Origin of the sequence: Streptomyces sp. NBC_01669 (assembly GCF_026339735.1) — a bacterium.
Classification (GTDB): domain Bacteria; phylum Actinomycetota; class Actinomycetes; order Streptomycetales; family Streptomycetaceae; genus Streptomyces; species Streptomyces yanii.
Genome location: NZ_JAPEQG010000001.1, coordinates 6,030,832 through 6,146,174 on the forward strand (window position 1 = coordinate 6,030,832; position 115,343 = coordinate 6,146,174).

The 115,343-nt window shown below is 70.0% G+C and carries 94 protein-coding genes and 4 tRNA genes (2 of these 98 only partly in view); 80 read left to right on the forward strand and 18 right to left on the reverse strand.

Annotated features, from left to right (window positions below; translation table 11 throughout):
- Both OG972_RS27035 and OG972_RS27040 read left to right on the forward strand, forming a co-directional pair.
- Positions 1-1,003 carry the end of an FtsX-like permease family protein gene (locus OG972_RS27035; RefSeq protein WP_266985675.1) on the forward strand. Its footprint begins 1,481 nt before the window's first position, so 1,003 of the gene's 2,484 nt are visible here — the last part of the coding sequence; the start codon falls outside the window, past its left edge; its stop codon occupies positions 1,001-1,003.
- A gap of 9 nt (positions 1,004-1,012) precedes the next feature.
- Positions 1,013-1,519, forward strand: coding sequence for an HD domain-containing protein (locus OG972_RS27040; protein ID WP_266985677.1), 507 nt, complete (start codon positions 1,013-1,015; stop codon positions 1,517-1,519).
- Positions 1,520-1,524: 5 nt separating this feature from the next.
- Here OG972_RS27040 and OG972_RS27045 read toward each other — a convergent pair whose 3' ends face one another.
- On the reverse strand, positions 1,525-2,679 hold the full coding sequence (locus OG972_RS27045) for an acyltransferase family protein (protein ID WP_266985679.1): 1,155 nt from the start codon (positions 2,677-2,679) through the stop codon (positions 1,525-1,527).
- Between the two features lie 480 nt (positions 2,680-3,159).
- Between OG972_RS27045 and OG972_RS27050 the strand changes: the two genes are divergently transcribed.
- Positions 3,160-3,354, forward strand: coding sequence for a hypothetical protein (locus tag OG972_RS27050; protein WP_037698756.1), 195 nt, complete (start codon positions 3,160-3,162; stop codon positions 3,352-3,354).
- An 88-nt stretch (positions 3,355-3,442) separates the two neighbouring features.
- Here OG972_RS27050 and OG972_RS27055 read toward each other — a convergent pair.
- Positions 3,443-3,516 (reverse strand) — tRNA-Gly (locus OG972_RS27055).
- Between the two features lie 164 nt (positions 3,517-3,680).
- On the opposite strand from OG972_RS27055, the gene OG972_RS27060 reads away from it, so the two are divergent.
- The 5 genes from OG972_RS27060 (at position 3,681) to clpX (ending at position 8,406) form a co-directional block, all read left to right on the forward strand.
- Positions 3,681-3,757, forward strand: a tRNA-Pro gene (locus tag OG972_RS27060).
- A 150-nt stretch (positions 3,758-3,907) separates the two neighbouring features.
- Positions 3,908-5,302, forward strand: coding sequence for a trigger factor (tig, locus tag OG972_RS27065; RefSeq protein ID WP_266985681.1), 1,395 nt, complete (start codon positions 3,908-3,910; stop codon positions 5,300-5,302).
- A gap of 298 nt (positions 5,303-5,600) precedes the next feature.
- Positions 5,601-6,206: an ATP-dependent Clp protease proteolytic subunit gene (locus OG972_RS27070; RefSeq protein ID WP_266990733.1), complete on the forward strand. Its 606-nt coding sequence runs from the start codon at positions 5,601-5,603 to the stop codon at positions 6,204-6,206.
- Between the two features lie 51 nt (positions 6,207-6,257).
- Entirely contained in the window at positions 6,258-6,950 is a 693-nt protein-coding gene (locus OG972_RS27075) for an ATP-dependent Clp protease proteolytic subunit (protein ID WP_266985683.1), read from the forward strand.
- A gap of 157 nt (positions 6,951-7,107) precedes the next feature.
- The gene (gene clpX, locus OG972_RS27080) at positions 7,108-8,406 is read left to right on the forward strand and encodes an ATP-dependent Clp protease ATP-binding subunit ClpX (protein ID WP_030921263.1); all 1,299 of its coding nucleotides are present in this window, start codon (positions 7,108-7,110) and stop codon (positions 8,404-8,406) included.
- 78 nt (positions 8,407-8,484) lie between these two features.
- Here the strand turns inward: clpX and OG972_RS27085 are convergent, their stop codons facing one another.
- Positions 8,485-9,537: a hypothetical protein gene (locus tag OG972_RS27085; RefSeq protein WP_266985685.1), complete on the reverse strand. Its 1,053-nt coding sequence runs from the start codon at positions 9,535-9,537 to the stop codon at positions 8,485-8,487.
- Between the two features lie 140 nt (positions 9,538-9,677).
- On the opposite strand from OG972_RS27085, the gene OG972_RS27090 reads away from it, so the two are divergent.
- The 19 genes from OG972_RS27090 (at position 9,678) to OG972_RS27180 (ending at position 38,883) form a co-directional block, all read left to right on the forward strand.
- Positions 9,678-12,299 carry a valine--tRNA ligase gene (locus OG972_RS27090; protein ID WP_266985686.1) on the forward strand — a complete coding sequence of 874 codons (2,622 nt, stop codon included), beginning with the start codon at positions 9,678-9,680 and terminating at the stop codon, positions 12,297-12,299.
- A gap of 293 nt (positions 12,300-12,592) precedes the next feature.
- On the forward strand, positions 12,593-14,116 hold the full coding sequence (locus OG972_RS27095) for a folylpolyglutamate synthase/dihydrofolate synthase family protein (protein ID WP_266985687.1): 1,524 nt from the start codon (positions 12,593-12,595) through the stop codon (positions 14,114-14,116).
- Between the two features lie 5 nt (positions 14,117-14,121).
- Complete coding sequence (locus OG972_RS27100) at positions 14,122-14,478, forward strand: DUF4233 domain-containing protein (protein ID WP_266985688.1); 357 nt, start codon at positions 14,122-14,124, stop codon at positions 14,476-14,478.
- A gap of 100 nt (positions 14,479-14,578) precedes the next feature.
- Positions 14,579-14,992, forward strand: a complete 414-nt coding sequence (gene ndk, locus OG972_RS27105) for a nucleoside-diphosphate kinase (protein ID WP_037698740.1) — start codon at positions 14,579-14,581, stop codon at positions 14,990-14,992.
- Positions 14,993-15,282: 290 nt separating this feature from the next.
- Positions 15,283-16,302 (forward strand): rod shape-determining protein, encoded by a 1,020-nt coding sequence (locus tag OG972_RS27110; protein ID WP_124268240.1) that lies wholly within the window; start codon positions 15,283-15,285, stop codon positions 16,300-16,302.
- A gap of 101 nt (positions 16,303-16,403) precedes the next feature.
- Positions 16,404-17,441: a rod shape-determining protein MreC gene (gene mreC / locus OG972_RS27115; protein ID WP_266985690.1), complete on the forward strand. Its 1,038-nt coding sequence runs from the start codon at positions 16,404-16,406 to the stop codon at positions 17,439-17,441.
- 11 nt (positions 17,442-17,452) lie between these two features.
- Positions 17,453-18,112 carry a rod shape-determining protein MreD gene (mreD, locus tag OG972_RS27120; protein WP_266985692.1) on the forward strand — a complete coding sequence of 220 codons (660 nt, stop codon included), beginning with the start codon at positions 17,453-17,455 and terminating at the stop codon, positions 18,110-18,112.
- Between the two features lie 58 nt (positions 18,113-18,170).
- Entirely contained in the window at positions 18,171-20,345 is a 2,175-nt protein-coding gene (mrdA, locus tag OG972_RS27125) for a penicillin-binding protein 2 (protein WP_266985694.1), read from the forward strand.
- Positions 20,345-21,535, forward strand: a complete 1,191-nt coding sequence (rodA, locus tag OG972_RS27130; RefSeq protein ID WP_266985696.1) for a rod shape-determining protein RodA — start codon at positions 20,345-20,347, stop codon at positions 21,533-21,535. Before mrdA ends, rodA begins: the two co-directional genes overlap by 1 nt.
- Before the next feature lie 272 nt (positions 21,536-21,807).
- The gene (locus OG972_RS27135) at positions 21,808-23,334 is read left to right on the forward strand and encodes a CYTH and CHAD domain-containing protein (RefSeq protein WP_266985698.1); all 1,527 of its coding nucleotides are present in this window, start codon (positions 21,808-21,810) and stop codon (positions 23,332-23,334) included.
- A 50-nt stretch (positions 23,335-23,384) separates the two neighbouring features.
- Entirely contained in the window at positions 23,385-25,310 is a 1,926-nt protein-coding gene (locus OG972_RS27140) for a TIGR03960 family B12-binding radical SAM protein (RefSeq protein ID WP_266985700.1), read from the forward strand.
- Between the two features lie 108 nt (positions 25,311-25,418).
- Complete coding sequence (locus OG972_RS27145; RefSeq protein WP_266985701.1) at positions 25,419-26,648, forward strand: hypothetical protein; 1,230 nt, start codon at positions 25,419-25,421, stop codon at positions 26,646-26,648.
- Between the two features lie 124 nt (positions 26,649-26,772).
- On the forward strand, positions 26,773-27,555 hold the full coding sequence (locus OG972_RS27150) for a TIGR03936 family radical SAM-associated protein (RefSeq protein ID WP_266985703.1): 783 nt from the start codon (positions 26,773-26,775) through the stop codon (positions 27,553-27,555).
- A 233-nt stretch (positions 27,556-27,788) separates the two neighbouring features.
- Positions 27,789-31,886 carry an Rne/Rng family ribonuclease gene (locus tag OG972_RS27155; protein ID WP_266985705.1) on the forward strand — a complete coding sequence of 1,366 codons (4,098 nt, stop codon included), beginning with the start codon at positions 27,789-27,791 and terminating at the stop codon, positions 31,884-31,886.
- 367 nt (positions 31,887-32,253) lie between these two features.
- Positions 32,254-33,372 carry a DegT/DnrJ/EryC1/StrS aminotransferase family protein gene (locus OG972_RS27160; RefSeq protein WP_266985707.1) on the forward strand — a complete coding sequence of 373 codons (1,119 nt, stop codon included), beginning with the start codon at positions 32,254-32,256 and terminating at the stop codon, positions 33,370-33,372.
- Positions 33,369-34,388 carry a Gfo/Idh/MocA family protein gene (locus OG972_RS27165; protein ID WP_266985709.1) on the forward strand — a complete coding sequence of 340 codons (1,020 nt, stop codon included), beginning with the start codon at positions 33,369-33,371 and terminating at the stop codon, positions 34,386-34,388. Before OG972_RS27160 ends, OG972_RS27165 begins: the two co-directional genes overlap by 4 nt.
- A complete protein-coding gene (locus tag OG972_RS27170; RefSeq protein WP_266985711.1) occupies positions 34,378-35,955 on the forward strand; it encodes a glycosyltransferase family 4 protein in 1,578 nt (525 codons plus the stop codon). Before OG972_RS27165 ends, OG972_RS27170 begins: the two co-directional genes overlap by 11 nt.
- The gene (locus OG972_RS27175; RefSeq protein WP_266985713.1) at positions 35,952-37,595 is read left to right on the forward strand and encodes a glycosyltransferase family 2 protein; all 1,644 of its coding nucleotides are present in this window, start codon (positions 35,952-35,954) and stop codon (positions 37,593-37,595) included. The genes OG972_RS27170 and OG972_RS27175 overlap by 4 nt, the downstream gene beginning before the upstream one ends.
- Positions 37,596-37,599: 4 nt before the next feature.
- Positions 37,600-38,883 (forward strand): nucleotide sugar dehydrogenase, encoded by a 1,284-nt coding sequence (locus OG972_RS27180; RefSeq protein WP_266985715.1) that lies wholly within the window; start codon positions 37,600-37,602, stop codon positions 38,881-38,883.
- A gap of 70 nt (positions 38,884-38,953) precedes the next feature.
- Here the strand turns inward: OG972_RS27180 and OG972_RS27185 are convergent, their stop codons facing one another.
- The 3 genes from OG972_RS27185 to OG972_RS27195 are packed head-to-tail and all read right to left on the reverse strand — an operon-like array spanning position 38,954 to position 42,418.
- Complete coding sequence (locus tag OG972_RS27185; protein WP_266985717.1) at positions 38,954-39,568, reverse strand: acyltransferase; 615 nt, start codon at positions 39,566-39,568, stop codon at positions 38,954-38,956.
- Positions 39,569-39,612: 44 nt separating this feature from the next.
- On the reverse strand, positions 39,613-41,166 hold the full coding sequence (locus OG972_RS27190; RefSeq protein ID WP_266985719.1) for a hypothetical protein: 1,554 nt from the start codon (positions 41,164-41,166) through the stop codon (positions 39,613-39,615).
- Positions 41,141-42,418, reverse strand: a complete 1,278-nt coding sequence (locus OG972_RS27195) for a hypothetical protein (protein WP_266985721.1) — start codon at positions 42,416-42,418, stop codon at positions 41,141-41,143. Before OG972_RS27195 ends, OG972_RS27190 begins: the two co-directional genes overlap by 26 nt.
- Before the next feature lie 343 nt (positions 42,419-42,761).
- Here OG972_RS27195 and rplU point away from each other — a divergent pair, with 343 nt between their 5' ends.
- From rplU to OG972_RS27245, 10 genes are all read left to right on the forward strand, one after another.
- A complete protein-coding gene (rplU, locus tag OG972_RS27200) occupies positions 42,762-43,082 on the forward strand; it encodes a 50S ribosomal protein L21 (RefSeq protein WP_042812502.1) in 321 nt (106 codons plus the stop codon).
- Between the two features lie 14 nt (positions 43,083-43,096).
- Complete coding sequence (gene rpmA / locus OG972_RS27205) at positions 43,097-43,354, forward strand: 50S ribosomal protein L27 (RefSeq protein WP_116211787.1); 258 nt, start codon at positions 43,097-43,099, stop codon at positions 43,352-43,354.
- Between the two features lie 164 nt (positions 43,355-43,518).
- Positions 43,519-44,955: a GTPase ObgE gene (gene obgE / locus OG972_RS27210; protein ID WP_266985726.1), complete on the forward strand. Its 1,437-nt coding sequence runs from the start codon at positions 43,519-43,521 to the stop codon at positions 44,953-44,955.
- A 360-nt stretch (positions 44,956-45,315) separates the two neighbouring features.
- Positions 45,316-46,815, forward strand: a complete 1,500-nt coding sequence (locus OG972_RS27215; protein ID WP_266985728.1) for a bifunctional cytidylyltransferase/SDR family oxidoreductase — start codon at positions 45,316-45,318, stop codon at positions 46,813-46,815.
- A 134-nt stretch (positions 46,816-46,949) separates the two neighbouring features.
- Positions 46,950-48,995, forward strand: coding sequence for a hypothetical protein (locus OG972_RS27220; protein ID WP_266985730.1), 2,046 nt, complete (start codon positions 46,950-46,952; stop codon positions 48,993-48,995).
- A 148-nt stretch (positions 48,996-49,143) separates the two neighbouring features.
- Complete coding sequence (locus OG972_RS27225) at positions 49,144-50,361, forward strand: glycosyltransferase family 2 protein (protein ID WP_266990735.1); 1,218 nt, start codon at positions 49,144-49,146, stop codon at positions 50,359-50,361.
- 111 nt (positions 50,362-50,472) lie between these two features.
- Positions 50,473-51,543 carry a glucose-1-phosphate thymidylyltransferase gene (locus OG972_RS27230; RefSeq protein ID WP_266985732.1) on the forward strand — a complete coding sequence of 357 codons (1,071 nt, stop codon included), beginning with the start codon at positions 50,473-50,475 and terminating at the stop codon, positions 51,541-51,543.
- A complete protein-coding gene (gene rfbB, locus OG972_RS27235; protein ID WP_266985734.1) occupies positions 51,540-52,526 on the forward strand; it encodes a dTDP-glucose 4,6-dehydratase in 987 nt (328 codons plus the stop codon). Before OG972_RS27230 ends, rfbB begins: the two co-directional genes overlap by 4 nt.
- A complete protein-coding gene (gene rfbD, locus OG972_RS27240) occupies positions 52,523-53,407 on the forward strand; it encodes a dTDP-4-dehydrorhamnose reductase (RefSeq protein ID WP_266985736.1) in 885 nt (294 codons plus the stop codon). The genes rfbB and rfbD overlap by 4 nt, the downstream gene beginning before the upstream one ends.
- A 166-nt stretch (positions 53,408-53,573) precedes the next feature.
- Entirely contained in the window at positions 53,574-54,368 is a 795-nt protein-coding gene (locus tag OG972_RS27245) for a class I SAM-dependent methyltransferase (protein ID WP_266985738.1), read from the forward strand.
- Positions 54,369-54,438: 70 nt separating this feature from the next.
- Here the strand turns inward: OG972_RS27245 and rfbC are convergent, their stop codons facing one another.
- Positions 54,439-55,038 carry a dTDP-4-dehydrorhamnose 3,5-epimerase gene (rfbC, locus tag OG972_RS27250; protein WP_266985740.1) on the reverse strand — a complete coding sequence of 200 codons (600 nt, stop codon included), beginning with the start codon at positions 55,036-55,038 and terminating at the stop codon, positions 54,439-54,441.
- Between the two features lie 52 nt (positions 55,039-55,090).
- Positions 55,091-57,130 carry a glycosyltransferase family A protein gene (locus OG972_RS27255; RefSeq protein ID WP_266985742.1) on the reverse strand — a complete coding sequence of 680 codons (2,040 nt, stop codon included), beginning with the start codon at positions 57,128-57,130 and terminating at the stop codon, positions 55,091-55,093.
- A 391-nt stretch (positions 57,131-57,521) separates the two neighbouring features.
- On the opposite strand from OG972_RS27255, the gene proB reads away from it, so the two are divergent.
- From proB to OG972_RS27280, 5 genes are all read left to right on the forward strand, one after another.
- Entirely contained in the window at positions 57,522-58,628 is a 1,107-nt protein-coding gene (gene proB, locus OG972_RS27260) for a glutamate 5-kinase (RefSeq protein ID WP_266990737.1), read from the forward strand.
- Positions 58,629-58,772: 144 nt separating this feature from the next.
- On the forward strand, positions 58,773-59,285 hold the full coding sequence (locus OG972_RS27265; protein ID WP_266985744.1) for a hypothetical protein: 513 nt from the start codon (positions 58,773-58,775) through the stop codon (positions 59,283-59,285).
- Positions 59,286-59,364: 79 nt separating this feature from the next.
- Entirely contained in the window at positions 59,365-60,648 is a 1,284-nt protein-coding gene (locus OG972_RS27270; protein ID WP_266985746.1) for a glutamate-5-semialdehyde dehydrogenase, read from the forward strand.
- A gap of 65 nt (positions 60,649-60,713) precedes the next feature.
- Positions 60,714-61,313: a hypothetical protein gene (locus OG972_RS27275; protein ID WP_266985748.1), complete on the forward strand. Its 600-nt coding sequence runs from the start codon at positions 60,714-60,716 to the stop codon at positions 61,311-61,313.
- Positions 61,314-61,542: 229 nt separating this feature from the next.
- Positions 61,543-62,685, forward strand: coding sequence for a hypothetical protein (locus tag OG972_RS27280; RefSeq protein WP_266985750.1), 1,143 nt, complete (start codon positions 61,543-61,545; stop codon positions 62,683-62,685).
- Here OG972_RS27280 and OG972_RS27285 read toward each other — a convergent pair.
- Positions 62,630-63,736 carry a M48 family metallopeptidase gene (locus OG972_RS27285; protein WP_266985752.1) on the reverse strand — a complete coding sequence of 369 codons (1,107 nt, stop codon included), beginning with the start codon at positions 63,734-63,736 and terminating at the stop codon, positions 62,630-62,632. The two genes, OG972_RS27280 and OG972_RS27285, sit on opposite strands and share 56 nt — an antisense overlap.
- A 110-nt stretch (positions 63,737-63,846) precedes the next feature.
- Between OG972_RS27285 and OG972_RS27290 the strand changes: the two genes are divergently transcribed.
- The 7 genes from OG972_RS27290 (at position 63,847) to OG972_RS27320 (ending at position 68,009) form a co-directional block, all read left to right on the forward strand.
- The gene (locus tag OG972_RS27290) at positions 63,847-63,999 is read left to right on the forward strand and encodes a hypothetical protein (RefSeq protein ID WP_266985753.1); all 153 of its coding nucleotides are present in this window, start codon (positions 63,847-63,849) and stop codon (positions 63,997-63,999) included.
- A gap of 84 nt (positions 64,000-64,083) precedes the next feature.
- Positions 64,084-64,245: a hypothetical protein gene (locus OG972_RS27295; RefSeq protein ID WP_266985755.1), complete on the forward strand. Its 162-nt coding sequence runs from the start codon at positions 64,084-64,086 to the stop codon at positions 64,243-64,245.
- A 38-nt stretch (positions 64,246-64,283) separates the two neighbouring features.
- Positions 64,284-64,901, forward strand: coding sequence for a nicotinate-nucleotide adenylyltransferase (gene nadD, locus OG972_RS27300; RefSeq protein ID WP_266985757.1), 618 nt, complete (start codon positions 64,284-64,286; stop codon positions 64,899-64,901).
- Between the two features lie 19 nt (positions 64,902-64,920).
- Positions 64,921-66,612: an LCP family protein gene (locus OG972_RS27305; RefSeq protein WP_266985759.1), complete on the forward strand. Its 1,692-nt coding sequence runs from the start codon at positions 64,921-64,923 to the stop codon at positions 66,610-66,612.
- Between the two features lie 102 nt (positions 66,613-66,714).
- On the forward strand, positions 66,715-67,146 hold the full coding sequence (gene rsfS / locus OG972_RS27310) for a ribosome silencing factor (protein WP_266985761.1): 432 nt from the start codon (positions 66,715-66,717) through the stop codon (positions 67,144-67,146).
- Complete coding sequence (locus tag OG972_RS27315) at positions 67,143-67,796, forward strand: histidine phosphatase family protein (protein ID WP_266990739.1); 654 nt, start codon at positions 67,143-67,145, stop codon at positions 67,794-67,796. Before rsfS ends, OG972_RS27315 begins: the two co-directional genes overlap by 4 nt.
- A 140-nt stretch (positions 67,797-67,936) precedes the next feature.
- Positions 67,937-68,009 (forward strand) — tRNA-Ala (locus tag OG972_RS27320).
- Between the two features lie 93 nt (positions 68,010-68,102).
- Here the strand turns inward: OG972_RS27320 and OG972_RS27325 are convergent.
- Entirely contained in the window at positions 68,103-68,903 is an 801-nt protein-coding gene (locus OG972_RS27325; protein ID WP_266990741.1) for a helix-turn-helix transcriptional regulator, read from the reverse strand.
- Between the two features lie 339 nt (positions 68,904-69,242).
- Here OG972_RS27325 and OG972_RS27330 point away from each other — a divergent pair, with 339 nt between their 5' ends.
- The 3 genes from OG972_RS27330 to OG972_RS27340 all read left to right on the forward strand — a co-directional run bounded on the left by OG972_RS27330 (position 69,243) and on the right by OG972_RS27340 (position 71,269).
- Positions 69,243-70,634: an MFS transporter gene (locus OG972_RS27330; RefSeq protein WP_323135956.1), complete on the forward strand. Its 1,392-nt coding sequence runs from the start codon at positions 69,243-69,245 to the stop codon at positions 70,632-70,634.
- 202 nt (positions 70,635-70,836) lie between these two features.
- A complete protein-coding gene (locus OG972_RS27335) occupies positions 70,837-71,070 on the forward strand; it encodes a hypothetical protein (RefSeq protein ID WP_266985765.1) in 234 nt (77 codons plus the stop codon).
- 126 nt (positions 71,071-71,196) lie between these two features.
- Positions 71,197-71,269 (forward strand) — tRNA-Ala (locus tag OG972_RS27340).
- Positions 71,270-71,347: 78 nt separating this feature from the next.
- On the opposite strand, the gene OG972_RS27345 is transcribed toward OG972_RS27340, so the two are convergent.
- Together OG972_RS27345 and OG972_RS27350 are read right to left on the reverse strand one after the other, a co-directional pair.
- The gene (locus OG972_RS27345; RefSeq protein WP_266985767.1) at positions 71,348-72,925 is read right to left on the reverse strand and encodes an NADH-quinone oxidoreductase subunit NuoF family protein; all 1,578 of its coding nucleotides are present in this window, start codon (positions 72,923-72,925) and stop codon (positions 71,348-71,350) included.
- Complete coding sequence (locus OG972_RS27350) at positions 72,922-74,247, reverse strand: ferric reductase-like transmembrane domain-containing protein (RefSeq protein ID WP_266985769.1); 1,326 nt, start codon at positions 74,245-74,247, stop codon at positions 72,922-72,924. Before OG972_RS27350 ends, OG972_RS27345 begins: the two co-directional genes overlap by 4 nt.
- A gap of 407 nt (positions 74,248-74,654) precedes the next feature.
- Between OG972_RS27350 and leuS the strand changes: the two genes are divergently transcribed.
- From leuS to OG972_RS27375, 5 genes are all read left to right on the forward strand, one after another.
- Positions 74,655-77,528, forward strand: coding sequence for a leucine--tRNA ligase (leuS, locus tag OG972_RS27355; RefSeq protein ID WP_266985771.1), 2,874 nt, complete (start codon positions 74,655-74,657; stop codon positions 77,526-77,528).
- A 157-nt stretch (positions 77,529-77,685) separates the two neighbouring features.
- On the forward strand, positions 77,686-78,435 hold the full coding sequence (locus OG972_RS27360; RefSeq protein WP_266985773.1) for a hypothetical protein: 750 nt from the start codon (positions 77,686-77,688) through the stop codon (positions 78,433-78,435).
- A 231-nt stretch (positions 78,436-78,666) separates the two neighbouring features.
- A complete protein-coding gene (locus tag OG972_RS27365; RefSeq protein WP_266985775.1) occupies positions 78,667-79,512 on the forward strand; it encodes a DegV family protein in 846 nt (281 codons plus the stop codon).
- 492 nt (positions 79,513-80,004) lie between these two features.
- Positions 80,005-80,697 (forward strand): helix-hairpin-helix domain-containing protein, encoded by a 693-nt coding sequence (locus OG972_RS49285; RefSeq protein ID WP_323135898.1) that lies wholly within the window; start codon positions 80,005-80,007, stop codon positions 80,695-80,697.
- Positions 80,694-83,246 (forward strand): ComEC/Rec2 family competence protein, encoded by a 2,553-nt coding sequence (locus OG972_RS27375; protein WP_266985779.1) that lies wholly within the window; start codon positions 80,694-80,696, stop codon positions 83,244-83,246. The genes OG972_RS49285 and OG972_RS27375 overlap by 4 nt, the downstream gene beginning before the upstream one ends.
- 98 nt (positions 83,247-83,344) lie before the next feature.
- On the opposite strand, the gene OG972_RS27380 is transcribed toward OG972_RS27375, so the two are convergent.
- Positions 83,345-83,800, reverse strand: a complete 456-nt coding sequence (locus OG972_RS27380; protein ID WP_266985781.1) for a pyridoxamine 5'-phosphate oxidase family protein — start codon at positions 83,798-83,800, stop codon at positions 83,345-83,347.
- A gap of 101 nt (positions 83,801-83,901) precedes the next feature.
- Between OG972_RS27380 and OG972_RS27385 the strand changes: the two genes are divergently transcribed.
- Together OG972_RS27385 and OG972_RS27390 are read left to right on the forward strand one after the other, a co-directional pair.
- Positions 83,902-84,771, forward strand: a complete 870-nt coding sequence (locus OG972_RS27385; protein WP_266985783.1) for an arylamine N-acetyltransferase — start codon at positions 83,902-83,904, stop codon at positions 84,769-84,771.
- 185 nt (positions 84,772-84,956) lie between these two features.
- Complete coding sequence (locus OG972_RS27390) at positions 84,957-85,841, forward strand: YceI family protein (RefSeq protein WP_266985785.1); 885 nt, start codon at positions 84,957-84,959, stop codon at positions 85,839-85,841.
- 70 nt (positions 85,842-85,911) lie between these two features.
- Here the strand turns inward: OG972_RS27390 and OG972_RS27395 are convergent, their stop codons facing one another.
- On the reverse strand, positions 85,912-86,157 hold the full coding sequence (locus OG972_RS27395) for a hypothetical protein (RefSeq protein WP_266985787.1): 246 nt from the start codon (positions 86,155-86,157) through the stop codon (positions 85,912-85,914).
- 83 nt (positions 86,158-86,240) lie between these two features.
- Here OG972_RS27395 and holA point away from each other — a divergent pair, with 83 nt between their 5' ends.
- Positions 86,241-87,230 carry a DNA polymerase III subunit delta gene (holA, locus tag OG972_RS27400; protein ID WP_266985789.1) on the forward strand — a complete coding sequence of 330 codons (990 nt, stop codon included), beginning with the start codon at positions 86,241-86,243 and terminating at the stop codon, positions 87,228-87,230.
- 279 nt (positions 87,231-87,509) lie between these two features.
- Here holA and rpsT read toward each other — a convergent pair whose 3' ends face one another.
- Positions 87,510-87,776, reverse strand: a complete 267-nt coding sequence (gene rpsT, locus OG972_RS27405) for a 30S ribosomal protein S20 (RefSeq protein ID WP_266985791.1) — start codon at positions 87,774-87,776, stop codon at positions 87,510-87,512.
- 215 nt (positions 87,777-87,991) lie between these two features.
- On the opposite strand from rpsT, the gene lepA reads away from it, so the two are divergent.
- The 4 genes from lepA to hemW all read left to right on the forward strand — a co-directional run bounded on the left by lepA (position 87,992) and on the right by hemW (position 95,523).
- Entirely contained in the window at positions 87,992-89,866 is a 1,875-nt protein-coding gene (gene lepA, locus OG972_RS27410; protein ID WP_266985793.1) for a translation elongation factor 4, read from the forward strand.
- A gap of 315 nt (positions 89,867-90,181) precedes the next feature.
- Complete coding sequence (locus OG972_RS27415; protein WP_266985795.1) at positions 90,182-92,071, forward strand: long-chain fatty acid--CoA ligase; 1,890 nt, start codon at positions 90,182-90,184, stop codon at positions 92,069-92,071.
- Between the two features lie 203 nt (positions 92,072-92,274).
- Positions 92,275-94,248 carry an ATP-binding SpoIIE family protein phosphatase gene (locus tag OG972_RS27420; protein WP_266985797.1) on the forward strand — a complete coding sequence of 658 codons (1,974 nt, stop codon included), beginning with the start codon at positions 92,275-92,277 and terminating at the stop codon, positions 94,246-94,248.
- A 42-nt stretch (positions 94,249-94,290) separates the two neighbouring features.
- Positions 94,291-95,523 carry a radical SAM family heme chaperone HemW gene (gene hemW, locus OG972_RS27425; RefSeq protein WP_266985799.1) on the forward strand — a complete coding sequence of 411 codons (1,233 nt, stop codon included), beginning with the start codon at positions 94,291-94,293 and terminating at the stop codon, positions 95,521-95,523.
- Positions 95,524-95,652: 129 nt separating this feature from the next.
- Here hemW and OG972_RS27430 read toward each other — a convergent pair whose 3' ends face one another.
- Both OG972_RS27430 and OG972_RS27435 read right to left on the reverse strand, forming a co-directional pair.
- Positions 95,653-96,471 carry a DUF3097 domain-containing protein gene (locus OG972_RS27430; RefSeq protein WP_266985801.1) on the reverse strand — a complete coding sequence of 273 codons (819 nt, stop codon included), beginning with the start codon at positions 96,469-96,471 and terminating at the stop codon, positions 95,653-95,655.
- Between the two features lie 25 nt (positions 96,472-96,496).
- Positions 96,497-97,219 carry an MBL fold metallo-hydrolase gene (locus OG972_RS27435; RefSeq protein ID WP_266985803.1) on the reverse strand — a complete coding sequence of 241 codons (723 nt, stop codon included), beginning with the start codon at positions 97,217-97,219 and terminating at the stop codon, positions 96,497-96,499.
- 182 nt (positions 97,220-97,401) lie between these two features.
- On the opposite strand from OG972_RS27435, the gene hrcA reads away from it, so the two are divergent.
- From hrcA to OG972_RS27480, 9 genes are all read left to right on the forward strand, one after another.
- The gene (hrcA, locus tag OG972_RS27440) at positions 97,402-98,418 is read left to right on the forward strand and encodes a heat-inducible transcriptional repressor HrcA (protein WP_266985805.1); all 1,017 of its coding nucleotides are present in this window, start codon (positions 97,402-97,404) and stop codon (positions 98,416-98,418) included.
- Entirely contained in the window at positions 98,419-99,555 is a 1,137-nt protein-coding gene (dnaJ, locus tag OG972_RS27445; RefSeq protein ID WP_266985807.1) for a molecular chaperone DnaJ, read from the forward strand.
- A 143-nt stretch (positions 99,556-99,698) separates the two neighbouring features.
- Positions 99,699-100,772 (forward strand): nitronate monooxygenase, encoded by a 1,074-nt coding sequence (locus OG972_RS27450; RefSeq protein WP_266985809.1) that lies wholly within the window; start codon positions 99,699-99,701, stop codon positions 100,770-100,772.
- Complete coding sequence (locus OG972_RS27455; RefSeq protein ID WP_266985811.1) at positions 100,769-101,515, forward strand: 16S rRNA (uracil(1498)-N(3))-methyltransferase; 747 nt, start codon at positions 100,769-100,771, stop codon at positions 101,513-101,515. Before OG972_RS27450 ends, OG972_RS27455 begins: the two co-directional genes overlap by 4 nt.
- A gap of 76 nt (positions 101,516-101,591) precedes the next feature.
- Positions 101,592-102,146, forward strand: a complete 555-nt coding sequence (locus tag OG972_RS27460; protein WP_266985813.1) for a hypothetical protein — start codon at positions 101,592-101,594, stop codon at positions 102,144-102,146.
- 79 nt (positions 102,147-102,225) lie between these two features.
- Positions 102,226-105,477: a S41 family peptidase gene (locus OG972_RS27465; RefSeq protein ID WP_266985815.1), complete on the forward strand. Its 3,252-nt coding sequence runs from the start codon at positions 102,226-102,228 to the stop codon at positions 105,475-105,477.
- Positions 105,478-105,643: 166 nt separating this feature from the next.
- Positions 105,644-106,003, forward strand: a complete 360-nt coding sequence (locus OG972_RS27470; RefSeq protein WP_266985817.1) for a histidine triad nucleotide-binding protein — start codon at positions 105,644-105,646, stop codon at positions 106,001-106,003.
- Between the two features lie 34 nt (positions 106,004-106,037).
- Positions 106,038-106,955 carry a ribonuclease Z gene (locus OG972_RS27475; protein WP_266985819.1) on the forward strand — a complete coding sequence of 306 codons (918 nt, stop codon included), beginning with the start codon at positions 106,038-106,040 and terminating at the stop codon, positions 106,953-106,955.
- A gap of 27 nt (positions 106,956-106,982) precedes the next feature.
- Positions 106,983-107,975 carry an adenosine deaminase gene (locus OG972_RS27480; RefSeq protein ID WP_266990743.1) on the forward strand — a complete coding sequence of 331 codons (993 nt, stop codon included), beginning with the start codon at positions 106,983-106,985 and terminating at the stop codon, positions 107,973-107,975.
- A 30-nt stretch (positions 107,976-108,005) separates the two neighbouring features.
- On the opposite strand, the gene OG972_RS27485 is transcribed toward OG972_RS27480, so the two are convergent.
- The gene (locus OG972_RS27485) at positions 108,006-109,352 is read right to left on the reverse strand and encodes an MFS transporter (protein WP_266985821.1); all 1,347 of its coding nucleotides are present in this window, start codon (positions 109,350-109,352) and stop codon (positions 108,006-108,008) included.
- 351 nt (positions 109,353-109,703) lie between these two features.
- Here OG972_RS27485 and OG972_RS27490 point away from each other — a divergent pair, with 351 nt between their 5' ends.
- The 7 genes from OG972_RS27490 to OG972_RS27520 form a co-directional block, all read left to right on the forward strand.
- The gene (locus OG972_RS27490) at positions 109,704-110,813 is read left to right on the forward strand and encodes a carbohydrate kinase family protein (protein WP_266985823.1); all 1,110 of its coding nucleotides are present in this window, start codon (positions 109,704-109,706) and stop codon (positions 110,811-110,813) included.
- A gap of 138 nt (positions 110,814-110,951) precedes the next feature.
- Positions 110,952-111,968, forward strand: a complete 1,017-nt coding sequence (locus tag OG972_RS27495) for a PhoH family protein (RefSeq protein WP_266985825.1) — start codon at positions 110,952-110,954, stop codon at positions 111,966-111,968.
- A 12-nt stretch (positions 111,969-111,980) separates the two neighbouring features.
- The gene (gene ybeY, locus OG972_RS27500) at positions 111,981-112,478 is read left to right on the forward strand and encodes an rRNA maturation RNase YbeY (RefSeq protein ID WP_030921061.1); all 498 of its coding nucleotides are present in this window, start codon (positions 111,981-111,983) and stop codon (positions 112,476-112,478) included.
- A complete protein-coding gene (locus OG972_RS27505; RefSeq protein ID WP_266985828.1) occupies positions 112,475-113,767 on the forward strand; it encodes a hemolysin family protein in 1,293 nt (430 codons plus the stop codon). The genes ybeY and OG972_RS27505 overlap by 4 nt, the downstream gene beginning before the upstream one ends.
- On the forward strand, positions 113,764-114,117 hold the full coding sequence (locus OG972_RS27510) for an MmcQ/YjbR family DNA-binding protein (RefSeq protein ID WP_266985830.1): 354 nt from the start codon (positions 113,764-113,766) through the stop codon (positions 114,115-114,117). Before OG972_RS27505 ends, OG972_RS27510 begins: the two co-directional genes overlap by 4 nt.
- Positions 114,118-114,404: 287 nt before the next feature.
- Positions 114,405-114,758, forward strand: a complete 354-nt coding sequence (locus tag OG972_RS27515; protein WP_266985832.1) for a cytidine deaminase — start codon at positions 114,405-114,407, stop codon at positions 114,756-114,758.
- 164 nt (positions 114,759-114,922) lie between these two features.
- Positions 114,923-115,343, forward strand: partial view of a beta-xylosidase gene (locus OG972_RS27520; protein WP_266985834.1) — the 5' end (the start) only. It continues 959 nt past the right edge of the window; 421 of the gene's 1,380 nt are visible here — the first part of the coding sequence; the start codon lies at positions 114,923-114,925; its stop codon lies off the right edge, out of view.

A 115,343-nucleotide genomic window follows, 5' to 3' on the forward strand; every position in this document is an offset into this window, starting at 1 on the left:
CATGGCCTTCGCCTCGACTCTCGTCTTCATGCACACCAGCGAGGAACGCGTGACCGCACACCAGCAGCGCGACGGCATCATCGCCGACCACATCGTCTCCGCGCCGGCGGGGCTCGCCTCCGACGCGACCGCCCGCGCCGCCGCCACGCCCGGCGTCTCCACGGCCGTCGGACTGCTCCGCGCCTCCGTCCTGGTCCCCGCGGGCAGCGGCGGCGAACGGTGGCTGCAGAGCGCGTCCGCCCAGGGCGTCATCGGATCAGGGCGCGACCTCACCGAGGTCCAGGACCTCGACGTCCGTACCGGATCGCTCACCGGACTGCGCCCCGGCACGGTCGCCATCGACACCACACTCGCCGTATCGGCGCATCTCGCCACCGGCGACCGGCTCGCGCTGCGGCTGCCGGACGGCACGGGAGCATCCCCGCAGATCGTCGCCGTCTACGGCCGCGGCCTCGGTGTCTCGCTCGTCACCCTGCCCGCCGCCGACCTGCGGACCCATGTCACCTCGCCGTACGCCTCCGACGTCCTCGTACGGTCCACCCCGGCCGCCGCGCAGAAGCTCACCGCGCTCGGCACCGTCACCGACGCGTCCGGCTACGCCGCCGCGCGGAGCCAGGACCGTGAGCTCAACGCCTGGGCCAACACCACCATGGCCGCCGTCCTCGGCGGATTCGCCGCAGTCGCCGCCGTCAACACGCTGGTCATGACCGTCCTCGACCGCCGCCGCGAACTCGGCATGCTCCGCCTCGTGGGTTCCACCCGCCGCCAGGTCATGGGCATGATCCGCTGGGAGGCGCTGCTCGTCACGGTGGCCGGAATCGCACTCGGCACAGGGATCGCGCTGGCCACGCTCAACCCGATGATGAAGGGCCTGACGGGCGAAGCCCCGTACATCCCACCGGCGCTGTACGGGTCGTTCGTCGCCGCGACCGTCGCTCTCGGCCTCGCCGCCGCCACGCTTCCGGCCCGTGCCGTCCTGCGCCGGATGGCCGCACGTCCGTAGAGTCGGCCCATGCCCGCATCCCGCAGCAATCCGACCCTGGCCGAAGTCGAGGCGATCGCGCGCACGGCCCACGCGGATCAGAAGGACAAGGCCGGACGCCCGTACGCCGAACACCTCGCCGCCGTCGCGGAGGGCGTACGGGCGAGGGGCGGCAGCGACGAACAGATCGCGGCGGCCTGGCTGCACGACGCCGTCGAGGACGAGGTGCTGTCCGAGGAGTGGCTGGCCCGCGCGGCCCTGCCGCAACAGGTCAAGGACATGGTCCTCGCCGTCACCAAACGGGACGGCGAGGACCTCGCTTCGTACACCCGGCGCATCCTCGCCACCCCGGGCGCCCTGCTGATCAAGGAGTCCGACCTCGCGCACAACGCCGATCCGGACCGCCTCGCGGTACTGGACCCGGCGACGCGTACCCGGCTGACCGCGAAATACGCGCAGGTACGCGCGCTTCTCGGGCTCACCCCTGGCGAACCGCCCGCCGACCGTCCGGATCCGGCCAACACCGCGGGCGACTGATCCACTCAGAGCCTGGCGGCGTCCCGCCGGAAGGCCCAGTGCATGTCCGGTTCGGTTGCGAAACGCAGCACCCGCCGTACGGGTGGCGTACACATCAGCGTCACCGCGGCGGCCGCGGCCAGGGAGACGAGGACCAGGCCGGCCGGCTCGGCGAGCCACGTGTACCGGTCGAACACCCCGGCGTAGCCGACGCCCTTGATCAGGAACCCGTGCAGCAGATAGCCGCAGATCGTTCCGGCGCCCAGCACCGTGAACCACATGCGGCGGCGCGGCACCCAGGCCAGGAACCCGATGGTGAGCAGCAGCGCACAGCCGAACATCGCCAGCGTCATCACCGCACCCGACCACCACGGAGCACCCATCTCCGGGGCGCTGTTGCTGCGGTAGAACCAGCCCAACTGCATCCGCGGCGCCGCCCAGTACGCGAACACGATCGCCCCCGCGAACAGCGGCAGCGCCAGCAGTCGCACCTCACGTCGGCGCACCAACTGGAAGTGTTCGGGCTTCAGTTGGAGACCGAGCACGAAGAACGGCAGGAACTGCAGGACCCGCTGGAGATCGAGATCGTCGCCGATCGTGGGGGAGAACGAGGCGAGTACGGCGATGACGAGCGCGACGGGCATCGGATGGCGCAGCGCCTGCCACAGGGGCGTGGTGATCCGCCAGATGAACAGCGCGCACAGGAACCAGGTGAGATACCAGGGGTCGAGCAGGCTGATCGGATGGTCCGGCGAGTCGTCCGCGTACCGCTTGAAGAGCGAGTACGCCGTCTCGAAGACCACATAGGGCACGGCGACGCCGGTGACCAGGCGCTTCACCTTCTTGGCGCTCAGGTCGAACGAGCGGGAGAAATAGCCGGAGACGATGATGAAGGCCGGCATGTGAAAGGTGTACGCAACCATGTACAGCGCACGGGTGGTCCGGCTCCCGTCCATCACGGGTTCCCATGAGTGCGCCACGGCGACCAGCACGATCGCCAGGTATTTGACGTTGTCGAAGTAGGCGTCACGCCGCTTCGCGGGCTCGGCCGCAGGAGGCTTGTTCGCCACCGGTGCGGGGGCTGTCGCGGTGGTGGTCCTGCCTCCGTCCGGTCTGGGCTCCGACTCCCGGGTCGCCGGGGAGATCGGGTCCCTCTGAAATACGTTCGGAGCGTGGAACATCCAAAGCACCTTAGACGTCTCGAATGCAATTCGTAAAACGGCCATCGGATATCGCGTGTTCCCGCCCATTCGAAAGTGAAACCACCCGAAAAATGCCCGCTATGACCTGATTGATCCGCCTTAAACGGTGCATATTGGCAGGCGATTGAGGGGAGTGAATTTCATCGCATCAAGTCGGCGAAATACATGTGAATGATGTGTGTGGATATGGAAATCATCACAGCCATGCACCATTTGAACCGGGCCTGGCGCGACCCCGGTGCGGCCCCGGGACGGTTCCGGCGGAGCGCCGGCAGGTGCGCCGTGAGGGTTGTGCGCCCCTCGCGCACGCGGGGCGTGAGGATGGCGAGATCCGGACAGTCCGATGCGTCACCTGGCAGCAACCATGGGGGAGTTGGTGGCACGATGGACGTAACGGAGGAGTGCCGGGATGCACGCCTCCGGGCCGGCAAGGCGGACCGACCAAGGGTGTGATCAGTCGTGGCCATTTCACTGTCTGTGGTGCTGATGTTGGCGATCATCCTGGTGGTCCTGATCCGCAGCGGCTCCATCAAGGCCGGACCCGCGGTCGTCGCGGTGCTCTTCGGCTTCTTCCTGGCATCGACCGGCATGGCGCCGTCGATCAACAGGTTCATGAACTCGATAGCGGAGACGATCAGCAACATCTCCTTCTGACGCGCCGTCGGCCGGCCCCGTAGTGGCGGGTTCCCGAACGCATCAGGGCCAGGTCGGAGGATGTCCTCCGGCCTGGCCCTGAGTGGCATGGAGCGGGCGACGGGAATCGAACCCGCGTAGCTAGTTTGGAAGACTAGGGCTCTACCATTGAGCTACGCCCGCGAACGCCGCACCGCAGGTCACGAGGACCGCGGCACGAAGAGCATCGTAGCGGGTCGCGGACGGTCTGCGCACACATGGTTGCGGCGCCGGGTGCCGCGATCCGCGCCGCCCCCGAAAAGAGCCTGTGCACCGCCTGTCGGCATGTACCCTACGTGTCGCACCGACGGGGTGTGGCGCAGCTTGGTAGCGCGTCCGCTTTGGGAGCGGAAGGTCGTCGGTTCGAATCCGGCCACCCCGACCACCAGCAAGATCGCATTGTGGGAGTCATCCCCCTTGCCGTTACTATGCAAAATGCGTGCCCGTGTGTCTGATGTACCGGGCTCGATCCGCGGAGCCGCTGTCCGGTGGCCGAGCAGAACCCCAAGAAGTCAGCCACCAAGGAGACCGAACCGTGAAGAGCGCCGTGGAGACCCTGAACCCGACTCGGGTTCGGCTCAGCATCGAGGTGCCCTTCGAGGAGCTCAAGGACAGCCTCGACGCGGCGTACAAGAAGATCAACCAGCAGGTCACGGTGAAGGGCTTCCGTAAGGGCAAGATCCCCAACCGGGTCATCGACCAGCGGTTCGGCCGTGGTGCTGTGCTGGAGGAGGCCGTCAACGACGCCCTCCCGAAGTTCTACACCGAGGCTGTCAACGAGGGTGAGCTCAACGTCCTGGGCCAGCCCGAGGTCGACATCACCGAGCTGAAGGACGGCGAGCTGCTGGCCTTCACCGCCGAGGTCGACGTGCGCCCCGCGATCGAGATCCCGGACTACTCCGGCATCGAGGTCACCGTGGACGCCCTCGAGGTCACCGACGAAGAGGTCGAGAAGGCCGTCGAGCAGCTCCGCGAGCGCTTCGCCTCCACCAACCCGGTCGAGCGTGCCGCCGCCGAGGGCGACGTCGTCACGATCGACCTGCAGGCCAAGGTCGACGGCGAGGTCCTGGAGGACGGCGTGGCCGAGGGTGTCTCGTACACCATCGGTTCCGGTGAGCTCCTCGACGGCATCGACGCTGCTGTCACGGGCCTGGAGGCGGGTGGCGAGGCCACCTTCACCTCCGAGCTGAAGGGCGGCTCGGCCGAGGGCAAGGAGGCCGAGGTCACCGTCAAGGTCACCGCGGTCGCCGCCCGTGAGCTTCCGGAGCTGGACGACGAGTTCGCCCAGATGGCGAGCGAGTTCGACACGCTCGACGAGCTCAAGGCGGACAGCCGTACGCGCCTGGAGAACACCAAGCAGTACGACCAGGCCACCCAGGCCCAGGAGCGCGTCCTCGAGGAGCTGCTGAAGCTCGCCGAGGTCCCGATCCCCGAGAAGCTGCTCGCGGACGAGATCCAGACCCGCAAGCACAACCTGGAGCACCACCAGCTCGGCCAGATGGGTCTGACCCTGGAGAAGTACCTGGAGATCCAGGGCAAGACGGTCGAGGAGTTCGACGCCGAGACCTCCGAGCAGGCCATCAAGGGCATCAAGACCCAGTTCATCCTTGACGAGCTCGTCAACAAGGAGAAGCTGAACGTCAACCAGGAGGAGCTCACCGAGCACCTCATGCGGCGCGCTGCTTCCTCCGGTATGAGCCCCGACCAGTTCGCCCAGGCCGTCGTCGAGGGCGGTCAGGTGCCGATGCTCGTCGGCGAGGTCGCCCGCGGCAAGGCGCTGGCTGTGGTCGTCGAGGCCGCCAAGGTCGTCGACACCAACGGTGAGGTCGTCGAGCTGGAGGACGAGGAGGAGCTCGAGGAGGCCATCGAGACGGTCGAGGCCGCCGAGGGCACCACCGAGGCCGCTGCCGAGGAGAAGAACGAGGCCTGAGCCTCGCGCTGAACCCGTGCGACGGGCTCCGGACGCTGAGCGTCCGGAGCCCGTCGTCGTCTCGCGGCAGAGTCCCGCGCAGCCGGCCCCGAGATCCCCGCCTGGTGCCGCAGAACCCTTGTGCGCACTGCCCAGCTTGCGCTCCCAGCGAACAGTTGCGGAAGCGGGATGGCGTTGTCCTACCTGCGCGTTAGGGTCCATGAATAGGAAGGGCAGGGGAGTCCCCGCCCGCCCGGTACGAAGACGCTGAGACGGCCGGAGCCGTCAGAGACGAGCAGGTGGATACGTGACGAATCTGATGCCTTACGTCGCCGGAGAGCCGTCCCTCGGTGGTGGCCTCGGCGACCAGGTCTACAGCCGACTGCTCGGCGAGCGCATCATCTTCCTCGGTCAGCAGGTCGACGATGACATCGCCAACAGGATCACGGCGCAGCTGCTTCTCCTTGCCGCCGAACCCGACAAGGACATCTACCTCTACATCAACAGCCCCGGCGGCTCGGTGACGGCAGGCATGGCGGTCTACGACACCATGCAGTACATCCCGAACGACGTGGTCACCATCGGTATGGGCATGGCTGCCTCGATGGGCCAGTTCCTGCTGACCGGTGGCACCGCGGGCAAGCGCTTCGCGCTCCCGAACACCGACATCCTCATGCACCAGGGTTCGGCCGGCCTCGGCGGTACCGCCTCGGACATCAAGATCCAGGCGCAGTACCTGCTCCGTACGAAGCAGCGGATGGCGGAGATCACCGCCCGTCACTCCGGTCAGACCGTGGAGACGATCATCCGCGACGGCGACCGCGACCGCTGGTACACGGCGGAGGAGGCCGTGGAGTACGGGCTGATCGACGAGATCATCTCCGCCGCATCGGGCGTTCCGGGCGGCGGCGGCACCGGGGCCTGAGCCCCTCTGCCCGCCCAGCCCACAGCCCTCAGCCCTCAGAACGCCACCAGGATGGTGAACACCGACATGAGCAACTACCCCGGCCTCCCCGGCGCATCCGCCAGCGGCCTCTACACCGGCCCGCAGGTGGACAACCGCTACATCGTTCCGCGCTTCGTGGAGCGCACCTCGCAGGGTGTGCGGGAGTACGACCCGTATGCGAAGCTCTTCGAGGAGCGCGTGATCTTCCTCGGCGTGCAGATCGACGACGCGTCCGCCAACGACGTCATGGCGCAGCTGCTGTGCCTGGAGTCGATGGACCCGGACCGTGACATCTCGATCTACATCAACAGCCCCGGCGGCTCGTTCACCGCGCTCACCGCGATCTACGACACGATGCAGTTCGTGAAGCCGGACATCCAGACGGTCTGCATGGGCCAGGCGGCCTCCGCCGCCGCGGTCCTGCTCGCCGCCGGCACGCCCGGCAAGCGCATGGCTCTGCCCAACGCCCGTGTGCTGATCCACCAGCCGTCCTCGCAGACCGGCCGTGAGCAGCTCTCCGACCTGGAGATCGCGGCCAACGAGATCCTGCGGATGCGCACCCAGCTGGAGGAGATGCTGGCCAAGCACTCCACCACGCCGCTGGAGAAGATCCGCGACGACATCGAGCGCGACAAGATCCTGACCGCCGAGGACGCCCTCGCCTACGGTCTCGTCGACCAGATCGTCTCCACTCGCAAGAGTGCGGCCGGAGCGATGGCCTGACGTCGGCCTTTACCCCTTGGCGCGGTGGTTTCACACGGTCGTGGCCGTGTGAACCGTGCCAAGGGGGGCCCGAACGGGGGGCCAGGCAAGGTACCGTCGGATAGAGGCACCAGGAGCCGCTGCACCAAGCTGCTCCCAGGCGAAGGGGAAGCACCTCGTGGCACGCATCGGTGATGGCGGCGACCTGCTCAAGTGCTCGTTCTGCGGAAAGAGCCAGAAGCAGGTGAAGAAGCTCATTGCGGGACCCGGTGTGTACATCTGCGACGAGTGCATCGATCTCTGCAACGAGATCATCGAGGAGGAGCTCGCGGAGACCTCCGAGGTGCGGTGGGAGGAACTCCCCAAGCCGCGCGAGATCTACGAGTTCCTCGAGGGGTACGTCGTCGGGCAGGAGCCCGCGAAGAAGGCCCTCTCGGTCGCTGTGTACAACCACTACAAGCGGGTCCAGGCGGGCGAGAACGGCGGCGCGCAGGGCCGCGACGACGCCATCGAGCTGGCCAAGTCCAACATTCTGCTGCTGGGCCCCACGGGCTCCGGCAAGACGCTCCTTGCGCAGACGCTGGCCCGCATGCTCAACGTTCCGTTCGCCATCGCCGACGCGACGGCGCTGACGGAGGCCGGCTATGTCGGCGAGGACGTCGAGAACATTCTGCTGAAGCTGATCCAGGCCGCGGACTACGACGTCAAGAAGGCCGAGACCGGGATCATCTACATCGACGAGATCGACAAGGTCGCCCGCAAGAGCGAGAACCCGTCGATCACCCGTGATGTCTCCGGCGAGGGCGTCCAGCAGGCCCTGCTGAAGATCCTGGAGGGCACCACCGCCTCCGTACCGCCGCAGGGCGGCAGGAAGCACCCGCACCAGGAGTTCATCCAGATCGACACGACGAACGTGCTGTTCATCGTGGGCGGTGCCTTTGCCGGTCTGGAGCGGATCATCGAATCGCGGGCAGGCGCCAAGGGCATCGGCTTCGGTGCGACGATCCGTTCCAAGCGCGAGATCGAGGCAAGCGACCAGTTCCAGGAGGTCATGCCGGAGGACCTGGTGAAGTTCGGGATGATCCCCGAGTTCATCGGCCGCCTCCCCGTGCTGACTTCGGTGCACAACCTGGACCGCGAGGCGCTGCTGCAGATCCTCGTCGAGCCGCGCAACGCGCTGGTGAAGCAGTACCAGCGCCTCTTCGAACTCGACGGTGTGGAGCTGGACTTCGACCGCCCGGCGCTGGAGGCCATCGCCGACCAGGCGATCCTGCGCGGCACCGGCGCGCGCGGTCTGCGCGCCATCATGGAGGAGGTCCTCCAGTCCGTGATGTACGAGGTGCCGTCCCGCAAGGACGTGGCCCGCGTCGTCATCACGGCGGACGTGGTCCGCAACAACGTCAACCCGACGCTGGTCCCGCGCGAGCCGCGCACGATCGGCAAGAACGACGGCGGCCGCCACGAGAAGTCCGCGTAGCGGTCGCGGTAGCACGACGTACACGAAGGGGCGCCCGGCCAGTCACTGGCCGGGCGCCCCTTCCGCTGTACCGAGTGCTCAGATCTTGGTGCGGGACGTGTTGTAGAGCTTGGCGGCCAGGGCGGCCACGTCGTCCTGGGACATACCCTTGCCGGCCATGGTGAGCGCAACGTCGACGGCGCTCACCGCGCCGACCGTGCTGTAGTCGGCCCACACGCAGGAGGGAATTATGAACTCCTTGGGACCGCCCTTGGCGGTTCCGGCGCCCTTGCTGTTGGTCACCTTGATGTCCTGGCACTTCATCAGCGCCCCTTTGAATCCGGCCGGAGTCACGGCCTTGGGACTGCCGATGAGGGAGTACTCCATACCCGTGTTGTTCTTCTTCATGTCGTTCTCGGTGTTCGTGAACGAATTGTCGATGACCTTCGCGGGATCGGTGACATCACCCCAAAAGCCCTGGAGCGTGAGGCCCTTGATGCTGAGCTCATTATCCTTGGAGCCCGCGCTGTACTGGGCCACCGTCTGCTGGGGATTCTTGATCCCCATCGCTTCGGCCTTCGTCTTGGACTCGCCGGTCAACGGCGTCGAGGGAATCGATCCCGTCGAATCCTTCTTGTACTCGCCGACAGAAGCGGCCGGCGTCAGCTTGTAGCCCTTCGTGCTGTCCGCGACGTCGCTGTTGCTGGCACCGCCCGACGTCAGGAAGTACGCCCCGCCCGCGATGACCGCCAGTGCCACGACGACGCCGCCGATGATCAGGCCCGTCTTCTTCTTCGGAGGGGCCGGAGGCATCGGGACCTGGCCGCCGTACGGCGCCTGGCCGTAAGGGGGCTGGGGCTGCTGGCCGTACGGGCCCGGCTGCTGGGCCTGCGGGTAGCCGTAGCCCGGCTGGGGCTGCTGCGGAACACCCTGGGGGGCCTGCTGCGGATACCCGTAACCCGGCTGGCCGCCCTGCGGCTGCTGGCCGCCGTACGGGCCCGGCTGCTGGCCGTACGGGCCGGGCTGCTGGCCGTACGGGCCGGGCTGCTGGCCGTACAGGCCGGGCTGGCCTTGCGGCGGCTGACCGCCGTACGGTCCGGGCTGGCCCTGCGGAGGCTGCCCGCCGTACGGGCCCGGCTGGTTGTAGCTCATCTGCGGTGTCCCCTGTTCGTCATGCTTATGCGTTCCGAACATCCTGACGGAAGGTCCACCCGCATGGATCGCCGGGAGTCACACCGTTACTGAACAAACCGGTTTCAGTGCACGACTGTGACGGCCCTAAACTGTCCCCCGTGACCGAGAACACTCAGCAGACGCCAGCCAGCAACCCCGAACTGCCGACCCAGTACGCACCGGCCGAGGTAGAGGGGAAGCTGTATGAGCGCTGGGTAGAACGTGGTTACTTCGAGGCCGACGCGACAAGCGACAAGCCTCCGTTCACCGTCGTCATCCCGCCGCCGAACGTCACGGGCAGCCTCCACCTGGGGCACGCCTTCGAACACACGCTGATCGACGCCCTCACCCGCCGCAAGCGGATGCAGGGCTACGAGACGCTGTGGCAGCCGGGCATGGACCACGCCGGTATCGCCACGCAGAACGTCGTCGAGCGTGAGCTCGCCAAGGAGGGCAAGTCCCGCCACGACCTGGGGCGCGAGGCCTTCATCGACCGCGTCTGGCAGTGGAAGGGCGAGTCCGGTGGACAGATCTCCGGGCAGATGAAGCGCCTGGGTGACGGTGTCGCCTGGTCGCGTGAGCGCTTCACCATGGACGAAGGTCTGTCCCAGGCCGTCCAGACCATCTTCAAGAAGCTCTACGACGACGAGCTGATCTACCGGGCCGAGCGCATCATCAACTGGTGTCCGCGCTGTCTCACAGCCATCTCGGACATCGAGGTCGAGTACCAGGACGACGACGGCGAGCTCGTCTCCATCCGGTACGGCGAGGGCGAGGACTCCATCGTCGTCGCGACGACCCGTGCCGAGACGATGCTGGGCGACACGGCCGTCGCCGTCCACCCGGAGGACGACCGCTACAAGCACCTGGTCGGCAAGGAGATCGAGCTGCCGCTCACCGGCCGCCGTATCCCGGTCGTCGCCGACGAGCACGTCGACCCCGAGTTCGGCACGGGCGCCGTCAAGGTCACGCCCGCGCACGACCCGAACGACTTCGAGATCGGCCAGCGGCACGGTCTGCCGAGCCTCGCCGTCATGGACGAGCACGCGATCATCACGGCACACGGTCCCTTCCAGGGACTGGACCGGCTGGAGGCGCGCAGCGCCATCGTCGGCGCTCTGCGCGCCGACGGCCGGATCGTCGCCGAGAAGCGCCCGTACGTCCACTCCGTCGGCCACTGCTCGCGCTGCAAGACGACGATCGAGCCGCGGCTGTCCATGCAGTGGTGGGTCAAGGTCGGCCCGCTGGCCAAGGCGGCGGGCGACGCGGTCCGCGACGGCCAGGTCAAGATCCACCCGCAGGAGATGGAGAAGCGGTACTTCGACTGGGTCGACAACCTCCATGACTGGTGCATCTCGCGTCAGCTGTGGTGGGGCCACCGCATCCCCGTCTGGTACGGCCCGGACGGGGAGATCGTCTGCGTCGGCCCCGACGAGCAGCCGCCGAGCGGCGAGGGCTGGACGCAGGAGACCGATGTCCTCGACACCTGGTTCTCCTCCGGCCTGTGGCCGTTCTCGACGCTCGGCTGGCCGGAGCAGACCGAGAGCCTGGCGAAGTTCTACCCGAACTCCGTCCTGGTCACCGGCTACGACATCCTCTTCTTCTGGGTCGCCCGGATGATGATGTTCGGCCTGTACGCGATGGACGGCACCCCGCCTTTCCACACCATCGCTCTGCACGGCATGGTCCGCGACCAGTTCGGCAAGAAGATGTCGAAGTCCTTCGGCAATGCGGTCAACCCGCTGGACTGGATGGACAAGTACGGCTCGGACGCCCTGCGCTTCACCCTGGCGCGCGGCGCCAACCCGGGCGTCGACGTCCCGATCGGCGAGGACTGGGTCCAGGGCTCCCGCAACTTCGCCAACAAGATCTGGAACGCCACGCGCTTCGCGCTGATGAACGGCGCCACGATCGAGGGCGAGCTGCCCGACCCGTCACAGATGTCCGCGACGGACCGCTGGATCCTGTCGAAGCTCAACAAGACCGTCGCCGAAGTCGACGCGTTCTACGACGACTTCCAGTTCTCCAAGCTCAGCGAGGCCCTCTTCCACTTCGCGTGGGACGAGGTCTTCGACTGGTACGTCGAGCTGTCGAAGACCACGTTCTTCGCGGGCGGCGAGCAGGCGAAGGTCTCCGGCCGGGTCCTCGGCGAGGTCCTCGACGTGATGCTGCGGCTCCTGCACCCGGTCGTCCCGTTCGTCACCGAGACGCTCTGGACCACGCTGACCGGCCGCGAGTCCGTCGTCATCGCCGACTGGCCGAAGGACTCCGGCTTCCGCGACGCGGCCGCCGAGCAGGAGATCGAGCTGGTCCAGCAGGTCGTCACCGAGGTCCGCCGGTTCCGCTCCGACCAGGGTCTCCAGCCCGGCCAGAAGGTCCCGGCCGAGCTCACCCTGACCGGCACGGCGCTCGCCCCGCACGAGGCGGCCATCCGCCAGCTGCTGCGCCTGCAGCCCGCCGGTGACGGCTTCCACGCCACCGCGTCGCTGCCGGTCGCGGGCGCCACCGTCGCCCTCGACCTGTCCGGCACCATCGACGTCGAGGCCGAGCGCAAGCGCCTGACGAAGGACCTGGACGCCGCCGAGAAGGAGAAGTCCCAGGCCAACGCCAAGCTCGGCAACGAGGCGTTCTTGGCCAAGGCACCGGACAACGTGGTCGACAAGATCCGTACCCGGCTCGCCAAGGCCGACGCGGACATCGCGCGGATCACCGCTCAGCTGGCGAACCTGCCGCAGAACTGATGATCTGAGCGTGAAGCCCCCGTGTCCCTGACCGACCAGGGACACGGGGGCTTCGCCGTCCCCGCTCCGGCGGCTCGTACAGCCCGTACGGCGTGTCCGGTGCCGGGCAGTCGTCCGCCCGGCCGCCGAGGCACGCGCCGCTCCGGCGCCGCGGTCGGAATCGGAGGGCAGGGGGCACATGGAGCACCATGTGCCCCCTGGGCGCGTTGTGCCGACAGCGGCCCGGGCGGGCGATTCGTGACCGTTGCCGGGCCCCGCGCCGGATGTCCGTCCCGATCCGTAGACTGGGACCCGTGAGTGAGCCCCGCCCTTCAGACCGGCACGACGCGTCCGAGTCCGACGACACCTTCGCGGAGATCGTCGACGAAGCGACCCAACGCGACCCCGACCTGGCGGTGATCGAGGCCGGCAGCCGCACCCTGCGCACGGCCTCGGGACCGGTCCCGGGTGACGAGATCCCCGCCCGACCCGCCGACCCGGAGGTGGACAAGGCACTGCGCGCGGTGGAGCAGGAGCTCGCCGGCCGCTGGGGCGAGACGAAGCTCGAACCGTCCGTGTCGCGGATCGCCGCGCTGATGGACGTGCTCGGCGAGCCGCAGCACGCGTACCCGTCGATCCACATCACCGGTACCAACGGCAAGACCAGCACCGCCCGCATGATCGAGGCCCTGCTCGGCGCCTTCGAGCTGCGCACCGGCCGCTACACCTCGCCGCACGTCCAGTCGATCACCGAGCGGATCAGCCTGGACGGTTCGCCGATGGACCCGGAGCGGTTCATCGAGACGTACAACGACATCAAGCCGTACGTCGAGATGGTCGACGCCCAGCAGCCCTACCGGCTGTCCTTCTTCGAGGTGCTGACCGGCATGGCCTACGCGGCCTTCGCCGACGCGCCGGTCGACGTCGCCGTCGTCGAGGTCGGCATGGGCGGCAGCTGGGACGCGACGAACGTGATCGACTCCTCGGTCGCCGTCGTCACCCCCATCTCGCTGGACCACACCGACCGGCTCGGCTCCACACCCGCCGAGATCGCCGCCGAGAAGTCCGGGATCATCAAGCAGGACGCCACCGTCATCCTGGCCCAGCAGCCGGTCGACGCCGCGCAGGTCATGCTGAAGAAGGCCGTCGAGGTCGACGCCACGGTCGCCCGCGAGGGCATGGAGTTCGGCGTCGTCTCCCGCGAGATCGCGGTCGGCGGCCAGCTTCTGACACTGCGCGGCCTCGGCGGCGAGTACGAGGAGGTCTTCCTCCCGCTGTACGGCGCCCACCAGGCGCACAACGCGGCGGTGGCGCTCGCCGCAGTCGAGGCGTTCTTCGGTATCGGCGCCGAGCAGTCCGGCTCGCTCGACTTCGACACGATCCGCCGGGCCTTCGCCTCGGTCCGCTCGCCGGGCCGCCTCGAAGTCGTCCGGAGCAGCCCGACCGTCGTCCTGGACGCGGCCCACAACCCGGCGGGCGCCCGCGCCACCGCCGACGGGCTGTCCGAGGCGTTCGGCTTCTCCCGGCTGATCGGCGTGGTCGGCGCCAGCGGCGACAAGGACGTCCGGGGGCTCCTCGAAGCCTTCGAGCCGATCTTCGCCGAGGTCGTCGTCACCCAGAACTCCAGCGGCCGCGCGATGGACGCCGACGAACTGGCCGCCGTCGCGGTCGAGGTCTTCGGCGGCGACCGCGTCCAGGTCGAGCCGCGCCTCGACGACGCGCTGGAGGCGGCGATCACCCTCGCCGAGGAGGAGGACGAGTACGCGGGCGCCGGCGTCCTGGTGACCGGCTCCGTGATCACGGTCGGCGAGGCCCGGCTGCTTCTGGGAAGGCACTGACCCCTGTGCGTACGCTCTGCGCGTCGACGTTGATCGGCGAATTCTTCGTGATCGGTTTCGCCGGACTCGTCGCGATGAAGTCCGACGACCTGTCGAACACCACCGTCTGGACGGTCTGCGGCATCGGCATGCTGCTCTCCGTCCTGCTCTGCGGGATGCTCACCCGCCCCGGCGGCACAGCGCTCGGCTGGGCGCTGCAGGTCGCACTGGTCGCCAGTGGATTCGTCGTCCCGATGATGTTCATCCTGGGGCTGGTCTTCGGCGGACTGTGGTGGGCCTCGGTGCACTACGGCCGCAAGATCGACGAGGCGAAGGCACGCTGGGCGGCGCAGGCGGCGACCGAAGCCCCGGCCGGCGGCTGAAACCTGAAGCCGGGCACGGCGGGCAAACCCGGCCGCCGGCCCGTCTCCGTGCCCCTGTAACCTCGCCTCACCGCACCCGCATGCCCTCAAGGAGCCGCACATGACTCAGCGCACCCTCGTCCTTCTCAAGCCCGACGCTGTCAGGCGTGGGCTGATCGGCGAGATCGTCGGCCGGATCGAGCGCAAGGCCGGCTGGCAGGTCACCGCGCTGGAGCTGCGCACGCTCGACCGGGCGACCTTGGAGCAGCACTACGCCGAGCACGTCGGCCGCCCGTTCTACGAGCCGCTCGTCGAGTTCATGCAGTCCGGCCCCGTCGTCGTCCTGGTCGCCGAGGGCGAGCGGGTCATCGAGGGCGTCCGTGCCCTGGCCGGCCCGACCGACCCGATCGCCGCCGCGCCCGGCTCCATCCGTGGCGACTTCGGCACGATCACCCGCGAGAACCTCATCCACGCCTCGGACTCCGAGGAGTCCGCAGAGCGAGAACTGAAGCTGTTCTTTCCGGGACTTTCCTGACCTCGGATCAGCCAAACAGCGCTCATGACCCGGGGCGACCGAAGTAATTCGGTCGCCCTTCGGCATAGGGTCCCCGATCGCGGGAACGCATCCCTCCGACGTAACGTCACCATGAGTGGAACGGCCACCCGTTCCGCCCACAATGGCGAAGGACCCTCGCGCGGTGTCCGTGAATACGGCACTACGATGGAATCTTCCACGCCCGCAGCGCTCACCTCGCCTACCAAAACAAGCCATAACCGCTTCTTGGGAAGGCCCGACGCATCCTCATGGGGAACAAGGGGAACTCAATGTCGTTCATCGGCCGTGACATGGCTATCGACCTAGGGACTGCCAACACGCTGGTGTACGTCAGGGGGCGCGGCATCGTTCTGAACGAGCCGTCCGTCGTGGCCATCAACACCAACACCGGCGGCATCCTGGCGGTCGGTTCCGAGGCCAAGAAGATGATCGGGCGTACACCGGGCAACATTGTTGCCGTACGGCCCCTGAAGGACGGCGTGATCGCCGACTTCGAGATCACGGAGCGGATGCTCCGCTACTTCATCCTGAAGATCCACAAGCGCCGCTACCTGGCCCGCCCGCGGGTCGTCGTCTGCGTGCCCTCGGGCATCACCGGGGTCGAGCGGCGCGCCGTCATCGAGGCGTCGACGCAGGCCGGCGCGCGGCAGGTGCACATCATCGAGGAGCCCATGGCCGCGGCCATCGGTTCCGGGCTGCCGGTCCACGAGGCCACCGGCAACATGGTGGTCGACATCGGTGGCGGCACCACCGAGGTCGCCGTGATCTCGCTCGGCGGAATCGTCACTGCCCAGTCGATCCGGGTCGCCGGTGACGAGCTGGACAACGCGATCATCCAGCACATCAAGAAGGAGTACTCGCTCCTCCTCGGTGAGCGCACCGCCGAACAGATCAAGATCACGATCGGCTCGGCGTACGACATGGACAAGGACGAGCACACCGAGATCCGCGGCCGCGACCTGGTCTCCGGATTGCCCAAGACGGTCGTCATCTCCGCCGCGGAGGTCCGCAAGGCCATCGAGGAACCGGTCAACGCGATCGTCGACGCGGTGAAGACCACGCTCGACAAGTGCCCGCCGGAGCTCTCCGGCGACGTCATGGACCGCGGCATCGTCCTCACCGGCGGCGGCGCGCTGCTGCGCGGACTGGACGAGCGACTGCGCCGTGAGACCGGCATGCCGATCCACATCGCCGAGGACCCGCTGGACTCGGTGGCACTGGGATCCGGTAAGTGTGTCGAGGAGTTCGAGGCGCTCCAGCAGGTGCTGGACGCCCAGCCCCGCAGGTAGCGACAACACAGCGGTCCGCCGTACGGGCGTTGCCGCCCCGTACGGCGGATCGTTGATATACAGGCACGAACATTCCGACGAGGAAGGCACGGCCGCCGCACGTGAGGGACACACGAGAGAGCCGGCTGCTCCTGGTGCTGCTGATCGCCATCGCATTCGCACTGATTACGGTGGACATCCGCGGCGGCGAGGAGTCACCGGTGGACGGCGCCCGGCGGGTCGCCGCAACGGCCTTCGGGCCGGTCGAGAACGGCGTTGCGGCAGCCGTCGACCCGGTGGGCAACGCCATAGGGGCGATCCGGGACTCCGGTGAACGGCACAACCGGATCGCCGCCCTGGAAGAGCAGAACGCCGCGCTGAAGACGAAGCTCGGCAGCGACGACCGAAACCGCAACCGGGTGCGCGAACTCGACAAGATGCTGAAGAAGTCCGCCGCCGGCCAGTACGGCATCAAGGCCGCCGAGGTCATCGCCATAGGATCGGCCCAGGGCTTCTCCTGGACCGTCACCATCGACGCGGGCTCCAACGACGGGCTCAAGCGCGACATGACCGTCATCAACGGCGACGGACTCGTCGGCCGCGTCACCACCGTCGGCCCGGACACCGCGACGGTGCTCCTCGCCAACGATCCCGACTTCACGGTCGGCACCCGGATGGAGAAGACCGACGAACTCGGCTTCGCCACCGGCCAGGGCGACCGCCCGCTCTCCGTCCAGTTCCTCAACGGCAAGGCCAAGGTGAAGAAGGGCGACCGGCTGGTCACCTTCGGCTCCAGCAGGAACAAGCCGTTCGTGCCCGGAGTCCCGGTCGGCGAAGTGGTCCGCGTCGACCCGTCCGGCGGCGACCTGACCCGTACCGTCTATGTCCGCCCGTACGTCGGCTTCACCCGACTCGACATCGTCGGCGTCGTCGTCCAGGCACCGCGCGAGGACCCGCGCGACATGGTCCTGCCGAAACAGCCCCCCAAACCGAAACCCACCCCGACCCCCACGGTCACCGTCACCATCTCGCCCAACGGTGACATCGTCGACACCAACGGAAAGGTCGTGGGGAACGTCAACGAGACCCCGAGCGGCAGTCCCAGTGGGAGTCCCAGCCCCACCGGAACCACCGGCAACGCGGTCAACGAGCAGAGATAGAGCTGATCCCCATGCGCTTCAACCGGACTCTGCTCTCCACCGCTCTGGTCGTGATCGCCCTGGTCGTCCAGGTCTGCGTACTCGCGCGCCTCCAACTCCCCGGCGCCGTCCCCGACCTGCTGCTCCTCGTCGTCGTCGGCCTCGCCCTGGTGTACGGGCATGTGGCCGGCGCCCTGATCGGCTTCGGCGCGGGGCTCCTCACCGACCTGGCGCCGCCCGCCGACCACGCCGCCGGGCGCTACGCCATGGTCCTGTGCATCATCGGGTATCTCGCCGGACTTGCCCGGCCGGAGAACGGACGGCTCAAGTCCGCGCTCGCCCCGATGACCGTGGTCGTGGCCGCCGCGATCGGATCCACGCTGCTGTACGCCCTTGTCGGCGCCCTCGTCGGGGACACCGCCGCCCGCCATGTCGGCCTCGGCAGCCTGCTGTTCACCGCCGCTGTCTACGATCTGCTTCTCGCGCCGTTCACCGTTCCGCTGATCATGGCGCTCGCCAGACGCACCGAGAACGACCCGCTCTCCGAGCCCTCCGGCGGCGACGTGGCCTCGGGCTGGCTCTCGTCCGGCACCGGACTCAGGATCGGCAGCCAGCGCGGCGGACTGCGTGTGAAGGTCGCCCGCAACCGGGCGGCACGGGCCGGACGGATCAAGGGAGTCAAGCGACTGTGAGCCTGTATCTCCCGGGGAGCACCCCCCGGACACCCGGCCCGACCGCCGGGGGCGCCCTGTGAGCAACATTCCGGAGACGGGCCGGACCCAGCGGGTCCAGATCAGGCTCATCGTCATCCAAGTCCTCGTCTTCTCCCTGCTCCTGACACTCGGCGGCCGCCTCTGGTATCTCCAGATCCGCAACGGCCGGGAATACACCGACGAGGCGAAGAGCAACCACGTCCAGCAGGTCGTCCAGCCCGCCGTCCGCGGCTCCATCCTCGACGCCCGCGGCGTGCCCCTCGCCGATAACGAGACCCGCCTCGTCGTCTCCGCCAGTCGCACCGAGCTGCTGAAGATGGACGACGACGGCAAGGGCGTTCTGACCCGGCTCGCCGATGTGCTCGGCATGAAGCCGAAGGACGTCTTCGACAAGATCCGGCTCTGCGACGCGAAGACGGCGCAGCCCTGCTGGAACGGTTCGCCGTACCAGCCGATCCCGGTCACCGACGAGGCCACCACCCAGCAGGCCCTCCAGATCCGCGAACGTGCCGAGGACTTCCCCGGCATCACCGCCGAACCCACCGCCGTACGTCGCTACGTCGCACCCGGCAAGGCCAACACCGCCCAGGTCCTCGGCTACCTCTCGCCCGTCACCGACGAAGAGATCACCAAGGCCAAGGACACCGACTCGCCGTACCTCCGCTCCGACCAGGTCGGCCGCTCCGGCCTGGAGCGTACGTACGACAAGGAGTTGCGCGGCAAGGCCGGCGTCACCCGTTACGAGGTCGACAACCTCGGCCGGGTCATCGGCCAGGCGAAGGACGACAAGGCGGAGCCCGGATCGAGCGTCGTCACCTCCATCGACGCCCGGGTCCAGGCCGTCGCGGAGTACGAGCTCAACGAGGCCATGAAGACGGCCCGTAAGTCCTTCGACAAGAACACCAACCAGAACTACAAGGCCGACTCCGGCGCCGTCGTCGTCATGGAGGCCAAGACCGGCCGAGTCGTCGCGATGGCGTCCAACCCCGACTACGACCCCAACGCCTGGGTCGGCGGCATCTCGGGCAAGGACTACGCCCGGATGACCAGCAAGAAGTCCAACTATCCGCTGCTCAACCGGGCCATCCAGGGCCAGGCCGCACCGGGCTCGATCTTCAAGGTCGTCTCGACCGCCGCCTCCGTCAATGCGGGCTACTCGTTCGACGGGCACTACACCTGCGGCAGCTCGTACACCGCCGAGGGCCACACCTACAAGAACTTCGAATCGCAGAGCCACGGCCCGATCACCCTGGGCCAGGCACTCGAGGTCTCCTGCGACACCGTCTTCTACGCCCTCGGCTACCAGCAGTGGCAGAAGGACGGCGGGCTGCAGCCCAAGAAGAACACCAAGGACTGGTTCTTCAAGACCGCCCACCAGTTCGGCCTCGGCAAGGAGACCGGCATCGACCTCCCCAACGAGGTCACCGGCCGCGTCCCCGACCGCCGGTGGAAGAAGGACTTCTGGAAGGCCAACAAGGACACCTGGTGCGAACAGGCCAAGAAGTGGCCCAAGAAGAAGGACTTCAACACCGTGCTCGCCCACGAGAACTGCCTCGAGGGAATGAAGCTGCACGCCTATGACTCGATCAACTACTCCATCGGCCAGGGCGACACCCTCGTCACCCCGATCCAGATGGCGACCATCTACGCCGCGATCAGCAACGGCGGCACGCTCTACGACCCGACCGTCGGCAAGGCGATCATCAGCCCCGACGGCAAGAACGTCCGCATGGTCGAGCCCCATTCGCACGGCAAGCTGCCGGCCAGCGCCAAGACCCTGAAGCAGATGGAGGGGGCGCTGGCGGGCGTCGCGACCCGCGGTACCGCCGCCTGGCGATTCGGCGGCTGGCCGCAGGACAAGATCCCGATGCACGCCAAGACGGGTACGGCCGAGGTCTACGGCAAGCAGACGACCTCCTGGTTCGCCACGTACACCAAGGACTACTCGATCGTCATGACGATCTCCCAGGGTGGTACGGGCTCCGGCGCCTCCGGGCCCGCCGTCCGCAACATCTACGACGCGCTCTACGGACTCGACGACTCCGGCAAGCAGGACCTCAAGAAGGCGCTGCTGCCCACCCCGCAGAAGTCCCTGCCCAAGATCCAGCACGACGGCACGATCGACGCGCCGACGATCAAGCCCTACGACCCGAACTCGCAGAAGACCCCGGAGGAGCAGACACTCGCCGCGGTGCTCGGGAGGCGCGACTGATGGCCGGCTTCTCCGTCTCCCGATATGCCCCCGACCGCGGTGTCTGGGGCAGACTCACCGCCCGCGACTCCGTCGTACGCCGGCTCGACTGGCCGATGCTCGGCTCCGCGATCGCGCTCTCCCTCATCGGCGCGGCCCTGGTCTACTCGGCGACCCGCGGCCGGGACTCGCTCAACCACGGCGACCCGTACTACTTCCTGCTGCGGCACGCCCTCAACACCGGCATCGGCTTCGCCCTGATGGTCGGCACGATCTGGCTCGGCCACCGCACCCTGCGCGGCGCCGTCCCGGTCCTCTACGGCCTCTCGGTGCTTCTGGTCCTCGCGGTCCTCACCCCGCTCGGCGCCACCGTCAACGGCGCCCACGCCTGGATCATCATCGGCGGCGGCTTCTCCCTGCAGCCGTCCGAATTCACCAAGATCACCATCATCCTGGTGATGGCGATGATCCTCGCCGCCCGCGTCGACGCGGGCGACCAGCTGTACCCGGACCACCGGACCGTCGCCAAGGCACTCGGTCTCGCGCTCCTCCCGATGGTGATCGTCATGGGGATGCCGGACCTCGGCTCCGTCATGGTCATGGCCGTCATCGTGCTCGGCGTGCTCCTGGCCTCCGGCGCGTCGAACCGCTGGGTCTTCGGACTCCTCGGCGCCGGCGCGGCCGGAGCCGTCGCCGTCTGGCAGCTCGGCCTGCTCGACGACTACCAGATCGCCCGCTTCGCCGCCTTCGCCAACCCAGCGCTCGACCCGGCGGGCGTCGGCTACAACACCAACCAGGCCCGCATCGCCATCGGCTCCGGCGGACTCACCGGCACCGGCCTCTTCCAGGGCACCCAGACCACCGGCCAGTTCGTTCCCGAGCAGCAGACCGACTTCGTCTTCACTGTCGCGGGCGAGGAACTCGGCTTCCTCGGCGCCGGACTGATCCTCGTCCTCCTCGGTGTCGTCCTGTGGCGCGCCTGCCGGATCGCCCGCGAGACCACCGAGCTGTACGGCACGATCGTCGCCGCCGGCATCATCGCCTGGTTCGCCTTCCAGGCGTTCGAGAACATCGGGATGACGCTCGGCATCATGCCGGTCGCTGGACTCCCGCTGCCGTTCGTGTCGTACGGAGGGTCGTCGATGTTCGCCGTCTGGGTGGCCATCGGACTGCTCCAGTCGATCCGGGTGCAGCGGCCGATGTCGGCGTAGGCGTGTCCTCGCCGCGTGCAGTCCCTTGCCGGAATCGGGTGTGCACCAGGTCCCGGCAAGGGACTGCTCAGGGAACAGAATCGATCGCTCGCGCGCGCGCGCGTCTAGATTCAGTTCGTGACTCCTCCGCCCCGCGGGGCGGCTTCTCACTCGGTTCAGATGAACCTCCTGACGGCCAAGCCCTGACCGCTGCCCGAGGACAGGTGTACAACTTAGAACATGCCTCAGCGTCGCTGCGGGTGAAGCCGACGGTTCACTCGAAAGTAGGTCCGATGGCGGACTCGAAGCGTGAAATCGAGCGAAAGTACGAAGCCACCGTCGATACCCGGCTTCCCGATCTGACCCGGGTGGCCGCCGTCGCGGCCGTGGACCACCGCGGCGTCATGGAGCTGGACGCCGTCTACTACGACACCGAGGACCACCGGCTCGCGGCCGACGCGCTCACCCTGCGCCGCCGCACCGGCGGCGCCGATGCCGGCTGGCACCTCAAATTCCCGGTCGCCTCCGGGATCCGCGACGAGATCCGGGCCCCGCTCTCCGACACCCTTCCGGACAGCCTCGCAGGGCTGCTGCGCTCCCGGGTCCGCGAGACGGAGCTCGTCCCCGTCGTCCGGCTGCTCTCCACCCGGGACGTCCACCACCTGCTCGACGCCGATGGCGCGCTGCTCGCCGAACTCAGCGTCGACGAGGTCCGGGCCGAGCGGCTCACGGGCGGCAGCGGCACCGCAGCCTGGACCGAGATCGAGGTCGAACTCGCCGACGACGGCGACCCCGCGTTCCTCGACGCCGTCGAACGCCGGCTGCGCAAGGGCGGCGTACGCCCCTCCGCGGCGCCGTCCAAACTGGCCAGGGCCCTCGACGAGACCGCCCCGAAGAGGAAGAAGCACCCGGAGGGGGACGGCAAGCCGCGGCCCCGGACGGCGGGCGACCACATCCTGGCCTACGCACGCGATCAGATCACGGCGATCGTCGCCCTCGACCCCGCCGTACGCCGCGATCTGCCCGACTCCGTGCATCAGATGCGGGTCGCCACACGCAGGCTGCGCAGCGTCTTCAGGACATACAGGAAGATTGTGGACCGGGCGGTCACCGATCCGATCGGTGACGAGCTGAAATGGCTGGCCGCGGAGCTCGGCGTCGACCGGGACCAGGAGGTCCTCGACGAACGGTTCCGCACCCGGATCGCGGACCTGTCCCCCATCCTCGTCCTCGGGCCCGTCCGCAGTCGCCTGCGCATCTGGTCCACCGCCCGCCGCTCGGGTTCCCGGCGCCGGACCGTCGGCGTACTCGACGGAAAGCGGTATCTGGCGCTCCTCGACACACTCGACGCGTTCCTCGCCGACCCGCCGCTGCTGCCCGCCGCGGACCGCAGCCCGCAGGACGTACTGCCGCGCGCCGTCCTCAAGGACTACGCACGCCTGGCCACCCGGACCGGTCACGCCCTGGACCTCCCCGCTGGCCCGAACCGGGACGTGGCGATGCACCAGGCCCGCAAGGCCGCCAAGCGGGCCAGGTACGCGGGGGAGGCGGCCACCCCCGCCTTGGGCAAGCCCGCCAAGAAGTTCGCCAAGCGGATGAAGGCCGTGCAGACCGTGCTGGGCGACCACCAGGACAGCGTCGTCGCCCGCGAAGCCCTGCGCACCCTGGCCGCCCAGGCGCACGCGGCGGGGGAGTCCGCCTTCACCTGGGGGCTGCTGTACGGGCATGAGGAGGCGACCGCGGCCGCCCGCGAACGGGAACTGCCCGGGGTGTGGGAGCGGGCCTCCCGGCCGAAATTGCGGTCGGATCTGACAGGCTGAGCGCCGGGGTACGCTGGATGGTCCCCTCTGCCGGCTCTCGAAAGTTCGCGATGTCTGTCGATTCGGTCTTCCCACAGCTCGAAGCTCTGCTCCCGCATGTGCAGAAGCCCATCCAGTACGTCGGCGGTGAGCTCAACTCCACCGTCAAGCCGTGGGACGAATGCGACGTCCGCTGGGCGCTCATGTACCCGGACGCGTACGAGGTCGGGCTGCCCAACCAGGGCGTCATGATCCTGTACGAGGTGCTCAACGAGCGCCAGGGCGTCATGGCCGAACGCACGTACAGCGTGTGGCCGGACCTCGAAGAGCTGATGCGCGAGCACAAGGTGCCGCAGTTCACCGTGGACAGCCACCGCCCGGTGAAGGCGTTCGACGTCTTCGGGCTGAGCTTCTCCACCGAACTCGGCTACACCAACATGCTCACCGCTCTCGACCTCGCAGGCATCCCGCTGGATGCCAAGGACCGCGGTCTCGACGACCCGATCGTCCTCGCCGGCGGCCACGCCGCGTTCAACCCCGAGCCGATCGCGGAGTTCATCGACTGCGCGGTCATCGGCGACGGCGAGCAGGCGGTCCTGGAGATCACCGAGATCATCCGCGCCTGGAAGGCCGAAGGCCGGCCCGGCGGACGCGAGGAGGTGCTGTTCCGCCTCGCGAGGACCGGTGGCGTCTACGTACCGCGGTTCTACGACGTCGAGTACCTCCCGGACGGCCGTATCGGCCGCGTCGTGCCGAACAAGTCGGGCGTGCCGTGGCGCGTGTCCAAGCACACCGTCATGGACCTCGACGAGTGGCCGTACCCGAAGCAGCCCCTCGTCCCCCTCGCCGAGACCGTCCATGAGCGGATGTCCGTCGAGATCTTCCGCGGTTGCACCCGCGGCTGCCGTTTCTGCCAGGCCGGCATGATCACGCGCCCCGTGCGGGAGCGAAGCATCACCGGCATCGGCGACATGGTCGAGAAGGGTCTCAAGGCGACCGGCTTCGAAGAGGTCGGCCTGCTCTCGCTCTCCTCCGCGGACCACAGTGAGATCGGCGACATCGCCAAGGGGCTCGCGGACCGGTACACCGAGGACAAGATCGGCCTCTCACTGCCCTCCACCCGCGTCGACGCGTTCAACGTCGACCTGGCCAACGAGCTGACCCGCAACGGCCGCCGTTCGGGTCTCACGTTCGCCCCCGAGGGCGGCTCCGAGCGCATGCGCAAGGTCATCAACAAGATGGTCTCGGAGGAGGACCTCATCCGGACGGTTGCCACCGCGTACGGCAACGGCTGGCGCCAGGTGAAGCTGTACTTCATGTGCGGCCTGCCCACCGAGACCGACGAGGACGTCCTCCAGATCGGCGACATGGCGGTCAATGTGATCGCCAAGGGCCGCGAGGTCTCCGGTCAGAACGACATCCGCTGCACCGTCTCCATCGGCGGCTTCGTACCCAAGCCGCACACCCCGTTCCAGTGGGCCCCGCAGCTGAGCGCCGAGGAGACCGACGCCCGGCTGGAGAAGCTGCGCGACAAGATTCGCGGCGACAAGAAGTACGGCCGCTCGATCGGCTTCCGTTACCACGACGGCAAGCCCGGCATCGTCGAGGGCCTACTCTCGCGCGGCGACCGCCGTGTCGCCTCGGTGATCCGCGCCGTCTACGAGTCCGGCGGCCGCTTCGACGGCTGGCGCGAGCACTTCTCGTACGACCGCTGGATGGCGTGCGCCGAGAAGACGCTCCCCGAGTTCGGCGTGGACGTCGACTGGTACACCACCCGCGAGCGGACGTACGAGGAGGTCCTGCCCTGGGACCACCTGGACTCCGGTCTCGACAAGGACTGGCTCTGGGAGGACTGGCAGGACTCGCTCGACGAGACCGAGGTCGAGGACTGCCGCTGGACCCCGTGCTTCGACTGTGGGGTGTGCCCGCAGATGGACACCCACATCCAGGTCGGCCCGACCGGCAAGAAGCTCCTTCCGCTGACGGTCGTCAAGTAAGTAACACCGGACATCACGTCACACCGGGCGTCACCCTTCGGGTGACAGCTCGATGACGAAGGCCCGGCCCGGGAAACCCCGGGCCGGGCCTTTCGCGTCCTGTTCCCCATGGACCAGGAGAAGCAGCCCCGCGTGTACGGCAGGCATCAGGCACCCGCGCACTACGAAACCGGTGACGGCTGCCTGACCACGCTCATCAGGATTCCGGTACGGATCGTGGTGCTGGTGGTCGTCCTGCCCGTACGGATGATCTGGGACGTACTCGTCGCCACCGCACGGGCCGCCGAGCGGGTCCTGCTGCGCCCTCTGGGACGGGCCCTGTCCTGGCTGGGCAGGGTGCTCGTCGTCGCCCCGCTGGTCCTGCTGTACGAGTCGGTCCTCACCCCGCTGGGGCACGGGCTGCGGTGGCTGGCCGCCGTGGTCGGGCAAGGGCTGCTGTGGCTGGGCGCGGCCGTCTTCGTATGGCCGTGGGTGGCGCTGTGGCGCTATGTCGTCGTGCCCGTCGTCCGGTACGGGGTCGTCGTCCCGGTCGTGTGGTTCCACAGGGCTGTCCTCACCCCGCTGGGGCACGGACTGCGGTGGGTGTACCGCGAACTGCTCATCCCTGCCGGACGGGGCGTCGCCACCGCGGTGGGTCTGTTGCTCACCGTGCTCTTCGTCCGGCCCGTCGTCGGCGTGTGGCGCTACCTCCTGGTGCCGCTCGCGACCGCCGTCACCTGGCTGATGGAGCACCTGGTCGTGCTGCCGCTGGCCTGGGCGTACCGGGAACTGCTCACCCCGCTCGGCCACGGCATCGTCCGGCTGGCCGGCCTGCTGGCCCGCGGTGTCGCCGCCGCCGCCCGCGGGCTGGGGGCGGCGGTCGTCCGGCTCGTCATGACGCTGCTGGTCGCCCCGGTGAGCTGGCTGTACCGCCGGGTCCTCGCTCCGGTCGGCCGGGAGATCGCCACCGCCATCGGTGTCGCCTGGCGTATCGCCGGATTCGTCTCGCGGGCCGTCGGCCGGGCGATCGCCCGGCTGGCGTGGCATCTCATCGGCGCCCCGGCGACCTGGGTCTACCGCACGGTGTGCACACCCGTGGGACATGTCGTCCGCGACGCGGTCTGGGCCCCCGCCAAGCGCGCCGCGGTCGAGGCGGGACGTGTGGCCCGCAGTGCGCTGCGCACCGCACGCGAGAGCGTGCGGCAGGCCCGCCGCGACGCATGGCGCGCACTGGTCGGCGGGGGCCCGGTCCCCGAGCCCCGGGAACCGGTGCGCCCCCTTGCGCGTACTCTGGGTAGTACAACGACTGTGCCCAGCGCGGCGCCCGAACCTGAGATCTCCCTGCACAAGCAGGGGTGAGCCGGACCGGACGCCCCCGGGCCCACCCGTATTTCGAGGGCGGCGTGCCACCGCGTCCGCTCCGCACCGAGGAGAAGAACCACTGGGCAAGCGACAGCCCGAAGGCCCGCCGCCCGCACCGGCAGTGCAGCGCATCCGACTGCGCTACACCAAGCGCGGCCGCCTCCGGTTCACCAGCCACCGCGACTTCCAGCGCGCGTTCGAGCGGGCGCTGCGCCGCGCCGAGGTGCCCATGGCCTACTCGGCGGGCTTCACCCCGCACCCCAAGGTTTCGTACGCCAATGCCGCACCCACCGGCACGGGCAGCGAGGCCGAGTTCCTGGAGATCGCCCTCACCGAGCCGCGGGACCCCGACACGTTGCGCGCACTGCTCGACGAGTCGCTCCCGGACGGTCTCGACATTACCGACGCCGTGGAGGCCCGCACCTCGGGTCTCGCCGACCGGCTGACCGCCTCCGTGTGGGAGATGCGGCTCGACGGGGTCCCCTTCGAGGACGCCGAGAAGGCCGTCGCCGGATTCCTCGGCGCCGAGACCGTCGAGGTCCAGCGCCGTACGAAGAACGGCATGCGGACCTTCGACGCCCGCGCGGCCGTCGCCGGTCTCGAGGCCGTCGATCCCGGCGCTGATAGGCCCGGGGACAAGGCCTGTGCGATACTGCGGCTGGTTGTTCGGCACGTGACACCTGCCGTGCGACCTGACGACGTCCTGTCCGGTCTCCGCGTTGTGGCCGACCTGGCGCCGCCGGTCCCCGCAGCGGTGACCAGGCTGGCGCAGGGGCTCTTCGACGAGGAGTCCGGCACGGTGACCGACCCGCTCGCGCCCGACCGCGAGGCATCCCCGGCCGCGCAACCCACGGCCACCGGGACCGCCGTCGCGACGGCGCCGGAAGGTGCAGGTTCCGCGTAAGGCCGGTCGTTGTAGCGCAGCCCTCGGGCTCGGGAGCCACCTGGGCCGGGCCGCGCGCTGACCCATAAGACTTTCGCCAGGCCGTGCGTACATCGCGGACGGAACCGGCGAGCCAGACATTCAGCTCCCGTGCGGCGCCCGCGCCCCGGACGGCGGTACCGCGTTTCTCATGCGGACCGTGTCGGACCGGAATCAGGCGCGGCGCCCGGGAGCGTGACGGGAGAACCGCCCGCATGCTTGAACCGATCGAACCCGGGATGACCGGGAACGCCGAAGAGAACAACGCCCCCGGCGACAAGCTGCCGCCGCGCCGTAGGCGCCGCGCAGCATCCCGCCCGGCAGGCCCGCCGTCGGCGGGTGCCAAGGGCGCGGAAGCCGCCGAGGCAGTCGCGTCGGCCATACCGGCCATTGACGCCGAAACGTCCGACACCGTTGCCGCCGAGGCGGAGGCCGCGCCGCCGGCGCGTACCCGCCGCCGCGCGGTCCGCAAGGCGACCGCCCCCGCGGGCGCCCCGCAGGCCGCCGAGGTCGTCGAGGCCGTCGAGGTGGAGGAGCCTGCCGAAGCCGCTGCTCCCGCCGAGGCGCCGCGTGCGCGTCGTCGGGCGACGCGCAAGGCGACCGCTCCCGCGGGTGCGCCCAAGACCGAGGAGACCGCCGAGGCTGCTGTGCCCGCCGAGGCTGCAGAGCCCACTGAGGCTGCTCCGGCGCCGCGTGCGCGTCGCCGTGCGACGCGCAAGGCCACGGCTCCGGCAGGCGCCCCGCAGGCCGCTGAGGTCGTCGAGGCGGCGTCGGTCGTCGAGACCGTCGCTCCGATCGAGGCACCTGTTGCCGAGCCCGTCGAGGCCGCCGCCCCGCGTGGCCGTACCCGCCGCCGGGCCTCCGCTCCGGCAGGTGCCCCGCAGCCCGTGTCGGGCGACACCACGAGCGCCGAGATCGTCGAGCCCGTGGCGGCCGCGGAGGCCGTACAGGTCACCGAGACCGCAGAGACCGCAGAGGCTGCCGAGCCGGCTGCCCCGCGCGGCCGTCGTCGGGCCTCCCGCAAGGCCACCTCGCCCGCGGGTGCCCCGCAGGCCGCCGAGATCGTCGAGCCCGTGGCGCCGGTGGAGGCCGTGGTCGAGACCGAGGCCGCCGAGGAGCCGGTCGCCGAGCCGGAAGAGGAGACCGAGGCCGCCGCGCCGGGTGGCCGTACCCGCCGCCGGGCCACCGCCCCCGCAGGCCGGCCGGAGTTCACCGGCAAGGTCGAGGAGCCCGCCCGCAAGAGCCGTCGGGCGACGCGTCCCGCCGTGGCCGTCTTCCAGGCGCCGGTCTTCGCCGAGCCGATGTTCCAGACCCCGGAGACCGCCGCTGCCGCCGCCGCGGCCGCCGGTCCCGCCTCGCACTACGACGAGGCCGAGGAAGAGATCGAGACGGCAGAGGAGACCCCGTCGGCCGAAGAGGCGGCCCCGGCCGCCGAGGCCGCACCGCAGGGCGGTTCCCGGCGCCGTCGCCGCCGCCGCGGCGAGGCCGTCGAGACCGAGCCGATCGCCGACCGGGCGCCCGCCCCTACCGCCCCGGTGGAGGAGCACGCCGAGGATGAGGACGAGCTCGAGGCGGAGGCCGAGGGCGAAGCCGAGCACGAGGGCGAGGAGTCGGACGAGTACGGGGACCGTCCTTCGCGCCGTCGCCGTCGCGGTGGCCGTCGCCGCCGCCGCGGTGAGCCCAGCGAGTCGGACGAAGCCGCGGAGCAGCAGGCCGACGAGCACACCGCCGACACGTCCGAGGACGAGCACGAGCGTGGTCACGAGGCCGACGAGGAGGAGGAAGAGGACCATGAGCTGTCCGCTTCCGGCTCCAGCAGCAGCCGTCGTCGGCGTCGTCGCCGTCGTCGCAGCGGTGACGCCTCGCCCGAGGCCGAAGCCGGTACCGACGACCCGGAGCGTACGGTCGTCAAGGTCCGTGAGCCCCGGAAGAAGGAAGCCGAGCGCGAGCCCGGCACCGGCTTCGACGAGGTCCAGTCCATCAAGGGCTCGACCCGTATGGAGGCGAAGAAGCAGCGTCGCCGCGAGGGCCGTGAGCAGGGCCGTCGCCGCGTCCCGATCATCACCGAGGCGGAGTTCCTGGCCCGCCGTGAGGCCGTCGATCGCGTGATGGTCGTCCGCCAGAACGGCGACCGCACCCAGATCGGTGTCCTCGAGGACAATGTGCTCGTCGAGCACTACGTCAACAAGGAGCAGGCCACCAGCTACGTCGGCAACGTCTACCTGGGCAAGGTGCAGAACGTACTGCCGTCCATGGAGGCCGCCTTCGTCGACATCGGCAAGGGGCGCAACGCCGTCCTGTACGCCGGTGAGGTGAACTTCGAGGCGCTCGGCATGGCCCACGGGCCGCGCCGGATCGAGACCGCGCTGAAGTCCGGCCAGTCGGTCCTCGTCCAGGTGACGAAGGACCCGATCGGCCACAAGGGTGCCCGCCTGACCAGTCAGGTCTCGCTGCCCGGCCGCTACCTGGTCTATGTGCCCGAGGGCTCCATGACCGGCATCAGCCGCAAGCTGCCCGACACCGAGCGCGCCCGGCTGAAGACCATTCTCAAGAAGATCGTCCCCGAGGACGCGGGCGTCATCGTCCGTACCGCGGCCGAGGGCGCGAGCGAGGACGAGCTGCGCCGTGATGTCGAGCGGCTGCAGCAGCAGTGGGAGGACATCCAGAAGAAGTCGAAGAGCAACGGCAGCGCCAACGCGCCGACGCTGCTCTACGGCGAGCCGGACATGACCGTCAGGGTCGTCCGCGACATCTTCAACGAGGACTTCTCGAAGGTCATCGTCAGCGGTGACGACGCGTGGCAGACCATCCACGGTTACGTCGGGCATGTCGCCCCCGACCTGACGGACCGGTTGTCGAAGTGGACCTCCGAGGTCGACATCTTCGCGACGTACCGGATCGACGAGCAGCTGATGAAGGCGCTGGACCGGAAGGTCTGGCTGCCCAGCGGCGGTTCGCTGGTGATCGACAAGACCGAGGCGATGGTCGTCGTCGACGTCAACACCGGCAAGTTCACCGGTCAGGGCGGCAATCTCGAGGAGACCGTCACCAGGAACAACCTGGAGGCGGCCGAGGAGATCGTGCGTCAGCTGCGGCTGCGCGACCTCGGTGGCATCGTCGTCATCGACTTCATCGACATGGTCCTGGAGTCCAACCGGGACCTGGTGCTGCGGCGCCTGTTGGAGTGCCTGGGTCGCGACCGTACGAAGCACCAGGTCGCCGAGGTCACCTCGCTGGGCCTGGTCCAGATGACCCGCAAGCGGGTGGGCCAGGGGCTGCTGGAGTCGTTCTCCGAATCCTGCGTCCACTGCAATGGTCGCGGCGTGATCGTGCACATGGAGCAGCCGAGCTCGATCGGTGGCGGCGGCAACGGCAAGCGGGCCAAGAAGCGCGGCCGCGGTGGTGCCGGTGAGCAGCCCGAGCACGAGCACCTCGTCGACCACGAGCATGTCGAGGCGGAGGTGGAGACCGAGGCCGAGGTGGCTGCGGAGGTCGCAGCCCCGCTGGCGCTCTCCGAGCCGGAGTTCGTACCGGACGAGGAGCTGTACAGCAGCCCGGCCGAGGCCGAGGCGGCTGCCTCGCGTGGCCGTGGTCGCCGGCGTGCGACCCGTAAGGCATCGGCCCCGGCCGGCGCCCCGAAGTCCGCGCCCGCTCCGGTCGTGGAGCCGGAGCCGGCCGCCGAGGTCCAAGCGGTCGTCGAGCCCGAGCCGGTTGTCGAGGTCCCGGTGGCTGTCGAGGCCCCCGTGGCCGAGGCGCCGCAGGGCCGTACGCGTCGTCGGGCGACCCGCAAGGCGACCGCTCCGGCGGGATCGCCGGCCCCGGCCGAGCAGGTCGCGCCGGTCGAAGCGCCGCTGTCCGTCGCGGACGTGGTGGCCGAGGCCCCGGTTGCCGAGGCGCCGCAGCCGGAGGCTGCACCGGAGGAGGTGGCCGCTCCGGCCTCCCCGCCGCGTGCCCGGCGCCGGGTGACCCGCAAGGTCACCGCCCCCGCGGGATCGCCCGCGGGTGCGGACGGCGCCGAGGTCGTCGTGGTGACCGGCTCCACCGAGCCGAAGCCCGACGTGGAGCCGGTCGCTGCCGCAGCCGAGGCAACACAGGCCGCGGAAGCCGCGGAGACCGAGGCCCCGGCGAAGAAGACGGCACGCAAGACCGTCAAGAAGGCGACGGCCAAGAAGGCGGTCGCCAAGAAGACGGCTGCCAAGAAGACCGCCGCGAAGAAGACGACGGCCAAGACGACGGCCAAGAAGGCGGCGAAGAAGACGGTTGCCGCGGAGCAGTCGTCGCCGACGGTCGTCTCGGCCGACGCCGAGGGCTGACCGACGGTCACAAGGTGAACGACGAGGTGCGGCCCTCCCGCGGGAGGGCCGCACCTCGTCGTTCGGGCGGCCCTTTTCTTTACCCTTAACCTCGACGAAACCCGCTGTGAAAAGCCTGATAATGTGACGCGGCCGTGCCGGGGGAGGTCTTCCCGGAAAGGAACTGCTCCCGGCGGTGGCCTGGCCCAGCCAGAGCGAAACAGCCGTTCATTCCCTGCGTGATCCAATTCCGTAGGGAATGGCAGATTTTGTCCGTAATGTATTGGCACACCATCGGTTATGTGCCGGGCGTAGGAGTCCCCCCGGACATCCGCACGCCTCAAAGCCCTCGCCGATCGAGCTCTTGTGCTGTTCAAGGAGGATGCCCATGTCGAGCGACACCCGGGGACCTGTCCCCGCTGCCCGGCCGGTGATCGGTGAGGAAGAGATCGAAGCGGTGGTGCGCGTACTGCGCAGCGGTCGCGTGGTCCAGGGACCGGAGGTGGCCGCCTTCGAGGAGGGCTTCTCGGAGCTGGTCGACGGACGCCACTGCGTCGCCGTCAACTCCGGCACCTCCGCGCTGCACCTCCTGCTGCTCGCTCTGGGCATCGGCCCCGGCGACGAGGTCATCGTTCCGTCGTTCTCCTTCGCCGCCTCGGCCAACGCGGTCCGTCTGACCGGGGCCGACGTCGTCTTCGCCGACATCGAGCCCGGGAGCTTCGGTCTGGACCCGGCCGCCGTCGAGGCCGCCATCACCTCCCGCACCGCCGCGATCATGCCCGTCCACCTCTACGGGCACCCGGCGGCGATGGACGCGCTGATGGCGATCGCGACGAAGCACGGCCTCGCCGTCGTCGAGGACGCCTGCCAGGCACACGCCGCGGCCCTGAACGGCACGCCCGTCGGCGCCTTCGGATCCGGCGGCACGTTCAGCTTCTACCCGACCAAGAACATGCACTCCCTCGAAGGCGGCATGATCACCACCGCCGACGCCGAGATTGCCCGAACCCTCCGGCTGCTGCGCAATCAAGGCATGGAGCAGAGGTACGCCAACGAGATCGTCGGCGCCAACATGCGGATGACGGACGTCTCGGCCGCCGTCGGCCGCGTACAGCTCGGAAAGGTGCTCGGCTGGACCGAGCAGCGCCGCGCCAACGCCGCCTACCTCGACCGGCACATCACCGCGGCCAATGTGACGGTCCCGCCCGTTGCCGAGGGTGCACGCCACGTTTACCACCAGTACACCGTCCGGGTGCATGGTGACCGGGACGCCGCCATGGCCAGACTGAACGAGGCGGGTATCGGCAACGCCGTGTACTACCCGACTCCGATCCACCGGCTGAAGCCGTACTGGGAGCCCGACCAGAAGGCCGGCCGCAACTGGGATCTTCCGGAGACCGAGCGCGCCGCCGCCGAGGTCGTCTCATTGCCCGTACATCCTTCGCTCTCGCCGGAGGACCTGGACCGTATTGTCGCGGCCGTGAACTCGCTGGGAGAGATGCAGTGACTGCAGGACTGAGAGCCGGGTTGATCGGTCTCGGCTCGATGGGCCGCCACCACGCGCGCGTGCTGGCCGGCCTGGAGAACGTGACGCTGGTCGGCGTCGTCGACCCGATGGGCGACAAGAACGGATGGGCCCAGGGCGCTCCGGTGCTGTCCACCGTCGAGGAACTGATCGGGCTCGGCATCGACTACGCCGTGGTGGCCTGCCCCACCGCGCTGCACGAGGAAGTCGGCCTGAAGCTCGCCGAGGCCGGCATCTGCGCCCTGATCGAGAAGCCGGTCGCCGACACGGTCGAGGGGGCCCGCCGTCTGGTCGAGGCCTTCGAGTCCCGTGGTCTGGTCGCGGGTGTCGGGCACATCGAGCGCTGCAACCCGGCGCTGCGCTCCCTGCGTACCCGTCTGGAGGGGGGCGAGCTGGGTGAGGTCTTCCAGGTGGTCACCCGCCGGCAGGGCCCGTTCCCGCACCGTATCGCCGATGTGGGCGTCGTCAAGGACCTCGCCACGCACGACATCGACCTGACCGGCTGGGTGACGGGCCAGAGCTATGTCTCGGTCGCGGCCCACACCGTCCACAAGAGCGGCCGGCCGCACGAGGACATGGTCTCCGTCGCCGGTCTGCTCAGCGACGGCAGCATGGCCAACCACCTCGTCAACTGGCTGAGCCCGCTCAAGGAGCGCTTCACCTCCGTCACCGGCGAGCGCGGCACTTTCATCGCCGACACCCTCACCGCCGACCTGACCTTCCACTCGAACGCCGCCGTGGCCACCGAGTGGGAGGCGCTCCAGGCCTTCCGTGGAGTCTCCGAGGGCGACATGATCCGGTACGCCATCCCCAAGCGCGAGCCGCTGTTGGTCGAGCACGAGCTCTTCCGCGACGGGGTGCTCGGCGTCTCGCAGGACATCTGCACGCTGCGGGAGGGGCTTCGTACGGTCGAGGTCGCCGCCGCAGTACTGGAATCCGCACGCAGCGGACTCACCGTCACCACCTCCACGGGAGAGCTGGCCGCTCATGGCGTCTGAGAACAACCCGGCACCGCGGACCGGAACCCGCGGTCGGATCGTCATGCTGGTCGACAACGGCGTGAACGGGGACTCCCGGGTCCAGAAGGAAGCGCGTTCGGCCGCCGAGGCGGGCTGGGACGTGACCCTGCTCGGCAAGTCGCCCGGCAAGTCGGAGCAGCACTGGATGATCGGCGACGCCAAGGTCCGGCTGCTCAAGGTGCCGGGCCCGATGCAGCGGCGCCGGCACGAGTACCGGCGTGCTCCGCTGCGCGCGCCGCTGGCCTACCGCCCGGGGCCGCTCGCTGCCTACCGCAAGCAGAAGATGAAGGCATGGCGCGCCGATCTCAACGTCCGTGTGATCGAGGCGGCGGCCAAGGGCTCGGCGGTGTCCAAAGTGACGCTGCTGCCCGAGCGGGCCAGTGCCAAGGTGGTCAGCCGCTGGGTCGGTCTGCGGGTGCGCCGGACCTTTGCGCTGGAGCAGCGGCGCAAGCGGATGGACGCGCCGCTCGACCGTTTCACCACGGCGTTCTGGCAGCGCATGATGGGGGAGCGGGCCTGGCGTCGGCTCGACCCGTATCTGCTCGACCTCGACCTTGCCTACGGCAAGGTGATCGACGAGCTGAAGCCCGATCTGATCCACGCCAATGACTTCCGCATGCTCGGGGTCGGCGCGCGGGCCACGCTGCGGGCGCGGGCCGCGAAGCGCGACGTCAAGCTGGTCTGGGACGCGCACGAGTTCCTGCCGGGCATCAAGCCGTGGGATCCGCACCCGCGGTGGCATGTCGCGCAGTGCCTGCACGAGCTGGCGTACTCCAAGTACGCCGACGCCGTGACGACCGTCTCCGCGACGCTCGCGGACATGCTGGTCGAGCGGCACGGACTGGCCACGACGCCCACGGTCGTGCTGAACGCACCGGACGCGGAGATCTCGCCGGAGCAGGCCGCGGAGCCGGTACCGGATCTGCGCGAACTGTGCGGGATCGGGCCGGACGTTCCGCTGTCCGTCTACAGCGGCGCCGCAGCTCCGCAGCGCGGCCTCGACATCATGGTCGAGTCGCTGCCGCACCTGTCCGAACTGCACGTGGCGTTCGTCGTGCTGCGGCCGAAGTCGCCGTACATGACCGAGCTGGCGCAGCGCGCCGAGGAGCTCGGAGTGGCCGACCGGGTGCACATCCTTCCGTACGTTCCGCACTACCAGGTCGTACCCTTCCTGGGGACGGCGGACTTCGGCGTCATTCCGATCCACCATTGGCCGAACCACGAGATCGCTCTGATCACCAAGTTCTTCGAGTACTCGCACGCGCGGCTGCCGCTCGTGGTGAGCGATGTGAAGACGATGGGTGAGATGGCCGCCAAGACCGGTCAGGGCGAGGTCTTCAAGGCCGACGACGTCCAGGACTACATCCGCGCCGTGAAGGCGGTGCTCGCGGAACCGAAGAAGTACCGGGACGTGTACGACGAACCGGGACTGCTCGACCAGTGGACCTGGGAGGCCCAGGCGGAGGCGCTCGACCAGGTGTACACGAAGCTGCTTCCCGCACGTCCGCGCACATCCGTCGACAGAGCCGCCGAGGTGACCGTGTGACCGGTAGAACCGATGTTCCTGATGTGACGGTCGTCGTGGCCGTGTACAACACCATGCCCTACCTCACCGAGTGCCTCAACTCACTCGTAGGGCAGTCCATCGGTACGGACCGCCTTGAGGTCGTGGCGGTCGACGACGGCTCGACGGACGACAGCGGCGCCGAGCTCGACCGGTTCGCCGAGCGCTACCCGGACGTCGTCAAGGTGGTCCACCAGCCCAACTCCGGTGGCCCGGCGGCGCCGAGCAACCGCGCGCTGGAGCTGGCCACCGGCCGGTACGTCTACTTCATCGGTTCCGACGACTACCTCGGCGAGGAAGCGCTGGAGCGGATGGTCGCCTGCGCCGACCGGAACGGGTCGGACGTCGTGGTCGGCAAGATGGTCGGCACCAACGGCCGGTATGTGCGCCAGTCCCTCTACAAGGCCAACGATGCGGACGTCAGCCTCTTCGGGCCGGAACTGCCGTTCGCGCTGGCCAATACCAAGCTCTTCCGCCGCGAGCTCGTGGAGAAGCACAAGCTGCGCTTCCCGGAGGACCTGGCGGTCGGCAGCGACCAGCCGTTCACCATCGAGGCCTGCTACCGCGCCCGCAAGATATCGGTGGTCGCCGACTACACCTGTTACTACGCGGTGAAGCGCGGCGACGCCAGCAACATCACCTACCGCGCCGATCACCTGGCGCGGCTGCGCTGCACCGCGGCGATCATGGATCATGCGGCCGGGCTGATCGAGGCCGGGCCGAACCGGGACGCCCTCTTCAAGCGCCACTTCACCTGGGAGCTGTCCAAGCTCATCCAGGGCGACTTCCCGGCGCTCGACGCGGAGACCCGGCGCGAGGTCTGCGCGGGCATCGCACGGCTGGCGGACACCTACCTGACGGACGAGCTGAGCGACTCGCTGCCCGTCAAGCTGCGGGCCAGGCTCCGGCTGGCGCAGAGCGGTGCCACGGACACGCTCTGCCGTGCCATCACCGAAGAGGCCGAACAGGGCGCGCCGCCGTTCCACCTGGAGGACGGCCGCGCCTTCGCGCGGTACCCCGGCTTCCGCGATGCCGGTACGGGGCTTCCGGACCGCTCCTTCGAGCTGGTCGGCGAGCGCGTCCCCGGACGGCTCGCGAACAAGACCGAGCTGATCGAGTCCGGTTGGGCTCAGGAGGGCGACGAACTGTCCTTCACCGCCACGATACGGATCGGCGTCGTCGGTGACACCGGCTCCGCCGTCCTGCGCCTCGCCGAAGGCGCCATGCCCGGCAGCGCCGACAAGGCGCGCGCCCAGCGGCTGCCCGATGGCAAGCAACTTCCCCCGGCGCCCGGTGAGTTCCTCCGGGAGGTCGCGGCCGACGGCAATGCCACGCTGCTGTATGCCCGGATCCCGCTGGAGCCGCGCAGCTCCAAGCGCGGGGTGCGTGTCTACATCGACGTGGCCGGATCGACGTACGAGATCCCGGTGCGGGCCGACGGCCGTCCGATGCCGCTGACGCGGCAGTGGCGCAGCGGGGAAGAGCCGTACCGGGCCGCGGCACGCCCCAACAGCAAGGGGCGTGTGGTGGTCAGCACTCGCCCGCTCCACCCGCCCAAGACATCGCTGGGCTCGCGGCTGCGATCCCGGCTGAGCGGCGCCAAGTTCTCCAAGAGGAAGTAACCCCATGAACATCTGTGTAGTAGCCCTCGGCAAGATCGGCCTTCCCCTGGCCGTGCAGTTCGCCGCCAAGGGCCACCGGGTGATCGGCGCCGATGTCAACGAGAAGGTCGTCGGGCTGGTCAACGCCGCGGTCGAGCCGTTCCCCGGTGAGCACGACCTCGACGTCAAGCTCAAGGAGACCGTTGCGGCAGGCCTGTTGACGGCGACGACGGACACCACCGCCGCGGTCGCGGAGTCCGACGCCGTCGTGGTCGTCGTGCCGCTGTTCGTGGACGCCGAAGGCACCCCGGACTTCGGCTGGATGGACTCCGCGACGAGGGCGATCGCCGCCGGACTGAAGCCCGGCACGCTCGTCAGCTACGAGACCACGCTGCCGGTCGGGACCACGCGCACCCGCTGGGCGCCCATGCTCGAAGCGGGGTCAGGGCTCAAGGCCGGCGACGACTTCCACGTGGTGTTCTCTCCGGAGCGGGTGCTCACCGGCCGGGTCTTCGCCGACCTGCGCCGCTATCCGAAGCTGGTCGGCGGCATCGACGAGGCGTCGACCGCGCACGGCGTGGAGTTCTACGAGTCGGTCCTCGACTTCGACGACCGTACGGATCTGCCGCGGCCCAACGGCGTCTGGGACCTGGGTACTTCGGAGGCCTCCGAACTCGCCAAGCTCGCCGAGACCACCTACCGTGACGTCAACATCGGCCTGGCGAACCAGTTCGCCCGGTTCGCCGACCAGCAGAACATCGACGTCCTGAAGGTCATCGAGGCCTGCAACTCGCAGCCGTTCAGCCACATCCACCAGCCGGGGATCGCCGTCGGTGGCCACTGCATTCCGATCTACCCGCGGATGTACCTGTGGAACGACCCGACGGCGACCGTCGTACGCTCCGCGCGCGAGGCCAACGCCGCGATGCCGGAGTACGCCGTGGACCTGCTGGCCGCCGCCTACGGCGACCTGACCGGTGCCGAGGTGCTGGTGCTCGGCGCGGCCTACCGCGGCGGCGTCAAGGAGACGGCGTTCTCCGGCGTCTTCCCGACCGTCGACGCGCTCCGCGCACGAGGCGCGAACGTCTACGTGTCGGACCCGCTGTACACCGCCGAGGAGCTGACCGCACACGGTCTGACGCCGCACGCAGGTGAGGCCGTCACCGCCGCTATCCTCCAGGCCGACCACGCCGAGTACCGGGAGCTGGCCGCGGCCGACCTGCCGGATGTGCGGGTCCTGGTCGACGGCCGCCGCACGACGGACCCGGCCCGCTGGGAAGGCGTCCGCCGCGTCGTCATCGGCGGCTGATCCGCCGTACGCGCGCCGAGGGACCCGGTCGATCGTGTCGGCCGGGTCCCTCGGGCGTTTCGTCGGAGATCTACCGCTCGGCGGATGCGGCCTCGACGAGGGTGGCCGGGCCGGTCTCGCGGTAGCGCGCACCGGTCTGCGGGCACTCCCACACCCCGGGCTCGTCCGCGGACTCCACCAGCTTCACACCGGCGCGGCCGACCCAGCCGACCTGCCGGGCCGGAACACCGACGACGAGAGCGAAGTCGGGCACGTCCTTGGTCACCACGGCGCCGGCCGCCACCATGGCCCAGCGGCCGATCCGGACCGGGGCCACCGCGACGGAGCGCGCGCCCAGCGACGCGCCCTCGGCGATCTTCACGCCGACGGCCTCCCAGTCACCGCCGCGCTTCTGCTTGCCGTCCGGGTCGACCGAACGCGGGTTGTGGTCGTTGGTGAGCACCACCGCCGGGCCGATGAAAACACCGTCGGCGAGTTCGGCCGGCTCGTACACCAGCGCATAGTTCTGGATCTTGACGTTGTCGCCGATCCGGACGCCCGTACCGACGTAGGCGCCGCGGCCGACCACGCAGCCTTCGCCGAGCCGGGCCTGCTCGCGGATCTGGGCGAGTTCCCAGACACTGCTGCCTGCCCCGATCTCGGCGGTCTCGTCGACCTGGGCGGTGGGCTGGACCCTGTAGTTCACGATGTGTCTGCCTCTCGGAGTACGTGCTCGACCGGTGAGCTTACTTACCGGTCCGCGCCCAGCAGCAGCCGGTCGTAGTCGCTCCGCACGGTCTCCCAGTCCCAGGTCGAGAGGGCGTACCGGGACGCCTCGCGCCCGGCCTCGGCCCGGATCCCCTCGGACGCGGTGACGGCGAGGATGCGCTCGGCGGCCTGCTGCGGGGTGGTGACGATCCAGTCCTCGGGGAAGAGGGTCCGCGTGCCGTGCGGACGACCGGCCACGAACGGCCAGTCCCGGACGACCGGCACGGCACCGGCCGCCGCTCCCTCCATCAGGCCGACGTGACAGCCCTCACGGACGGAGCTGCTGAGGATCACGCCCACTCCGGTGAACACGCCGGGTACGTCGTCGGTCGGCCCGAGTCTGCGCACGGCACCCGTGGGCTCCAGCCCGGCGAGATCCTTCTCCAGGGCCTCGTGATAGGCGGCGGCCGCCGCGCTGGGTGCCGGATCGATTCCGCCGCCGACCATCAGCAGGCGGTAGCGCTCGTCCCGGTCCCGCAGGAGCCTGAGCACCTCCAGCGCCCAGCGCGGGTCCTTGGCGATCTGGCCGATGCCTATCAGGCCCACGGTGAACCGCGCGTCGTCGCTCTTGGGACGGTCGAACCGCCGCAGGTCCAGTGCGTTGTGCAGGAAGTGGAGGCGTGGCGCGCCGGTAGCGAGCAGCCGGGGAACGGCGGCGGTGGTCAACTCCCGCATGTGTTCCGCGATGAACACGACATCGTCGACCCGGGAGAAGTCCATGATGTGCGGCCAGTACGTGAACGACTCGTACTTGTGGAGCCGGACGACGATCCGGGTGCTCCCCGGATCGACCAAGGTCATGAACGCGGCGGCCGTGGAGCACCACTCGACGAAGACGGTGTCCGCCCAGTCCAGATGGGGGCGCAGCGCCGCTTCGACCTCGGCTGCGTACGCGGCCTGGGTCCCGAGCGGCAGCTCGATCATCCGCCGCAGGCCCTTGGCCAGCGGCGCGAGTACCGGATCGGCCGCCAGGTCCAGCGCGCGGAGCTCGACACCGGGGTGGTCCGCGTAACGCTCGGTGAGCAGGCCCAGGAAGTTGGCGTTGGCCCGGTTCACCACGAGCAGCCGCAGCGGTCGGTCGGTCGGGGGTACAGCGGGGGGTGTCTTCCGGCCGCGGGGTGCCGCCACCGCGCGGGCGGTGGTGCTGGCGCGCAGCCGGGCGGTGAATCCGGCCGGGTCGTCCGACAGGGGCGAGTGGAGCCGGTCGACGTGCGGAACCCGGTGAAAAGCCAGCAGCAGGGCCCGGGTGAGAGCCGCGGCGGCCTCCTTCTTCCGGCCCGCCTTCAGGTCCGCGTCCGCGCAGGCCAGCTCGGCTCCGTACGCCTGGACGAGATGGCGTGGGACCAGACCCCGGGACAGCTGCGCGTCGGCCGCCGCGCCGAGCAGGTCCGCCTTGAGCCTGCGGTCACGGACGCGGTGGGCGGTGATGCCCAGGACGCGCTCGGCCAAAAACGGCCGGTCGGTGCGGGCCATGCGCGCGGTCGCCCGGCGGGCAACCTTGGCCAGGAATTCATCGGGGATCTGTGGTGTCGACACGTTGTGGCTCCACGGTTGAGTCAGGAACTCGGACCGTACGGCCTATCGGGGACCGGCGAAAGTCCTGAACGCCCTCTGCGATCAGGGCAATCCCGAGTGTCACCGGTACCCACATGAGGACTCCGAGCCGATCCGCCTCCTGGACCAGCGGATGAGCCGCGACCTGAGCGGCGCCGGTCAGTGTCACCGCACACGCGAGCGGGCCGAGGACGCCGCCGCGACGGATCAGCACCCAGAGCGAGACCACCGCGGCCACCAGGAAGAACGGCATCGCGGCCTGCTCTGTGAACCAGTGACCCCAGTACCGCAGATTGAGGTCGGTCAGCCGGGCCCACGGGTCGGGTATCTCCGGCGAGCGGAAATGGCGCGTGAAGGTGTCCTGGAGGGTGACCTCGGAGGACGGCAGACCGAGCAGCTTCATGGCCAGCGCCACGGCGGCGGCGCATCCGGTGGCCGCACCGGCGAGGAGGAGATCGTGCCGGGAGCGGCGGAAGAGCCAGGAAGCGAGCGCGGCGGTCGCGATCAGGGCCGCCAGCAACAGAGCCGTCGAGTAGCGCGTCACCGCGCACACGGCAAGGGCGCCGGTGAACAGCACCACACCGGACAGCCGCCTGCCGCGCGCCATCAGGACGCCACCCCACACCGCCCCGAGCACACAGACCGTGACCAGGCCCTCGCTCAGTGCCTGCAGGCTCCACCAGCCGAGTGGTGAGACAAGAAATGCGATCTGCCCGACGACGGCCGGTAGGCGGCCGAGACCGGCGCTCCGCAGCAGTCCGCGCACCATCAGTGAACCGGCGAGAGCCAGTACGAGGCCCAGGGCGCGCATCCCGTCCAGCACGCCGAGAGCGCCGACGAAAGGAGCGGCGAGCAGCGGATACCCGGGCCGGGACGAGAAGATCGACTGGTAGCGCTCGTCCGCCGTGGTGATGTCGGTGGCGTCGGACCACCGGGTCAGGCAGGCGGCGGAGCTCGATGCCCTGGCGTCGGCCGCGTCGGCGGAACCGGCCAGCGGATCCAGGGACCTCGTCTCCGCGGCCGCGTCGGCACGACTCGTGCAGAACGCCTTGAGCGCGGTCCGGTGCGCCTCCTCGCGCGTGGCGCCGAGCTGCTGCTCCGCGGCGCGTGCGTAACGGTACGAGTCCGGGAAAAGGGCCCACGAGGAACCGGCGGTCAGCTGCGCCAGCGCGTAAACGGCACAGACCAGGAGGGGCAACAGCCAGGTGCGGCCGAGCAGGGCGGATCGCAGCATCTACGGCCTCGGGAGTACAGAGAGTGATCAAAACTGACAAACTAGCACGGCACCGACCCGGTGCTTCGGCCGGTGTGGAGGCTCCGCGGGCGGGTCCGCGGAGCCCTGGGACGACCCGGCGGAAGACGGTCGACAGTTCCGAGGGTCCCGGTTTGACCCACCAGTGTGCGGCCCCGTAGCCTTGCACCTCGGCGTGTTTCCATGCGCGCCCACCCCTGAGCACATCCCTCGTGACGGATCCGTCCGTCAGGAGAGGCCGCTCATCCTTCCGGATCGCCGCAGGTTTCGGCCTGCGCGAGCGGCTGGCATCAGGGGACCCGTTCCGAGTGAGAGAGAGATCCGCGTGTACGCCATCGTGCGCAGCGGTGGCCGCCAGCACAAGGTTGCTGTCGGTGACATCGTTGAGGTTGACAAGATTTCCACTGCCAAGGTTGGCGACACGGTCGAGCTCTCGACCCTGCTCGTGGTCGACGGCGACGCCGTGACCAGCGACCCGTGGGTGCTTGCCGGGATCAAGGTCCAGGCCGAGGTCGTGGACCACCACAAGGGCGCGAAGATCGACATCCTTCGCTACAAGAACAAGACCGGCTACCGCCGTCGCCAGGGTCACCGTCAGCAGTACACGGCGATCAAGGTCACCGGTATCCCCGCGGCTGCGAAGTAAGGGACTGAGGAGACATGGCACACAAGAAGGGCGCATCGTCCACCCGGAACGGGCGCGATTCCAACGCTCAGCGGCTCGGCGTCAAGCGCTTCGGCGGCCAGGCCGTCAACGCCGGTGAGATCCTGGTCCGCCAGCGCGGCACTCACTTCCACCCGGGCACGGGCGTCGGCCGTGGCGGCGACGACACGCTGTTCGCTCTCGCCGCTGGTGCGGTGCAGTTCGGCACCCACCGTGGCCGCAAGGTCGTGAACATCGTTCCGATCGCCGAGTAATTTCGGCGCTCGTCGAGCGGTTTCTGCGGAGGCGGACCTCACTTCCCGTACGGGAAGCGGGTCCGCCTTTCGCGTGTTTCTCCTGTGAGAGACAGCTCCTGTCCCCAGCGGGACACCCTGAGCTTTGAGTCATTTCTGCATGTAAGTAACTGGAGGTTCCAACCATGACCACCTTCGTGGACCGCGTCGAGCTGCATGCCGCCGCGGGTAACGGAGGCCACGGCTGTGCCTCCGTTCACCGTGAGAAGTTCAAGCCGCTCGGCGGTCCCGACGGCGGCAACGGCGGCCGTGGCGGCGATGTGACCCTGGTCGTCGACCAGGACGTCACCACGCTTCTCGACTACCACCACAGCCCCCACCGCAAGGCCACCAACGGGCAGCCCGGTGCGGGCGACAACCGTTCCGGCAAGGACGGCCAGGACCTGATCCTGCCCGTTCCCGACGGCACGGTCGTCCTCGACAAGGACGGCAACGTGCTCGCCGACCTGGTCGGCCAGGGCACCACGTTCGTGGCCGGACAGGGCGGCCGTGGCGGCCTCGGCAACGCCGCACTCGCCTCCGCCCGCCGCAAGGCCCCCGGCTTCGCGCTGCTCGGCGAGCCGGGCGAGTCCCGGGACATCGTCCTGGAGCTCAAGACCGTCGCCGACGTCGCACTGGTGGGCTACCCGAGCGCGGGCAAGTCCTCGCTCATCTCCGTCCTGTCCGCGGCCAAGCCGAAGATCGCCGACTACCCGTTCACCACGCTCGTCCCGAACCTGGGCGTGGTCACCGCGGGCGGCACCGTCTACACCATCGCCGACGTGCCCGGGTTGATCCCCGGCGCCAGCCAGGGCAAGGGCCTCGGCCTGGAGTTCCTGCGGCACGTCGAGCGCTGCTCGGTTCTCGTGCACGTACTGGACACCGCGACGCTGGAGTCCGACCGCGACCCGGTCTCCGACCTCGACATCATCGAGGAGGAGCTGAAGCAGTACGGCGGACTCGAGGACCGGCCCCGCATCGTCGTCCTCAACAAGATCGACATCCCGGACGGCCAGGACCTCGCCGACATGATCCGCCCGGAGCTCGAGGCGCGTGGCTACCGCGTCTTCGAGGTGTCCGCCGTCGCACACATCGGCCTGAAGGAGCTCTCCTTCGCGCTCGCCGGTGTGATCGCCGAGGCGCGCGCCGCCAAGCCGGTGGAGGAGGCGACCCGCATCGTCATCCGCCCGAAGGCCGTGGACGACGCGGGCTTCACCGTCACGCTGGAGGAGGACGGCATCTACCGGGTGCGCGGCGAGAAGCCGGAGCGCTGGGTCCGCCAGACCGACTTCAACAACGACGAGGCCGTCGGCTATCTCGCCGACCGGCTCAACCGGCTCGGGGTCGAGGACGAGCTGATGAAGGCCGGTGCCCGGGCGGGCGACGGCGTGGCCATCGGCGCCGAGGACAACGCGGTCGTCTTCGACTGGGAGCCGACCATGGCGGCGGGCGCGGAGATGCTCGGCCGGCGCGGCGAGGACCACCGCCTCGAAGCCCCCCGTCCGGCGGCCCAGCGCCGTCGCGACCGCGAGGCGGAGCGTGACGAGGTGCAGCGCGAGTTCGACGAGTTCAACCCGTTCTAGAGTTCGACGAGTTCGGCCCGTTCCGGATGACGGGTTCAGCCCGTTCCGGACGGGTCACACAGGGTGTGGCGGGTCGCGGTGGCAGATCTGTACCGGCGGCCCGCCCCTGTGGTGACCCTGCACCCGGAGTCGCCGCCTGTCGCGGCCAGTGGCCAGAAATCCCGCTCATGGGTGGTTCATACCGCCCAACCGTGTGGTGTCGGTCACCCGGCAGGGAGGCGCCGATTCCGGCATTCGCCCTGATCGCAAGGCAACGGCAGGTGTCCACGGGGCGTGCGGCAGCCGACGTTCACCTTGCGAGACGGTAACGGAGAGTGCAACCATCGCTGTGTCTCCCAGCCCTCGCAAGGTAGGTCGTCTGTGTCTGCTCAGCACATAGCTAAAGCCCGAACCACAGCAGTCGTGCTCGCCGGCGGTACCGGCCAGCGCGTGGGGCTGTCGATCCCCAAGCAGCTGCTGAAGATCGCAGGCAAGGCTGTCATCGAGCACACGCTGTCGATCTTCCAGCAGGCCGACTCCATCGACGACATCATCGTTCTGATGGCGCCGGGCTATGTGCCCGACGTCGAGAAGATCATCGCCAAGGCCGGCCTGACCAAGGTCACCCAGGTGATCGAGGGCGGCGCCACGCGCAACGAGACCACCGAGCGCGCCATCGCGGCCCTCGGCGAGGGCCTGGCCGAGGGCGAGGACCGCAATGTTCTCTTCCACGACGCCGTGCGCCCCTTGCTGTCGCAGCGCGTCATCCAGGACTGCGTGGACGCCCTGGACCGCTACCAGGCCGTCGACGTCGCCATCCCGTCCGCGGACACGATCATCGTGACCCGCACCCACGGCGGTGACGGCGAGTTCATCACCGACGTGCCCGACCGGTCCCGGCTGCGCCGTGGCCAGACGCCGCAGGCCTTCAAGCTCTCCACGATCCGCCGCGCCTACGAGGTCGCCGCGGGCGACCCGAACTTCCAGGCCACCGACGACTGCTCGGTCGTACTGAAGTACCTCCCCGACGTGCCGATCTACGTCGTGGCGGGCGACGAGTACAACATGAAGGTCACCCAGCCGGTCGACGTCTTCATCGCGGACAAGCTCTTCCAGCTGGCCTCGACGGCCGTCCCGCAGCCGGCCGACGACGCCGCCTACCGCGAACTGCTCACCGGCAAGACCCTGGTCGTCTTCGGCGGCTCGTACGGGATCGGCGCGGACATCGCGACGCTCGCCGAGTCCTACGGCGCCAACGTCTACGCCCTGGGCCGCTCCACCACCGGTACGCACGTGGAGAACCCCGAGCACGTCGACGAGGCTCTCTCCAAGGCTTACGCGGACACCGGCCGCGTCGACTACGTGATCAACACCGCGGGCGTGCTGCGCATCGGCAAGCTGGCCGAGACGGACAGCGCAACCATCCAGGAAGCGCTGAACGTCAACTACCTGGCGCCCGTGCAGATCGCCCGCGCCTCGTACAAATACCTCGTGGAGACCAAGGGCCAGCTGCTGCTCTACACCTCCAGCAGCTACACCCGCGGACGCGCGGAGTACAGCCTCTATTCGTCGACCAAGGCCGCCATGGTCAACCTGACCCAGGCGCTCTCGGACGAGTGGGCGGGCGACGGAGTGAGGGTGAACTGCGTGAACCCCGAGCGCACCGCGACCCCGATGCGCACCAAGGCGTTCGGTGACGAGCCCGCGGGCACGCTGCTCTCCTCCGAGGCGGTCGCCCGCACCTCGCTCGACGTCCTGCTCTCCGAGATGACCGGCCACGTCATCGACGTACGTCAGCAGGACCCGACCCGTGGTGCATCCGAGGCATCCGGCTTCGAACAGGCGCTTGCCGCTGTCCTGGATCGGCAGGCGGATGTGTAATACTGCTTGACAATCGACTATTCGGACCCCTGTTGTCGCTCGCGCGAACCGCAGGGGTCCGAATTCGTGAAGCTCTTCTTCACATTTCCCTCGTAAGGTAAAAAAGTCGGCACCCTTTTCGGAAGCGGTACTTCGTGATTTCGAAAGCCATTCGCTTGGCTCGTGTGGGCAGCGGTTCGGAGCTGGCCGCCGCGCTCCTCATGGCTCTGGGGTTCCCGTGCATAATGCTCGCGGCGATAATCCCCAATCTGTGGTTCTTCATCGTGGCAGCAGCGGCGACGTACGTGGCGGACCGGTATCTGCACAACTGCGGCAGCTACCTGATCAACCGCCTGGCCGCCGTCCGAGCCGGGCTCTCGATCCGCTTCCTGGTGCGCCAGCTCCTGTTGATCCTGCTGCTCTCCCGCATGGGATACGGCGAGGAGACGCTCTTCTACGTGACGATCGCCTGCCTGCTGGCCTTTTACGGTCTCCAGGCGCCGCAGGGCGCGATGGTCGCCCTCATCCGGCTGCGCCGCAAGCTTCCGGTGGTCACCCTCAACGTCGACCTCGAAGCCGCGCGGATTCCGGACGCCCCGCCGCAGCTGCTGATGAACCGGGCTGCGGAGAAGATGCTGCATCTGGACGTCTTCGCGATGGTCGGCGTCCTGGCCGCGATCGAGACCGGCAGGCACGGGCTCGCCTACGTGGGACTCGGGCTCACGCTCGTCCTCGCGGTCGGCTATCTGGCGGCGCTCCTTCCCCATGTCCGGCCGAGCCGCCTCGCGCCGCCCGACGCCAAGGTGCTCAAGGCCGTGGGCGACTGGCTCGGTGAGTACCAGCCGACGGTGATGCTGTACTTCTCCGGCTCGAAGGAATCGGCCTATCAGGTCAACATGTGGCTGGAAACGATGGGGCAGCTCGGTGGCCGGCCGCTCATCCTGCTGCGGGAGCGCATCATGGTGCCGCAGCTGAACACGACCTCGGTGCCGGTGCTCTGCGTACCCGGTGGCGTGCACCTGATGAACCTGAACCTGTCGTCGGTGCGGGTTGCCCTCTACGCCGCCAACGTCGGCAAGAACATCCACCTGCTGCGGGTGCCGACCATGAAGCACGTCTTCATCGGCCACGGCGACAGCGACAAGCTCGCCAGCGTCAACCCGTACAGCAAGGTCTACGACGAGGTGTGGACCGCGGGCCGGGCCGGCCGCGACCGTTATGCGCTGGCCGACGTCGGCGTACGGGACGAGGACATCATCGAGGTGGGCCGTCCCCAGCTGGCCACCATCAAGCCGTGGACCGGCGCGCCGAAGAACCCGATCCCGACCGTGCTGTACGCGCCCACCTGGGAGGGCTGGGACGACAACCCGGGGAACACCTCGCTGCTGCTGGCCGGCGAGAACATCGTCCGGCGGCTGCTGGAGGCCGAGCCGCCGGTCCGGCTGCTGTACAAGCCGCACCCCTTCACCGGCACCCGAAGCCGTGCGGCCAAGGCCGTGCATCTGCGCATCACCGCGATGATCGAGGAGGCCGCCGCCAAGCGTGCCACCGACCCGCGTTGGGCGACGGAATCGGCCGCCCTGCAAGGCGAGCGCGCCGCGGCGCAGTCCGAGCTGGCCCGCATCGAGGTGCAGCTGGCCGCGGAGCCGAGCGGCGGCCGTGTGGCCCGGGACGAGGCGGAGCTCTCCCGGGACTCGCTCGCGGACCCGGCGCGCGAGGCCGAGACCGCGAAGCTGAAGGACGAGTGGAACGCCGCGTTCTGGCGCTCGCTGGGCTGGTGGGAGCACAAGGTCATCTCCGGCTCCCAGATGCGTCTGTACGACTGCTTCAACGAGTCGGACGGCATGGTCTCGGACATCTCCAGCGTGGTGTCCGACTTCATCGCGAGCGGCAAGCCGTACGCGGTCACGGACTCCGCCGAGCTGGGCGAGGACGAGTTCCGTCGGCAGAACACCGCGGTGCGTGCCGCAGTGATCCTCTCCAATGCGGCGACCGAGCTGGATGCCCTTCTCGGCGCGGTGGTCGACGAGAGTGCGGACACGCTGGCGGACGCCCGGCGTGAGCTGAAGCGGTATCTGCTCGGCCCGGACGAGCCCACGTCCATCGTGCAGTTCGACGCGGCCGTGACGGCGCTCGCCGCCAAGTCGGAAGCGCGGAACAGCGGTGTGGCGATCAGCATGGGCGAGCCCGTGAACGGCTGAAAAGCGCCGCAACCCATACAGGTTCACCAAGGCCCGGTAAAGACCCTGAGGGGATTTGCCGGGCCTTTGTGATGAGCGTCACCATTCACGTGTCGAGTGTCGGACAACCAACGGGTGGCTTCGGCTGTCTTCTGTGGGTGTGAACGAGATGCAAATTCCTGACGTGACGGTGATCGTCGGAGCGTATGAGGCAATGCCGTACCTCGTACGCTGTCTCGAATCCGTGGAGTCCCAGACCATCGGCGCCGGCCGGATCGAAATCGTCGCGGTCGACGACGGTTCGACCGATGGCACCGGCGAATACCTGGAAGAATTCGCCGCCCGCTCCGCGGTGCCGACGACAGTCGTGCGTCAGGCGAACTCCGGCGGCCCGAGCGGCCCGCGCAACGTGGGGCTCGGCATGGCGCGCGGCCGCTATGTCTTCTTCCTCGACGCCGACGACTACTTCGGCGACGAGGCCCTGGAGCGGATGGTCGCCACGGCCGACCGGGCCGGCACCGATGTGGTGCTCGGAAAGGTGGTCGGCGTCAACCGGGGAGCGCCCCAGTCGATGTGGAACGCCACCAAGGACCGGGTCGACGTATACAACTCCAAGGTCATATACACGCTGAGTGCGCAGAAGCTCTTCCGGCGGGAATTGCTGGAACGGCTCGAGCTGCGATTCGACGAAGATCTCCGGACCGGCGAGGACGCCCTGTTCACCCTGGAGGCCTATCTGCGAGGCGCCGGGGTCTCCGTGATCTCCGACTACGTCTGCTATTACCTGGTCGGCCGCGACGACGGAAAGCACGTCACCAAGAGCGGCACCTATGAATGGCGCTTCGATTCCATGCGGGCGATGATGGAGCTCATTCACCGGCTCGAACCCGCAGGTCCGAAGCGTGATTTTCTGATGGTCCGGCCCTTCACGGTCGGCATGCTGCAGCAGTTCGGTCCCCGTGTGCTCAAGGAGTCGCCGGAGGTGCGTCGCCACAAGATGGAGCTTGCGGCGCCCCTGATGGACGCGTATTGGAACGACGGCGTGGCCCGGCGGATCAAGGTGGCCGAGCGGCTGCGGCTCGCCTGCGTCGCCAAGGGTCGTACCGATCTGCTCGTCGACCACCTGGAGTTCCTCCGGGCGAAGACCGTTCCGGACGTGATCCGTTCGCGCGCGGGCGACAAGCTCTATCTCGCGTACCCGCACTTCCGTGACCGGTCGGCCGGGCTCCCCGACTCCGTTTTCGAGGTCACCGTGCCCGACTGGCACGGCGGCAAGCGCATCGAGCAGCCCGCGGCCGTGGCTCGCCGGGCGTCGCTCTCCCGGCGGGTGGCGCGCCGTATGCGCAGGGACGTCCGGCGCTTGAAGTCGCGCCTGAGCGCGGGCTGACGGCCGCTCGACCCGCGGATTTCCCCCGAATCGCAGGGGAATTCTCAGTAAAATCGCCCAGAAGGTCGCGCCGCGCGACAGGACCGACATCTCACCATGAGGACTGGTCACGTGAAGGCTCTCGTACTGTCCGGAGGGGCGGGCACCCGCCTCCGCCCCATCACGCACACCTCGGCCAAACAGCTGGTCCCCGTGGCGAACAAGCCGGTGCTGTTCTACGGCCTGGAAGCGATCGCGGAGGCCGGCATCACCGAAGTCGGCATCATCGTGGGCGACACGGCCGAGGAGATCCGCGAGGCGGTCGGCGACGGTTCCCGGTTCGGCCTCGATGTCACCTACATCCCGCAGGCCGAGCCGCTCGGGCTCGCGCACGCGGTGCTGATCGCCCGCGACTTCCTGGGCGACGACGACTTCGTGATGTACCTCGGTGACAACTTCATCGTCGGCGGGATCGCCGGTCTGGTCGAGGAGTTCCGCGCGGACCGGCCCGAGGCCCAGATCCTGCTGACCCGGGTGCCCAATCCGACCGCGTTCGGCGTCGCCGAACTCGACGGCGACGGCCGGGTGGTGGCCCTGGAGGAGAAGCCGAAGAGGCCCAAGAGCGATCTTGCGCTCGTCGGCGTCTATCTCTTCACACCCGCCGTCCACGAGGCCGTGCGTTCGATCCAGCCTTCCTGGCGCGGCGAATTGGAGATCACGCACGCCATCCAGTGGCTGATCGACCAGCGGCGCGACGTCCGCTCCACCACCATCCGCGGGTACTGGAAGGACACCGGCAACGTCACCGACATGCTGGAGGTCAACCGGACCGTGCTGGAGACCGTCGAGCCGTCCGTCGAGGGCGCCGACGTCGACGACGACAGCGAGATCATCGGCCGGGTCCGGATCGAGGCGGGCGCCAAGGTCACCGGCAGCCGGATCGTCGGCCCCGTGATCATCGGTGCGGGATCGGTGATCAGCGGAGCGTACGTCGGCCCGTTCACCTCGATCGCGCAGAACTGCCGGATCGAGGACAGCGAGATCGAATACTCCATCGTTCTGCAGGGCGCCTCCATCGCCGGTGTCCGGCGCGTCGAGGCCTCGCTCATCGGCCATGACGTCGAAGTGACGCCCGCGCCCCGATCCCCGTCCGCCCACCGACTCGTGCTCGGCGACCACAGCAAGGTGCAGATCTCCTCATGACGACCGACATCCTGGTGACCGGAGGGGCCGGTTTCATCGGTTCGCACTACGTCCGTACGGTGCTCGGCCCGCAGGGGCCCGGCGATGTCGCCGTCACCGTGCTCGACAAGCTCACCTACGCGGGCAACCCGGCCAATCTCGACGAGGTCCGCGAGCACCCCGGCTTCGCCTTCGTGCAGGGCGACATCTGCGACGCCGAGCTGGTCTCCAAGCTGATGGCCGAGCACGACGAGGTGGTGCACTTCGCCGCCGAGTCGCATGTGGACCGGTCCATCGACGGCGGTGCCGAGTTCGTCCGTACGAATGTGGTGGGCACCCACACCCTGATCCACGCCGCACACCTGGCGGGCATCAAGACCTTCGTGCACATCTCGACGGACGAGGTCTACGGCTCGATCGACGAGGGCTCCTGGCCCGAGACCGACCCGCTGGCGCCCAACTCGCCGTACTCCGCGGCCAAGGCGTCCAGCGACCTGATCGCCCTCTCGTACCACCGCACCCACGGCCTCGATGTGCGGGTGACCCGCTGCTCCAACAACTACGGGCACCACCACTTCCCCGAGAAGGTCATCCCGCTGTTCGTCACGAACCTGCTGGACGGCAGGACGGTCCCGCTGTACGGAGACGGCGCCAACGTCCGCGACTGGCTACACATCGACGACCACGTCCAGGGCATCGAACTGGTCCGCGCGAAGGGCCGGGCCGGCGAGGTGTACAACATCGGCGGCGGCACGGAGCTCTCCAACAAGGAACTCACCGGCCTGCTGCTGGACGCCTGCGGCGCCGACTGGGACACCAGCGTCACCTACGTCGAGGACCGCAAGGGCCACGACCGCCGCTACTCCGTCGACTGCACGAAGATCCGCGAGGAGCTCGGCTACGAGCCCCGCAAGGACTTCCGCACGGGACTCGCGGAAACCGTGCAGTGGTACCGCGACAACCGTGCCTGGTGGGAGCCGCTGAAGAGCAGGGCCGCCCTGTGAGCGCCACCTGGCTGGTGACCGGAGCCGCCGGGATGCTAGGCCAGGACGTCCTGGCCCGGCTCGCCGGCGAGGGCCTCACCGCGGTCGCCGCCGACCGCGCGGCCATGGACATTGCCGACCCCGCCTCGGTGCGGGCGGGCTTCGAGCGGCACCGCCCCGCCGTTGTCGTGAACTGCGCCGCCTGGACCGCCGTCGACGACGCCGAGTCCCAGGAGGACGCGGCGCTGCGGGTCAACGGCACGGGCCCGGAGGTCCTTGCCGCCGCCTGCCGCGCATACGGCTCGGTCCTCCTCCAGGTCTCGACCGACTACGTCTTCGCCGGGGACGCCGAGAAGCCGTACCCGGAGGACGCCGCGACCGGCCCGCGCAGCGCCTACGGGCGGACCAAACTGGCGGGGGAGCGTGCGGTCCTGGAGATCCTTCCGGACACCGGTTACGTCGTCCGCACCGCCTGGCTGTACGGCGCGGGCGGCCCCAACTTCGTCCGTACGATGATCAAACTGGAGGGGGTCAAGGACACCCTCGACGTGGTCGACGACCAGCGCGGACAACCCACCTGGACCGCCGACCTGGCAGGCCTGCTGGTCCGGCTCGGGCAGGCCGCCCTGGCAGGGACCGCCCCCGCGGGCGTCTACCACGGCACCAGCGGCGGTGAGACGACCTGGTTCGGCTTCACCCGGGAGATCTTCCGGCTCCTGGGCGCCGACCCGGCGCGCGTCCGCCCCACCACCAGCGACGCCTTCGTCCGGCCGGCGCCCCGGCCCGCGTTCAGCGTGCTCGGGCACGACTGCTGGGCGGCGGCCGGAATGGAACCGGTCCGCGACTGGCGGGAGGCGCTGGCGGAGGCATTTCCGGCACTGCTCCGAGCGGAACGCCCTTGATCAATCCGATGATCGCACCGCTAACCGCCCGCCAACTGGTCTCCTGCATTCGGCTCGCGGGAGACCCCAGGTGTTAACACTGGAAGAACGCTTACGCCACAGTGCATTCATAGGGTAACTTCGCCGGGAATCGGACCAGTTGATTTCTGTCGAAGGGCCGCTCCACGTGAACCGCCATGAGTTTCTGCGTCACATGCACCGTGTCTACCGGCCCCGGAACTATCTGGAGATCGGGGTCAACGACGGCAGGAGCCTGGCCCTTTCGCGGGTGCCCTCCGTCGCCGTCGACCCGGCCTTCCGCGTGGTGACGGACATCAGCTGCGACGTCCACCTGGTCAAGGCGACGAGCGACGCCTTCTTCGCCCGCAAGGACCCGCTGATCCACCTGCGCAACGGCCGCAACCCGTTCCGCGCACTCGCCCGCCGGGACCCGCTCAATGCGCTCGGCGGGGACCCCAAGCTGGAACTCTCCTTCATCGACGGCATGCATCTCTTCGAGTACGCGTTGCGCGACTTCATGAACGTCGAACGGCATTCCCGCTGGTCGAGCGTGATCGTTCTCGACGACATGCTGCCGCGCAATGTCGACGAGGCGGCCCGGGACCGGCACACCAAATTCTGGACCGGCGATGTCTACAAGGTGGTGCAGGTGCTGCGCCGTTACCGCCCCGACCTGGTGGTCGTCGAGATCGATACGGCACCGACCGGAGTGGTCGCCGTGTTCGGTGCCGATCCGGAGAGCGACATTCTGAAGAACGCGTACGACAAGATCATCGAGGAATACGTCGTACCCGATCCGCAGGATGTGCCCGAAGAGGTGCTGGTGCGCAAGACCGCAGTCCGGCCCGAGACGCTGCTCGGAGCCGACTTCTGGCCCGCGCTGACCCGGGCCCGCAATCTGCGCCGTCCCCGCTCGGCGTTCACGTCGCTGCGCGGGCGTATCGAAGCCGTCGCGGGCTGAGCCCGCGCGGACGGAGAAGCCCCCGTGATCCCTCCCGGACCACGGGGGCTTTCGCTGCGCTGCCGCCCGTTCAGCCCCGGGCGCGCAGCTGCGCGTAGTACGCCCGGCACGCTTCGTACGAAGGAAGCAGGCCCTGCTTCTCGGCCTCGGCCAGCGAAGGGGCGGCGGCGTCCTTCTCCGAGAGCAGCGGGGTGATGCCCTCGGGCCACTCGATCGACAGCTCCGGGTCGAGCGGGTCGATGCCGTGTTCACGACCGGGCGCGTACCCCTCGGAGCACAGATAGACGACCGTCGCGTCGTCCGTCAGCGCCATGAACGAGTGTCCGAGCCCCTCGGCGAGGTAGACCGCGTGATGGTCCATGTCGTCGAGGCGTACGGCCTCCCACTGCTTGTACGTGGGGGAGCCGACCCGGATGTCCACGATGACGTCGAGCACCGCGCCGCGCACGCATTTGACGTACTTCGCCTGGCTCGGCGGCACATCGGCGAAGTGGATACCGCGCAGCGTGCCGCGGCGGGAGACCGAGAAATTGGCCTGGGCGAGCTGCAGACCGTGGCCTGCGGCCTCGCTGAGCTCGGAGGCCCTGAACCACTCGTGGAAGCTGCCGCGACTGTCCGGGAAGACCTTGGGCTCATGCACCCAGGCGCCTTCGAGAGAGAGCTGCCGCATGCGATCACGTCCTTGTTCCGTGCTGGCTGAGGGGGTGGTCCGGGATCCCGGATCAGCTGGTGAATCGGGCGGCCAGGCGACGCGCCCGCTTGCGGCCGCCGGGCGGGAGCCTGCGGACGAGCGGGCCGCCGACCGTGCGCAGCGCCCGCCGCAGTGCCGCCCTCCGGCGCTTCGTGCCGACCTCCGCCATGATCGCGGCGTCGACCTCGGGCAGGGCCGGGTCGAGGTGGATCCGGCCGCGGCCGCCGACGGTGACGTCGCAGAGCGGGAGCGCGGGGCCGTCCTCGCCGTCGAGCCGGACCGAGAGCTTCCAGTTGCCCGTCGCGACGCCCCGCGCACGTCCGGGCACCGTCAGATGGGCGCGGCCCTCGGTGGGGTGCAGCGAGGTCCGTACCGTGCGGACGGCGCCGGTTGTCCCGTCGGCCGGGCTCAGGACCAGCTGGGCGCCGGAGATGGCGGTGGCAGCCGTGGTGAAGAGGTCCAGCCGCAGCTCCGGCCGGCTGCCCGGTGTCCGCAGCACCGGACGTCCCGCGAGATGGTCGGCCAGCTTCTTGCTGCGGCGGGCGACATCGAGCGTGAGGTTGCCGTGCGGATCGGTGAAGTACGGGATGACAGCGCGCGCCGGGGACCCGAGGGAGGCGGGCAGACAGGCGGCGTCCACGCCTTCGGCACGGTCGGCGCCGAGCCGGGCCTTGCGGACCAGACCCAGTCCGCGCAGTGGCACCCAGACGTCCCAGAAGCCGCGCGACACCCGTCCGCGGCCCTTGACCGCCTCGGCGGACAGATGACCGCTGCCGTGCAGGACGACTTCGCAGACGTCGTCTCCGAGCTCTTCCATCTCCGTGGTGAACGTCGCGGGGCAGGGCCACTCGACGGCCGTCTCGCGGTTGCGGAGCGAGAGTTCGGCGGAGAAGCCGTCGAGGTCGTCGGTGATGTCCAGCAGTCCGCCGTCGGCCTGCAGCCCGTCGGCGAGCTCGGGGTGCAGGTAGTAGCGGCCCTCGCGGCGCAGCAGCCGTACCGGGGCCCGGTCCTCGCCGTGGACCAGCCGGGCGCTGACGGTGATCGCGATCCTGCCGTCCGGCTGCCAGGCGAACGTCTCCAGCTGTGCCGCCGCCGTGACGGACGAGGCGAAGCGCGCGATGCGGAGGAGACCCTGCCGGTCGTTCTCGCGCAGCAGCGTCGACCGCGCCCGCAGGACCGGACCCATGCCGTCGTGTACTCCGTCGCCCATGAAGTCCGTGGCCAGCGGCCGGATGGCGTCGCACATCTGGTCGTAGAACTCCGGCTGGTAGCGCAGCACCGCCGGCTCGCTGAGCCGGCTGAGCATCTCGACGCGGTAGAAGCGGCGCAGCAGCCGGTCCCGGAATTCTCCCGGCTTCGTATGGGCCATGACGACGTCGAGGACCTCGCGGAGGTTCCCGTAGTAGCCGGACGGCACGATCCTCGTCGATCCGGCGTTCTTGCCGTCGTCCCGCTTCGAGTAGTAGTAGCAGGTGTACGTGCCCAGGATGGAGACGACCTTGGCCGGGAAGTACGCCTGCATCATGTAGAGCTGGTCCTCCAGGCGGCGCTTCCCCTCGGGGTAGGCGATGCCGTTCTCACGGAGGAATTCCGTACGGAACATCTTGTGCGGCGTGAGGCTGTCGTACAGCGGGGCGTCGTGCAGGGTGCACTTCTCGCGGTTCGTCTTGAACACGCCGTGCGGGACGCCGCGGAAGTTGCTGGCCACCTTGCCGATGACAATGTCCGAGCCGTTGCGGCGGCCCATGTCGTACAGCCGTTCCAGGGCGCCGGAAGCGAGATGGTCGTCCTGGTCCAGGAACTGGACGTATTCACCCTTTGCCTCGGCCACCCCGACGTTGCGGGGCTTTCCCGGCCAGCCGGAATTCGGGATGGTGATCACCCGGAAATGCGGATGTTCCGCGGCCAGCTGCTTGAGGCGGTCAGGAGTGTCGTCCGTCGACCCGTCGTTGACGAAGAGGACTTCGAACTCCCGTGCCGGTAGGGTCTGCCGCAGGAGCGAGTCGATGCAGGGTTCGATGAACCTGCCCGGGTTGTATACCGGAATGACGACACTTACTTTAACTGGCATCGCTACTGTCCCATGGCTGATAGAGGCCCTGTGAGCCGGCGGCGGGTGCGGGTCCGCGCGCTGCGGAGAACGGCGATACAGCACCGCCTGCCGTGCACCCTATCGACTGTTAGATGGACGGCGTGGCCGGATGGTTGCCCAGGGCGGTGGTCGATGATTCGGCTACCGAACGGTGCGTACGGATTTGCGAATCATCTGATCTGACCGCTTCCGCTCCGGCGCTCCTCAGGGCAACCGGTCTCCGCTCAATGGCCGAAAGGGGAGAGTGGAGTCCGATTATCGGGAACGCCTGTTCGGTCCGCGCCCCACGCGGCTCGCGTACCCTGACGGCGAGCAGGCGCAGCCGACGGCGAGGACGGGGACAGTGCACGTGGCAGGGGTAAGGCAGGGCGTGACCGAGGCGCGCAGGATCGTGGTCAAGGTCGGTTCCTCGTCCCTCACCACCGCGGCCGGAGGCCTGGACGCCGACCGGGTCGACGCACTCGTCGATGTGCTCGCCAAGGTCAGGAGCGGCGGGGAGAAGGAGATCGTCCTCGTCTCCTCCGGCGCCATCGCGGCCGGACTCGCCCCGCTCGGCCTGGTGCGCCGGCCCAAGGACCTGGCCAGGCAGCAGGCCGCGGCCAGCGTCGGCCAGGGGCTGCTCGTCGCCCGCTACACCGCCTCCTTCGCGCGGTACGGCGTACGCGTCGGCCAGGTGCTGCTGACCAGCAACGACACGAGCCGCCGCGCCCACTACCGCAACGCCTACCGCACCCTGGACCAGCTCCTGGAGATGGGCGCGCTCGCGGTCGTCAACGAGAACGACACCGTGGCCACCGACGAGATCCGGTTCGGCGACAACGATCGGCTCGCCGCGCTCGTCGCCCACCTCGTCCGCGCCGACCTGCTGGTCCTCCTCTCCGACGTCGACGGTCTCTACGACGGCGACCCCAGCACCCCCGGCACCACACGCATCGCCGAGGTGACGGGCCCCGCCGACCTGGAGGGCGTCACCATCGGCAGCGCCGGAAAGGCGGGCGTCGGCACCGGCGGCATGGTCACCAAGGTCGAAGCCGCCCGGATCGCCACGGCCGCCGGGGTGCCGGTCGTGCTGACCTCCGCGAGCCGCGCCGCCGACGCCCTCGCGGGCCGCGACACCGGTACGTACTTCCACCGCACCGGACGCCGCTCGGCCGACCGGTTGCTCTGGCTGGCCCACGCCTCCACCCCGCAGGGATGGCTGACCCTGGACGACGGGGCCGTACGGGCCGTCGTCGAGCGCCACAGCTCGCTCCTGCCGGCCGGGATCGCCGCGGTCGAGGGCGAGTTCACCGCGGGGGACCCGGTGGAACTGCGCGACCTGCGCGGCCGCCCCGTGGCCCGCGGACTCGTCAACTTCGACGCCAAGGAGATTCCGCAACTGCTCGGGCGCTCCACCCGTGACCTGGCACGCGAGCTCGGGCCGGCGTACGAGCGCGAGGTCGTACACAGGGACGATCTGGTCCTCCTGCACCACTGACCTGCCCCCTGAATCAGCCGAAAAGTCCGGACTTCCGGCGGAGACCTTCATGAAAACCGCCCCACGCCCGGCCCTGGACTGGTCAACTTTGTAACGGGGACACAGCGGGGTACAGCACAGCAACGCATTCACAGGAGGCCGCCGGTGAGACGAGCGCGCCCGGGGGCGCCGCCCCGAGGAACGGGTGGCCGCACCCTGACCAGCGTCGGAGCAGGTGCCGGTTTCGACGGGAACCGGCCCGCGGACAGGACCGTCGACAGGGCCACCGACGAAACCACAGGCCCCGAGCCGGTGGGGGCGAAGGAGGAACGCACCCAGTCGAAGCTGTGGCACATCACGCTCAGCGTCTCGGGCACCGAGACTCCGCTGAAGGAGGTCAGACGCGGTCTGGAACAGCTCGCGCACGACCACCCCTTCCTGCTGACCAGCCGGTACGCCAACGACCACGCGGAGATCCGCTACTGGGAGGAGGCCCGCGATCTGCACGACGCGGCGGCGGTCGCGCTGCGGCTGTGGGGCGAGCACCGCTCCAGCGCCAAACTGCCGCCCTGGGAGATCGTCGGCCTGGAGGTCATCGACCGGGAGACGTACCACCAGCGGATCGCCGAGGGATACGGGCCGCCGCCGGCTGCACCGGTCGGCGTCCACCCGTACTGAACCGGCCCGTCCTGAGACGGTCGTCTCGCATCACGGGATACGTGAGGGATGCCCGCAGTGTGCGCACTACCCTGCGGGCATGACCACGCTTTCGCCGTACGACAACATGTCCCCGGTCGCCCAGGCCGCCTACCGGGCACGCTCTGCCGCCGCCGACATCGCGCCACTGCCGCGTGCGGCCAAGGACGACGCGCTGCTGGCGATCGCGGACGCGCTGGAAGTGCGGACGATCGAGATCGTCGAGGCCAACGCCGAGGACGTCGCCCGCGCCCGCGAGGCAGGCACCAGCGAGTCGATCGTCGACCGGCTCACCCTCACCCCCGAGCGGATCCGGGCCATCGCCGCCGATGTGCGACACGTGGCGGCCCTGCCCGACCCGGTCGGCGAAGTGGTGCGCGGCTCGACCCTGCCCAACGGCATCGACCTGCGCCAGGTCCGGGTGCCGCTCGGCGTCGTCGGGATCATCTACGAGGCCCGGCCCAATGTGACGGTGGACGCCGCGGCGCTCTGCCTGAAGGCCGGCAACGCCGTCCTGCTGCGCGGCTCGTCGTCCGCGTACGCCTCCAACACCGCACTCGTCCGGGTGGTGCGCGACGCGGTCGGAGGTTCCGGGCTGCCGGCCGACGCGGTGCAGCTGGTGCCGGGCGAGAGTCGAGACTCGGTGCGTGAACTGATGCGGGCCCGCGGTCTCGTCGACGTACTGATCCCGCGCGGCGGCGCCTCGCTGATCCGTACGGTCGTGGAGGAATCGACGGTTCCGGTCATCGAGACCGGAACCGGCAACTGCCACGTGTACGTGGACGCGCAGACCGACCTCGACATGGCCGTCGAGATCCTGATCAACTCCAAGGCCCAGCGTCCGAGCGTCTGCAACTCCGCCGAGACGCTGCTGGTCCACAAGGACATCGCCGCGGAGTTCCTGCCCCGGGCCCTGGACGCGCTGGCCGACGCAGGGGTGACGGTCCACGGTGACGAGCGGGTACTGGAGTACGCCGACGGGTCCAAGGCCACCGTCGTGGCGGCGACGCCCGAGGACTGGGAGACCGAGTACCTCTCGTACGACATCGCGGCAGCCGTCGTCGAATCGTTGGACGCGGCGGTGGCACACATCCGGCTCTGGTCCTCGGGCCACACCGAGGCGATCGTCACCACCTCGCAGGCCGCCGCCCGCCGGTTCACCCAACTGGTGGATTCCACGACGGTGGCCGTAAATGCATCCACCCGGTTCACCGACGGCGGGCAGTTCGGGTTCGGTGCGGAAATCGGGATCTCCACGCAGAAGCTGCATGCCAGGGGCCCGATGGGGCTGCCGGAGCTGACCTCGACGAAGTACATCGTGACCGGTGACGGTCACGTTCGGTGATCACCGGCCCCGGCGATTTTGCGCTCTCCCTGCCCAAATCGACCCGTCGGGGCTACGCTGAAGCTGTGCCGGACGACGTGGGGGGCAGGCCGTTCCCGGACGGCTGGGAGCCCGACGACGACCGCGGGGGCGCGGATGAGGACTTCGCCTCCGTGGTGTTCGACGAGGACTTCGTCCGGGCCGCCGAGTTTCATGAACCCACCGCGGTGGAGCGGCTGTTGGCCGCTGCTGAGGCGCGCGCCGAGGCCGAGGCGGCCCGAGCCCGCGCAGGTGGCGGCCCCGGCGACGACGATTTCTTCGACGACGGGTACGGCCCGGGCGGCGGCTACGGCCGCGGAAGCCCCTACGGCGACCCGATGGACCCCGACGGGCTGGGCGACTACGACAACAGCCCCTACGGGCGCCACGGCGGAACCCTGCGCCCCTACCGAGGTGCCGCACGCTGGCACCGGCCGGTGGCCTGGCTGCTCGCGCTGCTGATGGGCATCGGCATGGTCGCGCTGGCCTTCAGCGCGGTCTACCGGGGCGCCTCGGCCAACCGGCAGGACCAGGTGCCGCCGCCCGCCTCGACCGGTGTGGACAGCGCACCGGGTGTCGATGCCGCCCCGTCCTCCCCCTCCGGCTATTCCCGGCCTGCGGTCTCCGCGGTGCCGCGCACGCCCTGAAGCGAAGTCGCCCCGGCGCATGAGAACCCGGCCCGAGTTCTCACCCGCCAGGGCGTTTACCTTCTTGGCAATCGACCTACTCTGAAGGTGTGACCCCTCCCCCCCGGAGGGGGCTTCTCACCCGTCCGCACAGGCGAACTCGTGACGGACAGGCCCTGCCCGAGGTCTATCGGCCGAGGCAGAGCGTAGCGTGTCGGCCTCGGCCGGTGACGTGGAGTCGGGAGAAGTCATGGCAGGCCGTGAAGAACCGCCAGAGGGAGCATCCGGGAACGCAGCCGGTGGCGGCGAGGACGAGTACCGATCCGTCGTCTTCGACGAGTCGTTCGTCCGCGCTGCCCGGCTCCAGGAATTCTCCGCCCAGGAGCGCATGGGCGAGCACGCCCGCGCCGTACGCAGCCTCCCCGCCCGGCACCTGCGCACCGGCTCCCGGGCCGTCCTGGCCCTCGTCGTCCTGATAGCCCTGGCCTTCGCCGCGGCCGTCTACATGGGCTTCCGGCATCCGTACCAGGCGCCCGTCGGCCGACGGGCCGAGGCACTGCGCTCGACCGTCATACCTCTGGCGCCCCGCGGCGCCGTGCCCGGCGGCACGGCCGCCGCTCTCTTCGCCACCAGCCCCGCCGCACAGTTCCGGACAGGTGCCTCAGGCATCAACTTCCCGATGGTCCGGCGGACGGACAATTTCTCGGAGAGCCAGGTGGTCACCGCCCTGACCACGGTCAAGGACTACCTGGTCGCGTCCTCCCTCGACCCCGACGTCCTCACCGGCGGCGCGATACGGCCGGTGGAGCTCCTGCTCGACCCGGACCAGGTGAGCCAGTTCGACCGGAGCATGAGCCGGCCGGACGACGACGGGCAGCACGCCGTGGCCGGCTGGCTGGTGCGGTTCGACCAGGCGAAGGTGGCACTGGCCGACCCGGGCATCCGGGTCCAGGGCACCCTGGCCTACTCGGAGGAGGGGGCCGACACCCTGGAGGTGGTGTCGGACCACACCTTCACATACGCCCTGCGTCCGGCCGTCTCCGGCCCCCAACCGGCAGGCGGCGTCTCCCTGTTCACCGTCCGGCGCGAGCTGCACTTCCGCTTCGACCGGGAGGACCTGCGGCTGCACCGGCTGGAGCTGCGGACCAGCTACGTCCAGGCCGGACCGCAGGCCTGCTCGGCCGACACCACCGGCGCACTGCGTCCGCTGCTCGCCGGCCAGCGGGCGGAATCCCGCGGACCGGCGGGCACCGACCCGTACGCCACGGGCAGGCCCGCTGCGGCGCTCTGCGGGGCGCTGGAGCTCAGCGCCCACCCGTCCCGGGCTCCTGTGAGCTCTAGCTCTCCGGGTCTTCCGGCCCCGACCGCCGGTTCTCTTCGGAGCCACCCGTAGCGCCCCCCTTGCCGGCCGAGCCGCCGCCGGTGAACTTGTCGCGGAGCTTGCCGCCCAGGTCCCCGGCGCCGCCCGCTATGTCGCCGACGAGCTTCATCAGCGGATCCTTGCTGGTGCGCACCGAATCGGCGTAATGCGAGGCGGACTCCCGGAACGAGTCGGTCACCGAGGTGTCCTTGTCCTCGTCGCGCCGCGGGTAGTGGCCATCCATGATCCGCTGGTAGTCGCGGCTCTCGGACCACTTCTTCAGCTCGGCCGCGCGCACCGTGGTGAACGGGTGGGAGCGGGGCAGCACATTGAGGATCTTGAGCACGGAGTCGCGCAGGTCGCCGCCCTTCTCGTACTCGTCCGCCTGGGCGAGGAAGGCGTCCACGTTCATCTCGTGCAGATGGTTGCCACCGGCGATCTTCATCAGGCCGCGCATCGATGCCTGCAGATCCTGGCCGACCAGCAGTCCCGCCCGGTCCGCGGAGAGCTCCGACTTGCGGAACCACTCGCGCAGCGCCGTCACGATCGCCATGATCGCGACATTGCCGAGCGGAATCCAGGCGACCTTCAGCGCAAGATTGGTGAGAAACAGCAGAATCGTGCGGTACACGGCGTGGCCGGAGAGGGCGTGCCCCGCCTCGTGGCCGACGACCGCCCGCATCTCCTCCTCGTCGAGCAGCTCCACCAGCCCCGTCGTCACCACGATGATCGGCTCGTCGAGACCGATACACATGGCATTGGGCTTCGGGTCCTGGGTGACGTACATCGGCGGGACCTTCTCCAGGTCCAGGATGTAACAGGCGTCGCGGAGCATGTCGTTGAGATGGACGAACTGGGCGTCGCTCACCCGGACGGAGTCGGAGAGGAAGAGCAGCCGCAGACTGCGCTCGGGGAGCAGTCCGCTGAGAGCCTTGAACACGGTGTCGAACCCGCTCAGTTTGCGCAGGGCCACCAGGGCCGAGCGGTCCGCCGGGTGTTCGTAGGCCCGGGACGAGATGCCGACGAAACGCTTGCGCTGCCTGCTCGGCACGTTCTCGTGACTCGTGTGGCTGCTGTCGGTCATGGATGGGCCCCCTGTTCGTACGAGACGTCGCTCGCCCCCTGGCACATCCCAGCGTAGGTGCTGGGGCTACGGTGTGCGGGGGGCTGTGGATAACTGAGGAGACGCCCAACATGCCGCACACCGTTGCTCTGCTCGCCGCCGCATCCGAGGACCAGGGCCCGGGCAACACCCTCCGGATCGTCCTGCTCGCCTCGCTCATCGGCGCGGCGCTGCTCGCGTGGTTCCTGCTCCGCGGATACCGCAACGACGACAACAACGACTGAGTCGGCGTGAGCGTGCCAGGGGCACCCGCATACGATGTCCGCGACGTCTTCCTTCCGACTCCCGATCGATAGGTCCTGCCGAAGATGAGCCTCACAAGCACCGCGCACCAGCTGGTCACCCTCGCCTCCGAGGGCGGCGAGGGTGGTAACCACGAAAGCCTCAACCCGTACCTGACCGGTGGCGGTGCGTTCGTCGTGCTGCTGCTCCTGCTGTGGATCACCACCCGCTTCAACCGCGACCGCTGAGGCCGAGGCGTACAGCTGTGCCAGTAGGCTCTGCACGCATGGGAGAGCAGGAAGTGCCTACTGGTGCCGCAAAACGCCGACTCGGCGTGATGGGCGGGACGTTTGACCCGATTCATCATGGACACCTGGTGGCGGCCAGCGAGGTGGCCGCCCGGTTCCACCTCGACGAGGTGGTGTTCGTCCCGACCGGGCAGCCGTGGCAGAAGAGCCACAAGAATGTGTCCCCCGCCGAGGACCGCTATCTGATGACAGTCATCGCGACGGCGTCCAACCCGCAGTTCTCGGTCAGCCGCAGCGACATCGACCGTGGCGGACCGACGTACACGATCGATACGCTGCGGGACCTTCGCGCCATCCACGGCGACGCGGACCTCTTCTTCATCACCGGCGCCGACGCGCTCTCCCAGATCCTCACCTGGCGGGACGCCGAGGAGCTCTTCTCGCTGTCCCACTTCATCGGTGTGACGCGGCCGGGGCATGTGCTCACGGACGCCGGGCTGCCGGAGGGCGGTGTCTCCCTCGTGGAGGTCCCCGCGCTCGCGATCTCGTCCACGGACTGCCGTGAGCGGGTCGCGCACGGGGATCCCGTCTGGTACCTGGTGCCGGACGGCGTGGTCCGATACATCGACAAGCGCCAGCTGTACCGCGGCGAATGAGCCACGGAGAGGGGGAGCGGTGAGCGACCGACAGAACCCGTACGACCCGTACTACCAGCAGCCGCAGATCGTCGGCTACGACGAGTACGGGCAGCCGGTGTATCAGCAGCCCGGGCAGCAGCAGGAACAGCAGCCGCAGCAGTACGACCCGTACGCGCAGCAGCAGGGGCAGCACGCGCAGCAGGGGTACGGATACGACCCGTACGGCCGGCAGCAGTCTCAGCAGCCGCAGCAGTACGACCCATATGCCTCCCAGCAACAGGGTTATGGCTACGACGGGTACGGCTACGACACCGGCCAGCAGCCGGCCGCGGTCGACACCACGGCGCAGTGGAGCATCCAGCAGCAGCAGCAGCCCGCGCCCGCACCCGAATCCGCCCCGCAGCAGCCGGAACCGCGGTCCGGGTTCGACTCCGAGCCCGAGCCTGCCGTTCCGGAGCAGCGCCGCTCGGACCGCGAGTACGGCACCGGGCAGTTCTCCTTCATCGAGGAGCCCGACGAGGACTCCGAAGACGTCATCGACTGGCTGAAGTTCACCGAGAGCCGCAGCGAGCGGCGCGAGGAGGCACGGCGACGCGGCCGCAACCGGATGGTCGCGCTCGTCGTCGTGGTGGCCCTCGTCGTCGTCGGTGGTGTCGGCTACCTCTGGTCCGCGGGCAAACTCCCGGGCCTCGGCGGCTCGGAGAAGAAGAACACCGCGACGACGGGTCCGCAGCAGCGCGATGTCATCGTGGTCCATTTGCACAACACCAAGAAGGGCGGCACCTCCACGGCGCTGCTCGTCGACAACGTCACCACCAAGCAGGGGACCACGGTCCTGCTCCCCAACTCGCTCGCCGTCTCCGACGACGAGGGCAACACGACCACCCTCGGCAAGTCCGTCGACGACGACGGTTCGACCGGCACCCGCGAGTCGATCGACACGCTGCTCGGCACCAAGATTTCCGGTACGTGGCGGCTGGACACCCCGTACCTGGAGAACCTCGTCGACCTGGTCGGCAACATCGAGGTCGACACCGACACCGATGTGCCCGACACCAAGAAGGACGCGTCCCCCCTCGTGAAGAAGGGGGAGGCGCAGACCCTGAGCGGGCAGATGGCCGTTGCGTACGCCACCTACCGGGGCACCGGTGAGGCCGAGGCGAAGCAGCTGATGCGGTTCGGGCAGGTCATGCGCGGCGTGCTGCGGAAGATCTCGGACGATCCGAAGGCCGCCACCGTCACTGTGCAGACGCTGGCGCAGATCCTCGACCCGTCGCTGCCGGAGAAGGACCTCGGCGCGTCCCTGGCGAAGCTCGCCGAACACGCCAAGATCGGCGACTACAAGACGGCGCTGCTGCCGGTGCAGGCCGACGGAACCCTGACCGACGCGGCCACCGAGAGCGTCGTCAAGGACATCCTCGGCGGCACGGTGAAGGCACCGGACCAGGACGCGGTCGTGCGGGTCGGGGTCAGGAACGGCACCGGGAACGCGGGTGGTACGGAGTCCGCCCGGATCGAGCTGGTCAACGGTGGCTATGCCTTCGTCGGCGGCGGCAACACCGGCACCGAGGCGTCGTCCGAGGTCCTCTACCGCGATGCGGCCGACAAGGAGAAGGCGACCCAGGTCGCCAAGACCCTGGGCCTGCCGGTGAGTGCGGTGAAGCGGGGCAAGCCTGCCGCGAACGCGGATGTGTCCGTCGTTCTCGGTCAGGACTACAAGATCAAGTAGTCGGGCTCCAGCTCCTGGACGATCTTCGGAAGATCGCTGCGTGGGCTGTCGGCGGTCCGTGAGACCCTAGAGGTTGATCTGACCGCCGACGAAAGCCTGCTTGTGACCGCCACGGACCGCTCCATCGAGCTCATCAACGCCGCCGCTCAGGCGGCAGCCGACCGGCTCGCGCACGACATCATTGCGTACGACGTCAGCGACGTGCTGTCGATCACGGACGCCTTCCTGCTGGCCTCGGCCCCCAATGACCGCCAGGTCAAGTCGATCGTCGACGAGATCGAGGAGCGGCTTCAGAAGGAGCTCGGGGTCAAGCCGGTGCGCCGTGAGGGCGACCGCGACGCCCGCTGGATCCTCCTCGACTACGTCGACATCGTGATCCACGTCCAGCACAGCGAGGAGCGCGTCTTCTACGCGCTGGAGCGCCTGTGGAAGGACTGCCCCGAGATCTCGCTGCCCGAGGACGCCGTCAGGACCCGGGGGAAGGCCGAGGAGCACGCCCAGCTCACCGGCGGCATGGAAGGTGACCAGAGCTGAACGGCAGCAGCAGCGGCAGGGGCCGCAGGATCGTCCTTTGGCGACACGGCCAGACGGCGTGGAACCTGGAGCGCCGATTCCAGGGCTCCACGGACATCGAGCTCACCGAGACCGGCGTCGGGCAGGCCCACCGGGCCGCCCGGCTGCTCGCCTCGCTGAAGCCGGATGCCATCGTCGCCTCGGATCTGCGGCGGGCGACGGCCACGGCCGCCGAGCTCGCCGCGATCACCGGGCTCGACATCACCCATGACGCGGGACTGCGCGAGACGTACGCGGGTGCCTGGCAGGGCCTCACCCACGAAGAGATCGTCGAGCGGTACGGCGAGCAGTACGCCGCGTGGAAGCGGGGCGAGCCCGTGCGGCGCGGCGGCGGCGAACTGGAGACCGAGGTCGCCGACCGGGCTGCCCCCGTCGTGCTCGATCACGCTGCCAAGCTGCCCGACGGCGGCACTCTCGTCGTGGTCAGCCACGGCGGCACCATCCGCACCACCATCGGGCGGCTGCTCGGCCTGGAGGCGCGCCACTGGGAAGGGCTGGGCGGGCTCTCCAACTGCTGCTGGTCGGTGCTGGGCGAGGGCGCGCGCGGCTGGCGCCTGCTGGAGCACAACGCAGGCACCCTGCCCGAACCCGTGCTCGGCGACGATACCTAGGACGTCTCTCCGGGGCACCTCACGGCGGTGCCCGGAGGCCCTCTCCGGGCGGCGTCGGCCGGATTTCACTTTCTGGCTGGTCACAGGCTAAAGTTCTTCTTGTTCGCAGCGCGGAAACGCAGGGAAACACAGCGAACAGCGGGGCTATAGCTCAGTTGGTAGAGCGCCTGCATGGCATGCAGGAGGTCAGGAGTTCAATTCTCCTTAGCTCCACAATCAAGATCCCGTCCCCGGCAGGGGGCGGGATCTTCGCGTTCCCGGCAGGCGTTCCTGGATCCGTCTGTGTTCCCGCACGCGTGCCGCCACTCACCCTTGGCGGCGTCGGCGCAGCGCCGCGACCTGCTCCGCACTCTCCTCGTCGGCGGGTGTGTACGCCACGATCCGGCATTCCGGAAGCCCGTTGATGGACAGTGACACCGACGTCATCCGTATCTCGCGCTCCGCCGCCCAGTGACGGAACGTCTTCACCCGCGGACCCGGCGGGGCGACATCCCCGCTCCGCCAGAGCTCGGCGAAATACGGACTGGCCGCGGAGAGTCCCTCCACCAACGACTCCCAGGCCGGCTCGCCGGTATGGCGCCCGTAGGCCCCGCGCAGCGTCGCCACCATGATCGGCAGCTCCTGGGTCCGGTGTACGACCGGGCAGTCCTCCTCGGCCACCGTGAACAGCCCCCACAGCACGTTCCGTACCCCCGACTCCGTCAGCGCGGGCACGTTGAACAGGTCGAGGTAGGCGGCGTTGGTGGCGAGGACGTCGTACCTCGTGTTGTAGACGACCGCGGGATGCGGGTCGAGGGCGTCGATGATGCCCTGGATCTCCGGGCCGACCTCGATCGTGTCGGCCTGCCTGCCCGGTGCGTACGCCACCTCCGCCAGCTGATAGAGGTGTTCGCGCTCGGGGCCGTCCAACCGGAGAGTCCGCGCCACGGCGTCCAGGACCTGTGGTGAGGCATTGATGGGGCGGCCCTGCTCCAGCCACGTGTACCAGGTGACACCGACCCCGGAGAGCTGGGCGACCTCCTCGCGGCGCAGGCCCGGAGTGCGGCGGCGCAGACCCGGCGGCATGCCCACGTCGGCGGGCGTCACCCGTGCCCGGCGACTGTGCAGGAAGGCGGCGAGCTCCGACCGCCGACGACGCGACTGATGTCGGCGCCGGGCAGGCCGGTCCGGATCTCGCTCGTGGTCCTGCGTGTCCTGCGTGTCCTGCGTGTCCTGCGTGTTGTGCTGTGTCGCCACCGTCGTCACACCCCCATGGTCGGTGCCCCGCAGCGGAGTTGCCAGGTGCTGCCAGTACCAGCATCAGCGGGCTCTCGTTACCCGTATGAGGTCGGCGGCACGCTTCGAGTCATGACATCGACATCCGAGGCAACTCCACGTTCCGTACCCAGTAAAGACGGCACCACTGACAACGGCGTCACGGACGGACGTCCCGGCCGGCTGCTCGCCCTGGTCCTGGCCGCCCAGTTCATGGCCCTGCTCGACACCTTCATCGTCAATGTCGCCGCCCCGACGATCCGCACCGAACTCGGCGCCTCCGGTGCCGGGTTACAGCTCGTCGTGGCCGGCTACACCATTACGTACGCCGTTCTGCTGATCACCGGCGCCAGGCTCGGGGGGCTGCTCGGCCACGGCCGTGCCCATCTGGCCGGGCTCACGGTCTTCACCGCCGCCTCACTCGCCTGCGGACTGGCGGCGGACACCGGACAGTTGATCGCCTTCCGGCTGATCCAGGGGATGGGTGCGGCGGTGATGATTCCGCAGGTGCTCAGCCTGATCCAGCGGCACTTCACCGGTGCGGCGCGGATCCGGGCGCTCGGTGCCTACAGCGCGGTGCTCGCCACCGGCGCGGCCGCCGGGCAGGTCGTGGGCGGGGTGCTGGTCAGCGCCGACCTGTTCGGGGCGGGTTGGCGGCCGGTCTTCCTGGTGAACGTACCGATCGGGCTGGTTCTGCTGGTGCTCGGCCGACGCGTGCTGCCACGCGAACCGCGTACGGGGCAGGCCAGGGAGGAAGCGCGGGCCCGCGGGCTCGATCTGCCGGGCCTGGTCCTTCTCACCGCCGCCGTCACACTGTTCGCCGTGCCCCTCGTCCTCGGGCAGGAGTTGGACTGGCCGGCCTGGTCCTGGGGCTGCCTGCTCGCCTCCGTCGTGTTCTTCGCCGGGTTCGTCGCGTACGAGACACGGCTGGCCGCGGCCGGGGGCGCACCCCTGATCGCCCTCAGGGTGCTGCGTATTCCCCAAATCGCGTCGGCGGCGCTGCGGATTCTGCTGGTGATGGCGATCAACGCGGGCTTCCTCTTTGCGATGACGCTGCACGTCCAGGGCGGTCTCGGCTACTCGGCGCTGCGTGCCGGGCTGATGTTCGCACCGACCGCGGTTGCCTTCGGTGCCGTCGGGCTGACCTGGCGCCGGTGGCCCACGGGTCTCCAAAGGGTCCTGGTTCCGGGCGGGTTCGTCCTGGTCGCCGTCGCCTCGGTGGGGGTCGGGCTGGTGATGCGCGACGGCGGGGACGGCGGATTCATGCTGTATGCGGCTTTGGTCGTCATGGGGATCGGCATGTCGCTGGGATTCAGTCCCCTCCTCACGCGCGCACTGGCCAACGTGCGGCCCGAGGACGCCGCCGACGCGAGTGGTGTGCTGGTGACCGTCACCCAGCTGGGTCAGCTCATCGGTGTCGCGACGTTCGGCACGCTGTACCTCAACCGCCTTGATACGCCAGGGGCGCACGGGTCAAGCCATGCGCTGTGGGTGTGCGCCCTCGCGCTGTCGGCGGCCGCGATCGTGGGCGTGTCGGTCGGTCTCGTGAGGCGTCGGCAACGGGTCGATTCTCAGCAGGGCTGACCCCCTTGCGGGGTCATGGCAGAATCGGACCGCCGGAGGGGGCTACGGACCGAACGGGAGGGAGCGCGCGATGCCTGCGAGCCGCCACGAGGTCGCGGACCTGCCCCTTGTTCCCGGAGTTCCTGAAGTTCCCGGAGTTCCCGAAGAGAACGGCGGAACCTCCCGCATGTGCACAGCCCGCGGCCACGGCCGGAGCTGACCCATGGGTGCACACAGGCGGAAGTGCGACTGGTGCGGCGGCGGTACGCCCATTGTCCGGGACATGGATCCGATCAATGCCGAGTACCAGTACTGGTGCGAGGAGTGTGCGCGGGCGCTGATCATAAAAGGCGACCCGATCGAGACGTACCGGGAGCTGGAGGGGGAGCCGATCTACGGACGGCTGCTGGAGGAGCACTGCACCCTGAAGCGCTTCTACTCCTTCGCGACCGCCTGAGCGCCGCGTCGCACAACCTTGCAGAATTGGGGCAAATCGGTTCCTGTGGGAATCGATTTGGTGGTGGGCCGGGGTGACCGTGTAATGTTCTCGATGTCGCCAGGGAGACCGGGCGGAACACAGCGCGGGGCTATAGCTCAGTTGGTAGAGCGCCTGCATGGCATGCAGGAGGTCAGGAGTTCAATTCTCCTTAGCTCCACAGGGAAGTAAGAGGAAGCGGGTCATCCGAATCGGATGACCCGCTTCCTGTCTGTGCAGGTCAATTGCGGTCGGCACGTCAACTGCGGCCGCTGCCGAGAGCCTTCCGGCCGACGCCCGGCGGCAGCGCGGGTCGCTCCGCGGGCGGCTGTTCGATGCGGAGTGCCAGCGCCGGACACCGGCGCACGGCTCGCTGTGCGCGCCCCCGCAGATGCATCGGAACCGCGGCGTCCGCGAGCGCGGGATAGCCGTCGGGGCCCAGTCTGATCAGCTCCGGGACGATGTCCGCACAGAGCCCGTGGCCCTTGCAGAGCGTCCAGTCCACCGCCAGCTTCTCGCCGCTCGGGATGGACTCCTCCAGGTCCCGGTAGCCGGGCGCGGGCAGCGGGAGCACTCCGAGCGTCTCCCGGCCGCAGCCGCCGTCCAGGACATGGGCGGCCAGATCGTCCGTGAACGCGGACAGGGTCGAGGTCAGAAAGCGGGCCGACCCGTCCGGATGCTTGCAGGCTCCCCGGCCCTTGACCGCCTGGGTCACCTCGCGCAGCGCCTCCAGGGCCGCGGGACCGCCGCCGTTCAGTACGTCGGAGAGTCCGCCCGCAGCGGCCGGCAGCCCCAGCTTGCAGGGGCCGCATTGGCCCGCTGTCTCGGTGGCCAGCCAGTTCGCGATCCGCAGCGATTCCCCGATCGGGCAGGTCTCGGGCCCGATCGGCAGGATCGCGCCCGCGCCCAGCGCGCCGCCCGCCGCCGCCAAGGACGCCCGGGAGACGACGGCGTCGTGCGTGGCCACCGCGTCGATCCAGTTGCCGTGGTAGCCGCCGGTCAGCACGCCCTGAGGCAGTGGTGGTGCCCCGGCCAGCTGCAGCACGTACCGCAGGGGCACACCTGTGGGCACCTCGATGACCATGGGGCGCGAGACGGCGCCGGAGAGGGTGAGCAGCACCGTGCCGGGCTCGTCAGGCAGGCCGGTGTGCCCGTAGCGGCGGGCACCGATCCGGGCCGCGACGGCGAGCTGCGCGTACGTCTCCGCGTTCGACAGCAGCGTCGGGGCGCCGGCGACTCCCGACTCCGCGGCCCGCTCGCGACGGCCGGGCGGCAGGGCGGGTCCGCCGCCCGCCGCTCTGATGACGGCCGATGCCTCGCCGGAGACCATCCGCTCGGGCGTGCGCACCACGCGCGCCCGCAGCTGCTGTCCGCGCCGGTCGGACAAGCCTCGCTCGGCGAGGGCGGAGCGTATGGAGATCTCCGTGGAGTTACGCGTGACGGCGACGATCAGCGTCCGGGCGCCGAGCGCCTCGGCCGCCAGGAGGGCGCCGTCCAGGATGAGGTGCGGGGCGCGGTTCAGCAGGACGGTGTCCTTGCGGCAGGCGGGTTCGCCCTCGCTGCCGTTGATCACGACGACGGGGCGCACCCCGCGCCGGATGGACGCCCTGGCGACGGCCCGCAGCTTCTTTCCGAAGGGAAAGCCCGCACCGCCCCGGCCGCGCAGCGAGATGGTCTCGGCCAGCTCCGCGAGCCGCTCTCCGGTCATCGGTTCCAGCGGTCCGTGCACCTTCAGATGCATGGCGAGGTCGAGCCGCTCCACCAAGTCGAATCCGGTGGTCAGCTGGGGGAGGCCGACGACACGGACTTCGGGCACGTCGGGGAGGGGGAGGTTCACGGTCGGTCTCCTGCGGGTGCCTGCCAGGGTTCTCCGGCAGGAGGTGGATAGAGCGGCCCCGGCAACGGCGCGGTCTTGTCGACGGCGGGCAGCGGGCCGGTGGGCACATCGGCCGCGTACGGGTCGTACGGGTGCTCCTGGGCGGCCTCGTACGGGGGACGGAACGACTGGGTCTGTGCCTGGGCCGGTGGTGCGGGTGACGGGGCGGGCCAGCGTGCGGACGGTTGCTGGGGGCTGGGCCCCGGCACCGGGACCGCGGTCTCGGCGGCCCGTGAGACCGCCCGGTAGGCAGCGGATATCCCGGGGCCGGGGCCCGTGCGGGCGGGTCCGCCGGGCGGGTCCAGGTCGAAGCGTTCGGAACTGCGGGGTGGCGCCTCGTACAGCGGCGGGGCGGGCGCGGAGAGTGGCGCGCGCGGGCGGTCGAAGGATGACGGCAACGGGGTGCCGAACGGGTCCTGTCCGAGCCCGTCGAGGCCCGTGCTGCCGTAGGCGCGCTCGTCCCGGATCAGCTGCTCCCGGCCGAGATCCTCCCGCCTGAGCGTCCCCCGCCCGGCCGGAGTGACGCGCGCGGCGCCGGGCAGCGGGGACTCGCGGAGCACCGGGTCCGGTTCGGAGCCGAGGGCATCCGGCTTGGTCAGAGCGGCGACCAGCTCGCTGATCCGGCGCTTCACCGGGGGCGGCAGCTGCCGCAGGCACAGGGCGGCGGCCACCGCGAGCAGCGAGAGGCTGTACATCACGACGACCCAGGTCGCGGGCGGCCGGCCCGCGTACAGCCCGTGGATCAGCGCGGCGCACCACGCCGGGTAGGACAGTGCGTGCAGGGCGCGCCAGCGCCCCGCTGTCCGGCCCGGGGTGGCAAAGGCGCTGCGCAGCGCGCCGGTCGTGGCGGCGACCACCATGAGCAGCCCGGCCAGTGAGCCGAAGCCGATCAGCCCGGCCGTCCCGCTCACGCCGAGGCCGAAGGGGATGAGCGCGCCGAGCAGCGCCACATGTCCGAGCGCGACCTTCACGGTGACATGGAGGAGCAGGAAGCCCAGCGAGGCGGTGGCGGCGGCCCGGTGGATGCCCTGGCCGAGCAGTCGCTGCCGCGACGACAGGAACAGCCGGTCGGTGGCGATCAGGCCCCAGGCCACGGCTGCGGTGAGCGAGACCAGCGACAGGACACCGGTCGTGAAGTCGAGTGCGGCGCGCAAGTCGTCGCTCCCTGCGACGGCGAGCAGAGGGATGAGAACCAGCACGGCGACGGTCAGCCCGCCCTGTACCGGGCGGCTCGGTCCGGAGCTCAAGGTGGGGGATGAGCGGATCTTGCGATGAGGGTTCATGGGGGCGACTCCGAATGGTTCGGCAAAGCGGTCCCGTTGCCGCATGCTAAGTCGCTCCATACCGGCCAGTACGAGGTTTGAGCGGTTGCCCCGATAGGGGGCGTTACGCGGAGTAACCCCCGCTTCCCGGACGATCCGCCGTGGCCCGGTGCGTGCTCCGCCGCCGCCTCGCCGGTGTTCCGGCCGTCCGCCGTCGTCCACGGAGCGGAATCGCCCGGCTGCGCTCCGGGCCCGTGCGGTACCCTGACGCCATGCGTGCCGTACGCCTTCTGCTTAGCGAGCCGCGCTGATCAGTCCCGACCGGTGTGAATGCCTGGTTGGAATCGGCGCGGCGTCCCCTCCTGTGCGAGGGGCTTTTTCGTTTCCGTAAGCGCTGGCAGATGACGATCGATGGAGCTTTGAGGATCATGAGCGAGACGAATTCCGCAGTCGACGTGGCTGCGCCGCACCGCTATACGGCGGCGATGGCCGCCGACATCGAGGCACGCTGGCAGGACTTCTGGGACGCCCACGGCACGTACGAGGCGCCGAACCCGACCGGCGATCTGGCGGGCGATGCGGAGCTGGCCGCCAGGCCGAAGAAGTTCATCATGGACATGTTCCCCTACCCCTCGGGCGCGGGCCTGCACGTCGGTCACCCGCTGGGCTACATCGCCACCGATGTCTTCGCCCGTCACCAGCGCATGACCGGGCACAACGTGCTGCACACCCTGGGCTTCGACGCCTTCGGCCTGCCGGCGGAGCAGTACGCCGTACAGACCGGTACGCATCCGCGCGCCTCCACCGAGGCCAACATGGTCAACATGAAGTCCCAGCTGCGCCGGCTGGGCCTGGGCCACGACAAGCGCCGCTCGTTCGCGACGATCGAGGCGGAGTACTACAAGTGGACCCAGTGGATCTTCCTGCAGATCTTCAACTCCTGGTACGACACCGAGGCGGACCGGGCCCGGCCGATCGCCGACCTGGTCGCGCAGTTCGAGAACGGTGAGCGCCCGACCCCGGACGGCCGCGACTGGAGCGCGCTGAGCGCCGCCGAGCGCGCCGATGCCCTGGGCGAGTACCGCCTGGCGTACGCCTCCGACGCCCCCGTCAACTGGTCGCCGGGCCTGGGCACCGTGCTGGCCAATGAAGAGGTGACGGCCGACGGCCGTTCCGAGCGTGGCAACTTCCCCGTCTTCAAGGCCAAGCTGCGCCAGTGGAACATGCGCATCACCGCCTACGCCGACCGGCTGCTGAACGACCTGGACGGGCTGGACTGGCCCGAGGCGATCAAGCTGCAGCAGCGCAACTGGATCGGGCGTTCCGAAGGTGCGCGTGTCGACTTCCCCGTCGACGGCGCCGGTGACATCACCGTCTTCACCACGCGCCAGGACACCCTGTTCGGTGCCACGTACATGGTGCTGGCGCCCGAGCACGAGCTGGTGGAGCGGGTCATTCCGGCCGCCTGGCCCGAGGGCACCCACCCGGTGTGGACCGGCGGACACGCGTCCCCGGCCGAGGCCGTCACCGCGTACCGCAAGCAGGCCGCCGCCAAGTCCGATGTGGAGCGCCAGGCCGAGGCCAAGGACAAGACCGGTGTCTTCACCGGTGCGTACGCGACCAACCCGGTCAGCGGCGAGAAGGTGCCTGTCTTCATCGCCGACTACGTCCTGATGGGCTACGGGACCGGCGCGATCATGGCCGTACCGGCGCACGACGCGCGCGACTTCGCGTTCGCGCGCGCCTTTGAGCTGCCGATGCGCTGCGTTGTCGAGCCGTCGGACGACCGCGGTACGGACACCTCCACGTGGGACGACGCGTTCGCCTCCTACGACGCGAAGCTGGTCAACTCCGCCAACGACGAGATCTCGCTGGACGGCCTGGGTGTCGTCGACGCCAAGGCGAAGATCACCGAGTGGCTGAAGGCGAAGGACCTGGGCGAGGGGACTGTCAATTTCCGGCTGCGCGACTGGCTGTTCAGCCGTCAGCGCTACTGGGGCGAGCCCTTCCCGATCGTCTACGACGAGGACGGCATCGCCCACCCGCTGCCCGAGTCGATGCTGCCGCTGGAGCTGCCGGAGGTCGACGACTACTCGCCGCGCACCTTCGACCCGGAGGACGCCGACACCCAGCCCGAGACTCCGCTGTCCCGGAACGCGGACTGGGTCAACGTCACGCTGGACCTGGGCGACGGCAACGGCCCGAAGAAGTACCGCCGCGAGACCAACACCATGCCCAACTGGGCCGGTTCCTGCTGGTACGAGCTGCGCTACCTGGACCCGAACAACGACCGGCAGCTGGTCGACCCGGCGATCGAGCAGTACTGGATGGGGCCGCGCGAGGGTCAGCCGACCGGTGGTGTCGACCTGTACGTGGGCGGCGCCGAGCACGCCGTACTGCACCTGCTGTACGCCCGCTTCTGGTCCAAGGTCCTCCACGACCTGGGGCACATCTCGTCGGTGGAGCCGTTCCACAAGCTGTACAACCAGGGCATGATCCAGGCCTTCGTCTACCGGGACAGCCGCGGCATCGCGGTCCCGGCGGCCGAGGTCGAGGAGCGCGACGGCACGTTCTACCACCAGGGCGAGAAGGTCAGCCGCGTCCTGGGCAAGATGGGCAAGTCCCTCAAGAACGCCGTCACGCCCGACGAGATCTGCGCCGAGTACGGGGCGGACACGCTGCGACTGTACGAGATGGCGATGGGCCCGCTGGACGTGTCGCGTCCGTGGGACACGCGCGCCGTCGTCGGCCAGTACCGACTGCTGCAGCGGCTGTGGCGCAACATCGTCGACGAGGAGACCGGTGAGGTCACCGTCGTGGACACCGAGCCCGGCGAGGACACGCTGCGCGCGCTGCACAAGGCCATCGACGGCGTCGGCCAGGACATGGCCGGGATGCGCTTCAACACCGCCATCGCCAAGGTCACCGAGCTGAACAACCACCTGACCAAGGTGGGCGGCCCGCTGTCCCGGTCCGTCGCCGAGCGGCTGGTCCTGCTGGTCGCGCCGCTGGCGCCGCACATCGCCGAGGAGCTGTGGCGCCGGCTGGGCCACACCGAGTCGGTCGTGCACCAGGACTTCCCGGTCGCCGATCCGGCGTACGTCGTGGACGAGACCGTGACCTGCGTGGTGCAGGTCAAGGGCAAGGTCAAGGCGCGGCTGGAGATCTCCCCGTCGATCTCGGACGAGGATCTGGAGGCGCTGGCCCTGGCCGACCCGGCGGTGGTCGCGGCCCTGGACGGGGCCGGGATCCGCAAGGTGATCGTGCGAGCGCCGAAGCTGGTCAACATCGTCCCCGCGTGACGGGCCGGGTCTGCGGCTGACCGCCGGTTGTCGTACGGCGGTGTGAGGGCTTTCCCCTACGGGCAGGTTGGGGGTTCCGACGGAACCCGCGGCCTGCCCGTTCCGTTTACGGTTGAGGGGCCGGTACTCGGCAGCCGAATCGACATCGAGGGGCGTCATGGAAGCCGTGATCCTGATCCTGGGGCTGCTCTTTGTCGCGTTCGTGGCGCTGGGCGTCTATGTGAGCGTCAAGGCCATCGGCGCGGCGAAGCGCGGTGTGGACCGCACGATCACGCAGGCACGCCGCACCGTCGAGGACACCACCCTGCGGGCGAAGAGCTATGGCCAGCCGGGTGTGGCCGGTGAGCTGGCGCAGCTCCGGCTCACGCTGCGCACGTCGATGCGGGCCACGCAGGAGGCGCTGCAGACAGGGGTGGCCGAGGACGCCTCGCTGTCGGAGTCGCTGGGGCTGTTCCAGCGGCTGAGCGTCCACGGGCGGGAGCTCGACGAGGAGCTGAAGCGGCTGGAGCGCGAGCCCGACCGGGCGACGGTCGCCTCGCTGCTGCCCGGGCTGAAGCAGCGCACGCAGCGGATCACGCACTCCGCGGAGTCGCTGCGGTGGGCCGCGCGCGACCGGGCACGGCAGTTCGCCGACGACGATCTGGCGGCGCTGAACACGCAGATCGACGTGGAGGCGGGGGCCCTGCGGCACTGGACGGTGGAGGAGCCCGTGGAGTCTTCGGCAGGGGCGGACGCCCGGGCAGACGGGCGGGCCGGCGCCGGTGCGGGGGCACGCCCGGGTGGGGACGGCCGGTCGTGGAATGCGCCGGTCGGCGAGGAGGGGCCGGAGGCGCTCACGGCTCGGGATCCTCGGGGGCAGACGGGCTATCCGTGGCAGAAGGCCACGCGGCCCGAGACGACGAACTGAGGGGGCGGGGCGGATCCGACCGGGGCCTTCGGTCGCGCGCATGGGCGGTTGCGGGCACGGTACGCACGTGTGCGGGCCGTCGGGTCCGGGCGTGTACAGGCGTGTGGCCGTCGCGTCAGGCTCGAACCGACGTGACTGGGGGTGGCAGGATGCGCCCTGAAGCGATCGGATGTGATCACTCGCTCGGGGGCGGACTGCCGAGCCACCGCCCCGGCAGGTAACCTCCCGCTCATGTCCCGCCATGTCGCGATCGTCACCGATTCCACGGCCCACCTGCCGCCCCAGACGATGGAGCGGCATGGCATCACCGCAGTGCCTCTGACCGTCGTCCTCGGTGATCAGGCGCTGGAGGAGGGCACCGAGATCTCGGCCCGCTCCCTTGCGCTGGCGCTCCAGAAGCGACGACCCGTGACGACATCCCGGCCCAGCCCCGAGGTCTTCGCCGCGGCGTACCGGGCGGCGGCCGAGGCGGGCGCAGCCGGCATCGTCTCGCTGCACCTCTCGGCCGAGCTCTCGGGTACGTACGATGCCGCGCTGCTCGCCGCGAAGGACGCTCCGGTGCCGGTGCGGGTCGTGGACACCGGGATGGTGGCCATGGCTCTGGGATTCTGCGCCCTGGCAGCGGCGGAGACTGCGGAGGGGGGCGGCAGCCTGGACGAGGCGGTCGCGGCCGCCGAGAAGCGCGCCGCGGGCACCTCCGCGTACTTCTACGTCGACACGCTGGACTATCTCCGCCGCGGTGGACGCATCGGCGCGGCCCAGGCCCTGCTGGGGTCGGCGCTCGCGGTGAAGCCGTTGCTGCAGCTGGACGGCGGCCGGATCGAGCTGCTGGAGAAGGTACGGACGGCCTCGAAGGCGATCGCACGGCTGGAGGAGATCGTCGTCGAGCGGGCGGGCACGGGACGGGTGGACATCGCCGTGCACCACTTGGCAGCGCCCGAGCGCGCCGAGCGACTGGCCGAGAGGCTGCGCGTGCGAGTCCCGGGACTGGCCGAACTGCATGTCAGCGAGGTGGGTGCCGTGATCGGTGCGCACACCGGCCCGGGTCTGCTGGGAGCAGTGGTTTCACCGCGTTGATCTCACTCCTGGGAGTGAGCGAGATATCCACAACTGGTCGGTTGTCCACCGGATATGGGCCTGCTCAGCGGGCTCGGGCACATGTGCCTAGCGTCATGAGACATGGCTCCCCGATCACATCGTGCAAGCAGCGGAAGTGGACCCGGCCGCGCTGCGGCCTCGGACGTGCGGGACCGACGCGGGCCGGGTGCCCAAGGCGTTGATCCCGGTTCTGGGCCCGGTCCTGGACCCGGGCGGCGACGGCCTTCGCGTGGGCGCGCCGCCGTGGTCGCCGCCGCTTCGCGGCGACGTGCGGACGCGCTCATGGCGGGGGCGTACGGAGGACGTGCGGACCGGTCGGTGACGGGGTCGTGGGCCCCGACCCCGGACACGGCCCCCGCACCGGCCCCGGCAGCTCCTCGTCCGGGGAGTGCCGCGCCGTCCGACGAGCCGGCGCGGGTGGTCGAGCCGGCTCCGGCTGCGCCGGGGCGGTGGGAGCGGATGGTGCCCGCGGTGCGGGAGCGGCTCCCGATGTGGTTGCGGCTCAGGTGCGGTCTGGAGCCGAGAACCCTTGCCGCGCTCACCGTTGTCCTGGTGGCTGCCGCAGTCTTCGCAGCGGTCCACTTCTGGTCCGCACGGCCCCAGTCCGTACGGGCGCCCGATCCGGTCGACGAGCGCGCGCACGCCCCGACATCGGACCCGACGACGGATCCCGTCCGTACCCCCGAACCGTCACCGGGACCCCCGGCCACCCCAGGACCGGACGGGCGGATCGTCGTCGACGTCAGCGGCAAGGTGCGGCGGCCGGGCATCTACCCCTTGCCGTCCGGAGCGCGGGTGGCCGACGCGCTGCGGGCGGCGGGCGGGGCCCGGCCGGGCGTGGACATCACCGGGCTCAACCGGGCGCGGGTGCTGCTGGACGGGGAACAGGTGGTGGTCGGCGCGCCCCCCGGCCCACTCGTCTCCGGTGCCCCGGGCGGCGCCGGCACGGGCGGCCATGGTGGCCCGGCGACCGGGCCGGTCAGCCTCAACAGCGCGACCGTGGAACAGCTGGACACCCTGCCCGGCGTCGGTCCGGTCCTCGCCCAGCACATCCTCGACTACCGCGCGCAGCACGGCGGCTTCCGTTCCGTCGACGAACTCCGTGAGGTCAACGGGATCGGCGACCGCCGGTTCGCCGACCTCCAACCGTTGGTACGGCCATGACCCGCCCGCACGTCCCACCGGACGTCCATGCGGCGTCGGGCCGACGGCTTGGCGCCGCCGACCCGCGACAGGAGGGCCCGGTCGATCTGCGACTGGTCCCGTCGGCCCTCGCGGCCTGGGCCGCCGCGGCGCTCGCCGTGGGTGCGCCCTGGCGCTGGACAGCCGCGGGGACGGCGCTCTGCCTCGTTGCCGCCCTGGTACTCCTCGGTGTCTCACGGGCCTCGGCGACCCGCGCGGCGCGCGCTCGGCCCGCCGGCCACCGGGAGTGCGAGGGCGGTGAGGGCAGCGCCGGACGGAACCGGCACAGGCTCCATGCCACCGCGGCCGCCGCGGCGTTGCTCTGCGCGGCGGCCGGAGCGACGGCGGCGGGCCTGCACGGCGCGGACGCACGGCAGGGGCCCGTACCCGTGCTGGCCGACCGTTTCGCGAGGGTCGAGGCGGAGGTGATGGTCACGTCCGACGCACGCCGGACCCGCCCCCAGGTCCAAGGCGACCACAGCGCCCCGGCCGCTCTCCTCCTGGACGCCGAGATCACCGGGCTCACGGCACCCGGCGGTGCCACCACCCGTCTCCGCACCCCGGTGCTGCTGATCGTGTCGCCCTCCGGTTCGACGGCGCGGTGGGAGCGGCTGCTGCCGTCCACGAGGCTGCACGTGAGCGGCCGACTCGCGCCACCGCTGCACAGCGGGCAACGCAACGCCGCGGTCCTGCGTCCGGACGGCAAGGGGCCGCCTCGCGTCACTGGGCCGCCGACTTCTCTCCAGCGCACAGCGGGCGAACTGCGCGCGGGCCTGCGACGCGCGACGGACGGGTTGGATCCCGATGCGCGGGCGCTGCTGCCGGGGCTGGTCGTCGGCGACACCTCCAGGGTCACCCCCGAACTCCACGAGGCATTCCGAGCAGCCGACCTCACGCACCTGATGGCGGTTTCCGGTGCCAACCTGGCGATCCTGCTCGTGTTGCTCATCGGACCGCCCGGCGCCGCGCTCCGGGTCGAACGCCGTGGTCTGGCACCCCGGTTGGGCATCCCGCTGCGGATGACCGCGCTGCTCGGCGGCGGACTCACGCTCGCCTTCGTCCTCGTGTGCCGACCGGAGCCGAGCGTGCTGCGCGCCGCGGTCTGCGGACTGATCACACTGCTCGCGATCGGTACGGGCCGCCGCCGCTCGCTGATTCCCGCACTGGCCGCCGCCGTTCTGCTGCTCGTGCTGTACGACCCGTGGCTGGCGCGCAGTTATGGCTTCGTCCTCTCCGTTCTGGCGACCGGCGCCCTGCTCACGGTCGCCCCGCGATGGAGTGCCGCGCTGCAACGGAGGCGGGTGCCGCCCCGGCTCGCCGAGGCGCTGGGGGCGGCCGCCGCGGCGCAGGCGGTATGCGCGCCCGTCGTCGTGGTGCTTGCCTCGCGGGTCAGTCTGGTGGCGATTCCGTGCAACCTGCTGGCCGAGTTCGCGGTGGCGCCCGCCACCGTCCTCGGGTTCGCCGCGCTCGCCGCGGCACCGGTGGCCATGCCCGTGGCCGAGCTGCTCGCCCGGATCGCGGGCTGGCCGGCCGGGTGGATCGCCTCCGTGGCCCGCACCGGGGCGGCTCTTCCCGGGGCGGAGATCGACTGGCCCGACGGCTGGCGGGGAGCGCTCCTGTTGACCGCCCTCACGGCCCTGGCGGCGCTGTCCGCCCGTCGTATCGCGCGTCACCCATGGGTCTGTTCGGCTGCCGCGCTGCTGCTGGTCCTCGCGGTGCTGCGCCCGGCGCCGCTCACCCGGGTACTGACGGGATGGCCGCCGCCGGACTGGGCGTTCGTGATGTGCGATGTGGGTCAGGGCGACACCATGGTGCTGGCGGCGGGGGACGGTGAGGGCGTGGTGATCGACACCGGTCCCGATCCACGTCTGGCCGACCGCTGCCTGCGTGACCTGGGCATCACCAGGGTGCCACTCCTGCTGCTCACGCACTTTCATGCCGATCATGTCCGGGGCCTGCCCGGCGTGTTGCGGGGCAGAGCGGTCGGCGCGATCCAGACGACGAGTCTGGACGAACCACCGGACCAGGCGGCGTTCGTACGCAGAACAGCCGCCGCGGCGCGAGTCCCTCTGGTACGGGCGGCAGCGGGAGAGCGCCGCCGCATCGGCACACTCGACTGGCGAGTCCTGTGGCCGGCGGGAGGCGCGACGGCAGGACCCGTTCCGGAGGAGCCGAACGACGCCAGTGTCACGCTGTTCGTCCGGACCGGCGGACTGAGCCTGTTGCTCCTCGGTGACCTCGAACCCGCGGCCCAACAAGGGCTGTTGCGCCAGTACCCGGCACTTCCGCGGGTGGACGTCCTCAAGGTCGCCCATCATGGATCCGCCCACCAGGACCCGGCGTTGCTGCGCAGCGCGCGTCCCCGGCTCGCCCTGGTGAGTGTGGGCAGGAACAACCCGTACGGGCACCCGGCGGCCCGGACCGTGGAGGCGCTGAGGGCCGGGGGAGCGGTGGTGCTGCGCACGGACCTGGACGGCGCGATCGCGGTGACGGGCGCCGGGTCGCGGTTGCGGGCGGTCGGGCGCTCATGACCACCATCCGGCCGACCGCGCCCCGTCCGACCCCGCTGTGGCCGACCGCGTTTCATCTCGGCGACCTCTGCCCGATCGCCTGGCGAGGTGTCGCGTCGTCAGATCAGCCAGGTGCCTTCGGCCATCAGCTCGCGCTCGGACAGTTCGTTCTCCTCCCGCCATGCCCTGACCGCGTAGGGGGTGAAGCGGAGATACACCCAGGAGGTGCGGCCGCGCGGGTCCCAGTTGAGTTTCGTCGCGAAGGCGTCGCCCGATTCCACGGAGAGTTCCGCGCCCTCCACGACCTCGGCGGTCGCATCGACGAGCACCACGTCGCGGGTGTGCCCCAGACTGATCCTGGCCTGCCCGGCCGGCGTCACATTGCGCGCCGTCGGGTTGGTGCGCCGCGTGGCCATCAGCAGAGTCCCGTCGTCCCACACGAACGACAGCGGTACCAGCGTCGGCACGCCGTCCGCCGAAGCGGACGCCACCCAGGCGTCCTCGTCCTTCTCGAAGCGGTCGAACACATCCTGCTTGCGCTGTTCCCGGCTGCGCGCCGGCTCCGGATTCGTCATGTCCCGCACGCTGGCGAGAGCGCGCGATGCCGCACCTCGGTCGGCGGTCCTAGGACCACCGGCTCATGGCGTGCCGCAGGTCTCCCGGACAGACTTCGGCCATGGACCCGCAATCGCCGCAGACCGTCGACGCGTACCTTGACCGCATCGGCGCCCGCCGTCCCGCACGTCCCGACGCCGCCGCTCTGCGCGAGCTGCAACTGCGACACCTCACCGCTGTGCCCTTCGAGAACCTGTCGATCCATCTCGGCGAAGACATCGTGCTGGACGAAAGGGCGCTCCTGGACAAGGTGGTGGGTGCCCGGCGCGGCGGGTTCTGCTACGAACTCAACGCGACCTTCGCCGTACTGCTCCGGGCACTCGGCTTCCGCGTCACCCTCCTCCAGGCCCGCGGCTACGGGGACGGCGGACGGTTCGGCATCCCGTACGACCATCTCGCGCTGCGCGTCGCGACCGACGACAGCACCGGCCCCTGGCTGGTCGATGTCGGCTTCGGCGACCACGCCCGCCAGCCGCTCGCACTCGACGACCGCACGGACCAGGAGGATCCGAGCGGTACGTTCCGGATCCGGGAGACGCCCGATGCCGAGGACAGCGACAACACCGGGGCAAGCGCCGCGGGCGCCGCCGGAGCCGGTGCTGGGGATCTCGATGTACTGCGCGACGAAGCTCCGCAGTTCCGGCTGGATCTGCGGCCCCGCGCTCTTGCGGACTTCCGGGCAGGCGCCTGGTACCACCGCACCTCGCCCGACTCCCACTTCACCCGGTCGGTGGTCTGCTCCCGGCTCACCGACGAGGGTCGGGTCACCCTGAGCGGCCGCACGCTCGTCACGACCGTGCGTGGCGAACGCCGCGAGGTGCCGCTCGCCACGGACGCCGAGGTGCTCGACGCCTACCGCGAACACTTCGGGCTGCGGCTCCACCGGCTGCCCACGGTCCATCAGGCCGAGATTTCCGGACGCAACGGCTGAAGCGCACAAGCGGAACATTCAATTCGGACCTTCGGTAACACCTCCACCCAAGCCACTCCCAGTTCCTCCGTTTGCCTCGAACACCCCAAGAGTGATCGAATGCATGCTCGTCGGCGGGCCGCTGCTCCGACAACGACGTCCAGCCGTTCGGCCCCAAGGTGAATCTCCCCCGGGGGTACGTGAAGATGTTCGGCCGTTGGCTGGGAAGCAAGAACGCAACGAGTGCGGCGCAGGGCAACCCGCTGGCGGGACTCACGGTGCCGCGCACTGCGGGAGTCCTGAGCTGCCGCGTCCTCGATCCGGTCAACGAGGCTGTTCAGCAGGCTGAGTTCGTCGTCACGGACAGTGCGGGCCGCAAGGTCGTCGGCGGTGAGACGGACCCCTTCGGGACCGTCCTCGCCACCGTGCCGGCAGGTGACTACCGGCTGGCTGTCACGGCCGAGGGCTTCACCCCGTTCCACGGTTCGGCCACGGTCTCCGAGAGCGGCCACGCGGGGCTCGGGGACGTCATGCTCCAGGTGGCCGCACCCCCGCAGCTGCCCGACCCCGGTGAGTGGGAGATCGAGCCGAACCACTCCCAGATCGGCTTCACGGCCCGCCACATCGGGCTGGCCCGTATCCATGGCCGATTCAACACATTCGCAGGTGCGATACGGATCGCCGACCGCATGGAGGACTCCGCCATGCACGTGATCATCGACGCCTCGTCGATCGACACCAACGTGCAGATGCGCGACGACCATCTGCGGTCCAGCGACTTCCTCGACGTCGGGCGCTATCCGACGATGGAGTTCTACAGCGACCGTTTCGTTCACCGGGGTGGCAGCCGCTGGGGCGTGAGCGGCGCGCTCACCCTTCACGGCGTCAGCCGTACCGTGATGCTGGACACCCAGTACCTCGGCCTCGGCAACGGTCTCGAGGGGGAGACCAGAGCGGCCTGCCGGGCCACCACCGAGCTGCACCGTGAGGACTTCACCCTCACCTGGCAGACCATGCTGGCCCGCGGTATCGCCGCCGTCGGCTCCAGCATCGCCATCGACATGGACATCCAGATCGTCCCCAAGGGCTGAGCCCCGGGGTGCTGCGGCCGGGGCCGCAGCGGCTGGGTGGCGTCCGGCGGAACAGGGCCGGACAGAACAACTAGGGCGCCTCCAGCCAGCCCTCGTACTCCGCCGCCAGTTCGTCGAGTGCCGATGGGTCGAGCCGGCCGTCCGCGTCCTCCACGACCACCAGCCACTGGGCGTCCTCCGCGTCGTCCTCGCCGGCCAGCGCGTCGCGTACGAGCTGAGGTTCCTCGGCGACTCCGAAACGGTCGGCGAGCTCCCCGGCCACCTCCTCCGCGGTATCGCGGTCGGGCAGCACCAGTACATGTCTCACGTCGCTCACCTGCCCATTCTCCAGTACGGCGACGGGCGCGGGGAGAGGCGTCGAGACCAGGCTGTCGGAGGGGCGTGGGATGCTGGACGGCGATGGCCACCAGAAGGAATTCCACCGACGATCCGCTCGCCCCCCTCACGCTCGCCGTGGGCCAGGAGGACCTCCTCCTCGACCGTGCGGTGCAGCAGGTGGTGGCGGCGGCCCGCGCGTCCGACGCCGACACGGACGTCCGCGACCTCACCTCCGACCAGCTCCAGCCGGGCACCCTTGCCGAGCTCACGAGCCCGTCGCTCTTCGCCGAGCGCAAGGTGGTGATCGTGCGCAATGCGCAGGATCTCTCCGCCGACACGATCAAGGACGTCAAGGCGTACCTCGACGCACCGGCCGAGGAGATCACGCTCGTCCTGCTGCACGCGGGCGGCGCCAAGGGCAAGGGGCTTTTGGACGCGGCGCGCAAGGCGGGTGCGCGGGAGGTCGCCTGCCCGAAGACCACGAAGCCTGCCGAGCGGCTCTCGTTCGTCCGGTCGGAGTTCCGGGCGCTGGGGCGTTCCGCGAGCCCCGAGGCGTGCCAGGCGCTCGTCGACTCCATCGGCAGCGATCTGCGGGAGCTGGCGAGCGCGGTGTCGCAGCTGGTTGCGGATGTCGAGGGCACGATCGACGAGGCGGTCGTCGGGCGCTACTACACCGGTCGTGCGGAGGCGTCCAGCTTCGCGGTCGCCGACCGGGCGGTGGAGGGGCGGGCCGCAGAGGCGCTGGAGGCACTGCGCTGGTCGCTGTCGACCGGGGTGGCGCCGGTGCTGATCACCAGTGCGCTGGCGCAGGGCGTACGGGCGATCGGCAAGCTGTCCTCGGCGCGCGGGGGCCGGCCTGCGGATCTTGCCCGTGAACTGGGCATGCCACCGTGGAAGATCGACCGGGTGCGGCAGCAGATGCGGGGGTGGACGCCGGACGGGGTGGCGGCGGCTCTGCGGGCGGTCGCGGATGCGGATGCGGGCGTCAAGGGCGGCGGGGACGATCCCGAGTACGCCCTGGAGAAGGCCGTGGTCGCTGTTGCGAGGGCGGCGCGGGCCGGGCGGCGCTAGTGCCCCCTCCCGGCAAGCTTTGCCCCGTCGTGAGGCGGGGTGGGTGCTGGGCGGTCGACGTGTTGCTCCCGATCGCCGGGCGGGCTTGACGGGACCGGCATGTCCGGGCATGCCGAAGGCCCCGGTTGTCGCTCTGGGGAGGGCGATGGCCGGGGCCTCGGTTTCACGCTTGGTGCGCCGCACCCGCGTGGCGAACGCAGGTTCGGTGTGCGGCGCGGGGGCCGGGCAGGGACGGGAGAGAGGGCCCGCTGGTCCGTTCCGGCAGTTACATCAGAAAGCTCAGCCCTGGGGGGCGGCAACCTTGGAGGCCAGCGCCGACTTCTTGTTGGCGGCGGCGTTCTTGTGGATGACGCCCTTCGAGACAGCCTTGTCGAGCGCGCGCGAAGCGTCGCGAACGGCCGTGGTGGCCTTCTCGACGTCGCCCGCAGCGGCAGCCTCACGGGCCTTGCGGATCGCGGTCTTGAGCGAGGACTTGACGGCCTTGTTACGCAGGCGCGCCTTCTCGTTCGTCTTGTTCCGCTTGATCTGGGACTTGATGTTCGCCACGAAAGAGCCTTTTCAGGTTCGTTGGATCTTCGATGTGCGCCCCGCCGCCCAAAAGGGCCACGAAGCACAGCTGTCAACGGTACCAGCCGCGCTCCGACCGGCCCAAACCGGTCTCTACCCCGAGGGCGTGGGACGATGGAAGCTACGTATAGATCCGACCGACCCGACATCGACCCGAGACACGGCGTTCGGCGTCTCAAGAATCAGGACCCTGCGTGCCCGCGACTCCTATCCACGTGCCCGAGCCGAGCCGTACCGACCCGGCGCTGATCCGCAACTTCTGCATCATCGCGCACATCGACCACGGCAAGTCGACCCTTGCCGACCGGATGCTTCAGCTGACGGGCGTGGTCGACCAGCGGCAGATGCGCGCTCAGTACCTCGACCGGATGGACATCGAGCGCGAGCGCGGCATCACCATCAAGTCCCAGGCGGTGCGTCTGCCCTGGGCGCCCACCACGGGCGAGGGCCAGGGCAGCACCCATGTCCTCAACATGATCGACACGCCGGGCCACGTGGACTTCACGTACGAGGTCTCCCGCTCGCTCGCCGCCTGCGAGGGCACGGTCCTGCTGGTCGACGCCGCGCAGGGCATCGAGGCCCAGACGCTGGCCAACCTCTACCTGGCGATGGAGAACGACCTCACCATCGTCCCGGTGCTCAACAAGATCGACTTGCCGGCCGCGCAGCCGGAGAAGTTCTCCGAGGAGCTGGCCAACCTCATCGGCTGCCAGCCCGAGGACGTCCTCAAGGTCTCCGCGAAGACCGGCATCGGTGTGGACGCCCTGCTGGACCGGGTGGTCAGGGACGTCCCGGCGCCCGTCGGCAACGCCGACGCACCCGCCCGCGCGATGATCTTCGACTCGGTCTACGACTCGTACCGCGGCGTCGTCACGTACGTCCGTGTCGTCGACGGCCAGCTCAACAAGCGCGAGCGCATCAAGATGATGTCCACCGGCGCCACCCACGAGCTGCTGGAGATCGGTGTCTCCTCCCCGGAGATGACCCCGGCCGACGGTCTCGGTGTGGGCGAAGTCGGCTACATCATCACCGGTGTGAAGGACGTCCGGCAGTCCAAGGTCGGTGACACGATCACCTCCCTGAACAAGGGCGCGACCGAGGCGCTGGGCGGCTACAAGGACCCCAAGCCGATGGTGTTCTCGGGGCTGTACCCGCTCGACGGCTCGGACTACCCCGACCTGCGCGAGGCCCTCGACAAGCTTCAGCTCAACGACGCCGCCCTGGTGTACGAGCCGGAGACCTCCGCGGCCCTCGGCTTCGGCTTCCGGGTCGGCTTCCTCGGGCTGCTGCACCTCGACGTGATCCGCGAGCGGCTGGAGCGCGAGTTCGGTCTGGAGCTCATCGCCACCGCCCCCAACGTGGTCTACCGCGTCGACATGGAGGACGGCAGCGAGCACATCGTCACCAACCCGAGCGAGTTCCCCGAGGGCAAGATCGACAAGGTGCACGAGCCGGTCGTACGTGCCACTGTCCTCGCCCCCAGCGAGTTCATCGGCGCGATCATGGAGCTCTGCCAGAACCGGCGCGGCACCCTGCTCGGCATGGACTACCTCTCCGAGGACCGGGTCGAGATCCGCTACACCCTGCCGCTCGCCGAGATCGTCTTCGACTTCTTCGACCAGCTGAAGTCCAAGACGCGGGGTTACGCCTCGCTCGACTACGAGCCCACCGGCGAGCAGTCCGCCCAGCTCGTCAAGGTCGACATCCTGCTGCACGGCGACAAGGTCGACGCATTCTCCGCGGTCACGCACAAGGACAAGGCGTACGCGTACGGCGTGCGGCTCGTCGCCAAGCTGCGCGAGCTGATTCCGCGGCAGAACTTCGAGGTGCCGATCCAGGCGGCCATCGGCTCCCGGGTCATCGCCCGTGAGACCGTCCGCGCCATCCGCAAGGACGTCCTCGCCAAGTGCTACGGCGGTGACATCTCCCGTAAGCGGAAGCTGCTGGAGAAGCAGAAGGAAGGCAAGAAGCGGATGAAGATGGTCGGCAATGTGGAGGTGCCTCAGGAGGCCTTCATCGCCGTGCTGTCCACCGATGAGTCGGGCGGGGAGAGCAAGGGCAAGAAGTAGTTCCCGCCGGATTTCCGCTTCTGTCCCGGCTTGAGCCCCGCTGCCCCTACTCGGTGGTAGCCCCAACGGACCCCTGCGTCGCAGCACCCTGCGGCGTGGGGGTCCGTTTGTTATGAAGCGGCGTCCGATTGCCTCTTACGCGGCGGACGTGCGCGCTCTACCCTGATCACGACTCGTAGTTACTCGCGAGTTAAACAAGCGGAATCACACACGCAGGATCAGCACGCAGACGGACGCACCTAAGCAGGATCAAGCAGCAGCACGCAGCAACCAAACAACCGGTCGTGAAGCACTGCCGCAGGCCCGGAGGATGTCGTGAGCGACACACAGACCCTGATCGATAACCGACCGCCCTCCGTGGCGACCCTCTTCATCGACCGCGTTGCGGCCACTCCGGACGGCGAGGCCTACCGCTACCCGGTCCCCTCGGCCACCGGACAGGGCGCCGACGAATGGAAGTCGCTGAGCTGGGCACAGGCCGCGGAGCGTGTGTACGCGATCGCCGCAGGACTCATCGGTCTGGGGGTGGAGCCGGAGGAACGGGTCGCGCTCTCCTCCGCCACCCGGGTCGAGTGGGTCCTCGCCGACCTCGGTGTGATGTGCGCGGGCGCCGCGACGACCACGATCTACCCGTCGACGAACGCCGAGGAATCGTCGTTCATCCTTGCCGACTCCGAGAGCCGTGTGCTGATCGCCGAGGACGCCGGCCAGCTGGCCAAGGCCCGCGAGCGCCGCGCCGACCTGCCGAACCTCACCCATGTCATCGTCATCGACCCGGACGGCGTCGAGCCCGACGCGGCCGACCCCGAGGGCTGGGTGCTCTCGCTGGCCGATCTGGAGGCCCGCGGCGCCGAGCTCCTGGCGAAGAACCCGGGCGCGGTCAAGGAGCGGGTCGACGCGATCACCGCCGACCAGCTGGCCACCCTGATCTACACCTCGGGCACCACCGGCCGCCCCAAGGGCGTACGGCTGCCGCACGACAACTGGTCGTACATGGCCAAGGCCACTGTGGCGACCGGCCTGATCACCGAGGACGACGTCCAGTACCTCTGGCTGCCGCTCGCGCACGTCTTCGGCAAGGTCCTCACCTCGGGCCAGATCGAGGTCGGCCATGTCACCGCCGTCGACGGCCGGATCGACAAGATCATCGAGAATCTGCCGGTGGTCCAGCCGACGTACATGGCCGCCGTGCCCCGTATCTTCGAGAAGGTCTACAACGGGGTCGCGTCCAAGGCGCGGGCCGGTGGCGGCGCCAAGTACAAGATCTTCCAGTGGGCGGCCGGGGTCGCCCGCGAGTACGCGAAGGTGTCCCAGGACAACTTCCGGCGCACCGGCACGGCCTCCGTCCCGTTCGGCCTCGGCGCCAAGCACAAGGTCGCCGACGCCCTGGTCTTCGCCAAGATCCGCGAGGCCTTCGGTGGCCGGCTCCGCGCCTGTGTCTCCGGCTCCGCGGCGCTCGCCCCCGAGATCGGCTACTTCTTCGCCGGCGCCGGCATTCACATCCTGGAGGGCTACGGGCTCACCGAGTCGAGCGCCGCCTCCTTCGTCAACCCGGGCGAGGCCTACCGCACGGGCACGGTCGGCAAGCCGCTCCCCGGCACCGAGGTACGGATCGCGGACGACGGCGAGATCATGCTGCGCGGCCCCGGCATCATGCAGGGCTACCACCGCCAGCCGGAGAAGACCGCCGAGGTGCTGGAGGCCGACGGCTGGCTGCACAGCGGTGACATCGGCGAGCTCTCGGTGGACGGCTACCTGCGGATCACCGACCGCAAGAAGGACCTGATCAAGACGTCGGGCGGCAAGTACGTCGCCCCGGCGGAGGTCGAGGGACAGTTCAAGGCGGTGTGCCCGTTCGTCTCCAACATCCTGGTGCACGGCGCGGACCGTAACTACTGCACCGCCCTGATCGCCCTCGACGAGCCGACCATCCTCGGCTGGGCCTCCGAGAACGGCCTGGCGGGCAAGCCGTACGCCGACGTGGTCGCGTCCCCGCAGGCCGTGGAGCTCATCGACGGCTATGTGAAACGGCTCAACGGGGGGCTGCAGCGCTGGCAGACCATCAAGCAGTTCCGGCTGCTGCCGCGCGACCTCGATGTCGAGCACGGCGAGCTGACGCCGAGCCTCAAGCTCAAGCGGCCGGTTGTCGAGCGCGCGTACAAGAGCCTCATCGACGAGATGTACGTGGGCGCCCGCGAGGCGTAGGCACGGCCCATGGTGCGGGCGGGGCGGACTGCCCCGTCCGCACCGCTGTTCCTGATCCCCGTTCCTGATCGTGGTTCCTGCGTCTTCTCCTCCCACTTCGGTAACTCGGTGCTTCTGGGGAGGATCGGTCTGTCACTCTGTCCGTGTCGTCAGCGGCACACGGCGCGAAACAGGCCGTGCGAGAACAGGTCAGGAGCGGCGCCATGGGGCCCATTCCCTTGCAGCGGGACACCGTTCAGCGTCCCGATACCCACGTCGGGCGGGCGGACGCGCGGCCGGTCGCCCGGACGAGCCTGCCGGGGAATCTCCTCGCGCCGGCCGCCGCGCGCCGGTTCGTCCGGGCCGCCCTCGCCGAGTGGACCGGGCTCGGACTGCCCGCGGCCGTGGGCTTCAGCGACCGGCTGGCCGACGACTCGGTGATCGTCGCCGATGAGCTCGTCACCAACGCCGTCGTGCACGCCGGGACCACCGTCGAGCTCCTCTTCCGGCTGGAGGAAGCGGCCGGGGACGAGGCCGCAGCCCTGGTGCTGGAGGTCGCCGACCACCACCCCACCCGTTCCGTACGCAGCGACCGCCCTGACCCGGTGCCCGCGGCGGACCGGGACGACCCGGCCGAGGGCGGGCGCGGGCTGCAGGTCGTCGCCGCACTTGCCGAACGCTGGGGCATCACGTACCGCACCGGCCTCAAGACCGTCTGGGCCCGTCTGCCCGTCGACGACTGGACCGCGCTGCCCGAGCTGGCCGCCGAGCCGGAACTCCGGAGCGGGCTGCGCACCGCCGAACTGCTCGCCCCCACCGCCCGGCGCGCTCTGCGCGACGACGCGGACTGGGCGGGCCGCGGTGCGCTCTCGTTCCTCGCCGAGGCCTCCGACCTGCTCGCCGGCCAGCTCGACGAGGACATCGTGGCGGCGCTCGCCGGGCAGTTACTGGTGCCCAGACTCGCCGACTGGTGCGCGATCTGGCTGGAGCCGGAGAACGGCGGGCCCGCTGCCGTCCCCCGGCTCGCGAGCGTCTGGCACCGTGACGAGGCCGAGACCGGGCAGCTGCGCCCCGTGTTGGAACAGGACCCGATCCGGTTGCCGGAGCGGGTGGGCACCGGGCCCGTCTCCATGCCGTGGCCCGGGGCCGACGAGGAAGGGACCGGCCCGGGTGCCGACGAGCGATCCAGCGGCCGTGCGGGGGCCGCGTTCGCCTATCGCATAACCGCCGGCGGCCGCACGCTCGGAGCCGTACTCCTGGGGCGGGAGGGCATCGCCCGCGTCCCTGACGGGGTGACCGCGCTGATCGAGGACTTCGTGCGCCGCGTCGGCCTCGCCGTCGGCGCCGCTCGCGCGTACACCCGGCAGGCCACGATCAGCCGCATCCTGCAGCGCGGACTGCTGCCCAGCAAGGTCGCCGACATCCCCGGCGTCACCAGCTCACTGGTGTACGAGCCCAGTGACGACGGTGTCGTCGGTGGTGACTTCTACGACATTTTCCCGTGCCCCAGTGACCGCTGGTGCTTCATCCTCGGCGATGTGCAGGGCAGCGGCCCCGAGGCCGCCGTCGTCACCGGTCTCGCCCGGCCCTGGCTGCGGCTGCTGGCCCGGGAGGGGTTCCGCGTCGGCGAGGTGCTGGACCGGCTCAACCGGCTGCTTCTCGACGATGCGATGGAGACCGCCGAGGCCGCCGCGCTCATGATCGCGGCTGCGGGCGGGCAGCATCTGGCGGAGGGCGGCCAGCATCTGCGGGAGGACGGTCCGCAGCTGCCGGACGGCGGGCAGCCCCGGTTCCTCTCGCTGCTGTACGGGGAGATGGTGCCGCTGCCCGGTGGCGGAGTGCGCTGCACGCTCGCCAGCGCGGGCCATCCCCTGCCGCTGCTGCTGCGGCCCGACGGCACCGTGCGGGCCGCCGCCGAGCCGCAGGTGCTGCTCGGGGTCGTCGAGGACGTCGCGTACGAGAGCCAGAGCTTCGACCTGGCGCCGGGGGACAGCCTGCTCTGCGTCACGGACGGGGTCACGGAGCGGCGCTCCGGGCTGGCGATGTTCGACGACGGGGACGGCCTCGCCCGGGCGCTGGCCGGGTGCGCCGGGCTGACCGCGGAGGGGATCGCGGACCGGATCAAACGCGCCGTTCACGAGTTCGCCGAGCGCCCGCCGGACGACGATCTGGCGCTGGTGGTCCTGCAGGCCCGGTGAGCGCGGGCGGGGTACGACCGGCGACGAGTGACAATGGACGGTATGCCTTCCGTACTGCCCGATGGTGAGCCCGTGCCCGACGACGGGGCGCTGCCCCGCCATGCCCTGGAAGGTGCCGCCGACCGGCCGCTCGGTTTCTACCTGCATGTGCCGTACTGCGCCACGCGCTGCGGGTACTGCGACTTCAACACGTACACGGCGACCGAGCTGCGGGGGTCGGGCGGTGCGCTGGCCTCCCGTGACAACTACGCCGCCCATCTGATCGGCGAGGTCCGCCAGGCCCGCAAGGTGCTCGGCGACGACCCGCGACCGGTCCGTACGGTGTTCGTCGGCGGTGGTACGCCCACGCTGCTGGCCGCCGGGGATCTCGTACGGATGCTGGCGGCGATCCGCGACGAGTTCGGGCTGGCCGATGACGCCGAGATCACCACCGAGGCCAATCCGGAGTCGGTCGACCCGGCGTATCTGGCGGAGCTGCGGGAAGGCGGCTTCAACCGGATCTCGTTCGGGATGCAGAGTGCCCGGCAGCACGTGCTGAAGATCCTCGACCGTACGCATACGCCGGGGCGGCCCGAGGCGTGTGTCGCCGAGGCCCGGGAGGCGGGCTTCGAGCACGTCAATCTCGACCTGATCTACGGCACGCCCGGGGAGTCCGACGACGACTGGCGGGCCTCGCTGGACGCGGCGATCGGAGCGGGGCCGGACCATGTGTCCGCGTACGCGCTGATCGTCGAGGAGGGCACGCAGCTGGCGCGGCGGATCCGGCGCGGCGAGGTTCCGATGACGGACGACGACGTCCACGCCGACCGGTATCTGATCGCCGACGAGGCCATGGCCGCGGCCGGCTTCTCCTGGTACGAGGTGTCGAACTGGGCCCGGACCGTGGAGGGACGGTGCCTGCACAACGAGCTGTACTGGCGGGGCGCCGACTGGTGGGGGGCCGGGCCCGGGGCGCACAGCCATGTGGGCGGGGTGCGCTGGTGGAACGTGAAGCATCCCGGCGCGTACGCGCAGGCGCTCGCGGAGGGGCGGTCGCCCGGTGCGGGGCGGGAGATCCTGTCGGCGGAGGACCGGCGGGTCGAGCGGATTCTGCTGGAGCTGCGGCTGGTCGACGGGTGTCCGCTGTCGCTGCTGGCGCCCGCCGGACTGGCAGCGGCGGGGCGCGCGGTGGAAGACGGGCTTCTGGAGGCGGCGCCCTATGCGGAGGGGCGGGCGGTGCTGACTCTGCGGGGGCGGTTGCTCGCGGATGCGGTGGTCAGGGACCTGGTGGACTGAGGGGCGCGGGGGTACGGGTGCGCTTGCGGCGGGCCTGATCCCCTGCCCGCCCCTTTCCCGGGACCGGGGGCTCCACCCCCCCGGACGGCGCGTCACATCACGACCGGGCGAACGTTGCCTGATGCGGCACTAGGCCGGCGCCGTCACGAAGTCGATCAGGTGTTCCACCGAGCCCAGCAGCGCCGGCTCCAGATCCTTGTACGAGCGGACCGTCGACAGGATGCGCTGCCACGCGGCGCCCGTGTTCTCCGGCCAGCCCAGTGACCGGCACACGCCCGTCTTCCAGTCCAGGCCGCGGGGCACCACCGGCCAGGAGCCGATGCCCACCGACGCCGGCTTCACCGCCTCCCAGATGTCGATGTACGGGTGGCCCACCACCAGCACGTTCGCGTCGGTGACCTCGGCCGCGATCCTCGACTCCTTGGAGCCGGGGACCAGGTGGTCGACCAGGACGCCCAGTCGCGCATCCGGGCCGGGCGCGAACGAGCGGACGATGGACGGGAGGTCGTCGATGCCTTCCAGGTACTCCACCACCACACCCTCGATGCGCAGGTCGTCGCCCCAGACCCGTTCGACCAACTCCGCGTCGTGCCGGCCCTCCACGTAGATCCGGCCCGCCCGCGCCACCCGGGCCCGCGCCCCGGGGACCGCCACGGAACCGGAGGCCGTGCGGGCGGGGCGGGCCGGGCCGGTCGCCGGGGGGCGTACGAGGGTGATGACGCGGCCCTCCAGGAGGAAGCCGCGTGGTTCCATCGGGAACACCCGGTGCTTGCCGAAACGGTCCTCCAGGGTCACCGTCGGGCCCTGCGCCGTCTTCTCGCAGCGGATCACCGCACCGCAGAAGCCGGTGGAGACCTCCTCCACGACCAGATCGGGCTCGGCGGGGACCTCGGGGACGGGAGCGGACTTCTTCCAGGGCGGGGTCAGGTCCGGGTGGTAGCTGCGCATCGGACGACGATAGGACGGGAACCGGTCACGACACGCCGAAGGCGGCGGACAGCCGGTCGCGTTGTGCCCGTACGAACGCCGCGTCCACGACGGCCCCGTGCCCGGGTACGTATATTGCGTCCTCGCCGCCCAGCGCCAGCAGCCGGTCCAGCGCGGCCGGCCAGCGCGACGGGATCGCGTCCGGGCCCGCCTGCGGTTCGCCCGACTCCTCGACCAGGTCGCCGCAGAGGACCACGCCCGGGGCGCCGGGCACGAGGGCGACGAGATCGTGGCCGGTGTGGGCAGGGCCCACGTTCGCCAGCAGCACCTGGCGGCCGCCGCCCAGGTCGAGCGTCCATTCGTCGCACACCTGGTGGTGCGGCGCCACCAGGACCTCCGCCGCCTGCGCCGCGTCCTCCTCGGACACCCCGTGGCGTACCGCGTCGGCGTACAGCTCGTCCGCACTGCCGGTCAGGAGAGCGGCCGTGCCGATCGCGCCGTACACCTCCGCCCCGGCGAATGCCGCGGTGCCGAGCACATGGTCGAAATGAGGGTGACTGAGTGCGATATGCGTCACCCTCCGGCCGGTCATGGCCTGCACCTGGGTCCGTATCTCCACCCCTTCGCGCAGCGTCGATCCCGTGTCGAAGAGCAGGGCCGCCTCCGCTCCGACCACCAGTGCGACCGTGGCATCCCACCCGGGGAGCCTCCGACGGCCCACACCGTTGCCCAGTCGCTCCCAGCCGAAGTCTTCCCAAGACGCGTCCATGCGGAGACGCTATCGGCAACGACCTGCACAGTCTCGGGGTAGCGTGGCCGGTCGCCCTTGCTAGGGCCCCACGCGACCGCCGTACACTGGCGGGGGATCGCTGGCACTCGTACGCATCGAGTGCCAGGAATCACCGGAGATCGACCAGAACCACCGAGGAAACACAGCTGGAGGTGTGCGCCATGCTCAGCGAACGCAGACTCGAAGTGCTGCGCGCCATCGTCCAGGACTATGTCGGCACCGAGGAGCCCGTCGGCTCCAAGGCGCTCACCGAGCGGCACAAGCTGGGGGTCTCCCCGGCCACCGTCCGCAACGACATGGCTGTGCTGGAGGACGAGGGTTTCATCGCCCAGCCCCACACCAGCGCGGGTCGCATCCCGACGGACAAGGGCTACCGGCTCTTCGTCGACAAGCTCGCAGGGGTCAAGCCCCTGTCGTCGCCGGAGCGCAGGGCCATCCAGAACTTCCTCGACGGTGCGGTCGACCTCGACGACGTCGTGGGCCGCACCGTACGGCTGCTCGCGCAGCTGACCCGGCAGGTCGCCGTCGTGCAGTACCCCTCGCTGACCCGGTCCACGGTGCGGCATGTGGAACTGCTGTCGCTGGCGCCCGCCCGGCTGATGCTCGTGCTGATCACGGACACCGGCCGGGTCGAACAGCGCATGATCGACTGTCCCGCGCCGTTCGGTGAGACCTCTCTCGCCGATCTGCGGGCCCGGCTCAACAGCCGGGTCGTGGGACGCCGGTTCTCGGACGTCCCGCAGCTGGTGCAGGACCTGCCGGAATCCTTCGAGAGCGAGGACCGGGGAACCGTGTCCACCGTGCTCTCCACCCTGCTCGAAACCCTCGTCGAGGAGACGGAGGAGCGGCTGATGATCGGCGGCACCTCCAACCTCACCCGCTTCGGGCACGACTTCCCTCTGATGATCCGGCCGGTGCTGGAGGCACTGGAGGAGCAGGTCGTGCTGCTGAAGCTGCTCGGCGAGGCCAAGGACTCGGGCATGACCGTACGTATCGGGCACGAGAACGCCCACGAGGGGCTCAACTCCACGTCCGTCGTCGCGGTCGGCTACGGTTCGGGCGACGAGGCAGTCGCCAAACTCGGCGTGGTCGGACCGACCCGCATGGACTACCCCGGAACGATGGGAGCGGTACGCGCAGTGGCACGTTACGTCGGACAGATCCTGGCGGAGTCGTAAGTGGCCACGGACTACTACGCCGTTCTCGGCGTGCGCCGCGACGCATCTCAGGACGAGATCAAGAAGGCCTTCCGGCGGCTCGCACGCGAGCTGCATCCGGACGTCAACCCCGATCCGAAGACCCAGGAGCGGTTCAAGGAGATCAACGCCGCCTACGAGGTGTTGTCGGACCCGCAGAAGAAGCAGGTCTACGACCTCGGCGGCGACCCGCTGTCCGCCTCCGGCGGCGGTGGCGCGGGCGGATTCGGACAGGGTGGCTTCGGCAACTTCTCCGACATCATGGATGCGTTCTTCGGCACGGCGTCGCAGCGCGGACCGCGGTCGCGCACCCGGCGCGGCCAGGACGCGATGATCCGGCTGGAGATCGATCTCGCCGAGGCGGCGTTCGGTACCACCAAGGACATCCAGGTCGACACGGCCGTCGTCTGTGCGACCTGCAGCGGCGAGGGTGCCGCACCCGGCACCTCCGCCCAGACCTGTGACATGTGTCGCGGCCGCGGCGAGGTCTCCCAGGTCACCCGGTCGTTCCTCGGCCAGGTCATGACCTCGCGGCCCTGCCCGCAGTGCCAGGGCTTCGGTACGGTCGTGCCGACCCCGTGCCCGGAGTGCGCCGGTGACGGCCGCATCCGTTCGCGGCGCACGCTCACCGTGAAGATCCCCGCCGGTGTCGACAACGGCACCCGCATCCAGCTCGCGGGCGAGGGCGAGGTCGGTCCCGGCGGCGGCCCGGCCGGCGACCTGTACGTCGAGATCCATGAGCTGCCGCACCTGGTGTTCCAGCGACGCGGCGACGATCTGCACTGCACGGTCACCATCCCCATGACGGCGGGCGCGCTCGGCACGAAGGTGCCGCTGGAGACGCTCGACGGCCTGGAGGAGGTCGACATCCGGCCGGGCACCCAGTCCGGCCAGTCGGTCCCGCTGCACGGCCGCGGCATCACGCATCTGCGGGGCGGCGGACGCGGCGACCTGATCGTGCACGTCGAGGTGACGACCCCGTCGAAGCTGGACCCGGAGCAGGAGCGACTGCTGCGGGAGCTGGCGAAGCTGCGTGGCGAGGAGCGGCCCACCGGTCAGTTCCAGCCAGGGCAGCAGGGACTCTTCTCCCGACTGAAGGATGCGTTCAACGGCCGCTGAGGACCGTCCGCACCCCGCTTTTCCCTTGCGCCGTAGCGCCCACCCGTCCCTGGACCGGCGGGCGCTACGGCGTTCCGCGTATACCGCTCCGGCCGTGCCGTGGCTGATTCGGCAGGGTGCACCGGACGTGACACGATGCGGTCATGTCATCCGCGTTGACCGATCTCTACCGGTATCCGGTCGTGCAGGCCCCGATGGCGGGCGGCGTGTCCTGTCCGCAGCTCGTGTCGGCCGTTGCCGAAGCCGGTGGGCTCGGCTTCCTGGCCGCCGGGTACAAGACGGCGGACGGCATGTACAACGAGATCAAACAGCTGCGCAGAATGACCGGTCAGCCGTTCGGCGTCAACCTCTTCATGCCGCAGCCGAACCTCGCCGACCCGAGCGCCGTCGAGGTGTACCTGCACCAGCTCGCCGGTGAGGCCGTCTGGTACGAGACCCCGCTCGGTGACCCGGACTCCAGCGGTGACGACGGCTACGAGGCCAAGCTCGCGATCCTCCTGGAGGACCCCGTTCCGGTGGTCTCCTTCACGTTCGGCTGTCCCACCCGCGACGCCCTCGACGCGCTCGCCGGAGTCGGTACGTACACCGTCGTGACGGTCACCTCGCCCGAGGAGGCCCAAGCCGCCCAGTGGGCGGGCGCCGACGCGATCTGTGTCCAGGGCGTCGAGGCGGGCGGCCATCAGTCCACCCACCGCGACGATCCGCAGACCGACGACACCGGCACGGGGCTGCTCTCCTTGGTGGCCCAGGTCCGGGAGACCGTCCAGCTGCCGCTCATCGCGTCCGGCGGCATCATGCGCGGCTCCCAGATCGCGGCGGTCATCGCGGCGGGCGCGGAGGCGGCGCAGCTCGGCACGGCATTCCTGGTCTGCCCCGAGTCCGGCGCCCATCTGCTGCACAAGCAGGCGTTGACCAACCCGCTGTTCGTACGGACGGCCCTGACCCGGGCGTTCTCCGGGCGCCCCGCCCGCGGCCTCGTCAACCGCTTCGTGCGCGAGCACGGCCCGTACGCCCCCGCCGCCTACCCGCAGGTGCACCATGTCACCAGCGGGCTGCGCAAGGCCGCGGCCAAGGCCGGGGACGCGCAGGGCATGGCCCTGTGGGCGGGCCAGGGTCACCGCATGGCGCGCGAGTTGCCGGCCGGCCGGCTGGTCGAGCTGCTCGCCGAAGAACTGGACGCCGCACACGCGGCACTGAGCACAAGGAGCACGCAGTGACCGCACCGGTCTTCGTCGTCGAACAGGTCCCCGCCGGGCCCGAGTTCGTCCTGGACGGTCCCGAGGGGCGGCACGCCGTTTCGGTCAAGCGGCTGCAGGCCGGTGAGGACGTCGTCCTGACGGACGGGCACGGCCGGTGGACGGAAGGGACCGTGCGGGCCGCCGAGGGCAAGGACCGGCTGGTGGTGACGGACCTCTGCACGGTCCACGAGGAGCCCCGTCCCACGCCCCGCATCACCGTGGTCCAGGCGCTCCCCAAGGGCGACCGCGGCGAGGTCGCGGTCGAGACGATGACGGAGACGGGCGTCGACGCGATCGTGCCGTGGCAGGCTTCGCGCTGCATCACCCAGTGGAAGGGCGACCGCGGTCTCAAGGCCCTCGCGAAGTGGCGGAACACGGCCCGCGAGGCGGGCAAGCAGTCGCGCCGGGTGCGATTCCCGGAGGTGACGGACGCACTGACGACCAAACAGGTTGCCGCACTTCTGGCCACAGCCGACTTCGCCGCCGTCCTGCACGAGGACCGGGGGTACGACAGCGAGCCGCTGGCCACCGTCGGACTGCCCGCAGGGGGCGAGATCGTCCTGGTCGTGGGCCCCGAGGGCGGTGTGTCGCCCGAGGAACTGGCGACCTTCGCCGAGGCGGGCGCCCGGACCTGCCGACTCGGCCGGAGCGTCCTGCGCACCTCGACGGCGGGCACCGCGGCGACGGCGCTGCTGCTGGGGCGCACCGGTCGCTGGGCGTAACGACCGTATACAGCATGCCCGGTGTGGCTGCAAGCGGTCTATCGCACCGTGGGGGAATGGTGGGACGCTGCCACGTATGGGGACATTGAGGGCATCGAGTCCATGGGGTCGCGGCCGGACCCATCGCATTTCGGCCGTACTGTGCCTCGTCGGTGCGGCGGTTGCGGGGGCCGTCGCCTGTGAGCCGATCGACGGGCTGAACTCCGCGTCCGTCGCCCTGACCACCGACCGGGCCGGCACCGGGGCGCTGGAGCGCAAAGGTGTCGATGTGCAGTGGCTGAACTGCACGGCCGAGGTCGAGGGCGGCGGTACGACGCCGTCCTCGGCCTCGCCCTCCGCGTCCGTGCGGCAGGTGGCGCACGTCGACTGCCGCGGCCGGACCGCGGGCGGCAAGGACGTCACGCTCGCCGGCAAGGTCACGAAGGAGGTCAACGGGGTTTGTGTGCAGGGGGACTTGACCGGGAAGGTCGGCGACAGGACCGTCCTGCGGGCCGATGTGCTCGGCAACTGTGACGCCGCCCCCTCGACCGGCGGCGTGACACCGCCGACGGGCGGTGCCGGCGGTGGCGGCGGCGCCAGGCCGACCGTCACCGTGACCGTGACGGTGACCGAGTACGCCCAGGGCAAGTGAGTGCATCCGACACGCGGACGGGGGCGGACTCCGGCCAACTCCGTTCCCCGGAGCACGACCGCGGCCTAGGGTGATCGATGTGACACAGCCTGCCTATCTCCGGTACCCCCATGTCCAGGGCGAATTGATCGCCTTCACCGCTGAGGACGATGTCTGGCTGGCGCCGCTCGACGGCGGCCGGGCCTGGCGGGTCAGCGCCGACAACCGGCCCGTCCGCCAGCCACACATATCGCCCGACGGCACCCACGTCGCCTGGACATCCACCCGGGACGGGGCCCCCGAGGTGCACCTCGCCCCCGTCGACGGAGGCCCTTCGAAGCGGCTGACCTACTGGGGCGACGCCCGGACCACCGTACGAGGCTGGACCCCCGAGGGCGACGTCCTGGTCACCAGCACCCAGGGGCAGGTGTCGCTCCGCCGCAGCTGGGCCCGGGCCGTCCCGGTCGACGGCGGGCCCGCGCGAACCCTGCCGTACGGACCGGTCGGCTCCCTTGCGTACGGACCCGGCGGACGGGTCCTGCTGCTCTCCGCCACCATGGGGCGTGAGGCCGCCACCTGGAAGCGCTACCGGGGCGGCACGGCGGGCAAGCTGTGGCTCGCGCAGGCACCCGGGGAAGGCCAGGAGCCGGACGGCGTCGCGGACTTCGTACGGATCCACGAGGACCTCGACGGCAACATCGAATGCCCGATGTGGGTCGGCGACCGTCTCGCCTTCCTCTCCGACCACGAAGGCGTCGGCGCGCTCTACTCCTCGCTCCCCGACGGCTCCGACCTGCGCCGGCACACCGAGGCCGACGGCTTCTACGCCCGCCACGCGACGACCGACGGCACCCGCGTCAGCTACGCCTCGGCCGGTGAACTGTGGCTGCTCGACGACCTCGAAGGCGCCGGACCCCACCGTCTCGACATCCGCCTCGGCGGACAGCGCGCCGACCTCCAGCCGCACTCCGTGCACGCCGGGAGCCACCTCGACTCGGCGTCCCCGGACCGTACCGGCCGCGGCAGCGCCGTCGGGACGCGCGGCGCCGTCCACTGGGTCACCCACCGCGAGGGCCCGGCTCGCGCACTGGCCGTCGAACCCGGGGTACGGGCCAGGCTGCCCCACACCTTCCAGGCCGACGGCGATCAGCACGTCGTCTGGGTCACCGACGCGGAGGGCGACGACGCCCTGGAGTGCGCACCCGCCACCGGAACCGCTCCGGGCACCGCACCGCGCCGACTGGCCGCCGGCCGGCTCGGCAGGGTGCTCGACCTGGCGGCGGCCGCAGACGGCAGCCGGTTCGCCGTCGCCTCGCACGACGGCCGGATCCTGATCGTCGAGCGGGAGAGCGGCGAGGTCCACGAGGTCGACCGCAGCGAGCACGGTGACGCCTCCGGGCTCGTCTTCTCGCCCGACTCGGCATGGCTTGCCTGGTCCCACCCCGGGCCCGAGCCGCTGAGCCAGCTCAAGCTCGCGCACCTCGCCGATCTGTCGGTCGCCGAGGCCACGCCGCTCCGCTTCCGGGACTACGCCCCCGCGTTCACTGTCGACGGCAAGCACCTCGCCTTCCTCTCCGAGCGGGCCTTCGACCCGGTCTACGACGCGCACGTCTTCGACCTGGCCTTCGTCGGCGCCTGCCGGCCGCACCTGCTGACGCTCGCCGCCACCACGCCCTCCCCGTTCGGGCCGCAGCGCCACGGCCGGCCGGCCGAGAAGGAGAAGAGCTCCGGCGACGCAGAGCAGGACAACCCCACCGCGCTGCCCGTCACCCGGATCGACCTCGACGGGCTCGCCGACCGGATCGTGCCGCTGCCCGTCGAGGCCGCCCGCTACTCCTCGCTGCGCGCGACGAAGGACGGACTGCTGTGGCTGCGGCACCCGGTGACGGGCGTGCTCGGTACCGCAGGGGCGACGCCGGACTCCCGGGGACCGGAGACCGTCCTGGAGCGGTACGACCTGGAGAAGCTGCACAGCGACGAACTCGCCTCCGACGTCAGCCGGTTCGCCGTCAGCGGCGACGGCAAGCGGCTGGTCCTGCACACCCGGGGCAAGCTGCGCGTCGTACCCGCCGACAGCCGTGTCCCGGCGGGCTCCGACGACGACCACGACGGCGGCAGCGACAACAACGTCGCCGTCGACCTCTCCCGGATCCGCCGGACCGTCGAACCGGCCGCCGAATGGCGCCAGATGTACGACGAGGCCGGCCGCATCATGCGCGACAACTTCTGGCGGCCCGACATGGGCGGCGTCGACTGGGACGGCGTCCTCGACCGCTACCGGCCGGTGCTGGCGCGCGTCGCCACCCATGACGACCTCGTCGACCTGCTCTGGGAGGTGCAGGGGGAGCTCGGCACCTCGCACGCGTATGTGACGCCGCCGGGCGACCGGCACGACGACGCGAGCCGGCAGGGGCTGCTCGGGGCCGACATCTCCCGGACGGACGAAGGCCATTGGCGCATCGACCGGATCCTGCCGTCCGAGACGTCCGACCCGGCAGCCCGCTCGCCGCTCGCCGCGCCCGGCGTCGCGGTCCGCGCCGGGGACGCGATCCTCGCCGTCGACGGGCAGGCGATCGACCCCCTGACCGGGCCCGGGCCGCTGCTCACCGGCTCGGCGGGCAAGCCGGTCGAGCTGACCGTCTCGCCGGCGGACGGCGGCAACCTGCGTCATGTCGTCGTCGTGCCGACCGCGGACGAGGAGCCGCTGCGGTACCACGCGTGGGTGGCCGACCGACGGGCGTACGTGCACGAGCATTCCGGCGGGCGCCTCGGCTACCTGCACGTCCCCGACATGGTCGGCTCCGGGTGGGCGCAGCTCCACCGGGACCTGCGGGTCGAAGTGGCCCGTGAGGGGCTGGTGGTGGACGTACGGGAGAACCGTGGCGGTCACACGTCGCAGCTGGTCGTGGAGAAGCTGGCCCGCCGCATCGTCGGCTGGGACCTGCCGCGCGGCATGCAGCCGTACAGCTACCCCGGGGACGCGCCGCGCGGTCCGGTGGTCGCCGTGGCGAACGAATTCTCCGGCTCGGACGGCGACATCGTGAACGCGGCGATCAAGGCGCTCGGGATCGGGCCGGTGGTCGGTACGCGGACGTGGGGCGGCGTGGTGGGCATCGACAGCCGGTACCGGCTGGTCGACGGCACGCTGGTCACACAGCCCAAGTACGCGTTCTGGCTGGAGGGGTACGGCTGGGGTGTGGAGAACCACGGGGTGGACCCGGATGTGGAGGTCGTGATGGCGCCGCAGGACCATGCGGCGGGGCGGGATCCGCAGCTGGACGCTGCGATCCGGATCGCGCTGGAGGGGCTCGCGGAGAGCCCGGCGAAGACGGCACCGGGTCTGCCGGGGTAGGGGGCCGGGGCCTTTCCCTGGATCCGGCCCGATCCGGGGAAAGGTCCTCGTTCCGCTGTCCGCCCGTTCCCGGGACCTGGGCTCCGCCCCCGGTTTCGGGAGCGGGGCAACCGCGCCCGATAGCATGCCCGTGTACGGATCAACCACGCGACCGAGGAGCCCGGCCATGGCGGGAGAACCGCAGCCCGACTGCCTGTTCTGCAAGATCGTCTCGGGAGACGTCCCGGCAACCATCGTCCGCGAGACCGAGACGACCGTCGCCTTCCGCGACATCAACCCCCAGGCCCCCACCCACATCCTTGTCATCCCCCGCGTCCACCACCGCGACGCCGCCACCCTCGCCGCCGTCGAGCCGCAGATCGCCGCGGACATACTGCGCGAGGCCGGGCACATCGCCGCCGACGAGAAGATCACCGACACCGGTTACCGGGTCGTCTTCAACACCGGCGCCGGTGCCGGGCAGACCGTCTTCCACGCGCACGCCCACGTCCTGGGCGGCCGCGGAATGCAGTGGCCGCCCGGATAACGCCGAACCACCCGAATCGCAGGCCGCCGCACTCATGTCCGTACGCGAACTCGTCGTCCTCGGCACCGCCAGCCAGGTCCCCACCCGACACCGCAACCACAACGGCTATCTGCTGCGCTGGGACGGCGAGGGCATCCTCTTCGACCCCGGCGAGGGCACCCAGCGCCAGATGCTGCGCGCCGGTGTCGCCGCGCACGACATCAACCGGATCTGCGTCACGCACTTCCACGGCGACCACTCCCTCGGCCTTGCCGGGGTGATCCAGCGCATCAATCTCGACCAGGTCCCGCACCCCGTGAGCGCGCACTACCCGGCGAGCGGGCAGCAGTACTTCGAGCGGCTGCGGTACGCGACCGCCTACCGCGAATCCGTCGAGCTGACCGAGGCCCCGGTCGCGGCCGACGGGGTCCTCGCCGAGACCGCCGCATACACCCTGCACGCCCACCGGCTCTCCCACCCCGTCGAGTCGTACGGCTACCGCCTCGTCGAGCCCGACCGGCGGCGCATGCTGCCCGACCGGCTCGCCGAGCACGGGATCAGCGGGCCGGACGTCGGACGGATCCAGCGCGAGGGCTCGCTGGGCGGCGTCGGCCTGGACGACGTCTCCGAGCGCAGGCGCGGACAGCGCTTCGCGTTCATCATGGACACGAGGCTCTGCGACGGCGTGTACACGCTCGCCGAGGGGTGCGACCTGCTGGTCATCGAGTCGACCTTCCTCGACGAGGACGAACGGCTCGCCACCGACCACGGCCATCTCACCGCCGGACAGGCGGCCCGGGTGGCCCGGGAGGCGGGCGTACGGCATCTCGTGCTGACGCACTTCTCGCAGCGGTACGGGGATCCGGATGTCTTCGCCACGCAGGCCCGCGCCGCCGGGTTCGAGGGTGAACTGACCATCGCCCAGGACCTGATCAGCGTTCCCGTCCCGAGCCGACATCAACAGCAGCAGTAGCAGGCAGCAAGAGTGAGCGAGCAACCCGTGCATCTCCCCAAGGCAGAACTCCACCTCCACATCGAAGGGACCCTCGAACCCGAGCTGGCCTTCGCCCTCGCCGAGCGCAATGGCGTGGAGCTGCCGTACGCGAACACCGAAGAGCTGCGCACCGCCTATCTCTTCGACGATCTGCAGTCCTTCCTGGACCTCTATTACGCGCTGATGGCCGTCCTGCGCACCGAGGAGGACTTCGAGCAGCTCGCCGACGCCTACCTCACCCGCGCGGCCGCCCAGGGCGTCCGCCACGCGGAGATCTTCTTCGACCCGCAGGCGCACACCGCCCGCGGTGTCCCGATCGGCACCGTGGTCGAAGGACTCGGCCGGGCGCTCGACCGCAGCGAGGAGACCCATGGCATCTCCACCCAGCTGATCATGTGCTTCCTGCGCGACCAGTCCGCCGAATCGGCCCTGGAGACCCTCGACGCCGCGAAGCCGTACCTGCACCGGATCAGCGCCGTCGGCCTGGACTCGGCGGAGGTCGGGCATCCACCCGCGAAGTTCCGTGAGGTGTACGAGGCGGCCGGGGCGCTCGGGCTGCGGAAGGTCGCACACGCCGGAGAGGAGGGGCCGCCGGAGTACATCCGGGAGGCGCTCGACGTCCTCGGGGTCGAGCGCATCGACCACGGGCTGCGCTGCATGGAGGACCCGGACCTGGTGAAGCGGCTCGCAGCCGACCGGGTGCCGCTCACCCTCTGCCCGCTGTCCAACGTACGGCTGCGCGCCGTCGACACCCTGGAACAGCACCCGCTGCGGGCGATGCTGGACGCCGGGCTGCTCTGCACGGTGAACTCCGACGACCCCGCGTACTTCGGCGGATACGTCGGAGACACCTTCCATGCAGTCCACGAGGCGCTCGGACTGGAGCGTGAGCAGCTGCGCACGCTGGCCCGGAACTCCTTCGAGGCGGCCTTCCTCGACCACGACGAGGAGCGCAGGTCGCGCTACCTGTCGGAGGTCGAGGCGTACGCGTTCGACTGAGAGCCCGCCGGGTGACCTTCGTCCGCCCGATCAGAGGTCACCCGGCAGGCTCTGGCCGTCCGCGCCCGACGGACCGGCCGTCCGGAACGCGTTCCTGCCGAGGCGCCTGCGGCGCAGCGCGGGCATGCTGATCTCCGTGACGGCCTGTTCCGGCGCGCCCATCCTGGGCACCGCGCCGGACAGCGTGCCGGTGGTCGCGGCGAGCAGCGCCGCGGGGGCGCCGCCCCGGCGGCGGACGGAGCCGGGCACCAGCGGACGGCCGCCGGTGTGCAGCGCGACGGCCGTGACCGGGGCGGCGACCAGCAGGGTCACGGCGCCCAGGATCAGGCCCATCACCGGGTAGCCGGCCGTCTCGGACAGCACGCTGCCGAGGACCGGGCCGCAGGCCACGCCGACGGACGACGCGGAGCCCGCGAGGACCGCCCAGCGGCCCCGTACGTCCAGGGACGCGGCCAGACCGATCAGATACGACAGGACCACCGGGTAGACGGTGTTCCACGTGATCTCGCCGGTGGCGAACGAGCCGAGTCCTGCGGCCGACGAGCTGAGCACGATGCTGCCCGCGATGATCACGGTGCCGAGACCGATCGGGACGGCCCGGCCGAGTCTGGCGCCCAGCACTCCGGCGCCCATCACGCCGAGCAGGCCGGCGCCGAGCGCGGCGGCGAACACCGCGCCGATGGTGACCTCCGAGAGCCCGGCCTGGGACACGCCGATCCGGCTGCTGACCCCCCACAGGGCGTTCTGTGCCATCGACCAGACGAGCATGCCGCCCGCCAGCACCAGACCGGAGCGGCGGTGCGGCAGCCGGCCGCTCACCGGCGCCGTCGAACCGGTGGGTGCCGAGCCGCCGAGCCGCGCGGTGGCGGGCCAGACGAGCAGGGCGACCAGGGCGATCGAGGCGAACGGCAGCCGGTGGCCACCGCCCAGGTGAGGGATCGTCAGGTAGAGGGCGCCCGCGGTCGCGGAGACGCTCAGCAGGCCCAGGGACGAGGTCCGGTGCGGATCACGCTGTGCGGCGATACCGGCCGCGGCCACTGCCGTCGCCGTACCCGAGCCGAGCCCGCCGATCACCGCGCCCACGACCACGAGGGGCACGGAACCGGCCAGCGCGGCGCAACCGTAGCCCACCACGGCCAGGGCCAGTCCGGCCCGCGCCGGTCTCTGCGACCCGTACCGCTCGACCCGGCCCGCCAGTGTGAATCCGGCGGTGGCCGAACTCAGCAGGAGTGCGCTGCCGACCAGACCCGCCTGGGCCGCGCTGAGGCCCAGATGGGTGGAGAGCCGGCCGACGATGGTGGGGAGCAGATAGGCGGCGAGGTAACCGGCGGTGAACACGGCGACCAGGGGCCACACGGCGCGAGGGCGCGGGGACATGGGCGTTCCTGAAGACATGCCGAAGAGGGCAGGGAAGGCGGGGGAGGTACAGCAGGGGGGGGCGTGGCACTCGTCGGTGTCGATCGGCGACGGTGCGTGCGGGCCAATTTGTATCAAGTGCGCACAGTCGACCGAAAGGCGCCCCTGAGTGATCTGGGTCACATTGGCGTTTGCCACCTTACGGAGCGGGTAACAGCGCATGTTTACGCAGGTCAGTGCGGGTGTGCGTGGACCCGGGGCGCGTCGGGCACCGGTCCGGCTCACGCCCGCCCGGCGCGATGGTGCGGACCCACCCGGATGCAGGGGGAATCGGGCACACTGGCCGGATCTGTCACGACCGGGGAGTGCAAGGTGAGCACAGACAATCCAGGCATCGACCCACTGGACGGGCTGCGTGCCCCGCAGGACCCGGACTGCGATGTGTTCCTCACCGGCACGGTCTTCCTCGACATCGTCTTCACCGGGCTGGACAGCGCCCCGGTCCGCGGCACCGAGTCCTGGGCCCGCGGCATGGGCTCCAGCCCCGGCGGCGTCGCCAACATGGCCACCGCACTGGCCCGGCTCGGACTGCACACCTCGCTCGCCGCCGCGTTCGGCGACGACCATTACGGGGAGTACTGCTGGGACGCCCTCGAACAGGGCGAGGGCATCGACCTCTCGATGTCGCACACCGTCCCCGGCTGGCACTCGCCGGTGACCGTCTCCATGGCGTACGAGGGCGAGCGGACGATGGTCTCGCACGGACACGAGGCCCCGCCGCCCGTCACCCCCTCGCACGCGGACCGGGCCTTCCCGCGCTGCCCGCCGCGCGCCCGCGCCGCCATCGCCTCGCTGACCCCCGGCCGCAGCGAGCCGTGGGTCGCCGTCGCGGCCCGGCACGGCGCCCGGATCTTCGCCGACGTCGGCTGGGACGAGACCGGCCGCTGGGACCTGGACGCGCTTCCCGACCTGCAGTACTGCCAGGCGTTCCTGCCCAACGCGGAGGAGGCGATGCGCTACACCCGTACCGACTGCCCCCGTGCCGCCGCCCGCGCCCTCGCCGAACGGGTGCCGCTCGCCGTCGTCACGCTGGGCGCGGAGGGTGCCTACGCGGTGGACGCGGAGACCGGTGTCACCGCCGAGGTGCCCGCGATCGAGGTCGAGGCCCTCGACCCGACCGGCGCGGGCGATGTCTTCGTCGCCGGATTCGTCACCGGCACCCTGGCGGACTGGCCGCTGGCCGATCGACTGGCCTTCGCCGGACTGACCGCGGCGCTCTCCGTCCAGGAGTTCGGCGGGTCCCTGTCGGCGCCGGGCTGGGCAGAGGTCGCCGCCTGGTGGCAGCGGGTCCGCACCTGCGACGGGCAGGATCCGGCGGCCCTCCAGCGGTACGCGTTCCTGGAGCATCTGCTTCCCGCCGCCGCCCGGCCGTGGCCGCTGCGCCGGGCCGTGCCGACGATCGGCTTCCGCCACTTCGCGTGACGCGGGCACGGATGTTCGCATCGTGTGCGAAAAAGCCCTCGGTGTTGTCCGCGCGGAGTCGTAGGCTTGGAAGTCCAGAGGTTGTCGAGCGGCGAGAACCCTGCAACGGGAGGTATGTGCAGGCCCGAGGGCCGGCCCATGACTCAGACACCCACACAGCCGCAGGCGCGTGCCCAGATCATGATTCCGGCCGCACACCCCATGGTGATGCTCCTGGGATCGGGCGACTCGCTGCTGCGCGTGATCGAAACGGCGTTCCCGGCGGCCGATATTCATGTCCGGGGCAACGAAATCCGAGCCACGGGTGACGCAGCTGATGTCGCCCTGATTCAGCGCTTGTTCGACGAGATGATGCTCGTGCTCCGCACCGGGCAGCCGATGACGGAGGACGCAGTGGAACGCTCGATCGCCATGCTCCGGGCGAGCGGCAACGGGCAGGGGGAGCCGCAGGGCGAGACGCCCGCAGAGGTGCTCACGCAGAACATCCTCTCCAACCGCGGTCGCACGATCCGCCCCAAGACGCTCAACCAGAAGCGCTACGTCGACGCCATCGACAAGCACACGATCGTCTTCAGTATCGGACCCGCCGGTACCGGCAAGACGTATCTCGCCATGGCGAAGGCGGTCCAGGCACTGCAGTCCAAGCAGGTCAGCCGGATCATTCTGACCAGGCCCGCCGTCGAGGCGGGGGAGCGGCTCGGGTTCCTGCCCGGCACGCTCTTCGACAAGATCGACCCGTATCTGCGTCCGCTCTACGACGCGCTGCACGACATGCTCGACCCCGACTCGATCCCGCGGCTGATGGCGGCGGGCACGATCGAGGTGGCGCCGCTGGCGTACATGCGCGGACGGACGCTCAACGACGCGTTCATCATTCTCGACGAGGCGCAGAACACCAGCGCCGAGCAGATGAAGATGTTCCTGACCCGGCTCGGCTTCGACTCGAAGATCGTCGTCACCGGTGACGTCACCCAGGTCGACCTGCCGAACGGGACCAAGAGCGGTCTGCGTCAGGTCCAGGAGATCCTGGACCAGGTCGAGGACGTCCACTTCTCCCGGCTCACCTCCCAGGATGTCGTCCGGCACAAGCTCGTCGGCCGTATCGTCGACGCGTACGAGAAGTACGACAACCGAGACAGCCACAAACGGAAGTAGTCGCAGCGCACCATGTCGATCGACGTCAACAACGAGTCCGGAACCGAGGTCGACGAGCAGGCGATCCTCGACATCGCCCGCTATGCGCTCGCACGGATGCGGATCCACCCGCTCTCCGAACTCTCGGTGATCGTGGTGGACACCGACGCCATGGAGCAGCTCCACATCCAGTGGATGGACCTGCCGGGTCCGACGGATGTCATGTCCTTCCCGATGGACGAACTGCGTCCGCCGGCGAAGGACGACGAGGAGCCCCCGCAGGGGCTCCTCGGTGACATCGTGCTCTGCCCGGAGGTCGCGAAGAAGCAGGGCGAGGACGCGGAGACCCAGCACTCCATGGACGAGGAGCTCCAGCTCCTCACCGTCCACGGGGTGCTGCATCTGCTGGGGTACGACCACGAAGAGCCGGACGAGAAGGCCGAGATGTTCGGTCTCCAGGCAGCGATCGTGGACGGCTGGCGCGCCGAGCACGGCCTGACCGGTCCGTCGCCCGCCCCCACCGTCTCGTGAGCGTCCCACTCGTCCTGGGTGCCGTTCTGCTGGTCGTGTTCGGCTGGCTGGCGGCCTGCGCCGAGGCGGGCATCGCCCGCACGTCGAGCTTCCGGGCGGCCGAGGCGGTGCGCTCCGGGCGGCGCGGCAGCGACAAGCTGGAACAGGTCGCGGCCGACCCGACCCGCTATCTCAATGTCGCCCTGCTCGTGCGGGTCGCCTGCGAGATGTCGGCCGGCGTGCTCGTCACGTACGCGTGCCTGAAGGAGTTCCCGGAGACCTGGGAGGCGCTGGCCGTCGCGATGGGCGTGATGGTCCTCGTGTCGTACGTCGCCATCGGCGTCTCGCCGCGCACCATCGGGCGGCAGCACCCGCTGAACACGGCGACGGCGGCGGCGTACGTGCTGCTGCCGCTCGCCAGGATCATGGGCCCGATCCCCCAGCTGCTGATCCTCCTCGGCAACGCGCTCACCCCCGGCAAGGGTTTCCGCAAGGGCCCGTTCGCCAGCGAGGCGGAACTGCGGGCGATGGTCGACCTCGCCGAGCAGGAGTCGCTGATCGAGGACGAGGAGCGGCGCATGGTGCACTCCGTCTTCGAGCTCGGAGACACGCTGGTGCGCGAGGTGATGGTGCCGCGGACGGACCTGGTCTGCATCGAGCGGTACAAGACGATCCGGCAGGCGCTGACCCTGGCCCTGCGCTCCGGGTTCTCCCGGATCCCGGTCACCGGGGAGAACGAGGACGACATCGTCGGGATCGTCTACCTCAAGGACCTGGTCCGCAAGACGCACATCAACCGGGAGTCGGAGGCCGATCCGGTCTCCACGGCGATGCGTCCCGCGGCGTTCGTGCCGGACACCAAGAACGCCGGTGATCTGCTGCGCGAGATGCAGCAGGACCGCAGCCACGTCGCCGTCGTCATCGACGAGTACGGCGGCACGGCGGGCATCGTCACGATCGAGGACATCCTGGAGGAGATCGTCGGTGAGATCACCGACGAGTACGACCGTGAGCTCCCGCCCGTCCAGGAGCTGGAGAACGGCTGCTTCCGGGTGACCGCCCGGCTCGACATCGGCGACCTGGGCGAGTTGTTCGGGCTCGACGCGTTTGACGACGAGGACGTGGAGACGGTCGGCGGACTCCTGGCGAAGGCGCTCGGCCGGGTGCCGATCGCCGGGGCTTCCGCGGTCGTCGATCTTCCCGACGGGCGTCGGCTCCGGCTGACCGCGGAGTCCCCGGCGGGGCGCCGGAACAAGATCGTCACGGTGCTCGTGGAGCCGGTGGTGCCGGACGAGGCAGCAGCGGAATGACCCCGCAGGAGTTGAGGGCGTTCTGCCTGGAGTTCAACGCGAGCGTCGAGGAGTTTCCGTTCGGACCGGAGACCTCGGTCTTCAAGGTGCTCGGCAAGATGTTCGCGCTCAGCGCGTTGGACGCACGGCCGCTCACAGTCAATCTGAAGTGCGATCCGGATGACGCGGTGCGGCTGCGGGAGAAGTACGCGGCGATCGCCCCGGGGTGGCACATGAACAAACGGCACTGGAACACGGTGACGGTGTCGGGGGTGCCGGCGCGCCTGCTGCGGGAGCTGATCGAGGACTCGTACGACCTGGTGGTGGCGGGGTTGCCGCGGGCGGAGCGGCTGCGGCTGGACCGGGGGTAGAGCGGGCCCCGGTTCCGGGGCGCCGCCCCGGGCCCGCTCCTCCACCGCCGGAGGGGCCGGCTGCGGCCCGTCACGCGCGGCGGAGGCCGGCCGCCCCTGTCGCGACCAGGGCAGAACTGCCTGATCGCCTTCTTCACCGACCCGGTCCACCGGGCCCGTTCGCCGCACTGGGACGCGATCGGCTCCAGTGGCTCGCCTCGCCGGAGGGCCGCCGCGGCTCGATGTACCGGGTGACCGGGCGACCGCCCGCGTGCGGTTCCCGGCCGTCCGCTTCGTATGCTCGGCACATGACTGAGAGCACCGACCTCGGCCCCGAGGACCGCAAGATCGTCACGCTGGCGCGCAGCGCCCGCGCCCGCAACGGTGTGCCGGAGGGCGCGGCCGTACGGGACGAGACCGGACGTACGTATGTCGCGGGCACCGTACAGCTGGAGTCGCTGAAGCTGAGCGCCCTGCAGACCGCCGTCGCGATGGCGGTGGCCAGCGGCGCCACTTCTCTGGAGGCGGCCGCGATCGTCTCCGAGGCGGAGTCCCCGTCGGACGCGGACCGCGCGGCGGTGCGGGACCTGGGCGGGCCGCAGACCCCGGTCCTGCTGGCCGGACCGGACGGCGCGGTGCGGGTCAGTGTGACGGCCGGCTGACCTCGGATGTCGTCAGGATCCCTGGGAGCAGGGATCTTGACAGCATCTGATGGCCCATCAGTCGGGGCATTTCGCTGCCATTGACTTCTTTTCGACCGGAGTCATCAATGGCCCCCTGCCGGCGCAGAAGAGCCGCTGCGCCGCGTCCCGCAGGAGGGGGTTCCATGCGTCCGACCACGCATCCGACCATTCGAAGATCCGCCGTCCGAAGACACCCGGACCGCAGGCGCCGCTGGGCCGCCGCGCTCGGCGTCACCGCGCTCGTCGTCACCGGGGGAAGAGTACTCGCAGGCCCCGCGCAGGCCCTGACGACGGCCTCCGTCGCGGTGGACTTCCCCACGCACTGCATCCCGCCGGCCATCGCGGGCATCCCGCCGATCGACGGGACGACGACGGCGCAGATCAGCGTCGACAACGCCGCCCCGAAGGTGGGCGACACGGTCAACGTCACGTACACCGTGGTCAAGCCGGCCGCGAGCAACCCGGTCGATCTGGCCCTGCCCGCCGACATCATGACGCCGACCGGCAAGGTCACCGTCGGCGGCGCCCAGAGCGGCAGCGTCACCGTCGCCGGTCCGAAGAAGA

What these genes read in the sequence shown, in the direction of transcription:
- OG972_RS27040 (WP_266985677.1), top strand. Translation starts at nt 1,013, where the DNA reads ATGCCCGCATCCCGCAGCAATCCGACCCTGGCCGAAGTCGAGGCGATC.
- OG972_RS27045 (WP_266985679.1), bottom strand. Translation starts at nt 2,679, where the DNA reads ATGTTCCACGCTCCGAACGTATTTCAGAGGGACCCGATCTCCCCGGCG.
- OG972_RS27070 (WP_266990733.1), top strand. Translation starts at nt 5,601, where the DNA reads ATGCCTTACGTCGCCGGAGAGCCGTCCCTCGGTGGTGGCCTCGGCGAC.
- OG972_RS27075 (WP_266985683.1), top strand. Translation starts at nt 6,258, where the DNA reads ATGGTGAACACCGACATGAGCAACTACCCCGGCCTCCCCGGCGCATCC.
- OG972_RS27085 (WP_266985685.1), bottom strand. Translation starts at nt 9,537, where the DNA reads ATGAGCTACAACCAGCCGGGCCCGTACGGCGGGCAGCCTCCGCAGGGC.
- ndk (WP_037698740.1), top strand. Translation starts at nt 14,579, where the DNA reads ATGACTCAGCGCACCCTCGTCCTTCTCAAGCCCGACGCTGTCAGGCGT.
- OG972_RS27110 (WP_124268240.1), top strand. Translation starts at nt 15,283, where the DNA reads ATGTCGTTCATCGGCCGTGACATGGCTATCGACCTAGGGACTGCCAAC.
- mreD (WP_266985692.1), top strand. Translation starts at nt 17,453, where the DNA reads ATGCGCTTCAACCGGACTCTGCTCTCCACCGCTCTGGTCGTGATCGCC.
- rodA (WP_266985696.1), top strand. Translation starts at nt 20,345, where the DNA reads ATGGCCGGCTTCTCCGTCTCCCGATATGCCCCCGACCGCGGTGTCTGG.
- OG972_RS27135 (WP_266985698.1), top strand. Translation starts at nt 21,808, where the DNA reads ATGGCGGACTCGAAGCGTGAAATCGAGCGAAAGTACGAAGCCACCGTC.
- OG972_RS27140 (WP_266985700.1), top strand. Translation starts at nt 23,385, where the DNA reads ATGTCTGTCGATTCGGTCTTCCCACAGCTCGAAGCTCTGCTCCCGCAT.
- OG972_RS27145 (WP_266985701.1), top strand. Translation starts at nt 25,419, where the DNA reads ATGGACCAGGAGAAGCAGCCCCGCGTGTACGGCAGGCATCAGGCACCC.
- OG972_RS27155 (WP_266985705.1), top strand. Translation starts at nt 27,789, where the DNA reads ATGCTTGAACCGATCGAACCCGGGATGACCGGGAACGCCGAAGAGAAC.
- OG972_RS27160 (WP_266985707.1), top strand. Translation starts at nt 32,254, where the DNA reads ATGTCGAGCGACACCCGGGGACCTGTCCCCGCTGCCCGGCCGGTGATC.
- OG972_RS27170 (WP_266985711.1), top strand. Translation starts at nt 34,378, where the DNA reads ATGGCGTCTGAGAACAACCCGGCACCGCGGACCGGAACCCGCGGTCGG.
- OG972_RS27180 (WP_266985715.1), top strand. Translation starts at nt 37,600, where the DNA reads ATGAACATCTGTGTAGTAGCCCTCGGCAAGATCGGCCTTCCCCTGGCC.
- OG972_RS27195 (WP_266985721.1), bottom strand. Translation starts at nt 42,418, where the DNA reads ATGCTGCGATCCGCCCTGCTCGGCCGCACCTGGCTGTTGCCCCTCCTG.
- rpmA (WP_116211787.1), top strand. Translation starts at nt 43,097, where the DNA reads ATGGCACACAAGAAGGGCGCATCGTCCACCCGGAACGGGCGCGATTCC.
- obgE (WP_266985726.1), top strand. Translation starts at nt 43,519, where the DNA reads ATGACCACCTTCGTGGACCGCGTCGAGCTGCATGCCGCCGCGGGTAAC.
- OG972_RS27225 (WP_266990735.1), top strand. Translation starts at nt 49,144, where the DNA reads ATGCAAATTCCTGACGTGACGGTGATCGTCGGAGCGTATGAGGCAATG.
- rfbB (WP_266985734.1), top strand. Translation starts at nt 51,540, where the DNA reads ATGACGACCGACATCCTGGTGACCGGAGGGGCCGGTTTCATCGGTTCG.
- rfbC (WP_266985740.1), bottom strand. Translation starts at nt 55,038, where the DNA reads ATGCGGCAGCTCTCTCTCGAAGGCGCCTGGGTGCATGAGCCCAAGGTC.
- OG972_RS27255 (WP_266985742.1), bottom strand. Translation starts at nt 57,130, where the DNA reads ATGCCAGTTAAAGTAAGTGTCGTCATTCCGGTATACAACCCGGGCAGG.
- OG972_RS27270 (WP_266985746.1), top strand. Translation starts at nt 59,365, where the DNA reads ATGACCACGCTTTCGCCGTACGACAACATGTCCCCGGTCGCCCAGGCC.
- OG972_RS27280 (WP_266985750.1), top strand. Translation starts at nt 61,543, where the DNA reads ATGGCAGGCCGTGAAGAACCGCCAGAGGGAGCATCCGGGAACGCAGCC.
- OG972_RS27285 (WP_266985752.1), bottom strand. Translation starts at nt 63,736, where the DNA reads ATGACCGACAGCAGCCACACGAGTCACGAGAACGTGCCGAGCAGGCAG.
- OG972_RS27290 (WP_266985753.1), top strand. Translation starts at nt 63,847, where the DNA reads ATGCCGCACACCGTTGCTCTGCTCGCCGCCGCATCCGAGGACCAGGGC.
- OG972_RS27295 (WP_266985755.1), top strand. Translation starts at nt 64,084, where the DNA reads ATGAGCCTCACAAGCACCGCGCACCAGCTGGTCACCCTCGCCTCCGAG.
- nadD (WP_266985757.1), top strand. Translation starts at nt 64,284, where the DNA reads ATGGGAGAGCAGGAAGTGCCTACTGGTGCCGCAAAACGCCGACTCGGC.
- OG972_RS27335 (WP_266985765.1), top strand. Translation starts at nt 70,837, where the DNA reads ATGGGTGCACACAGGCGGAAGTGCGACTGGTGCGGCGGCGGTACGCCC.
- OG972_RS27350 (WP_266985769.1), bottom strand. Translation starts at nt 74,247, where the DNA reads ATGAACCCTCATCGCAAGATCCGCTCATCCCCCACCTTGAGCTCCGGA.
- leuS (WP_266985771.1), top strand. Translation starts at nt 74,655, where the DNA reads ATGAGCGAGACGAATTCCGCAGTCGACGTGGCTGCGCCGCACCGCTAT.
- OG972_RS27360 (WP_266985773.1), top strand. Translation starts at nt 77,686, where the DNA reads ATGGAAGCCGTGATCCTGATCCTGGGGCTGCTCTTTGTCGCGTTCGTG.
- OG972_RS27365 (WP_266985775.1), top strand. Translation starts at nt 78,667, where the DNA reads ATGTCCCGCCATGTCGCGATCGTCACCGATTCCACGGCCCACCTGCCG.
- OG972_RS27375 (WP_266985779.1), top strand. Translation starts at nt 80,694, where the DNA reads ATGACCCGCCCGCACGTCCCACCGGACGTCCATGCGGCGTCGGGCCGA.
- OG972_RS27380 (WP_266985781.1), bottom strand. Translation starts at nt 83,800, where the DNA reads ATGACGAATCCGGAGCCGGCGCGCAGCCGGGAACAGCGCAAGCAGGAT.
- OG972_RS27385 (WP_266985783.1), top strand. Translation starts at nt 83,902, where the DNA reads ATGGACCCGCAATCGCCGCAGACCGTCGACGCGTACCTTGACCGCATC.
- OG972_RS27390 (WP_266985785.1), top strand. Translation starts at nt 84,957, where the DNA reads ATGTTCGGCCGTTGGCTGGGAAGCAAGAACGCAACGAGTGCGGCGCAG.
- holA (WP_266985789.1), top strand. Translation starts at nt 86,241, where the DNA reads ATGGCCACCAGAAGGAATTCCACCGACGATCCGCTCGCCCCCCTCACG.
- OG972_RS27420 (WP_266985797.1), top strand. Translation starts at nt 92,275, where the DNA reads ATGGGGCCCATTCCCTTGCAGCGGGACACCGTTCAGCGTCCCGATACC.
- hemW (WP_266985799.1), top strand. Translation starts at nt 94,291, where the DNA reads ATGCCTTCCGTACTGCCCGATGGTGAGCCCGTGCCCGACGACGGGGCG.
- OG972_RS27430 (WP_266985801.1), bottom strand. Translation starts at nt 96,471, where the DNA reads ATGCGCAGCTACCACCCGGACCTGACCCCGCCCTGGAAGAAGTCCGCT.
- OG972_RS27435 (WP_266985803.1), bottom strand. Translation starts at nt 97,219, where the DNA reads ATGGACGCGTCTTGGGAAGACTTCGGCTGGGAGCGACTGGGCAACGGT.
- hrcA (WP_266985805.1), top strand. Translation starts at nt 97,402, where the DNA reads ATGCTCAGCGAACGCAGACTCGAAGTGCTGCGCGCCATCGTCCAGGAC.
- OG972_RS27450 (WP_266985809.1), top strand. Translation starts at nt 99,699, where the DNA reads ATGTCATCCGCGTTGACCGATCTCTACCGGTATCCGGTCGTGCAGGCC.
- OG972_RS27460 (WP_266985813.1), top strand. Translation starts at nt 101,592, where the DNA reads ATGGGGACATTGAGGGCATCGAGTCCATGGGGTCGCGGCCGGACCCAT.
- OG972_RS27470 (WP_266985817.1), top strand. Translation starts at nt 105,644, where the DNA reads ATGGCGGGAGAACCGCAGCCCGACTGCCTGTTCTGCAAGATCGTCTCG.
- OG972_RS27475 (WP_266985819.1), top strand. Translation starts at nt 106,038, where the DNA reads ATGTCCGTACGCGAACTCGTCGTCCTCGGCACCGCCAGCCAGGTCCCC.
- OG972_RS27485 (WP_266985821.1), bottom strand. Translation starts at nt 109,352, where the DNA reads ATGTCCCCGCGCCCTCGCGCCGTGTGGCCCCTGGTCGCCGTGTTCACC.
- OG972_RS27495 (WP_266985825.1), top strand. Translation starts at nt 110,952, where the DNA reads ATGACTCAGACACCCACACAGCCGCAGGCGCGTGCCCAGATCATGATT.
- ybeY (WP_030921061.1), top strand. Translation starts at nt 111,981, where the DNA reads ATGTCGATCGACGTCAACAACGAGTCCGGAACCGAGGTCGACGAGCAG.
- OG972_RS27510 (WP_266985830.1), top strand. Translation starts at nt 113,764, where the DNA reads ATGACCCCGCAGGAGTTGAGGGCGTTCTGCCTGGAGTTCAACGCGAGC.
- OG972_RS27515 (WP_266985832.1), top strand. Translation starts at nt 114,405, where the DNA reads ATGACTGAGAGCACCGACCTCGGCCCCGAGGACCGCAAGATCGTCACG.